At 66.4% G+C, this 113,192-nt stretch carries 98 protein-coding genes, 6 tRNA genes and 4 pseudogenes (1 of these 108 running past the window's edge); 45 read left to right on the top strand and 63 right to left on the bottom strand.

From position 1 onward, the window contains the following. From L3N39_RS19005 to L3N39_RS09925, 7 genes and pseudogenes are all read left to right on the top strand, one after another. A pseudogene (locus tag L3N39_RS19005) lies at positions 1 to 179 on the top strand (HAMP domain-containing protein); its annotated part reaches 583 nt to the left of the window's first position; the annotation flags it as partial. Beyond that, positions 159 to 1,043: a methyl-accepting chemotaxis protein gene (locus tag L3N39_RS19000; protein WP_431978022.1), complete on the top strand. Its 885-nt coding sequence runs from the start codon at positions 159 to 161 to the stop codon at positions 1,041 to 1,043. The pseudogene L3N39_RS19005 and the gene L3N39_RS19000, both read left to right, overlap by 21 nt. A 174-nt stretch (positions 1,044 to 1,217) precedes the next feature. Beyond that, positions 1,218 to 2,606 (top strand): oxygen-independent coproporphyrinogen III oxidase, encoded by a 1,389-nt coding sequence (hemN, locus tag L3N39_RS09945; RefSeq protein ID WP_237257174.1) that lies wholly within the window; start codon positions 1,218 to 1,220, stop codon positions 2,604 to 2,606. Between the two features lie 129 nt (positions 2,607 to 2,735). Next, the gene (locus tag L3N39_RS09940; RefSeq protein WP_237257173.1) at positions 2,736 to 4,367 is read left to right on the top strand and encodes a VRR-NUC domain-containing protein; all 1,632 of its coding nucleotides are present in this window, start codon (positions 2,736 to 2,738) and stop codon (positions 4,365 to 4,367) included. Next, on the top strand, positions 4,367 to 6,613 hold the full coding sequence (locus tag L3N39_RS09935) for an ATP-dependent DNA helicase (protein ID WP_237257172.1): 2,247 nt from the start codon (positions 4,367 to 4,369) through the stop codon (positions 6,611 to 6,613). The genes L3N39_RS09940 and L3N39_RS09935 overlap by 1 nt, the downstream gene beginning before the upstream one ends. 118 nt (positions 6,614 to 6,731) lie before the next feature. Then, positions 6,732 to 7,187, top strand: a complete 456-nt coding sequence (aroQ, locus tag L3N39_RS09930; RefSeq protein WP_237257171.1) for a type II 3-dehydroquinate dehydratase — start codon at positions 6,732 to 6,734, stop codon at positions 7,185 to 7,187. Beyond that, positions 7,177 to 8,031 (top strand): shikimate dehydrogenase, encoded by an 855-nt coding sequence (locus L3N39_RS09925; RefSeq protein ID WP_237257170.1) that lies wholly within the window; start codon positions 7,177 to 7,179, stop codon positions 8,029 to 8,031. The genes aroQ and L3N39_RS09925 overlap by 11 nt, the downstream gene beginning before the upstream one ends. A 36-nt stretch (positions 8,032 to 8,067) precedes the next feature. Here L3N39_RS09925 and L3N39_RS09920 read toward each other — a convergent pair whose 3' ends face one another. The 5 genes from L3N39_RS09920 to L3N39_RS09900 all read right to left on the bottom strand — a co-directional run bounded on the left by L3N39_RS09920 (position 8,068) and on the right by L3N39_RS09900 (position 13,867). Beyond that, on the bottom strand, positions 8,068 to 8,736 hold the full coding sequence (locus tag L3N39_RS09920) for a TetR/AcrR family transcriptional regulator (RefSeq protein WP_237257417.1): 669 nt from the start codon (positions 8,734 to 8,736) through the stop codon (positions 8,068 to 8,070). 76 nt (positions 8,737 to 8,812) lie between these two features. Then, positions 8,813 to 10,702 (bottom strand): 3-dehydroshikimate dehydratase QuiC, encoded by a 1,890-nt coding sequence (gene quiC, locus L3N39_RS09915; protein ID WP_237257169.1) that lies wholly within the window; start codon positions 10,700 to 10,702, stop codon positions 8,813 to 8,815. A 281-nt stretch (positions 10,703 to 10,983) separates the two neighbouring features. Further along, a complete protein-coding gene (locus tag L3N39_RS09910) occupies positions 10,984 to 11,799 on the bottom strand; it encodes a sugar phosphate isomerase/epimerase family protein (RefSeq protein WP_237257168.1) in 816 nt (271 codons plus the stop codon). A 31-nt stretch (positions 11,800 to 11,830) separates the two neighbouring features. Further along, complete coding sequence (locus L3N39_RS09905; RefSeq protein WP_237257167.1) at positions 11,831 to 12,880, bottom strand: Gfo/Idh/MocA family protein; 1,050 nt, start codon at positions 12,878 to 12,880, stop codon at positions 11,831 to 11,833. A gap of 210 nt (positions 12,881 to 13,090) precedes the next feature. After that, positions 13,091 to 13,867 (bottom strand): IclR family transcriptional regulator, encoded by a 777-nt coding sequence (locus L3N39_RS09900; RefSeq protein WP_237257166.1) that lies wholly within the window; start codon positions 13,865 to 13,867, stop codon positions 13,091 to 13,093. 514 nt (positions 13,868 to 14,381) lie between these two features. Here L3N39_RS09900 and L3N39_RS09895 point away from each other — a divergent pair. The 11 genes from L3N39_RS09895 to L3N39_RS09845 all read left to right on the top strand — a co-directional run bounded on the left by L3N39_RS09895 (position 14,382) and on the right by L3N39_RS09845 (position 25,439). Then, positions 14,382 to 14,846: a tripartite tricarboxylate transporter TctB family protein gene (locus L3N39_RS09895; RefSeq protein WP_237257165.1), complete on the top strand. Its 465-nt coding sequence runs from the start codon at positions 14,382 to 14,384 to the stop codon at positions 14,844 to 14,846. Positions 14,847 to 14,856: 10 nt separating this feature from the next. Further along, positions 14,857 to 16,362, top strand: a complete 1,506-nt coding sequence (locus L3N39_RS09890) for a tripartite tricarboxylate transporter permease (RefSeq protein WP_237257164.1) — start codon at positions 14,857 to 14,859, stop codon at positions 16,360 to 16,362. A 34-nt stretch (positions 16,363 to 16,396) separates the two neighbouring features. Continuing rightward, positions 16,397 to 17,398: a tripartite tricarboxylate transporter substrate binding protein gene (locus tag L3N39_RS09885; RefSeq protein WP_237257163.1), complete on the top strand. Its 1,002-nt coding sequence runs from the start codon at positions 16,397 to 16,399 to the stop codon at positions 17,396 to 17,398. A gap of 112 nt (positions 17,399 to 17,510) precedes the next feature. Continuing rightward, positions 17,511 to 18,752: an OprD family porin gene (locus L3N39_RS09880; protein ID WP_237257416.1), complete on the top strand. Its 1,242-nt coding sequence runs from the start codon at positions 17,511 to 17,513 to the stop codon at positions 18,750 to 18,752. 479 nt (positions 18,753 to 19,231) lie between these two features. Then, entirely contained in the window at positions 19,232 to 19,921 is a 690-nt protein-coding gene (locus L3N39_RS09875; protein WP_237257162.1) for a c-type cytochrome, read from the top strand. A 52-nt stretch (positions 19,922 to 19,973) separates the two neighbouring features. Further along, entirely contained in the window at positions 19,974 to 20,849 is an 876-nt protein-coding gene (locus tag L3N39_RS09870; protein ID WP_237257161.1) for a DUF6969 family protein, read from the top strand. Positions 20,850 to 20,899: 50 nt separating this feature from the next. After that, a complete protein-coding gene (locus L3N39_RS09865) occupies positions 20,900 to 21,430 on the top strand; it encodes a TetR/AcrR family transcriptional regulator (RefSeq protein ID WP_237257160.1) in 531 nt (176 codons plus the stop codon). Between the two features lie 48 nt (positions 21,431 to 21,478). Continuing rightward, entirely contained in the window at positions 21,479 to 22,156 is a 678-nt protein-coding gene (locus tag L3N39_RS09860; protein WP_237257159.1) for a haloacid dehalogenase type II, read from the top strand. Between the two features lie 92 nt (positions 22,157 to 22,248). Further along, positions 22,249 to 22,854, top strand: a complete 606-nt coding sequence (locus tag L3N39_RS09855; protein ID WP_237257158.1) for an RNA polymerase sigma factor — start codon at positions 22,249 to 22,251, stop codon at positions 22,852 to 22,854. Next, a complete protein-coding gene (locus tag L3N39_RS09850) occupies positions 22,848 to 23,087 on the top strand; it encodes an anti-sigma factor family protein (protein WP_237257157.1) in 240 nt (79 codons plus the stop codon). Before L3N39_RS09855 ends, L3N39_RS09850 begins: the two co-directional genes overlap by 7 nt. A 249-nt stretch (positions 23,088 to 23,336) precedes the next feature. Continuing rightward, entirely contained in the window at positions 23,337 to 25,439 is a 2,103-nt protein-coding gene (locus L3N39_RS09845; protein ID WP_237257156.1) for a TonB-dependent receptor family protein, read from the top strand. A 99-nt stretch (positions 25,440 to 25,538) separates the two neighbouring features. Here L3N39_RS09845 and L3N39_RS09840 read toward each other — a convergent pair. Beyond that, positions 25,539 to 26,239, bottom strand: a pseudogene (locus L3N39_RS09840) (potassium channel family protein). Next, positions 26,229 to 27,557, bottom strand: coding sequence for a TrkH family potassium uptake protein (locus tag L3N39_RS09835; protein ID WP_237257155.1), 1,329 nt, complete (start codon positions 27,555 to 27,557; stop codon positions 26,229 to 26,231). The pseudogene L3N39_RS09840 and the gene L3N39_RS09835 overlap by 11 nt, the downstream one beginning before the upstream one ends. A gap of 288 nt (positions 27,558 to 27,845) precedes the next feature. Here L3N39_RS09835 and L3N39_RS09830 point away from each other — a divergent pair, with 288 nt between their 5' ends. Then, positions 27,846 to 28,448 (top strand): nucleotidyltransferase family protein, encoded by a 603-nt coding sequence (locus L3N39_RS09830; protein ID WP_237257153.1) that lies wholly within the window; start codon positions 27,846 to 27,848, stop codon positions 28,446 to 28,448. 40 nt (positions 28,449 to 28,488) lie between these two features. Here the strand turns inward: L3N39_RS09830 and L3N39_RS09825 are convergent, their stop codons facing one another. The 3 genes from L3N39_RS09825 to wrbA all read right to left on the bottom strand — a co-directional run bounded on the left by L3N39_RS09825 (position 28,489) and on the right by wrbA (position 31,598). Next, the gene (locus L3N39_RS09825) at positions 28,489 to 29,469 is read right to left on the bottom strand and encodes an XdhC family protein (RefSeq protein ID WP_237257152.1); all 981 of its coding nucleotides are present in this window, start codon (positions 29,467 to 29,469) and stop codon (positions 28,489 to 28,491) included. A gap of 312 nt (positions 29,470 to 29,781) precedes the next feature. Then, complete coding sequence (locus L3N39_RS09820) at positions 29,782 to 30,978, bottom strand: MFS transporter (protein WP_237257151.1); 1,197 nt, start codon at positions 30,976 to 30,978, stop codon at positions 29,782 to 29,784. Next, a complete protein-coding gene (wrbA, locus tag L3N39_RS09815; RefSeq protein WP_237257150.1) occupies positions 30,975 to 31,598 on the bottom strand; it encodes an NAD(P)H:quinone oxidoreductase in 624 nt (207 codons plus the stop codon). The genes L3N39_RS09820 and wrbA overlap by 4 nt, the downstream gene beginning before the upstream one ends. Positions 31,599 to 31,698: 100 nt before the next feature. Here wrbA and L3N39_RS09810 point away from each other — a divergent pair, with 100 nt between their 5' ends. Beyond that, positions 31,699 to 32,628 (top strand): LysR family transcriptional regulator, encoded by a 930-nt coding sequence (locus L3N39_RS09810; RefSeq protein ID WP_237257149.1) that lies wholly within the window; start codon positions 31,699 to 31,701, stop codon positions 32,626 to 32,628. A 90-nt stretch (positions 32,629 to 32,718) separates the two neighbouring features. Here L3N39_RS09810 and L3N39_RS09805 read toward each other — a convergent pair whose 3' ends face one another. Continuing rightward, on the bottom strand, positions 32,719 to 33,066 hold the full coding sequence (locus L3N39_RS09805; RefSeq protein WP_237257148.1) for an antibiotic biosynthesis monooxygenase family protein: 348 nt from the start codon (positions 33,064 to 33,066) through the stop codon (positions 32,719 to 32,721). 189 nt (positions 33,067 to 33,255) lie between these two features. Between L3N39_RS09805 and L3N39_RS09800 the strand changes: the two genes are divergently transcribed. Next, entirely contained in the window at positions 33,256 to 34,296 is a 1,041-nt protein-coding gene (locus L3N39_RS09800) for an NADP(H)-dependent aldo-keto reductase (protein WP_237257147.1), read from the top strand. Between the two features lie 53 nt (positions 34,297 to 34,349). Here L3N39_RS09800 and L3N39_RS09795 read toward each other — a convergent pair whose 3' ends face one another. From L3N39_RS09795 to L3N39_RS09740, 12 genes are all read right to left on the bottom strand, one after another. Beyond that, positions 34,350 to 35,648: an OprD family porin gene (locus tag L3N39_RS09795; RefSeq protein WP_237257146.1), complete on the bottom strand. Its 1,299-nt coding sequence runs from the start codon at positions 35,646 to 35,648 to the stop codon at positions 34,350 to 34,352. Between the two features lie 145 nt (positions 35,649 to 35,793). Next, positions 35,794 to 37,275, bottom strand: a complete 1,482-nt coding sequence (locus L3N39_RS09790; protein ID WP_237257145.1) for a BCCT family transporter — start codon at positions 37,273 to 37,275, stop codon at positions 35,794 to 35,796. 274 nt (positions 37,276 to 37,549) lie between these two features. After that, the gene (locus L3N39_RS09785; RefSeq protein WP_237257144.1) at positions 37,550 to 38,857 is read right to left on the bottom strand and encodes an MFS transporter; all 1,308 of its coding nucleotides are present in this window, start codon (positions 38,855 to 38,857) and stop codon (positions 37,550 to 37,552) included. A 42-nt stretch (positions 38,858 to 38,899) separates the two neighbouring features. Then, the gene (locus L3N39_RS09780) at positions 38,900 to 39,271 is read right to left on the bottom strand and encodes an ethanolamine utilization protein EutQ (RefSeq protein WP_237257143.1); all 372 of its coding nucleotides are present in this window, start codon (positions 39,269 to 39,271) and stop codon (positions 38,900 to 38,902) included. Next, positions 39,268 to 40,596: an NAD(P)/FAD-dependent oxidoreductase gene (locus L3N39_RS09775; RefSeq protein WP_237257142.1), complete on the bottom strand. Its 1,329-nt coding sequence runs from the start codon at positions 40,594 to 40,596 to the stop codon at positions 39,268 to 39,270. Before L3N39_RS09775 ends, L3N39_RS09780 begins: the two co-directional genes overlap by 4 nt. A 10-nt stretch (positions 40,597 to 40,606) precedes the next feature. Next, on the bottom strand, positions 40,607 to 42,013 hold the full coding sequence (locus L3N39_RS09770) for an FAD-dependent oxidoreductase (protein ID WP_237257141.1): 1,407 nt from the start codon (positions 42,011 to 42,013) through the stop codon (positions 40,607 to 40,609). A gap of 620 nt (positions 42,014 to 42,633) precedes the next feature. Next, the gene (locus tag L3N39_RS09765; RefSeq protein ID WP_237257140.1) at positions 42,634 to 43,764 is read right to left on the bottom strand and encodes an alcohol dehydrogenase family protein; all 1,131 of its coding nucleotides are present in this window, start codon (positions 43,762 to 43,764) and stop codon (positions 42,634 to 42,636) included. Between the two features lie 68 nt (positions 43,765 to 43,832). Further along, entirely contained in the window at positions 43,833 to 45,080 is a 1,248-nt protein-coding gene (locus L3N39_RS09760) for a M24 family metallopeptidase (RefSeq protein WP_237257139.1), read from the bottom strand. Between the two features lie 118 nt (positions 45,081 to 45,198). After that, positions 45,199 to 46,644, bottom strand: coding sequence for an aldehyde dehydrogenase family protein (locus L3N39_RS09755; RefSeq protein WP_237257415.1), 1,446 nt, complete (start codon positions 46,642 to 46,644; stop codon positions 45,199 to 45,201). Between the two features lie 10 nt (positions 46,645 to 46,654). Further along, positions 46,655 to 47,839, bottom strand: coding sequence for an aromatic ring-hydroxylating oxygenase subunit alpha (locus L3N39_RS09750; protein WP_237257138.1), 1,185 nt, complete (start codon positions 47,837 to 47,839; stop codon positions 46,655 to 46,657). 246 nt (positions 47,840 to 48,085) lie between these two features. Further along, positions 48,086 to 49,012, bottom strand: coding sequence for a LysR substrate-binding domain-containing protein (locus tag L3N39_RS09745; RefSeq protein WP_237257137.1), 927 nt, complete (start codon positions 49,010 to 49,012; stop codon positions 48,086 to 48,088). A gap of 249 nt (positions 49,013 to 49,261) precedes the next feature. Further along, a tRNA-Leu gene (locus L3N39_RS09740) sits at positions 49,262 to 49,348 on the bottom strand. Positions 49,349 to 49,528: 180 nt separating this feature from the next. Here L3N39_RS09740 and L3N39_RS09735 point away from each other — a divergent pair. Both L3N39_RS09735 and L3N39_RS09730 read left to right on the top strand, forming a co-directional pair. Next, complete coding sequence (locus tag L3N39_RS09735) at positions 49,529 to 49,933, top strand: antitoxin Xre-like helix-turn-helix domain-containing protein (protein ID WP_237257136.1); 405 nt, start codon at positions 49,529 to 49,531, stop codon at positions 49,931 to 49,933. Beyond that, positions 49,927 to 50,619: an RES family NAD+ phosphorylase gene (locus tag L3N39_RS09730; RefSeq protein ID WP_237257135.1), complete on the top strand. Its 693-nt coding sequence runs from the start codon at positions 49,927 to 49,929 to the stop codon at positions 50,617 to 50,619. Before L3N39_RS09735 ends, L3N39_RS09730 begins: the two co-directional genes overlap by 7 nt. On the opposite strand, the gene L3N39_RS09725 is transcribed toward L3N39_RS09730, so the two are convergent. From L3N39_RS09725 to L3N39_RS09715, 3 genes are all read right to left on the bottom strand, one after another. Further along, positions 50,606 to 50,806 (bottom strand): hypothetical protein, encoded by a 201-nt coding sequence (locus tag L3N39_RS09725; protein ID WP_237257134.1) that lies wholly within the window; start codon positions 50,804 to 50,806, stop codon positions 50,606 to 50,608. The genes L3N39_RS09730 and L3N39_RS09725 overlap by 14 nt on opposite strands. An 86-nt stretch (positions 50,807 to 50,892) precedes the next feature. Then, positions 50,893 to 52,083 carry an MFS transporter gene (locus tag L3N39_RS09720; RefSeq protein WP_237257133.1) on the bottom strand — a complete coding sequence of 397 codons (1,191 nt, stop codon included), beginning with the start codon at positions 52,081 to 52,083 and terminating at the stop codon, positions 50,893 to 50,895. A gap of 157 nt (positions 52,084 to 52,240) precedes the next feature. Then, the gene (locus tag L3N39_RS09715; protein WP_237257132.1) at positions 52,241 to 52,447 is read right to left on the bottom strand and encodes a hypothetical protein; all 207 of its coding nucleotides are present in this window, start codon (positions 52,445 to 52,447) and stop codon (positions 52,241 to 52,243) included. Positions 52,448 to 52,680: 233 nt separating this feature from the next. Here L3N39_RS09715 and L3N39_RS09710 point away from each other — a divergent pair, with 233 nt between their 5' ends. After that, positions 52,681 to 53,658, top strand: a complete 978-nt coding sequence (locus L3N39_RS09710; RefSeq protein ID WP_237257131.1) for a lipid A deacylase LpxR family protein — start codon at positions 52,681 to 52,683, stop codon at positions 53,656 to 53,658. Between the two features lie 207 nt (positions 53,659 to 53,865). On the opposite strand, the gene L3N39_RS09705 is transcribed toward L3N39_RS09710, so the two are convergent. The 8 genes from L3N39_RS09705 to L3N39_RS09670 all read right to left on the bottom strand — a co-directional run bounded on the left by L3N39_RS09705 (position 53,866) and on the right by L3N39_RS09670 (position 59,618). After that, positions 53,866 to 53,939: transfer RNA gene (locus L3N39_RS09705), tRNA-Cys, on the bottom strand. A gap of 43 nt (positions 53,940 to 53,982) precedes the next feature. Beyond that, positions 53,983 to 54,058, bottom strand: a tRNA-Gly gene (locus tag L3N39_RS09700). Positions 54,059 to 54,126: 68 nt separating this feature from the next. Further along, positions 54,127 to 54,684 carry a CDP-diacylglycerol--glycerol-3-phosphate 3-phosphatidyltransferase gene (gene pgsA / locus L3N39_RS09695; RefSeq protein ID WP_237257130.1) on the bottom strand — a complete coding sequence of 186 codons (558 nt, stop codon included), beginning with the start codon at positions 54,682 to 54,684 and terminating at the stop codon, positions 54,127 to 54,129. 33 nt (positions 54,685 to 54,717) lie between these two features. Further along, the gene (gene uvrC / locus L3N39_RS09690; protein ID WP_237257129.1) at positions 54,718 to 56,541 is read right to left on the bottom strand and encodes an excinuclease ABC subunit UvrC; all 1,824 of its coding nucleotides are present in this window, start codon (positions 56,539 to 56,541) and stop codon (positions 54,718 to 54,720) included. After that, positions 56,541 to 57,185 (bottom strand): response regulator transcription factor GacA, encoded by a 645-nt coding sequence (gacA, locus tag L3N39_RS09685; protein ID WP_237257128.1) that lies wholly within the window; start codon positions 57,183 to 57,185, stop codon positions 56,541 to 56,543. Before gacA ends, uvrC begins: the two co-directional genes overlap by 1 nt. A gap of 420 nt (positions 57,186 to 57,605) precedes the next feature. Continuing rightward, the gene (gene dnaQ, locus L3N39_RS09680) at positions 57,606 to 58,352 is read right to left on the bottom strand and encodes a DNA polymerase III subunit epsilon (RefSeq protein WP_237257127.1); all 747 of its coding nucleotides are present in this window, start codon (positions 58,350 to 58,352) and stop codon (positions 57,606 to 57,608) included. Positions 58,353 to 58,364: 12 nt separating this feature from the next. Next, a complete protein-coding gene (rnhA, locus tag L3N39_RS09675; RefSeq protein ID WP_237257126.1) occupies positions 58,365 to 58,820 on the bottom strand; it encodes a ribonuclease HI in 456 nt (151 codons plus the stop codon). A gap of 42 nt (positions 58,821 to 58,862) precedes the next feature. Further along, a complete protein-coding gene (locus tag L3N39_RS09670; RefSeq protein ID WP_237257125.1) occupies positions 58,863 to 59,618 on the bottom strand; it encodes a class I SAM-dependent methyltransferase in 756 nt (251 codons plus the stop codon). 98 nt (positions 59,619 to 59,716) lie between these two features. Between L3N39_RS09670 and gloB the strand changes: the two genes are divergently transcribed. Together gloB and L3N39_RS09660 are read left to right on the top strand one after the other, a co-directional pair. Next, entirely contained in the window at positions 59,717 to 60,496 is a 780-nt protein-coding gene (gene gloB, locus L3N39_RS09665) for a hydroxyacylglutathione hydrolase (protein WP_237257124.1), read from the top strand. Between the two features lie 99 nt (positions 60,497 to 60,595). Beyond that, positions 60,596 to 62,137, top strand: a complete 1,542-nt coding sequence (locus L3N39_RS09660; protein WP_237257123.1) for a LysM peptidoglycan-binding domain-containing protein — start codon at positions 60,596 to 60,598, stop codon at positions 62,135 to 62,137. Between the two features lie 49 nt (positions 62,138 to 62,186). Here the strand turns inward: L3N39_RS09660 and L3N39_RS09655 are convergent, their stop codons facing one another. Beyond that, positions 62,187 to 63,632: an HDOD domain-containing protein gene (locus L3N39_RS09655; RefSeq protein ID WP_237257122.1), complete on the bottom strand. Its 1,446-nt coding sequence runs from the start codon at positions 63,630 to 63,632 to the stop codon at positions 62,187 to 62,189. A 140-nt stretch (positions 63,633 to 63,772) separates the two neighbouring features. Here L3N39_RS09655 and L3N39_RS09650 point away from each other — a divergent pair, with 140 nt between their 5' ends. From L3N39_RS09650 to fabI, 6 genes are read left to right on the top strand one after another with little or no spacing between them, the layout of a single operon-like run. After that, on the top strand, positions 63,773 to 65,599 hold the full coding sequence (locus L3N39_RS09650) for an extracellular solute-binding protein (protein ID WP_237257121.1): 1,827 nt from the start codon (positions 63,773 to 63,775) through the stop codon (positions 65,597 to 65,599). Then, on the top strand, positions 65,596 to 67,440 hold the full coding sequence (locus tag L3N39_RS09645) for an extracellular solute-binding protein (RefSeq protein WP_237257120.1): 1,845 nt from the start codon (positions 65,596 to 65,598) through the stop codon (positions 67,438 to 67,440). The genes L3N39_RS09650 and L3N39_RS09645 overlap by 4 nt, the downstream gene beginning before the upstream one ends. 1 nt (position 67,441) lies before the next feature. Further along, positions 67,442 to 68,515: a microcin C ABC transporter permease YejB gene (locus L3N39_RS09640; protein ID WP_237257119.1), complete on the top strand. Its 1,074-nt coding sequence runs from the start codon at positions 67,442 to 67,444 to the stop codon at positions 68,513 to 68,515. Between the two features lies 1 nt (position 68,516). Beyond that, positions 68,517 to 69,536, top strand: coding sequence for an ABC transporter permease (locus L3N39_RS09635; protein WP_237257118.1), 1,020 nt, complete (start codon positions 68,517 to 68,519; stop codon positions 69,534 to 69,536). A gap of 1 nt (position 69,537) precedes the next feature. Then, on the top strand, positions 69,538 to 71,184 hold the full coding sequence (locus L3N39_RS09630; protein WP_237257117.1) for an ABC transporter ATP-binding protein: 1,647 nt from the start codon (positions 69,538 to 69,540) through the stop codon (positions 71,182 to 71,184). After that, entirely contained in the window at positions 71,165 to 71,959 is a 795-nt protein-coding gene (gene fabI / locus L3N39_RS09625; RefSeq protein ID WP_237257116.1) for an enoyl-ACP reductase FabI, read from the top strand. Before L3N39_RS09630 ends, fabI begins: the two co-directional genes overlap by 20 nt. 175 nt (positions 71,960 to 72,134) lie before the next feature. On the opposite strand, the gene L3N39_RS09620 is transcribed toward fabI, so the two are convergent. From L3N39_RS09620 to L3N39_RS18895, 5 genes are read right to left on the bottom strand one after another with little or no spacing between them, the layout of a single operon-like run. Then, positions 72,135 to 74,150, bottom strand: coding sequence for a nitric oxide reductase activation protein NorD (locus tag L3N39_RS09620; RefSeq protein WP_237257115.1), 2,016 nt, complete (start codon positions 74,148 to 74,150; stop codon positions 72,135 to 72,137). Between the two features lie 2 nt (positions 74,151 to 74,152). Further along, on the bottom strand, positions 74,153 to 74,965 hold the full coding sequence (locus L3N39_RS09615) for a CbbQ/NirQ/NorQ/GpvN family protein (RefSeq protein ID WP_237257114.1): 813 nt from the start codon (positions 74,963 to 74,965) through the stop codon (positions 74,153 to 74,155). After that, complete coding sequence (locus L3N39_RS09610; RefSeq protein WP_237257113.1) at positions 74,962 to 76,323, bottom strand: cbb3-type cytochrome c oxidase subunit I; 1,362 nt, start codon at positions 76,321 to 76,323, stop codon at positions 74,962 to 74,964. The genes L3N39_RS09615 and L3N39_RS09610 overlap by 4 nt, the downstream gene beginning before the upstream one ends. Before the next feature lie 53 nt (positions 76,324 to 76,376). Next, the gene (locus tag L3N39_RS09605; RefSeq protein ID WP_061339614.1) at positions 76,377 to 77,225 is read right to left on the bottom strand and encodes a c-type cytochrome; all 849 of its coding nucleotides are present in this window, start codon (positions 77,223 to 77,225) and stop codon (positions 76,377 to 76,379) included. 10 nt (positions 77,226 to 77,235) lie between these two features. Continuing rightward, the gene (locus tag L3N39_RS18895; RefSeq protein ID WP_284691936.1) at positions 77,236 to 77,361 is read right to left on the bottom strand and encodes a hypothetical protein; all 126 of its coding nucleotides are present in this window, start codon (positions 77,359 to 77,361) and stop codon (positions 77,236 to 77,238) included. A 586-nt stretch (positions 77,362 to 77,947) separates the two neighbouring features. Between L3N39_RS18895 and L3N39_RS09600 the strand changes: the two genes are divergently transcribed. Beyond that, a complete protein-coding gene (locus tag L3N39_RS09600; RefSeq protein ID WP_237257112.1) occupies positions 77,948 to 78,700 on the top strand; it encodes an outer membrane beta-barrel protein in 753 nt (250 codons plus the stop codon). Positions 78,701 to 79,097: 397 nt separating this feature from the next. Here the strand turns inward: L3N39_RS09600 and L3N39_RS09595 are convergent. From L3N39_RS09595 to L3N39_RS09585, 3 genes are all read right to left on the bottom strand, one after another. Further along, a tRNA-Leu gene (locus tag L3N39_RS09595) sits at positions 79,098 to 79,182 on the bottom strand. Between the two features lie 55 nt (positions 79,183 to 79,237). Beyond that, positions 79,238 to 79,313: transfer RNA gene (locus L3N39_RS09590), tRNA-His, on the bottom strand. Positions 79,314 to 79,343: 30 nt separating this feature from the next. Beyond that, positions 79,344 to 79,420, bottom strand: a tRNA-Arg gene (locus tag L3N39_RS09585). A gap of 265 nt (positions 79,421 to 79,685) precedes the next feature. Between L3N39_RS09585 and folD the strand changes: the two genes are divergently transcribed. Further along, positions 79,686 to 80,540: a bifunctional methylenetetrahydrofolate dehydrogenase/methenyltetrahydrofolate cyclohydrolase FolD gene (gene folD, locus L3N39_RS09580; protein WP_237257111.1), complete on the top strand. Its 855-nt coding sequence runs from the start codon at positions 79,686 to 79,688 to the stop codon at positions 80,538 to 80,540. Positions 80,541 to 80,599: 59 nt separating this feature from the next. On the opposite strand, the gene cysS is transcribed toward folD, so the two are convergent. Next, positions 80,600 to 81,985, bottom strand: a complete 1,386-nt coding sequence (gene cysS / locus L3N39_RS09575; protein WP_237257110.1) for a cysteine--tRNA ligase — start codon at positions 81,983 to 81,985, stop codon at positions 80,600 to 80,602. A gap of 3 nt (positions 81,986 to 81,988) precedes the next feature. Beyond that, positions 81,989 to 83,659, bottom strand: a complete 1,671-nt coding sequence (locus tag L3N39_RS09570) for a glutamine--tRNA ligase/YqeY domain fusion protein (protein ID WP_237257109.1) — start codon at positions 83,657 to 83,659, stop codon at positions 81,989 to 81,991. 159 nt (positions 83,660 to 83,818) lie between these two features. Here L3N39_RS09570 and L3N39_RS09565 point away from each other — a divergent pair, with 159 nt between their 5' ends. Both L3N39_RS09565 and lpxH read left to right on the top strand, forming a co-directional pair. Next, positions 83,819 to 84,313 carry a peptidylprolyl isomerase gene (locus L3N39_RS09565; RefSeq protein WP_237257108.1) on the top strand — a complete coding sequence of 165 codons (495 nt, stop codon included), beginning with the start codon at positions 83,819 to 83,821 and terminating at the stop codon, positions 84,311 to 84,313. Further along, the gene (lpxH, locus tag L3N39_RS09560; protein ID WP_237257107.1) at positions 84,310 to 85,032 is read left to right on the top strand and encodes a UDP-2,3-diacylglucosamine diphosphatase; all 723 of its coding nucleotides are present in this window, start codon (positions 84,310 to 84,312) and stop codon (positions 85,030 to 85,032) included. Before L3N39_RS09565 ends, lpxH begins: the two co-directional genes overlap by 4 nt. Before the next feature lies 1 nt (position 85,033). Here lpxH and L3N39_RS09555 read toward each other — a convergent pair whose 3' ends face one another. Further along, positions 85,034 to 85,639 (bottom strand): MiaE family protein, encoded by a 606-nt coding sequence (locus L3N39_RS09555; RefSeq protein ID WP_237257106.1) that lies wholly within the window; start codon positions 85,637 to 85,639, stop codon positions 85,034 to 85,036. Between the two features lie 176 nt (positions 85,640 to 85,815). Between L3N39_RS09555 and L3N39_RS09550 the strand changes: the two genes are divergently transcribed. Then, entirely contained in the window at positions 85,816 to 86,676 is an 861-nt protein-coding gene (locus tag L3N39_RS09550) for a universal stress protein (protein ID WP_237257105.1), read from the top strand. A gap of 34 nt (positions 86,677 to 86,710) precedes the next feature. Here the strand turns inward: L3N39_RS09550 and L3N39_RS09545 are convergent, their stop codons facing one another. Further along, complete coding sequence (locus L3N39_RS09545; RefSeq protein ID WP_237257104.1) at positions 86,711 to 87,187, bottom strand: DUF1289 domain-containing protein; 477 nt, start codon at positions 87,185 to 87,187, stop codon at positions 86,711 to 86,713. 402 nt (positions 87,188 to 87,589) lie between these two features. Here L3N39_RS09545 and acnB point away from each other — a divergent pair, with 402 nt between their 5' ends. After that, positions 87,590 to 90,199, top strand: a complete 2,610-nt coding sequence (acnB, locus tag L3N39_RS09540; RefSeq protein ID WP_237257103.1) for a bifunctional aconitate hydratase 2/2-methylisocitrate dehydratase — start codon at positions 87,590 to 87,592, stop codon at positions 90,197 to 90,199. Positions 90,200 to 90,412: 213 nt separating this feature from the next. On the opposite strand, the gene L3N39_RS09535 is transcribed toward acnB, so the two are convergent. The 7 genes from L3N39_RS09535 to ppsA form a co-directional block, all read right to left on the bottom strand. After that, positions 90,413 to 91,402, bottom strand: a complete 990-nt coding sequence (locus L3N39_RS09535) for an OmpA family protein (RefSeq protein ID WP_237257102.1) — start codon at positions 91,400 to 91,402, stop codon at positions 90,413 to 90,415. A 98-nt stretch (positions 91,403 to 91,500) separates the two neighbouring features. Then, a complete protein-coding gene (gene sigX, locus L3N39_RS09530; protein ID WP_237257101.1) occupies positions 91,501 to 92,091 on the bottom strand; it encodes an RNA polymerase sigma factor SigX in 591 nt (196 codons plus the stop codon). 78 nt (positions 92,092 to 92,169) lie between these two features. Continuing rightward, a complete protein-coding gene (locus tag L3N39_RS09525; protein ID WP_237257100.1) occupies positions 92,170 to 92,994 on the bottom strand; it encodes a mechanosensitive ion channel family protein in 825 nt (274 codons plus the stop codon). Between the two features lie 2 nt (positions 92,995 to 92,996). Continuing rightward, positions 92,997 to 93,239, bottom strand: a complete 243-nt coding sequence (locus tag L3N39_RS09520) for a CrfX protein (RefSeq protein WP_237257099.1) — start codon at positions 93,237 to 93,239, stop codon at positions 92,997 to 92,999. Positions 93,240 to 93,293: 54 nt separating this feature from the next. After that, positions 93,294 to 94,280: a zinc transporter ZntB gene (locus L3N39_RS09515; protein ID WP_237257098.1), complete on the bottom strand. Its 987-nt coding sequence runs from the start codon at positions 94,278 to 94,280 to the stop codon at positions 93,294 to 93,296. A gap of 70 nt (positions 94,281 to 94,350) precedes the next feature. Then, positions 94,351 to 94,839, bottom strand: a complete 489-nt coding sequence (gene rraA / locus L3N39_RS09510) for a ribonuclease E activity regulator RraA (protein WP_237257097.1) — start codon at positions 94,837 to 94,839, stop codon at positions 94,351 to 94,353. 131 nt (positions 94,840 to 94,970) lie between these two features. Further along, positions 94,971 to 97,340 carry a phosphoenolpyruvate synthase gene (ppsA, locus tag L3N39_RS09505; protein ID WP_237257096.1) on the bottom strand — a complete coding sequence of 790 codons (2,370 nt, stop codon included), beginning with the start codon at positions 97,338 to 97,340 and terminating at the stop codon, positions 94,971 to 94,973. A 156-nt stretch (positions 97,341 to 97,496) separates the two neighbouring features. Here ppsA and ppsR point away from each other — a divergent pair, with 156 nt between their 5' ends. Further along, positions 97,497 to 98,315, top strand: coding sequence for a posphoenolpyruvate synthetase regulatory kinase/phosphorylase PpsR (ppsR, locus tag L3N39_RS09500; protein WP_237257095.1), 819 nt, complete (start codon positions 97,497 to 97,499; stop codon positions 98,313 to 98,315). 70 nt (positions 98,316 to 98,385) lie between these two features. On the opposite strand, the gene prpF is transcribed toward ppsR, so the two are convergent. From prpF to L3N39_RS09475, 5 genes are all read right to left on the bottom strand, one after another. Further along, complete coding sequence (gene prpF / locus L3N39_RS09495; protein WP_237257094.1) at positions 98,386 to 99,573, bottom strand: 2-methylaconitate cis-trans isomerase PrpF; 1,188 nt, start codon at positions 99,571 to 99,573, stop codon at positions 98,386 to 98,388. Between the two features lie 106 nt (positions 99,574 to 99,679). After that, positions 99,680 to 102,283: a Fe/S-dependent 2-methylisocitrate dehydratase AcnD gene (acnD, locus tag L3N39_RS09490; RefSeq protein WP_237257093.1), complete on the bottom strand. Its 2,604-nt coding sequence runs from the start codon at positions 102,281 to 102,283 to the stop codon at positions 99,680 to 99,682. Between the two features lie 77 nt (positions 102,284 to 102,360). After that, complete coding sequence (gene prpC / locus L3N39_RS09485) at positions 102,361 to 103,488, bottom strand: bifunctional 2-methylcitrate synthase/citrate synthase (RefSeq protein ID WP_237257092.1); 1,128 nt, start codon at positions 103,486 to 103,488, stop codon at positions 102,361 to 102,363. 63 nt (positions 103,489 to 103,551) lie between these two features. Beyond that, positions 103,552 to 104,439 carry a methylisocitrate lyase gene (prpB, locus tag L3N39_RS09480; RefSeq protein ID WP_213150665.1) on the bottom strand — a complete coding sequence of 296 codons (888 nt, stop codon included), beginning with the start codon at positions 104,437 to 104,439 and terminating at the stop codon, positions 103,552 to 103,554. After that, positions 104,436 to 105,161, bottom strand: a complete 726-nt coding sequence (locus L3N39_RS09475) for a GntR family transcriptional regulator (RefSeq protein WP_237257414.1) — start codon at positions 105,159 to 105,161, stop codon at positions 104,436 to 104,438. Before L3N39_RS09475 ends, prpB begins: the two co-directional genes overlap by 4 nt. Before the next feature lie 254 nt (positions 105,162 to 105,415). On the opposite strand from L3N39_RS09475, the gene L3N39_RS09470 reads away from it, so the two are divergent. The 4 genes from L3N39_RS09470 to pabB are packed head-to-tail and all read left to right on the top strand — an operon-like array spanning position 105,416 to position 109,857. Next, complete coding sequence (locus tag L3N39_RS09470) at positions 105,416 to 105,952, top strand: retropepsin-like aspartic peptidase RloA (protein ID WP_237257091.1); 537 nt, start codon at positions 105,416 to 105,418, stop codon at positions 105,950 to 105,952. A 5-nt stretch (positions 105,953 to 105,957) separates the two neighbouring features. Then, positions 105,958 to 107,481, top strand: coding sequence for an osmotic stress tolerance membrane protein RloB (locus L3N39_RS09465; protein ID WP_237257090.1), 1,524 nt, complete (start codon positions 105,958 to 105,960; stop codon positions 107,479 to 107,481). Positions 107,482 to 107,485: 4 nt separating this feature from the next. After that, positions 107,486 to 108,469, top strand: coding sequence for an alpha-L-glutamate ligase-like protein (locus L3N39_RS09460; RefSeq protein WP_237257089.1), 984 nt, complete (start codon positions 107,486 to 107,488; stop codon positions 108,467 to 108,469). 38 nt (positions 108,470 to 108,507) lie between these two features. Beyond that, positions 108,508 to 109,857: an aminodeoxychorismate synthase component I gene (pabB, locus tag L3N39_RS09455; RefSeq protein WP_237257088.1), complete on the top strand. Its 1,350-nt coding sequence runs from the start codon at positions 108,508 to 108,510 to the stop codon at positions 109,855 to 109,857. Positions 109,858 to 109,910: 53 nt separating this feature from the next. Here pabB and thrH read toward each other — a convergent pair whose 3' ends face one another. Continuing rightward, positions 109,911 to 110,528: a bifunctional phosphoserine phosphatase/homoserine phosphotransferase ThrH gene (gene thrH, locus L3N39_RS09450; protein ID WP_237257087.1), complete on the bottom strand. Its 618-nt coding sequence runs from the start codon at positions 110,526 to 110,528 to the stop codon at positions 109,911 to 109,913. A 188-nt stretch (positions 110,529 to 110,716) separates the two neighbouring features. On the opposite strand from thrH, the gene L3N39_RS09445 reads away from it, so the two are divergent. After that, positions 110,717 to 111,454 (top strand): phosphoadenylyl-sulfate reductase, encoded by a 738-nt coding sequence (locus L3N39_RS09445; protein WP_237257086.1) that lies wholly within the window; start codon positions 110,717 to 110,719, stop codon positions 111,452 to 111,454. A gap of 16 nt (positions 111,455 to 111,470) precedes the next feature. On the opposite strand, the gene cysB is transcribed toward L3N39_RS09445, so the two are convergent. Both cysB and L3N39_RS09435 read right to left on the bottom strand, forming a co-directional pair. After that, positions 111,471 to 112,445, bottom strand: coding sequence for an HTH-type transcriptional regulator CysB (cysB, locus tag L3N39_RS09440; protein WP_237257085.1), 975 nt, complete (start codon positions 112,443 to 112,445; stop codon positions 111,471 to 111,473). Between the two features lie 109 nt (positions 112,446 to 112,554). Continuing rightward, positions 112,555 to 112,698 (bottom strand): hypothetical protein, encoded by a 144-nt coding sequence (locus L3N39_RS09435; protein WP_237257084.1) that lies wholly within the window; start codon positions 112,696 to 112,698, stop codon positions 112,555 to 112,557. A gap of 58 nt (positions 112,699 to 112,756) precedes the next feature. On the opposite strand from L3N39_RS09435, the pseudogene L3N39_RS18995 reads away from it, so the two are divergent. After that, a pseudogene (locus tag L3N39_RS18995) lies at positions 112,757 to 112,955 on the top strand (hypothetical protein); the annotation flags it as partial. A 133-nt stretch (positions 112,956 to 113,088) separates the two neighbouring features. Here L3N39_RS18995 and L3N39_RS09425 read toward each other — a convergent pair. Then, positions 113,089 to 113,192: pseudogene (locus L3N39_RS09425) on the bottom strand (nitrous oxide reductase accessory protein NosL); the annotation flags it as partial.

The raw sequence follows: 113,192 nt of genomic DNA, 5'->3' as shown, positions 1-113,192 counted from the left end.
TGGTGCTGCTGCTGGCCGGCGTGGCGGTGATGATCTACACCGTGCGCCGGGTGATCATCAGCCGCATCAACGCCATGCGCCACACCATGGAAGCCATGACCCGCGACGAGGACCTCAGCCGCAGCGTGGCGGTCGGTGCCCACGACGAGATCGGCGCCATGGGCCAGGCCTTCAACCGCATGATCGGCAAGTTCCGCGGCAGCCTCGAGGCGGTAGCCACCGTCACCCACCAGCTGACCGACGTCTCCGACCGCGTCTCGCATGTAGCCGAGAAAACCCTCGGCGCGGTCATCGAGCAACGCAGCGAGACCGACATGGTGGCCTCGGCGATGAACGAGATGAGCGCGACCGTGCAGGAAGTGGCGCGCAATGCCAACCAGACCGCCACCGCCTCCAACGGCGCCGACCACGAGTCGCGCGCGGGCGTACGGGTCGCCGGCGAGGCGCTGGACGGCATCGACACGCTGATCAAGGACATCGAGAAGGCCGCCGAGGTGGTGCGCCAGCTGGAGTCCGACAGCGCCAGCATCGACAACGTGGTGGGCGTGATCAAGGGCATCGCCGAGCAGACCAACCTGCTGGCGCTGAACGCGGCCATCGAGGCGGCACGCGCCGGCGAACAGGGCCGCGGCTTCGCCGTGGTCGCCGACGAGGTCCGCACCCTCGCCTCGCGGACGCAGAAGTCCACCGAGGAAATCCAGCACATGATCGAGCAGCTGCAGCAGGGCGTCGGCAACGCGGTGCAGGCGATGGTCGCGGCGCAGGCGCGCGCGCGCTCGGGTTCCGAGTGCGTGGCCCGCGCCGCCCAGAGCCTGGGCGCCATCGCCGGCGAGGTGGGCACCATCAACGAGATGAACACCCAGATCGCCACCGCCGCCGAGCAGCAGAGTGCGGTGGCCGAGGAGATCAACCGCAACATCACCACCATCAGCCGGATCGCCGACACTACCTCGGCCGACGCCACCCAGACTTCGCAGATCAGCGAGGAGCTGGTGCAACTGGCCGCCGAGCTCAACCGCCTGGTCGGGCAGTTCCGCCTCTGAGCCGCAGGCCACGCGACCGCCTGCCGTGCAGGCGGTCGCCAACACCGGTCTTCTTGATCTGAAACAGTCGGTCGGCGCCGCCGGATCGGTGATAATCGGCGCCTACAGACGATCGGCCGGCCTTACGTGCACCGCGCCGCCTTTAAGAAAAGCATTCGAAGGTGAACCGCTCCCATGGACCAGACACCCACATTCAACCGCGCGCTGGTTGAAAAGTACGACCGCCCCGGCCCGCGCTACACCTCCTACCCCACCGCGCCGCAGTTCCACCAGGCCTTCGCCGCCGACGACTACCGCAACGCCGCGCGCGCCAGCAACGAGGCCGCGCAGCCCAAGCCGCTATCGGTGTACATCCACATCCCGTTCTGCAAGAGCCTGTGCTACTACTGCGCCTGCAACAAGATCATCACCCACAAGACCGAACGCGCGGCCGAGTACCTCGACTACCTCAAGCGCGAGATCGCCATGCAGGCGGCGCTGTTCGATCGCTCGCGCAAGCTGACCCAGCTGCACCTGGGCGGCGGCACGCCCACCTACCTGAGCAGCGAGCAACTGGCCGACCTGATGGCCACGCTGCACCAGGCGTTCAACATGGACGACAGCGATGACCACGAGTTTTCCCTCGAGGTCGACCCGCGCACCATCAGCGCCACCCAGATCCACGAGCTGCGCCAGCTGGGCTTCAACCGCCTGAGCTTCGGCGTGCAGGACTTCGATGCGCGGGTCCAGGCCGCGGTCAACCGCATCCAGAGCGAGGAACAGACCCGCGAGCTGGTCGAAGCCGCGCGCGCGGCGAAGTTCAAGTCGGTCAGCGTCGACCTGATCTACGGCCTGCCGCTGCAGACGGTGGAGAGCTTCGACACCACGCTGAGCAAGATCATCGCGCTGCGCCCCGACCGCATCGCCGCCTACAGCTACGCGCACCTGCCCGACCTGGTGCGTGCGCAGAAGCTGATCCGTCCCGAGGACATGCCACCGCCCGAGCGCAAGCTGGAGCTGCTGGAGCTGACCATCCAGCGCCTGACCGCCGCTGGCTACGTCTACATCGGCATGGACCACTTCTCCCTGCCGGACGACGAGCTGGCGCTGGCGCGCGCCAACGGCACGCTGCAGCGCAACTTCCAGGGCTATTCGACCCACGCCGACTGCGACCTGATCGGCCTCGGCATCTCCTCCATCGGCAAGGTCGGCGATAGCTACAGCCAGAACGTCAAGGAGCTCTCGCAGTACTACGCACGCCTGAACGAAGGCCTGCTGCCGGTGCACCGCGGCTACCAGCTGAGCGAGGACGACCGCATCCGCCGCGACGTGATCGTCGCCCTGATGTGCCACGGGCGGATCGACTTCGCCGCCATCGAGGCCCGCCACGGCATCCGCTTCACCGAGTACTTCGCCGATTCGCTGGCCAAGCTCGACGAGCACGTCGCCGACGGCCTGGTGCGCATCACCGACCAGGCCCTGGAACTGCTGCCCCAGGGCCAGCTGATGATGCGCAACGTCGCCATGGCCTTCGACGCCTACCTGGGCGGCGAGCAGCGCGGGCGCTTCTCGCGCACCGTCTGAGCCCGAAGCATCCCGGTGCACCGCGCCGGGATGCCGCTCCGCTGATCGTTCCGGCATTGCCAAAGCGCCTGCGACCTGTATAAATAGCCAGCCCATTCAGCCGTCCAGGCGCACGCCGCCGCTGGCCTCATGCGTGACCCGCTGCCCAATCCCTTCTACTACCTCGACAACTTCCAGCAGGTGCTCGACTGGGTGTCCCGGCGCCACGGCGACCTGCTGGATGCGACCGAACGCACCTTCATCGAAACCTTCGGCAGCCTGCCGCAGGCCTCGCGCGCGCTGCTGGTGCGCATGGTCATGCGCAAGGGCGAACTGTTTCGCGCGAGCAAGCTCACCTACCAGGAGATCGGCTGCCCGCATGCCGCGGCCGAGCCACTGGCGGCCCTGGGCTGGATCGAGACCGCGCCGCTGCTGAGCGGCACCCAGCTGTTCGCCCTGCTGAACAAGGCGGAACTGCTCGGCGCGTTCGCCCCGAGCGGCCTGAGCGGGCTGCGCAAGGCCGAGCTGTTCGAGCGCCTGGCGGACCGATTGACCGGCGAGCGCCCGCTGGCCGACTGGTGCCCGGCGCTGGCCGAGCGGGTCTTCGGGCTGCGCATCGGTGACTGCTGCGAGCGCCTGCGCCTGATGTTCTTCGGCAACCTGCGCCAGGACTGGTCGGAATTCGTGCTCGCCGACCTCGGCATCCATCGCTACGAGCAGGTGGAGTTTTCCGCGGCCTCGCGGGCCTTCGCCTGTCGTGCGGACATCGACGCCTACCTGCAGCTGCAACGCTGCCGCGACGCCTTCGACGGCGGTGCGGCAGCCGCCGAGGTGCTGGCCTGCATCCCGCGCGAGGCGTTCGCCAACCCCTGGCTGGAGAGCCGGCGCGGCAAGCTGCTGCTGCGCCTCGGCCTGCAGTTCGAACGCGACGGCGAACTGGGCGAGGCCCTGCGTGTGCATGCCGGCAACCGCTACGCCGGCGCCCGCGAACGCGCCATTCGCGTGCTCGAGCGCTGCGGCCAGCTGCAGGCGGCGCTCGAGCTGGCCGACCAGGCGGCCGCCGCGCCGGAAAGCGAACACGAGGCCCAGCAGTTGCAGCGCATCGTCCCGCGCCTGCGCCGCGGGCTGAGCGGCATACCGCAACCGCGCCCACGCGACGGCGCGGTCGAGCGGCTCGACCTCGAGTTGCCGTACTGTGGCCTGCGCGTCGAGCAGGCGGTGTGCGAGCACCTGGGCCTGGCCGACGCCCCGGTGCACTACGTGGAGAATGCCCTGCTCGGCTCGCTGTTCGGCCTGCTCTGCTGGGACGCCCTGTTCGCGCCGCTGCCCGGGGCGTTCTTCCACCCCTTCCACTGGGCGCCGGCCGACCTCGACCGCCCGGACTTCCAGCAGCGCCGCGCCGGGCTGTTCCAGCAGTGCCTGGCCCGCCTGGACAGCGACGACTACCGCGAGTGGATCCGCCGGACCTACCGCGCCAAGGCCGGCATCCACTGCGCCTTCGTCGCCTGGGGCCTGCTCGCCGAGGAGCTGCTGGAACAGGCGCTGGCCTGCATCCCGGCGCGCGACCTCAAGCTGATCTTCCAGCGCATCCTCGGCGACGTGCGGACCAACCGCTCCGGGTTGCCCGACCTGGTGCAGTTCTGGCCCGCCGAGCGGCGCTACCGGATGATCGAGGTCAAGGGCCCCGGCGACCGCCTGCAGGACAACCAGAAACGCTGGATCGAGTACGCCGGGCAACACGGGCTGCCGATCAGCGTCTGCCATGTGCGCTGGGCCGGGTGATGGAGTACCGCGTCGCGGTCCGCGCGCTGTGCGAGTTCAGCGCCAAGCAGGGCGATCTCGACCTGCGCTTCACACCCTCGCCCACCGCCCAGGAAGGCATCGCCGGACACCAGCGGGTCGCCGCGCGCCGCGCTGCCGAGTACCAGCGCGAGGTGCCGCTGCAGGGCCGCTACCGCAGCCTCGAGGTGCGCGGCCGCGCCGATGGTTACGACCCGGCGCGCAACCGCCTGGAGGAGATCAAGACCTACCGCGGCGACCTGGCACGGCAGCCGGCCAACCACCGCCAGCTGCACTGGGCCCAGGCGCGGGTCTATGGCTGGCTGCTGTGCCAGGCGCGCGGGCTGGCGGGCCTGGAGGTAGCACTGGTCTACTTCGACATCGTCTCGCAGAAGGAAACGCTGCTTGGCGAATACCAGAGCGCCGAACAACTGCGGCTGTTCTTCGAGGCCCAGTGCGAGTGCTTCCTCGCCTGGGCCGAAGGCGAACTGGCCCATCGGCAGGCGCGCGACCGGCAGCTGCTCGCCCTGCGCTTTCCCTTCGCCGCGTTCCGCCAGGGCCAGCGCCCGCTCGCCGAGGCGGTGTACAAGTCCGCCTGCACCGGTACGCTGTTGCTGGCCCAGGCGCCGACCGGCATCGGCAAGACCCTCGGCACGCTGTTCCCGACGCTCAAGGCCATGCCCGGCCAGGCGCTGGACAAGCTGTTCTTCCTCGCCGCCAAGACCTCCGGTCGCGGCCTGGCGCTGGACGCCCTCGAGCGGCTGCGCGACCAGGCACCGGGGCTGCGCGTGCTCGAGCTGGTCGCCCGGGACAAGAGCTGCGAGCACCCGGACAGGGCCTGCCACGGCGAATCCTGCCCGCTGGCGCGCGGCTTCTACGATCGCCTGCCCGCCGCCCGCGCCGCGGCTGCCGCGCACGGCACGCTACGCCAGGCCGAGCTGCGCGCCATCGCCCTCGAGCACGCCATCTGCCCCTACTACCTGGGCCAGGAAATGGCGCGCTGGGCCGACGTCATCGTCGGCGACTACAACTACTACTTCGATCTCGGCGCCCTGCTGCACGGGCTGACGCAGGCCAACGACTGGCGTGTCTGCGTGCTGGTGGACGAGGCGCACAACCTGCTCGAGCGCGCCCGCGGCATGTACAGCGCCGAGCTGGACCAGCGCCGCTTCAGCGGGCTGGCCAAGGCCGCGCCGGCCGCCCTGGCCAGGGTGCTGCGCAAGCTGAACCGCGCCTGGAGCGAGCTGCATCGCGAGCAGCGGCAGGCCTACGCGGTACTGCCGCAGCTGCCGCTCAAGCTGATCGGCCTGCTGCAGCAACTGGTCGGCGAGGTCACCGACCTGCTCGCCGAAACGTCCGAGGGGCTTTCGCCGGAGCTGCGCGACGCCTACTTCGCCGCCATGCAGTTCTGCCGCTTGGCCGAGCTGTTCGACGATCACTCGCTGCTCGACTGCAGCCTGCTCGACAGCGGCAGGCGCCGGCTGTCACGCCTGTGCCTGCGCAACCTGATTCCGGCGCCGTTCCTCGCACCGCGCTTTGCCCAGGCGCGCAACAGCGTGCTGTTCTCCGCCACGCTCAACCCGCGGCATTTCTACCGCGACACCCTCGGTCTGCCCGAAGCCCACGCCTGGCTCGACGTCGAGCCGCCGTTTCGCAGCGAGCAGCTACAGGTACGCCTGGCGCGGGACGTCTCGACCCGCTTCGCCGACCGCCAGGCCTCGCTCGCACCGATCGTCGAACGCCTGGCGCGGCAGTACCTCGAGCGCCCCGGCAACTACCTGGCCTTCTTCAGCAGCTTCGACTACCTGCAACAGGTGGCCGAGCTGTTCCAGCGCGAGCACCCGGGCATCACCTGCTGGCAGCAGACCCGGCAGATGGACGAGGCGGCGCGCGAGGCCTTTCTCGCCCGCTTCAGCGAGGATGGCCAGGGCATCGCCTTTGCCGTGCTCGGCGGCGCCTTCGCCGAGGGCATCGACCTGCCCGGCACGCGGCTGATCGGCGCCTTCATCGCCACCCTCGGCCTGCCTCAGGTCAACCCGGTCAACGAGGAGTTGCGCGCACGCATGCAGGCGCGCTTCGGCGCCGGCTACGACTACGCCTACTTCTATCCCGGCCTGCAGAAGGTGGTGCAGGCCGCGGGACGGGTGATCCGCACCCCCGAGGACGAAGGCGTGATCCACCTGATCGATGATCGCTTCGCCCAGCCGCGCACCCGGCGCCTGCTGCCGGGCTGGTGGCGGGTGGACTGACCTGCTGCACTTCGTTCGGTAATCGCCCACTTCCTGGCGCCCGGCGGCTCCCGCCACTGTTTCGTCGACGCGGCTTTGTTACTGTATTAACCAGTTAGTTACTTACAGGACAATACGCGTGCACCCTCTGATCCTCGTGCTCAACGGCCCCAACCTGAACCTGCTCGGCACCCGCGAGCCGGCCACCTATGGTCACGAGACGCTGGCCGACATCGCCGAGCTGTGCCGGCGCACCGGCGAGCGGCACGGCCTGGCGGTGGAGTTCTTCCAGACCAACCACGAGGGCGAGCTGATCGAGCGCATCCACGCGGCCCGCGGCCGCTGCGCCGGCATCCTGATCAACCCGGCGGCCTGGACGCACACCTCGGTGGCGATCCGCGATGCGCTCGCCGCGGTGGAGCTGCCGGTGATCGAGGTGCACCTGTCCAACGTGCACAAGCGCGAGGCCTTCCGTCACCACTCCTTCGTTTCACCGATCGCCCTCGGGGTGATCGCCGGCCTGGGCAGCAACGGCTATCGCCTGGGCCTCGAGCATTTCGCTCAGTTGCTCAAAGGAATCCACCATGACCAATAACAAGACCGCCTCCGTGCTGGCCGGGCTGATCGGCGCCGGTATCCAGCTTTCGCGCACGCCGGCGCTGCACGAGCGCGAGGGCGATGCCCAGGGCATCCGCTACCTGTACCGGTTGATCGACCTGGACCAGCTCAAGCTGGACACTGGCGCCCTGCCCGAGCTGCTGACCGCCGCCGAACACATGGGCTTCACCGGACTCAACATCACCTTCCCGGCCAAGCAGGCGATCATCCCGCTGCTCGACGAGCTGTCGGACGAGGCGCGCGGCATCGGTGCGGTGAATACCGTGGTGCTCAAGGATGGCAAGCGCGTCGGCCACAACACCGACGCGCTGGGCTTCGCCGAAGGCCTGCGTCGCGGCCTGCCGGGTGTCGCGCGGCGCCGCGTGGTGCAGATGGGCGCCGGCGGCGCCGGTGCCGCGGTGGCCCATGCGCTGCTCGCCGAGGGCGTCGGGCAACTGAGCATCTTCGAGGTCGAGCCCGCGCGTGCCCAGGGCCTGGTGGACAACCTCAACGCCAGCTTCGGCGCCGGCCGCGCGGTAGTCGGCCGCGACCTGCCGGCGGCGATGGCCGAGACCGACGGCCTGGTCAACACCACCCCGGTGGGCATGGACAAGCTGCCCGGCACGCCGCTGCCGCTGACGCTGCTGCGCCCGGCGCTGTGGGTGGCCGAGATCATCTACTTCCCGCTGGAAACCGAGCTGCTCAGGCATGCCCGCGCGCTCGGCTGCAAGACCCTCGACGGCGGCACCATGGCGGTATTCCAGGCAGTCAAGGCCTTCGAGCTGTTCACCGGCGTCGAAGCCGACGCCGCCCGCATGCAGGCCCATTTCCTCGACATGTGATCACATGCGGCCCCAAAGGCGGGGGCCGTCGTGCGCTCAGGCCTGCAGGTAGCGCAGAATCGAGTCGCAGATCATCGCCTTGTGGCGCGCCTTGACCGCTTCATCGTGCAGGTCGATCTGGAAGATCTCGCCAAAGGTGTGGCGGTTGGAGTTGCGGTAGAAGCAGAACGAGCTGATCAGCAGGTGCACGTCCAGCGCCAGCAGGCCCGGGCGGAACACACCCTCGGCCTCGCCGCGGCGGAGGATCTCGTCGAGCAGGCGCAGCACGTTGTTGCTCATCGAGCGGATGGCCTGGGATTGCTTGACGTATTCGCCGTTGTGGATGTTCTCGACGCTGACGATACGGATGAAGCCGGGGTTGCGATCGTGGTGATCGAAGGTGAACTCCACCAGCCGGCGAATCGCCTCGCGCGGTTCCAGCTCGGCCAGGTGCAGCGCGCTCTCGGTGTTGCGGATCTCGCCGTAGAGCGTCTCCAGCACCTTGAGGTAGAGCTGCTCCTTGTTGCCGAAGTAGTAGTAGATCATCCGCTTCGAGGTGCGGGTGCGCTCGGCGATGCTGTCGACCCGCGCGCCATACAGCCCCTGCTCGACAAACTCGGCGACCGCCGCCTGGAGGATGTCGGCGCGGGTCTTCTCCGGATTGTTCTTGCGCGTCTTGCGGCCCGCGGGCGGTGTCGCGGCGCTGGGATCGACTGCCTGGTTCATGGTCTCGGGAGTATCGCTCATCAAGGAGGCGTGCATTATGACCACCCCGCCTGCAGGCGCCTAGCCGGCCGGGCGTTCATGCCCGGCCGCCCCGTGCCTTGGCCAGTGCCGCCAGGCGCACCGCGACGTTCGCCGCGCCGTAGCCCGTGTAGCCGTTCTTGCGCTGCAGCAGCTCGAAGAAGAAGCGATCCTCGAACGGCTCGGTATAGACGTGGAACAGCTCGCCGCCCTGCGCGTCGCGGTCGTAGAGCACGTTGTAGTAGGCCAGCTCGCTGAGGAACTCGTGGTCGAAGTCGAAGCGCGCGGCCAGGTCGTCGTAGTAGTTCAGCGGGATCTCCAGCAGCGGCACGCCGGCATCCTTGGCGCGGGCGATCTCGGCGAACAGGTCGTCGCAGGCAAAGGCGATGTGGTGCACGCCCGAGCCACGGTAGCTGGACAGCGCATGGGAGATCGCCGTGTTGCGGTTCTCCGAGACGTTCAGCGGCAGGCGAATGCTGCCGCAGCGGCTGCGGATGGCGCGGCTCTTGACCAGCCCGTAGGGGTCGGGCAGCACCACCTCGTCGTCGGCGCGGAAGTCGAACAGCGCCTTGTAGAACAGCACCCAGCTGTCCAGGCTGTCGGCCGGCAGGGCCATGGCCATGTGGTCGATGTGCTTGAGGTTGCCGGTTGGCTCGGCGGCCGGGGCGAGGTTGAAGTCGGTCTGGTAGATCGGCTCCCCGCCCTCCTGCACCAGGTAGATCAGGCTGCCGTCCGGCGCGCGCACCGCGGGGATCTCGCGCTCGTTGGGGCCGACCAGGCCGCGGTACGGCTGGCCCCTGAACGCCCGGGCGCGCTCCAGCGCATTTGCACCGTCGCGCACCCGCAACGCGGTGGCGCACAGCGAGGGGCCGTGGGCCTCGAAGAAGTTGTGGGCGAAGGAATACGGTTCGGCGTTGAGCACAATGTTGATCTCGCCCTGGCGCAGCAGGCTGACATTCTTCGAGCGGTGCTCGCCGGCGCGGGCGAAGCCAAGGCGCTCCAGCCAGGTGCGCAGCTTGGCGGCGCAGGGCTCGTCCACGGCGAACTCGAGGAACTCCACGCCGTCGTAGCGGCTGGCCGGCGGTGGCGCGAACAGCTGCTCGAGGTTGGTCGGCGGCTGCGGGTCGGCCTCCAGCAGCTTGCGGGTCTTTTCCTCGAGGTAGAGTAGCGAGCGCAGCCCGTCGGCGGCATTCGCCCGCGGCGGTGCGGCGCGGAAGCCGTCATTGAAGATTTCCAGCGACAGCGGGCCGCTGTAGCCGCTGCGGATGATCGGCGCGAGGAAATTCGGCAGGTCGAACTCGCCCTGGCCGGGGAAGCAGCGGAAGTGCCGGCTCCACTCCAGCACGTCCATGGCCAGCAGCGGTGCATCGGCCATCTGCACGAAGAAGATCTTGTCGCCGGGCACCTCGGCGATCGCCGCCGGATCGCCCTTGAGCGAGAGGGTATGGAAGCTGTCGAGGATCATCCCCAGCGCCGGGTGGTCGACCTGCCGGACCAACCGCCAGACCTGCTGCCAGGTGTTGACATGGCGGCCCCAGGCCAGGGCCTCGTAGCCTATCCGCAGGCCGCGCTTGCCGGCACGCTCGGCCAGCAGGCCGAGGTCGTCGGCGAGGATTTCCTCGTCGCCCAGGCTGTCGGCGGCGACATTGCTGCACACCAGCACCAGGTCGGTGCCCAGTTCCTGCATCAGGTCGAACTTGCGCTCGGCGCGGTCGAGGTTGCGCTGCAGACGCTCACGCACGCAGCCCTCGAAATCGCGGAACGGCTGGAACAGGGTGATGGCGATGCCCAGGTCCGCGCACATCCTGCGGATGTCGGCCGGGCTGCCGGAGTAGTACAGCAGGTCGTTCTCGAAGATCTCGACACCGTCGAAACCCGCGGCGGCCACCGCCTCGAGCTTTTCCGGAAGGGTTCCGCTGAGCGAAACGGTTGCGATCGAGCGATGCATACGGGCTCCTTGAAGCGGGGCGAACGACCGACCCGGACGGGTCGCGGGACGCGATATGACGGCAGCCGGCTCCCGTCAATCTCAACTGGATTATTTAGGGCGGTTATCGAATAGGCAAAGCAAAATGTACTAACCGGTGCGTTTAGTGTTCGATTACCGAACTATCGAGTTGACCGACCCAGGCGCCGCTGAACACCACTATCACCTGATCCCACAATCTACTTGTCACCCTGGCCTGGCTGTACGGCATGACGCCAAGGCTGAGCGCTGGTACCGGCAACTCACAGCCGGGCCAGCAGCGCGCGCGTCTTGTCCAGCGCCAGGCGCGCACGCGCCAGCGCGCCGACGCCCTGCTCCAGCAGCTGGCGCGTGGGAATCTCCAGGCTCAGGGCGATGCCGGCGGGCATCGCCCTGAGCAGGCCGGGCAGGTCGCAGTCGCCATCGCCGGGAAAGCGCCGCTCGTTGCGCGCCTGGCGCAGGATCTCGTCCATGTCCTGCGGTACCGGGCCGGCCACGTCGCACAGTTGCATGTAGCGCAGCCGGGCCGGATCGACACCGGCCAGGTCCGCCAGCCGCGAGCGCGAGCGGTTGAAGTGGAAGGCATCGACCAGCACGCCGCCGTTGGGCTGGCCGGCCGCCTCGACGATGCGCAGCGCCTGGCTCAGGTCGCGGGCGTCGGTCCAGGGCATGAATTCCAGGTGCGGGTGCAGGCCGTAAGGCGCCGCGAGCTCGCAGAGCGCGGCGAAGTTGTCGGTCTGGCGGGCTTCGTCGGGATCGTTGCCCGCCACCAGCAGCTCGCTGGCACCCAGCTCGGCACCGACCGTCAGGATGGCCTCGAACCCGGCCACCCGGGTCTCGGGCTTCAGCCGCAGGATTTCCACATCCAGCACACCGATGCCGCTGTCGCGCAGCCGGGCCTGGGTGGCGCGGCGCAGCCCGGCATCGGCCACCAGCGGGAAGTGCTGCTCCTCGGGGGTCGCCGGGACCAGGCGCAGGCCGACGTGGCTGTAGCCGGCACGCGCCGCGACCTCGACCATTTCCGGCGGAGACAGCTCGAGGACCGTCAGGGCGGCCAGGGAGAGGACAGGTTCGTTCATGGATTCACTCGACGATCGGTTGGACATGGGTTCAGAGCGGCCGGGGCGCGACCGCGCGGCCGCTGTCGACGGCCTGCCGGATCGCCTCGACCAGCGCCAGGGTGCACCCGGCATCGGCGGCGCTCACCAGCGGCGGGGCCTCGCCACGCGCTACCTGGACGAAATGTTCGAGCTGCAGGCGCAGTGCCTCGCCGGCCGGCAGCGGCTCGCTCGAGCGCAGCAGCGGTTGGTGCCAGCCGGCGCCCGCCTGGGCGTAGCGCCAGTGCTGCAACTGCGGCAGGCTCAGCGCGCCCTCGGTGCCGGCGAGCAGGTAGCACGGCTGGTCGAACTGGCGCGGGTAGACCGGGTTCTCGCCTGAGCCCAGTTCCCAGCTCCAGGGCGCCGCCACCGCGTCGGAAGCGGTCAGGCTGCCCAAGGCGCCGTTCTCGAACTGCAGCAGCACCGCCACGCTGTCCTCGTTGGCGAAGCCGCGCACGCCGTTGTCGCTGAACGCCTGCACCTGGCGCACCTCGCCGCACAGGTGACGCAGCAGGTCGAGGTCGTGGATCAGGTTGGTCAGCAGCATCCCGGCACCCGGCTCGCGGCGCCAGGCCACATCGAAGTAGCTGGCTGGCTTCTGCAGCTGCCAGAGCGCGGTCACGGTGGTCAGCCGCCCCAGCGCACCCCCGGCGATCAGCGCACGGGCACGGGCGATCAGCGGGTTGTGCCGCCGGTGATGGCCGACCAGCACCGGCACGCCGAGCCGCTCGCTCGCCTCGACCAGCCTGCGGACCTCGTCCAGCCCGATGCCGGCCGGCTTCTCCAGCAACACCGGCACGCCCTGCTCGAGGCAGGCCAGCGCCGTGCTCACGTGCAGCGCGTTGGGGTTGGCGACGATGGCCGCCTGCGGGCGCGCCTCGGCGAGCAGCGTGCGGTGATCGGCAAACAGCGGCACGCCGAGCCCGGCCGCGTAGGCCGCCGCCTGCGGGCCGGGATCGGCGATGGCGCAGATCTCGGCCGCGGCCAGCTGCGCCAGATGCTGCTGGTGCTGGCGGCCCATGACACCGGCACCGATCAGGGCAATGCGAAGGGGTTGCTGCATCGGGAATGCCTCATGCTGATGCTGGAACGTGATTCCAGTTTCAGTCGACTATCCCGCTTTTCCAGGCCAGGCGCCAGCCGCGCTCGGGACTGGCCCGAGCGTTCGAATCAAAATGGGTGCGATTAACGAACAAGGAGCGTCCGCCGGAACGAGCGCTTTCATCCATAGCATGGCCGCGCGCCCCGGCCGGCTCGCCCTGCGGATGCCAGCTCAGGCGAACAGTTCCGAAGCCTGGCTGGCGTCGGACAGCTCCTCGCTGGCGGCCAGCAGACAGGGCGCCAGCTCGTGCATGCGCGCCTCGGAGAGTCGCGCCGTGGGCCCGGCGACACTGAGCACGCCGATCGGGCGCCCGTCCAGCGGATGCCGCACCACCGCCGCCATCGCCGACATGCCCATCGCCGAGCTTTCCACCACCCAGGCATAGCCGCGCTCGCGGGCCAGCCGCAGGCGCTCGAGCAGCGCCTGTTCGTCGCGCGGGGCATTCGGGCCGAGCATGTCGGCCGGTACCGGCCCCTGCCGCGCCACCCGCTGCAGCGCCTCGGCATCGGCCATGCTGGCCAGCCAGGCGTGGCCGCTGGCGGTGGGAAACAGCGGCGCCTCGCGGCCCATGTCCGGGTCGTAGCGCAGGCCGCTGCGCGCGCCCTGGGACTTGGCGATCCAGGTCAGGCGGTCGTCATCGATCACGCCCAGGCGCACCAGTTCGCCGGTCTGCTCGGCCAGGCGATCGAGGATCGGCTGGACGATGTCCACCCCGCTGTTGCCCAGGTAGCGAAAGCCCATCGCCACCAGCCGGCTGGTCAGCAGGTAGTGGCCGCTGCGCGCGTCCTGGCGGACGTAGCCCAGCCGTGCCAGCTCGGCGAGCATCCGGTGGGTGGCGCTGCGCGGAATCCGCAACTGGTCGGCCAGCGCATGCAGGGCCATTCCGCCCGGCTGGCTGGCCAGGCACTCGAGCACTCCGATGGCTCGCTCGATCTGACTTCCCGCCATGTCTGTCTCCTCTGTGTGGGCCGCGCGATTCTAGGGCCTGGCAGCCACCTTGCGCGAGCCGCGCGATGCCACCTCGTGCCTGCGCACCCGGTGGCACAGGCCGCAGCGAATAGCGACGTTCGCTACCGCCTGCCGGGCCTTTGGTGGTGCCGACAGGGCGGCGTGAAAATATTGTTCGAACTGGTTAGTTTCTGGGCGATAATCGGCCAACTCGATTTGCGCGCCCGCTTCGGCAGGCACACTATTGAGCCCAAGCCGAGGTGGAACCCCCTACGGTGCGAACAACTACAAGATTCACGAACAACAGGTTCCTTGCATGTACGAGCTCTCCTCCCCGCACCGGGGTGCCGGTCGCTTCCGGTCCCCGTCCACATCGCATGCGAGCCGGGCCTCCAGCCCCGGGATCTCCAGCGATCCGACCTCAACGGTGGCCGCCATGCATAGCGCCCCCACCACCAGCCCTGATTTCGCCCGCTCATCCCGAACCGAGCCCCAGGCCACGGAGCGTGCCGCCATGCCCAAGCAGAGACGACTGGTCGGCGAACTGGCCTTCGCCGTGCTGATGCTCGCCCTGAGCCTCGTCATCGGTTACCTGGCCTACCAGATTTCCGGCTTCTCCTCGATCAACTCCGCCGGCGCCTTTCCGCTGGGCGTGAGCCTGATCATGCTGCTCTCGGCGCTGTGGTTCGTGATCGAGGCGATCGCCCGCCAACCGGCCGAGGCCACCGGCCTGGCGGCGCTCAGGCAGTTCTGCCGCGAGCACTTCCCGCCGCAGGTGCTGGGCTTTCTCGGCCTCGCCGTGGCCTACCTGGTGGGCATGAACTGGCTGAGCTTCTACCCCAGCACGGCGTTGTTCCTGATCGCCAGCATGGTCTACCTGCGCAAGGGCGGCGTGCTGATCGCCGCGGCCGTGACCGTGCTGACCATCCTGCTGGTGTACCTGCTGTTCACCCTGGTGTTCAGCGTCTACCTGCCCTGAGGCCACCGACATGAGCGAAGCCCTTTCCTACTTCACCATGGCCTGGTTCGACCTGGGCCTGCTCGGCCTGACCGCGCTGGGCACCTTCGCCGGCATCTACATCGGCGCGATCCCCGGCCTGTCGGTGACCATGGCGGTGTCGATCCTGGTCTCCTTCACCTTTGGCTGGGAGGTCAACCAGGCCCTGGCGCTGATCGTCGGCATCTACATCGGCGGCGTCTACGGCGGCTCGCGCAGCGCCATCCTGCTGAACATCCCCGGCGCGCCCTCCTCGGTGGCCACCGCCTTCGACGGCTACCCGCTGGCCAAGCGCGGCGAGGCCGGGCGCGCCATCGGCCTGTCCACCGTGATGTCGGTGATCGGCGGCCTGATCGGCGTGCTGGTGCTGGCCAGCGCGGCGCCGATCATCGGCAACCTGGCGCTGAAGTTCGCCCCGCGCGACTACTTCCTGATCGCCGGCATCGGCCTGCTGCTGGTCGGCAGCCTGGCCCAGGGCTCGCTGGCCAAGGGCATCTTCGCCGCCGCGCTGGGCGCGATCATCGGCATGGTCGGCATGGACCCGGTGACCGCCGAGGGTCGCTTCACCCTGGGCAACATCAACCTGATGGGCGGCATCCACTACGTGGTGGTGATGATCGGCCTGTTCGGTGTCGCCGAGGCGCTCGGCATGCTGCACAACATGGGCGTCGCGCCGGTGAAGCAGAAGGTCGACAAGATCATCCCGTCGTTCGCCATGGTCATGAAGTTCCTGCCGCTGTCGATCCGCACCTCGCTGATGGGCACCATCATCGGCGTGCTGCCGGGCGTCGGCGGCGACATCGCCGCGCTGATGGCCTACGACCATGCCAAGCGCTCGGTGAAGAAGCCAACCCGGCCGTTCGGCGAAGGCGCCTACGAAGGCCTGGTGGCCCCGGAGACCGCCAACAGCTCGGCGGTCGGCGGCGCCTACGTGCCGATGCTGACCCTGGGCATGCCCGGCGACGCGGTGACCGCGGTGATCATCGGCGCGCTGGTGATCCACGGCCTCAACCCCGGGCCGATGCTGATGGTCGAGAACCCGCACATCTTCTGGTTCACCGTCGGCAACCTGGCGCTGGCCAACATCTTCCTGCTGGTGTTCGGGCTGATGGGCATCAAGCTGTTCGCCAAGCTGGTGGAAATCCCCAAGGCCATGCTGATCCCGCTGATCCTGGTGCTCTGCACCGTGGGTACCTACTCGATCAACAGCAGCATGATGGAGGTGTTCTGGATGCTCGGCTTCGGCATCGCCGGCTACTTCCTCAAGACCTTCGGCTTCCAGATGGGCCCGATCATCCTCGGCGTCATCCTCGGCCCGCTGATGGATACCTCCTACCGCCAGGCCATGTCCTCGGTGGGCGACGATCCGCTGGCCTTCCTTGCCTCGCTGTTCACCAACCCGCTGTCGTTGATCCTGACGACCGGCCTGGTGCTGATTCTGCTGAGCAATACCCCCTTGATGGGGCTGATCAAGAAGCGCCGGGCCGCGGTGGCCTGACCGCCTCACTTACAACAACAAAACGGAGAAACCGATGATCAAGAAAATCCTTGCTGGCATCACCCTGGGCGCGGCGGCTGCCGGCCTGGTCCTCCCGGCCCATGCCGAATACCCGCAGCGCAATATCCAAGCCGTGGTGCCCTGGGGCGCGGGCGGCGCGACCGACATCGTCATGCGCAGCCTGATCCCCCACGTGGAGAAGGAACTGGGTGGCAAGTTCATCATCAACAACCGCACCGGCGGCACCGGCGTGATCGGCAGCAACTACGTGCTGACCCAGCGCCCGGACGGCCACACCGTGCTGCTCGCCGCGGAGAACGCCCAGCTCTATCCCCTGCTCGGCCTGGCCGAGTTCGACTACGGCGACTTCCACACCATCAACATCATCGGCCAGAACGCCGCGGTGATCGCCGCCCCGGCCGACAGCCCGTACAACTCGATGGCCGAGCTGCTCGCCGCCGCCAAGGACAAGCCCAGCACCCTGCGCATGGGCGTGACCGGTGCCGGCGGCCTGCCGGGCTCGGTCCACGCGATGATCGAGGCGGTCGATGACCTCAAGGTGCGCGAAGTCACCTTCGCCGGCGACGGCCCGGGCATCACCGCGATGCTCGGCGGCCACCTGGACTTCATGCCGCTCAGCCTGATCGCCGCCAAGGAGATGATCACCAGCGGCAAGCTCAAGGGCCTGGCCGTGGTATCGGCCGAGGAAAACCCCGCCCTGCCGGGCGTCGCGCCGATCACCGATGCGCTGCCGGAGATGAAGAAGTTCCTGCCGTGGGGCCCTTTCTGGGGCGTCTGGGTTCGCCAGGACACCCCCGACGAGGCCAAGCAGAAGCTGAGCGAGGCATTCGCCAAGGCCGTGGCCAAGGATGAGTTCCAGTCCTTCCTGACCAAGATGGGCGCCCTGCCGCTGAACCTCTCCGGCGACGAGGCCAAGCAGTACCTGGATCGCTGGCAGTCGGTGACCACCTGGTCGCTGTACGAGGCCGGTGCCACCCAGACCTCCCCGGAAGGCCTGGGCATTCCCAAGCCCTGACCGATCCCGGCCCGGCACTGCGCCGCCGGGCCATTCCCCCTCTTCGCATCCATGCATTGGAGGGGGCCGTGCAACCTGCGTTTCGCAAAGCCATACAAGGAAAACAACAATGATGCGACTCACCGCACGCCAACCGCACGCCCTGCTGGCCCTGGCCGTCAGCCTCGCCGCCGTCAGCACCGGCAGCCAGGCCGCCGGCTTCGTGGAAGACAGCAAGGCCTCGCTGAACCTGCGCAACTTCTATATCGGCCGCGAGTTCCGCGACGACTCGGTCGACCGCACCAAGGCCGAGGAATGGACCCAGAGCTTCATCCTCAACCTGCAGTCCGGCTACACCCCGGGCCCGGTCGGCTTCGGCGTCGATGCCCTGGGCATGCTCGCGGTCAAGCTCGACGGCGGTCGCGGCACCTACGGCACCGCCCTGCTGCCGACCCATGACGACAACCGCCCCGCCGACGACTTCGGCCGCCTGGCTCTCGCCGCCAAGCTGAAGGTCTCGGCCACCGAACTGAAGGTCGGCGAGATGATGCCGGTGCTGCCGATCCTGCGCTCGGACGATGGCCGCTCCCTGCCGCAGACCTTCCGGGGCGGCATGCTCACCTCCAAGGAGATCGACAAGCTCACCCTGCTCGCCGGCCAGTTCCGCCAGAACAGCACGCGCGACGACGCCAGCATGGAGGACATGTTCTACGGCGGCGCCGGCTCCGACCGCTTCAACTTCGTCGGCGGCGAATACGCCCTGAGCCCCAGGACCACCCTCGGCCTCTGGCACGCCGAGCTCAAGGACGTCTACCAGCAGCAGTACGCCCAGTTGCTGCACGTCCAGCCGCTCGGCGAGCGCCTCACCCTGAGCGCCAACCTCGGCTACTTCCACGGCGGCGAGGACGGCGCCGAACGCGCCGGCAAGCTGGACAACGACACCTACTCGGGCCTGTTCGGCCTGAAATTCGGCGGCAACACCTTCTATGTGGGCCTGCAGAAGGTCGACGGCGACACCTGGATGCGCGTCAACGGCACCAGCGGCGGCACCCTGGCCAACGACAGCTTCAACAACAGCTACGACTACGCCGGCGAGCGCTCCTGGCAGCTGCGCCACGACTTCGACTTCGCCAGCGTCGGCATCCCCGGCCTGACCCTGATGAACCGCTACATCAGCGGCGACAACATCCAGGTCGGCGGCATCGAGGACGGCGAGGAATGGGGCCGCGAGTCGGAGCTGGCCTACACCGTGCAAAGCGGCCCGCTGAAGAGCCTCAACATCAAGTGGCGCAACTCCAGCCTGCGCCAGGACTGGGCCACCCGCGACCTCGACGAGAACCGCATCATCCTCAACTACCCGCTCAACATCCTCTGACACCCGCGCGACTACCCGTCGCCCACCCCGCTCCTCGTTGCTTCGGCCGACTGCCTGCGCAGTCGGCCTTTTTCTGGCGACCGCCGCTGCCGCGTGGACAAGGCTGCGCCGTTGTCCACCCTACGAACCTGCCGCTCAACATCCTCTGGCCCCCGGGCGACGCCCGTCGCCCACTCCGCTCCTCGTTGCTTCGGCCGACTGCTGCACAGTCGGCCTTTTGTGCCGCAACCACACGAACCTCACCGTAGGGTGGAAAACGACCGCCAGGTCTTTTCCACCACCGGTCCCGCAAACAACGGGCAGCGTGCACGTGATTCCCGGACGGGCTGTAACAAGCGGCAGCCTGCTGCATCCATGGGATGACGGTCGCGGCGACCGGGCACAGCCTGGGTCGCGGCCGCGAACGGCAGCCTTGCGACGGCGCCAGCCATGCTGGCCCGGCAACGCGGCCTCGACCGCCCCTTGAAGAGGATCCTCCCATGCGCCCGTTCCCACTCCAGCAACCACGACAGGGCGACCATCGCGCCCTCGCGGTCCGTGTCTCGGCCAGCGTCCTGGCAATGGCCCTGGCAGGCTCCGCGCTGGCGGCTGCCTGCGCGCCCCGCGCAGCCAGTTGCGCACCGGCGAGCCAATCACCCTGCACCGGCCGCAATCCCTGTGCCAGCCGTAATCCGTGCAGCGCCAAGGGCGGCTGCAGCGCCACCCCGGCGAAGAACCCCTGTGCCGCGAAAAACCCGTGCGCGGCGAAGAACCCCTGCGCGGGCAAAAATCCCTGCACGCCCAAACCCGGCGCGGCAGCGCCCAACCCCTGCGCGGCGAAGCGCGTCACGCGGCCGGCCAACTACCGGCCATACCAGGGCTCGCCGGCCGAGTTGCAGGGCTACGGCAAGCAGCTCTATGGCGATGCCCAGCTGAGCAGCAATGGCCTGTCCTGCGAGAGTTGCCACCAGGACGGCGCGCTGTTCCAGGCGGGCTTCACCCAGCCCTACCCTCACGAAGTCGCCATGGCCCGGGAGCGCTTCGGCCTGAGCCAGGTGTTTCTCGACGAGATGGTGCAGATCTGCATGGTCGCACCGATGGCGAGCCAGCCACTGGACTGGCGATCGAAGGAGCTGGCCGCCCTGACCGCCTATGTGACGAGCCTGCAGCAGGGCTTCGGCGCCCAATAACCAATGCCCGGCCGGGGATGACCCCACCCCGGCCTGCCTGCGAGGAACCGTGATGAACGACCACACCCACCCCGGCTTCGCCAGTGCCCTGGCCGACTGCCCGCTACGGCTGCCCTCGGCCGCCAGCCTGCCGGCCGCACGGCGTGCACGACTGCTCGACGCCGCAGCCGAACTCGAGCGCTGCCAGCGCGCCCTGGCCAAGGCCGGGCTGAACACGGTCGGCGAGCTGCTCAAGGGGCACGACGGCTTCTACGAGATGAATCACTACCCGGACGGCGACGTCCACGACCACGACAGCCACGCGCAGTACTACTACCACGCCCATCGTGAAGGCGCGGGCGAGCATGGCCACTTCCACACGTTCCTGCGCGGCCCGGCGATTGCCTCGTCGCGGCAGCCACCGGCCAAAGGCGAATGGCCGCCGGGCGAGGCGGCCATCGTTCACCTGGTCGGCGTATCGATGGACGCCTGGGGTGCGCCGATCGGCCTGTTCGCCTGCAACCGCTGGGTCACCGACGAAACCTGGTACCCGTCGCCCATGCTGAAGACGCTGCTACCCCTGTTCCGCGTCGATCACGCCTACCCTTGCTGGGCGACCAATCTCTGGCTGACGGCGCTGCTGCAACTGTTCGGCCCGCATATCGAGGCGCTGCTCGAGCACCGCGACCAGGTCATCGCCCGCTGGAGCGAGCGCCATCCGGGCGAGGATGCCCTCGAAGACCGTCGGCTGGAGATCACCGGCCAGCTTCGCATCGACGTGGACGACTGGCGCGCGTCGCTGGTGGCTGCCAGCGACTCGCACTTGGGTTTCGGACCTTTCGGTACTGAAATCAGCCTGCCGCCGCGAACAGATTCCCCTCATATCTATGAAACGCCACATGCCATCGGATTGAATTTCGAACCATATGGTCCACACTCAACCTCATGAACCCCGGACGCCCACGTACCTTCGACACCGAGCCCGTGCTGGAAAAGGCCATGCAGCTTTTCTGGAGCCAGGGCTATGAAGCCACCAGCCTGCAGGACCTGCTGACGGCCACTGGCCTGGCCCGCAGCAGCCTGTACGAAAGCTTCGGCAGCAAGCAACGGCTGTTCGAGGCGGCCTTCGAGCGTTATTCCCACCAACGCGCCGCCGACATGCAGCGGCGGCTCGAGCAAGCTGCCGTACCGCTGGACTTCATCCACGAATGCCTGCTGTCGGTACTCGACGATGTCGGCGGCGAGCCGCCGCGCGGCTGCATGCTGGTCAACGTGACCAATGAATTCTCCACGCGAGACCCCATTGTCGGTGCGCTGATCGAACAGGCCGGCCGGCTGTTCCGCCAGGTATTCGCCGATGCCTTCGCGCGTGCCCAGGCTGCCGGGCAGATGCCTGCCGAGCGTTCGCCGGCCACGCTCGCGCTGTACATGCACTGCACCATGAGCGGGCTGCGCACCCAGGCCAAGTCCGGCCTGACGCGCCGCGAGCTGCTCGGCGTGATCGACCTCTTCATGGCCGGGCTGCGCTGAGCGCGGCCCGACGAAGCAACGAATCGAACCAACCCAGGAGCACACCGCATGATCGACGTCGTCGCCTTCGACATCTATGGCACCCTTATCGACACCCAGGCGATACAGGGCAAACTCGCCACCCTGGTGGGCGAGCAGGCACCGGCCGTGACACGGCTCTGGCGCCAGAAGCAGCTGGAATACAGCTTCCGCCGCGGGCTGATGCGCGACTACCGCGACTTCTCGGTGTGTACGCGGGATGCGCTGGTCTATGCCTGCCGCGAGTTCGGCGTGACGCCCGACGAGCCGGCGATCGAGCGGATGATGGCGGCCTATGCCGAACTCGACGCCTTCGCCGAGGTGGCCGACAGCCTGCAACGGCTGGCAGCCGGCGGCCGACGCCTGGTGGCCTTTTCCAACGGCAGCCGGGCGGCGGTCGAGCGGCTGCTGGAGCACGCCGGCATCCGCGAGGTCTTCGCGGCGGTCGTCAGTGTCGAGGCGGTCGGCACCTTCAAGCCGGCGCCGGAGGTCTACGCGCACCTGTGCCAGGTCTGCGAAAGCGCCGCGCGGGATGTCTGCCTGGTCTCGGGCAACCCGTTCGACATCCTCGGTGCGGCCCACGCGGGCCTGCGCAGCGCCTGGCTGCAGCGCGACCCCGCCACGCAGTTCGACCCTTGGGGCGTGGAACCGGACATCCGCCTGGCCAGCCTCGATGAGCTGCAGGCCCGGCTGGATGCACTGCAGTAGCTGCGCGGGACCGACTGAGCCTGGGGCTTTCGCCACGACGAAGGCCGGATGCCGGTCGACAACCGCGAACGACCACGCCCAGGGAGGGCGGAATGGACAACGAGTTCGAGCTGGTCAGGCAAATCCGCCGGGGCGATGCCGCGGCCTGTACGGCGCTGATCCAGGCCCACCACCGCTTCCTGGTCGCCATGGCGACGCCGCTGGTCGGCCCGGCGCTGGCAGACGATGTCGCCCAGGAAACCTGGCTGAAGGCGTTTGCTGCGATCGGCGAGTTCCAGGGGCGCTCGCGGCTGCGCACCTGGCTGGCGCGTATCGCCCTGAACGAGGCGCGTGCGCTGCTACGCAGGAGCCGGCGGGAAGTATCGCTGGACTGCGACCAGCCTGACGGCATGCCGCCCCTGGCAGGACGCTTTACCGCCGAGGGCGCCTGGGCCCGCCCGCCGATGGACTGGCATCACGACACGCCCGAGGCGCTGCTGACCGAGGCCGAGTTGCTCGAGTGCATCCGCAAGCACCTGTTCCGGCTGCCCGATGCGCAGCGCGCGGTGGTGCTGATGCGCGAGCTGGGTGGGCTGGAATTCGCCGAAATGGCAGCGGCGACCGGCCTCAGCGAAGGCAATGTCCGTGTACTCCTGCATCGCGCGCGGCAGCGCATGCACGCCATGCTGGAGCACTTCGAGGAGCAAGGCACATGCTGAGTTGCAAGCAAGTCACCGGGCTTGGCTCGGACCTGATCGACCGCCAGCTGACCCTGCGCGCACATATGGCACTGCTTGCGCACCTCGGCCTCTGCTCGCGCTGCCGCCGCTATGTCAGGCAGCTGCGGCTCACCTCGCGAACGCTGCAAGCCCTGGCGATGGAAGACGAGCCGGCCAGCGCCGAAATCCTTGCCCGGGTGCGCAAACGCCAGCCAGACCCGCGCCCGCGCTGACCCCCACCTGATCGCCCCTGTGCGTCTCGCTCCAGCCGCACCGCGCCCGCCTGTGCGACACAGAACTTTACACACCGCTTACATAACGATAATAATTCTCAGCCGGTAAAGCGTAGCATTACCAGACGGCATTGAGTTTCATAATGCAAAAATCCTCTGCCCACAATCCAGCCGAAGGCGACGGGCAGCGCTCCGTCGCTGCTGCTCTGTAATGCCCGAGGCCCTCAACAATCAGGAGCTTCCCCCCGCATGATCAGGACGACCCGCCGTATCGGCGTCACCGCCAGCCTGCTGGCCATTGCCATTGCCCAGGCCGCACAGGCCAACGAGACCACCGACAGCCGCCAGGACAAGCAGGACGGCCCGGTATCCCTTGCCCCGCTCGTCATTCAAGGCGATGTGCTGGGGACGGCCAGCGAAGAAGAAGTACGCACCTATGCCGGCAGCCGCAGCGTGGTCGAGGCCCAGGAGCTGGAGAAGGCCAGCGTGCGCGGCCTGGATGACGCCCTGGCGCGGGTTCCGGGGGTGAAGATTCTCGACGAAACCGGTACCGGCGTGCTGCCGCAACTGTCCGTGCGCGGGCTTTCGGAAAGCCGCAGCGGTCGCGTACAGGCGCTTGCCGACGGCATCCCGCTGGCCCTGGCGCCCTATGGCCAGACCAGCCTGTCGCTGTTCCCGCAGACCCTGGCGACGGTCGATCGCATCGACATCGTGCGTGGCGGTGCGTCCGTGCAGTACGGCCCGAACAACGTCGGCGGCGTGATCAACTTCATCAGCCGGCCGATCCCGGAAAAGTGGGAAACCACCCTGCAGGAGCGCGTTACCTTCGCCGCCGGCGGGCGCCAGCTGTACGACAGCTACCTGGGCACCGGTGGGCGCCTGACCGACAACTTCGGCCTGCAGCTGGACGTCAATACCATCAGCGGCGAATACGGCCGCGAGCATTCCGATACCGATGTGCAGAACTACCGCCTGCGCGGCCAGTGGGACATCGACGACAGCCGCAGCCTGAGCTTCGGCGTGCAGCGCTACATCGCCGACATGGACCTGGCCGGTGCGCTCAGCGTGGCCGACTACAAGGACGATCCGCGCCAGTCGACCCGCGACCTCGATCGCTTCGAGGGCGACAGCGACCGCGTCTGGGGTACCTATACCCAGTACCTCGGCGCCATGGGCCCGTTCGACGACGTGGAGTTCAGCTGGACCAACTTCGCCCAGAACAGCTATCGCAACTTTATTGTCGGTCTGCCCTTCGCGCCGGATGCCACGCCGGCCACCCTGCAGGATGCGCCCCGCGACTTCCGGGTCTGGGGTAGCGAGCCGCGCCTGAGCCTCGGCATCGACGGTGATGGCGTCAGCCAGACCTGGCTGCTCGGCGCCCGCCTGGTCAAGGAAAACGTCGATTTCGACGTCGACCGTCTGAACCTGAATACCGGTACCACCAGCGTGGTACGCGACTGGGTATTCGATACCAAGGGCCAAGCCGCCTATGTGAGCAACGAAATCAAGCTGCTCGATGACCGCCTGACTATCACCCCCGGCATGCGTTATGAGCACGCCAAGATGGAGTACGCCGACGGCGTCAGCGGCGTCGAGCGCAAGACCGTCGCCGAAGAGTGGCTGCCCGGTCTGAGCATCGGCTACCAGGCCAGCGACGACTGGTTCGTCTACGCCAACGCGCAGCGCTCGCTGCGGGTGCCTCAGGTGTTCCAGATCGTCAGGGATGGCGTGGTCCAGGCGGAAATCTCACGCAACTACGAGACCGGCGTGCGCTTCACCCCGCAGGAAAACCTGCGCATCGACTTCGGCCTGTACCGCATCGACTTCGACGACCAGATCGTGTTCGCCAACAGCCGCTTCCAGAATCTCGGCAGCACCCGCCACCAGGGTATCGAGACCGAGGTGTTCTGGACCCCGGCCGCGCTGCCAACCCTCGACCTGCACGCCGGCTACGCCTACCTTGATGCCGAACTGCGCACCGGCGACTTCAAGGGCAACGAGGTGCCGTACAGCTCCAAGCACCAGTTCACCGTCGATGGTCGTTACCGCTTCGCCGAGTTCTGGACCTACAGCCTGGATGGCCTCTACGTCAGCAGCGCCTATACCGACGACGCCAACAGCGCCGAGGAGAACGCCAGCGCCTCAGTTGGCGAGCTGCCTGCCTACTGGATCTGGAACACCGCCATCGAGCGCGAGTTCAAGCTGCAGGACCAGAGCGTGCTGACCGCCTCGGCCGGCATCAGCAACCTGTTCGACCGCCAGTACTACTTCCGCGGCATCGACACCAGCCCCAATGGCCGCCAGCCGGCGCCGGGCCGGACCCTGACGCTGGGGGTGAATTACCGCTTCTGATGAGTCGAGCCAACCGGCATCGGGCACCGCCATGGCGGAAACTGATGCCGGCCTGCTCCAGCGGACCGAGCGCCCGGCACATTGTGCCGGGCGTTTTCGTCAGGGCTTCTTGCCCTGGCCGGCGAAGCACTGGATCTTCCCGGTCGGCCCGGAGACGATCAGCAGCTCGCCGGGTATCACCAGTGTCTCCGCGGTGGCGTGCTGGAAGTCCTGGTTGGCGCGCTTGAGGCCGACCACGGTGACGCCGTAGCGCGAGCGGATCGCCGACTGCTCCAGCTTGCGGTTGTGCGCGACCGTGGGGCGTGGATCTTGGCCAGGGCAAAACCGTCGTCGAACTCGATGAAGTCGATCAGCCGGCCGGTAATCAGGTTGGCCACCCGCTCGCCCATGTCCGCCTCCGGATAGACCACGTGATGCGCACCGACGCGCTGGGCGATCTTGCCGTGCTCGAGGGTCAGCGCCTTGACCCAGATGTCCTTGATGCCGAGCTCGGTCAGCGCCATCAGCGTCATCAGGCTGGCCGCGAGGTCGGTGCCGATGCCGACGATGGCATGGGCGAAATCCGCCACGCCGAGCTGGCGCAGCACCATCGCGTTGGTGGCATCGGCCTGCACCGCATGGGTCAGCAGGTCGGCCCAGGCATGCACCGGCTCGGGGTCGCGGTCGATACCCATCACGTCGTGCCCCAGGTGCATCAGCGACTGGGCCACCGCCCCGCCGAAACGCCCCAGGCCAATGACCACGACACTGTCGCCCTTCGAGAAGGCGTGTTGCTCGGTGAACAGCAATTTAGCCAACAATTGGATGCTCCTCAGGATATCGGTAGGGCATCAGGTGCTCGCCCAGGGCCAGTGAAACCGCAAGGGTGATGGTGCCCACCCGCCCGGTGTACATCAGCAGCGTCAGCATCAGCTGGCTGGATTCGGGCAGGTCGGCGGTGATGCCGGTCGACAGGCCGACCGTGCCGAACGCCGAGATGACCTCGAAGATGACCTGGTCGGTAGGGAAATCGGTCTCGCGCAGGATCACCAGCGTGCCCAGCACCACCATCGCGCTGCCCAGCACCAGCACGGTGATGGCCTGGCGCTGGGCGGAATGGCTGACCCGGCGGCCGAAGGCCTCGCTGTCGGCCCGCCCGCGCACCTCGGCGATCACCAGCAGGACGAGGATGACCGCCGTGCCGACCTTCACCCCGCCGGCGGTACCGGCGCTGCCACCGCCGATGAACATCAGCAGGTAGTGCAAGGCCCAGCTCTCGTGGGTCAGCGCGCCGATATCGATGGAATTGAAGCCGGCGGTGCGCGCCGAAACCGAGGCGAACAGCGCCGAAAGCAGCTTGTCGGCCACCGACATCGGGCCCAGCGTGCCGGGGTTGTCCCACTCGAACCAGAGCACGAAGACGAAGCCCACCCACAGCAGGACTGCCGTGCCGCCGAGGGTCAGCTTGGTATGCAGCGACCAGTGGCGCGGGTCGGAGAAGCGGTTGCGCAGGTCATGCAGCACCGGGAAGCCGATGCCGCCGATGACGATGGCCGCCATCACCGGGAACAGCATCGCGCCGTCGCCGGCGTAGCCCATCAGGCTGTCGCCATGGATCGAGAAGCCCGCGTTATTGAACGCCGAAACCGCGTGGAACAGGCCGCTCCAGCCGGCGGCCGGCCACTCCAGCCCGTAGCCGAAGTGCAGTCGCAGCGCCAGCAACCCGGCCACCACCGCCTCCATCCCCAGGGTGACGACAAACACCAGCCGCGCCACGCTGGCGACATCGCCGACGCCCAGCGAGCGCGTCTCGGCCTGGGCGATCAGCCGGGTGCGCAGGCGCAGCGACCGGTTGACCAGCAGGCCCAGCAGCGTGGCGGCCGTCATCATGCCGAAGCCGCCCAGTTGGAACAGCACCAGGATCACCACCTGGCCGAACCCCGACCAGTAGGTGCCGGTGTCGACCACCACCAGCCCCGTCACGCAGACCGCCGACACGGCGGTGAAGAACGCCGTGACCCAGTGCGCCCCGCTGCCGGCGGCGCTGGCCACGGGCAGCATCAGCAGCAGCGTCCCGATAGCGATGACGCTGAAGAACGCGAGTGCCACCACCCTGGCCGGGTGCAGCAGAGATTTCATCCGCTCGTTCCCAATGATCCGATTGAAGAGGCAGGCCGCACGCCCGCCACGGAGTATGGCAAGTGAAGCCGAGCAGGCGCACGGGCTGGCGGCCGGATTCGGCAGAGGCGGGATTCTAGCCGCCTCAGCCCGTCGCGACCACCGGCAAGGCCATTGGCCAGCAGGCGGCCCCGGCATCGCGGCTCTTGACCGGCCAGCGGAATCTTGGCTCAGTGCCCTGGGCTTCGCGGCCGGCATGTCTTTGGCCGCGCCAGCGCAGCGCTGGCTGACGCGATGCAGGAGAACAGCATGTCCGACAAGATCCCGATGGTCGCCGCGCTGGTCCTGGCAGCGGGCGCCGCGAGTCGCTTCGGTAGCGACAAGCGCCGCGCCCGGCTGGCCGATGGCCGGACCCTGCTGGGCAGCAGCCTGGATGCGCCCATGGCGCTGCTGGCCGAAGCCTGGCTGGTGCTGCGCCCGGAGGACGACCGCCAGGCGCTCGGCGTGCCAGCCGAAACCCGCGTGGTACGCAGCGAAACCGCCCGCGCAGGGATGGGCCACAGCCTGGCGAGCGGCATCGATGAACTGCTGCGCGCCTCGTCGGCTACCAGCGCGGCGATCTTCCTCGGCGACATGCCCTGGCTGCGTCGCGACACCCTCGTCGCCCTGGCCGCCCATGCTGCGGCGCACCGGATCGTCGTGCCGAGCTGGCATGGCCGGCGCGGTCACCCGGTAATCTTCGGCCGCCAGTTCTGGCCTGAACTCAGCCGCCTGGACGGCGACACCGGCGCCCGCGCGCTGCTGCAGGCGCATGCCGCCGCCGTCCAGGTGGTCGAGGTGGACGATCTGGGCGTGGTGCTGGATGTCGACACGCCGGAAAGCCTGGCGCAGCAAGCAGCGCGCCAGTCTTAGCTGCGTCAACCCAGGCCGGCGGCCCGAGCGTCACTTCCCTTCAGAGCGCGTCGCGCGGCCGGCCGCGGTAGACCCTGAGCACATCGGCCATCACCGCAAGGGCTATTTCCGCCGGCGTCTTGCTGCCCAGCGCCAGGCCGATGGGCATGTGCAGCCGCGCGATCTGCGCCTCGCCCAGGCCGCCGGAGCGACGCAGGCGTTCGGCGCGCGCCTGCGAGGTACGCTGCGAGCCCATCACGCCGATGTAGAACGCCGGAGTGCGTACGGCCTCGATCATCGCCAGGTCGTCGATGCGCGGGTCGTGGGTCAGCGCCACCACCGCGGTGGCGGCGTGGCAGCCGTCCGCGGCGATGAACTGCGAGGGCAGCTCCGGGCGCAGCTCGACGCCAGGCACGCGAAAGCCGGCGTGGGCCTCCTCGCGCGGGTCGCAGACGATCACTTCGAAGCCCAGCGCCTGGGCGAACTGGGCGCAGGCGACCGACACCGGCGAGATGCCGGCGATCACCAGCCGCGCAACGGGGCCGATCCGCACCTCCAGCCGCTGCCCATCGGCGGCGCGCGCCACCCGCGGGCCCGGGCCATCGTCGTCGCGCAGTTGCCACTGGCCGTCGCGCAGGTCGACGCAGCGCAGCAGATGCTCCCCGCCGCGCAGCGCCTCGCCAAGGCGCGCCAGGTGTTGCTGCGTCGCCGCGCTGGCCGGCAGGCGCTCGACCAGCACCTCGAGAATGCCGCCGCATGGCAACGCCACGCGCGATCCCAGGGGCTCGTCCGGATCGCCATAGCGCAGCGTGCCGACGGCACGCTCGAACGCGCCCTCCTGCAGCCGCCGGAGGAAATCCTCCTCGACACAACCGCCGGAGAGCGAACCGACATGCGCGCCATCGCGGCGCGCCGCCAGCAGCGACCCCGGCTCGCGCGGCGAGGAGCCGAAGGTGGCCAGCACCGTGCACAGCCAGACCTCATGCCCCTCCTGCGACCACGCCAGCGCCTGCTCGATGACCTGGGCATCCAGATTCTGCATACGAAACGACCCGACCTTGCCCCTGGGGGCACCGATTGATGGGAAGAAGCTGCCGTGCAAGCCCGTGCCCATCCCGGGCCGGCAGCGGCAGAAGCCGGCCGTCGACCACGATGGGACCGGACACTAGCTCCCGCAGGCGCCAGGCCCGGCGCACTGTCGCCCTGATGCATCGGACCGTGCCTGGCGGCCGCGGTTGCGCTGCGCTGTGGGACCAAGCCGTGATTGGTAGTCGCTGGCGCGCATGGCCTCGGTAGCTGCGTCATCCCGCCAGCCGGTTGTTCGGTATCTCCTGCGCAGCCACTCCGCCGGGGCCTATGCGCATTGGGCGCTATCGCGCAGCGCTGGACGCAGTAGAAAAGCCACGGCCCCGGTCGCCACCGTCGCCATCGCCACCACTGCGCTAGCCATCCCCCAGCCAAAGGCTGCCGTTACGCTGCCCACTGCAACCGAACCGAGCATCTGTCCAAGGTTGCTTCCTTGCATCATCAGGCCGACGGCAATCGGTACCAGTGTGGCCTGGCGCGCGACTAACGGTGCGGAAGCGAGCAAGGTAGCCGGGACCAGCCCCCCGATCGCCGAAAAAAACAGGCACAGCAGGAAGGTCGCGAAAGCGGGCAGGCCGCCCAGGAAGATGCCCATTCCAGCGAACCCCATGGCGGCGCTTGCGATGACAACCAGCCTGACGCGGCCAACGCCACGCGCGATCAGGCAGCCCGCTGCGAGATTGCCACTGGCGTTGATGGCACTTGCCAGTGCGCTTAGCACGCCAGCGCTGCGGTACGAGACGTCCATCCGCTCCATCAGCAGAACCGGCAGAAAGCTGAACAAGGCAAAGAACACCAGGCTGTACAGGGCAAACCCCAGGGCCAGCAACATCGCGCCTCTCGAACAGAGCAGCTGTCGAATACCAACCTGCATCGTTTTCCAGGTAGAGGTCTTGGGCGTGGTGCCTGGCGGGACGCGGCAGGCCACGGCGCCAATCGAAGCCAGGGCCAGCGCCGAGCTTGCCCACCAGAACGATTGCCACGTCTGGAACAGCGGCCCGACCAGCATCGCCAGCGCCATCCCGCACGGCATGAAACAGCTCCAGCGCGCAAAAGCCACATCCCGCTCAGCGCCGGTCGTGACGCGCTCCAATAGCGCCGGACCCGCGACGATTACCAGCATGAAGCCGAGGCCCTCCAGGAAGCGGGAGACCAGCAGGCCCGGATATGAAGGCATGATGGCCCCGCCTGCTCCAGCAAGCGCCATTACCCCGAGCCCCAGCAACAGCGTGTTTCTGCCGCCAAAAGCCGCCGCGACGGCGCCTGCCGGCGCGCCACACAGGAGCCCTAGCCCCGCAAACAGACCGGTAAGCCAGCCGGCTTCATCCAGGCTCAGGTGCAAGTCTGCCCTTAGCATGGGTGTGGCGATTGCCGCCTTGCCCAGATGCAGCGCCGCCACGACCCCGCAAGCCAGGACGAGCCACACGACGAGCCGGGTACGCCCGCCGGTGTTCGCCGCGTTCATCGTTGCGCCCCGATGCCTGCGGCTGCGATGGCCGCGGCCACTTGCGCCACGTGCCGCCCCTGGAAGCGTGCGCCCTCGAGTTCATTGTCGCTTGGCTGGCGATCGTTCCCGTTGTCCTCCGCCAGTGTCGAGGCGCCATAGGGCGTGCCCCCGGTAATGGCATCCATCCGCAACTGGCCCTTGAAGCTGTACGGTAGCCCGACCACGACCATGCCCAGGTGCAGCAGCACGGTGTGGGTCGCAAGAAGGGTGCTTTCCTGGCCACCATGCTGGCTTCCGGTAGAGGTGAATACGCTGCCCACCTTCCCGACCAGCCTGTCCTCGAACCACAGCCCGCCGCACTGGTCGAGGAAATTTTTCATTTGCGATGCCATGTTGCCGAAGCGCGTCGGCGTGCCTATCACGATCGCATCGTAGTTCGGCAGCTCGGAGACCTGTGCCACGGGGGCGGACTGGTTCAGCCTGTATCCGGCCTTGCGAGCGACATCTTCAGGCACCAGCTCCGGCACCCGCCTGATGTCGACCGAGGCGCCAGCCTGGCGAGCGCCCTCGGCAACCGCAGATGCAAGGGTCTCGATATGGCCATAGGAGGAGTAATAGAGCACCAGTACTTTCGTCATGATCCTGTCCTCGAACGACGTTGACGAAAGCAAGCCTAACTATTCCGAACGCGCTACAAGAGTGATAAAAAAATCACCAACTCGATCGACGGAAAAGATCATGTTGGATGGACTGACGCTCGACCAGATCCGCACCTTTGTCACCATTGCAGACACCGGCAGCTTCCGTGCAAGCGCCGCACGCCTGCTGCGCGTGCAGTCGGCGGTCAGCCACTCGATCGCAAACCTGGAATCCCAACTGGGCCTCCAGTTGTTTGACCGCTCCGGTTATCGCCCGGTCCTGACGCCAGCGGGAGAAGCCTTGCTGGCCAATGCGCGCGACATTCTGCTCAGAGCCGATGCCATGCGCGCACGCGCCAGGGCCCTGGGCGAAGGTGTTGAACTGGAGCTTTCATTGGTGGCGGACACGCTGTTTCCGATCACCGTGGTGGCGCAGGCGATCACCGCGACCTCCATGCAATATCCTTCGACGACCTTTCGCCTTGAATCACTGCCTTTGGGAGGGCCTCTCGAGGCGCTGGACAACAAGCGCTGCACGCTCGCGATCCTGGTGGGCGAGGATTTCAGAAACCCCAGGGTGGCGCTCGAAGCCATCGGCTCGATTCGGCAGATCGCCGTTGTGCAGGCCGAACACCCGCTCGCCAAACGGGGCAAGCACACGTCGCTCGGTTTGCCCGACCTCGCCTGCCATCAGCAGATCGTGCTGATCGATCCGACCCCGCTGTCCGAAGGCCGCTCATTCGGCGTCCTGTCGCCCTATACCTGCCGGGTCAACACCCAAGACGCGAAGCTGGCCCTCATCCGGGCCGGCCTAGGCTGGGGCCGCCTGCCGGCATGGCAGGTACAGGAGGACCTGGATCAGGGGCGACTCGTGCGCCTCGGCATTCCGGATCTCGGGCGAAACAGCGAGGTGGCGTCCGAGGTTTACCTGGCGCACCGTTTGGATGAGCCGCTTGGGCCGGTGGCGCATGCGTTCCATCGAGCGCTGATCGACAGCTGGCGGCCTTCTCCCGCTTCAGGACGGGACTAGGCGAGCAGATTCCATCTGACCGGGCCTTCCAGTTCAGGCCGGGGCCGCGCCTGTTCACGCTCAGTGGCGACCTGGCCCGGCATGCCCATTTCACGCCTGGTGGGCCTGGCGTGAATCCCCTGGTGCCTGTTCGCGTTCATGCATCCCGTAGTCCCTGATCACCGAGGCGACCCGCAGCCGGTAGTCGGCGAAGATCGACTGCCGCCCCGCCTGCTGGGTCGCCCGGTGCAGTTCGAAGTTGCGCCATTGCCTGACCGCCTCCTCGTCGCGCCAGAACGACAGCGAGAGGATCTTGCCCGGGCTGCTCAGGCTTTCGAAGCGCTCGATCGAGAGGAAACCGTCGACCCCGTCCAGGTGGGGACGCAGCGCGGCGGCCGCGTCCAGGTAGGCCTGCCTGCGTTCGGCATGCGGCAGCACCTCGAAAATCACTGCAATCATCCAGCACCTCCAGCGGCGGCCATGCACCGCGTCGTCGATCCCAAAATACCCGCCGCGCATGCAGGGCTCGCGCGCCGATCCGTTGCGTGGCGCCTGACAGCGAGCAGACCTGCGCTTAGAGTGTCTGACTCTCAGGCTGCCGGTCAGCGTAGCGCAGGCCGGCCCTCCGACAACCACCAAGGAACGCCCATGATCTATCGTCCACTCGGCCGCACCGGCATCCAGGTCAGTGCCCTGGCACTCGGCGGCATGACCTGGGGGGAGCAGAACAGCGAGGCCGAAGGCTTCGAACAAATCCAGCGCGCCAAGGCCGCCGGCATCAACTTTATCGATACCGCCGAGATGTATCCGGTGCCGCCGAAGGCCGAGACCGCCGGCGCCACCGAAACCATCATCGGCAACTACTTTCGCCGCCATGGCGGGCGTGGCGACTGGATTCTCGCGAGCAAGGCCGCCGCGCCCGGCAACGGCATCCAGCACATCCGCGGCGGACGCAACCATTTCGACCGCGCCAACCTGACCGCCGCCGTCGAGGCCAGCCTGCGCCGCCTGCAGACCGACTACATCGACCTCTACCAGCTGCACTGGCCCGACAGGCAGACCAACTTCTTCGGCCAGCTGGGCTACCGGCACGACCCGGACGCCCACCTCACCCCCATCGAAGAGACGCTGGAGGCGCTCGACGAACTGGTCCGAAGCGGCAAGATCCGCCACATCGGCCTGTCCAACGAAACGCCCTGGGGCGTGCACCGCTTCCTGCAACTGGCGCAGACGCGCGGCTGGCCGCGGGTGGTGTCGATCCAGAACCCCTACAACCTGCTCAACCGCAGTTTCGAGGTGGGCCTGGCGGAGATGGCGATCCGCGAGGAAGTCGGCCTGCTGGCCTATTCGCCGCTGGCCTTCGGCCTGCTCTCGGGCAAGTACGAGAACGGTGCCCGGCCGGCCAAGGCCCGCCTGACCCTGTTCGAGCGCTTCCAGCGCTACAACAACCCGCAGGCCCGCCGCGCCGCCAGCGCCTATGTCGCCCTGGCGCGCGAGCACGGCGTCGACCCGGCGCAGCTGGCGCTGGCCTATGTCACCAGCCGTCCCTTCGTGACCAGCAACATCATCGGCGCGACCACGCTGGAGCAGCTCGACAGCAACCTGGCCTCGCTCGAGCTGACGCTGAGCGAAGCCTTGCTCGAAGGCATCGAGCGGATCCACGTCGAGCAGCCCAACCCCGCCCCCTGAGCGACAGGACCGGGCGTTCGGCATGCCCCGGCGTGGGCATGCCTGCCGGCCGGTCAGAACAGCTGGAGCGGCAGCTCACTGATCAGCCGCAACTCGTCGATGTCACCACCGGCCCCGCGATGGGTGGCGTAGCGCAGACGCAGGGCGAGGTTCTTCGCCGGCCCTGCCTGCACCACGTAGCGGGCCTCGAGGTCACGCTCCCACTCCTTGCCAGGCGCCGCGGCATAGGCATAGGGGCCATCGCTGCCCAAGTAGCCGGAACCGTCGATGTCACCCTTGATGTAGCGCGCCATCAGCACCAGGCCGGGGACGCCGTAGGCGGCCATGTCGAGGTCATAGCGTGCCTGCACGGAGGCTTCGTTTGGGCTGTTGAAGTCCGAGTACTGCGCGGAGTTGGCCAGGTAGATCGAGTCACCCGCATTGATGCCGTCCATGAGGATGTAGTCGAACGGAGTGTCGCCATTGACCTGCTGGTGCGCGAGGGTGAAGGTGTGCGCACCGATGCTGTAGGCCCCCGACAGCGACCAGGCCAGGTTGTTGATCTCGCCGGCCAGTTGCTTGCCTTCACTGCGGCTGTCGTAGGCATTGAAGTTGAACGTCAGCGCGCGCTGGCCGGACAGCGGCAGTGCATACAGCAGGTTGGCGTAGTACTGGTGCCAGACGTCCTCCAGCGTTGCGCCGTAGAGCGACACGCTGAGCCGCTCGGACAGCGGGTAGCTGCCGCCCAGGTAACGGGCGCTGGGCGCGTCGACGGCACCGGCGTAGGTCAGGTCGATCGAGCCGTCGCGGTTGGTCGAGCCGCTGCCGTCGCGAATGGCGGTGAAATAGCCGGCATCCAGGCTGAGGTCCGCGAGATCCCCGCTCAGCACCTGCACGCCCCGCGCGGTGCTGGTGAACAGCCGGGTGGTCGTGCTGGCGAACACCGGAGCCGTCGGGATGAGATCGCCGATCTTCAGCTCGGTCTCGGAAATCCGCGCCTTCAACGCGCCGCCTGCGTAGCCGAACGCATCGGCTGCCCGCCCCTCGCTGTCCACCGGCAGCAGGCCGGTGCCGTAGCGGCCCCTGCCACCGTCCAGCTTGATGCCCAGAGCGGCATGCGCATCGAGACCGAAGCCGATCCGGCCCTGGCTGTAGCCGGACTCGAAGCGGGCCAGGATGCCGTGCGCCCACTCCTCCCGGTAGCTCTGCGCGGCATTGGCATGGCGAAAGTCACGATTGAAATAGACGTTGCGGTTGGTCAGCGACAGGCTGCTGCCTTCGAGAAAGCCCTCGGCCCCGGTCTGTTCCTGGGCCTGGAGACAGGGCGATAGTGTCGCTGCGAGAACAAGCGCGACATAGCTGAACGAATTCATGGTTGGGTCCTTTTATTTATTGTTCTGGTTGCGCCGGGCCGACCCGGCGCTTCATCCGGCCGCTTGCAGCGAGTCGATTCGAGGCAAGCCGCTCCCGCTGGCAGCGCTGGCGCGGCCACTTTTCACCAAGCGGGGAGTTGGGAAGTTACTTGCAGCAGTGCTCTTCGAGCAGGCCCTTGACCAGCCCGATCATCAGCACCAGCAGCAGCGCCATGAACGGCAGGCCCATGGCGACGGCGCCGGCCTGGATACCCTTGAGCGCCGTATCGCCACCGACGACGAACAGCATGATGGTCACCACCGCGATCATCACCAGCCAGAGCACGCGCTGCGCGGGCACCGTGTCGGGATCGCCGCCGGCGGACAGGTTGTCCACCACCAGGGCGCCCGAGTCGGCCGAAGTCACCATGAACACCACCAGCAGCAGCACCACCAGCAGCGAGGCGAGATCGCCCAGGGGCAGCTGCTCGAGGAACTGGAAGATCGCCATGTTGACGTCGGTCAGACCGGCAGCCAGGCCACCCGTCCCGTCGATGACCTGGCCGATGGCACCGCCGCCGAAGGCCGCGAACCAGCAGATGGTCACCACCGTTGGCACCAGCATCACCATGCCGACCATCTGCCGCAGCGTGCGGCCCTTCGAGACCCGGGCGATGAACACGCCCACCAGTGGCCCCCAGGTGCACCACCAGGCCCAGTAGAAGACCGTCCAGCCCTGGAACCACTCCTGGTCGGCCCGATCCACCCAGTTGCTCAGCGGCAGGAAGAACCTGGCGTAGTTGGTGGCCGCTTCCGCCGCACCGGAAACGAATGCGAGTGCACCGACGCCGAGCGCGACCAGCACAAGCAGGCAGAACGCCAGCACGATATTGATGTTGCTGAGCAGCTTCACCCCGGCATCCAGCCCGCGCCACAGCGAGAATGCCGCCACGCCGGTCACTACGACGATGAACAGCAGCTGGAAGAAGAAGTTGTTGGGAATGCCGAGCACGTGGGAAATCCCGGCGGTGGCCTGCATCGCGCCCAGGCCGAGGGAGGTAGCCAGGCCGAACACCGTGAGCACCACGGTGAACACATCCACCAGCTGCCCCGGCAGGCCCTTGTAGCGCTCACCGATCAGCGGCTTCAGCGCGGAGCTGAGCGACAACGGCAGGCCCTTGTTGTAGCAGAAGAAGCCCACCACCATCGCCGTCACCAGGTAGAACGCCCACGGATGCAAGCCCCAGTGATAGAGCGTGGCACCCATGGCGGCATCGGCGGCCTGGGGCGTGTTCGCCGCGACGCCGAGCGGTGTCTTCCACCAGGCGGTGTACTGCGCGACCGGCTCGGCGACGCCCCAGTACAGCAGCCCCACCCCCATGCCGGCGGCGAACATCATGGCGAACCACGACGGGTTGCTGAACTCCGGCCGAGCATCGCGGCCGCCCAGGCGGATCCTGCCGAGCGGCGAGAGCGACAGGACGATGCAGAACAGCACCACCAGATTGCCCATGATGATCATGAACCAGTCGAAGTTCTGCAGGATCCAGCTTTTCGCGCCCTCCAGCGCCTGGCCAAAGGCGGGTGGATCGTAGAGCGCGGTCGCCACCATGCTCAGGATGAGAAACAGCGAAACAGGGAATATCACGCGGTGAAACTTCAATCCGAACAGATGCAGATTGAACTCTCGACGGATAACGCCTTGAGCAGCGATATCTTTCATGCACGCACCTCGCATTATTTTTTTTGTAGTCATCCATCGGTCTTCTCGAGCGGGATTCGAACGCTCCGCCGGTGCCAATGGTGCGTCGATGGTCAGACAGGGTCTGGCGAGTGACAAACCATTAAAACTGCTCGATTACTGAGAAATCCTCATGCATGCAGGCGCAATGAAGGGACGCAGGAATGCGTCCCGAAGCGCGTCAGTCGGCCAGGCCAGGGTACCCCGGTGCGGGTTCGCCGGGAGGTTTTCGGCCGCCCGCTTCAGCCTGTTCCGAAGGCGGTAGATGTGCCTCGACGACTGCCGCCAGGGTCGCGCAGGCGATGCCATTGGGTGTCGCCTGGTGCTGCAGCGGTGCATCCTCTTGCAGATGCGTGCCGTGTACCCGCCGCTGGCTGACGGCGAGCGCCAGCAGCGCCGCGCAGGCGCTGGAGAAGTAGTACAGACTGGGCGTGCCGAAGCGCTCCATCAAGAACCCGGCGACCAGCGGCCCGATGCAGGCGCCGATGCCGAAAGTGGCCAGCAGCAGACCCGCCAGCGAAACCCGCAGGTTCGCTTCGACGTTGTCGTTGGCCAGCGCCACCCCGAGCGGATACAGGCAGAACTGCAGGAAGCCGCCCCCCGCGCCGAACAGCAGCAAGGTGACGAAGGGCAGGCCCTGGTACAACGCCAGCGGCAGGCTGGCCAGCGCCAGCAGCACGGCGATCGCGCGGATCAGGGCGGCGCGCGGCAAACGGTCCGACAGCCAGCCTAGCGGCAGCTGCGCCAGCAGCCCCGCGCCGATGACCAGCGCCATGAACTGGCCGACCTCGCTGGGGCTCAGCCCCTGCCGGCTGGCATAGATCGCCGCCAGGCCGAAAAAGCCGCCGTTGAGCATGCCGGCACTCAGCACCGTGACCAGCGACTGCGGGATCCGCCGCAGGAAGATGCGCAGATCGACCGCCTCCGACTGCAGGGGCGCCGGGTGCACGCTGCGGGTCAGCGCCACCGGCACCTGGCTCAGGGCGAAGGCGATCACCACGCTGAGCAATACCTGGATGCCGAGGCCGGGGTGAAATCCCAGGGCCAGCTGGCCGAGGATCATCCCCACGTAGACCGACACCATGTACAGCCCCAGCGCCTTGCCGCGCTGCTCGCTGCCGGCGCACTCGTTGAGCCAGCTTTCCAGCACGATCAGCTGGCACATCATCGCCATCCCCACCAGCGCACGCAGCAGCAGCCAGAGCCCCAGTGACTCGCCGTAGCCATGCAGCAGCACACCGACGCAGACGAGCCCGGCGCTGGCGCCGTAGGTGCGGATATGCCCTACCCGCTGGATCATCCACTGGCCGACCCTGCCGCCGAGCACCATGCCCAGCGCGTTGGCCGCCATCAGCGCACCGCCCCAGAAGGCTGCCGCGCCGTCGGCGGTCAGCCGCAGCGCCAGGTAGGTCATCAACAAGGTGGAGCCAGCCTGCAGCAGCAGGCTGGCCAGGTAGAGCGCCCCGAAGGCCTGAGTCAGTCCGAACAACCGTCACCTTCCTCTGCCGCAGTACGAGTGCGGGTAGTTGCCTCATTCCAGGCCATGTCGCGCCTTCCAATCGCCCGGGTGCACCACGTAGGCGAACAGCGCGTGGCCGCCGTAGACCAGCTCGGTGCCCTCGGGGATCCACAGCAGCTGCCCCGGGCGCACCCGGTGGAGCTCGCCGTTGGCGCGCAGTTCGAAGCAGCCCTCGATGACGAAGATCACCTCGTCGTAGAGCAGCGTCCAGGCCACCTCGGCACCCTCCCAGCGGGCGAAGCCGACGCCGATGTGGGGCGACACCTCGTTGCCGAGCGCCCGCGCCACGAAGGCGGCGCCGGGCGGGCCGCCGCGCGGCACGAAGTCGAGGTCGCGGTGATCGACCAGGCGCACCGGGCCCTTACCGGAAATCCGCGCGCTCATAGTTCGCTCCGGCTGTTCCACGCCGCCAAGCGGATGCGCGAACGCACACCCAGGCCGAGGAAGGGCTCCGGCGGGTTGAGCGACGGCATCCCCGTCACCGCCTGGATGTCGCGCAGTTGCGGCGAGTCGGCGCCGACCGCCAGCTCGGCCAGCAGCGTGCCGGAGATGGTGCCCCAGGCTGCGCCCACGCCGTTGTCACAGGCCGAGGCGAACACCCCCGGCTCCAGTTCGCCGAAGAAGTTGGTGAAGTTGCGCGAGATCGCATAGACGCCGCCCCAGGTGTGGCTGAACGACACGTTCGCCAACTGCGGGAAGCGCGCCAGGAAGGCCTTGCGGTGGTCCTCGCGCACCTTCGCCCGCATGGCGTCGCTGGTGCTGCGGCCATACTTGGGCACGTGCTTGTAGGTGTTGCGGATGATCAGCCGGCGATCCTGGGTCATGCGCACCGTGGTGCCGGCGTGGTCGGCGGGGGTCAGGCCCCAGTCCAGCTGGCCACCGTAGAGCGACAGTTCCGCATCGGTCAGCGGGCGGGTCCAGCTGGCGAAGGTCATCACCGGCAGCAGGCGGTTGCGCAGGTAGCCGAATTCCTGGGTGAAGATGCTCGTGCCCAGCAGCAGCTTGCCGCTGCGGATGCGGCCGCCCGAGGCGTGCAGCAACCACCCACCCTGCCCGTCGCGCTCCAGGCGCAGGATCGGCGATTCCTCCAGCAGCTCGACGTTCGCCGGCAGCGAACGGGCCAGCCCGGTGACCAGCGCGGCCGGCTGCATCAGGTAGCAGCCGGGCGTGAAGATCGCGCGGCTGTAGTGCTCGCTGCCCACCACCCGGGCCAGCTCGTGCTGCTCGACCCAGCGATAGGGTTCGCCCAGGTCGGCCAGCAGGCGTTCGAAGTGCTCGAGATAGGCCAGCCCGCGTGGGCCGACCGCGCCCTGGTACTTGCCGGCATGCGACCACTGGCAGTCGATGCCGTGGCGCGCTGTCAGGCCCTGCAGCTGGGCGATGGCGGCGCGGTTGAGACCCAGCAGGCGCTGCTTGTGCGTCGGGTCGGGATGTTCCAGGGCGAACTTGTGCGGCAGGTCGATGACGAACCCGGAGTTGCGCCCCGAGGCCCCCTGGCCGACCCGCTGCGCATCGACCAGCAGGATGCGCGCCTCGGGCAGCAGCTCGCCGAGGCGCCGCGCGGCAGCCAGCCCGGCGAAGCCGGCGCCGACCACGGTGTAATCGGCGGACAGCTCGCCAGCCAGGCGCGTGCAGGCAGGCTGTTCCGGCAAGGCGGCATACCAGCCACAGGTGGTGTCGTCGAAAGGCAGGTTGACGGACTTGTTCATGTTCTACCCCTCAGGCGACTGCCCGTTGCGTGGTCTGGCAGGCTTGCAGCCAGCTATTGCGTTGCAGTTGCGCCTGGCGGCCGAGCAGTACGAAGCCACACAGCTGGCCGTGGCGATCGTGACAGCCGGCCGTCAGGCCATCGTCCGTCGCCGTGTGCCGCCACTCCCCTTCGCTACCGGCCGGCGGCGGCAACAGGCAGAGCGGCGCGGCCGGCGTCTTCACAGTCACCGGCATCAGCGGATAGCGGACCGCGGTGGGCCGTCCCAGCAGGGTCTGGCTCAGCGCCTCGATACCCTGGTTGATCGGCGCCAGGTACGGCAGCACCTCACCGTCGATCTCGATGCAGTCGCCGAGCGCATAGATGCCGGGCGCGGAGGTCTGCAGGCAGTCGTCGACGCGAATGCCGCGGCCGACCGCCAGGCCCGCACACTCGGCCAGCGCCAGGTTCGGCCGCAGGCCGACCGCCGAGAGCACCAGGTCGGCCTCCAACTGCTGACCGTCGGCAAGGACCAGCCGCTGCCCCGCGGTCGTGCGCTCGATGCGCTGCACGGTGTTGTCCAAGAACCAGCCGACGCCCTGCGCTGCCAGCGCCACCTGCAGGTGCCGGCCGGCCTGGGCGGGCAGCAGGCGCTCCATCGGCCACTGGCCCAGGCCGATCACGGTGACCTCGAAGCCGCTGGCGGCCAGGTCGTTGGCGAACTCGCAACCGATCAGACCGGCGCCGAGGATCGCCACCCGGCGGACGCCGGCCAGGCGCTCGCGGAAGGCCCGGTAGTCCTCCAGGTTGTTGACGCTGACGACACCCGAGGTGTCGCCGTCGATGGCCACGCGGATCGGCGAGGCGCCGCAGGCCAGCACCAGCTGGCCGTACTCCATCTCGCCGGAGCTGGTATGCAGGCGACGCGCCGCCGGGTCGATCCGCTGCACCTCGCAGTGCGGGTAGATGCGCAGCCCAAGGCGCTGTTCCAGCGCCAGCGGTGCCTCGCCGGCCAGCGCTTCGGCGCTGCGCCCCTGCGCGAGGCCAATGGACAGCGCCGGCTTGGAATAGAGGTGGCCGGATTCGAGGGTCAGCACGCGGATTTCCACCTGCGCGTCGGCCTTGCGCAGGGCCTGGGCCAGGCCGTAGCCTGCATGGCCGCTGCCGATGATGACGATCGGCCCGCGGGCGGCAGCCGCCGGTTGCGGCTCGAGCGTCGGCTGCGTCGGCAACGGCAGCGAGAGGTTTTCGGCCACCGCGGCGACCTCTTCGGTCACGTCGAGCATCTCGAAGTCGGCCTTGCCGACGCCGCATTCGGGGCACTTCCAGTCCTCGGGCACGTCTTCCCAGCGGGTGCCGGCGACGATGCCGTCCTGCGGCCAGCCCAGCGCCTCGTTATAGATCCAGCCGCAGACCACACAAAGCCAAGTCTTGAACATCTCGCTCACTCCTTCTTTTTAGCGATCGTCACGCGCTGCGCGCAGGCAGCGCCTGCTGCCCATGCCCCGATCGGGGGCCGGGATGGCGACAAGATGAGTAGACGAGCCAGGTAAACGGGGCCGGGCACTGTCGCCCGTTGCCGGACGCGGGAGTTCTGGGAGTGAAGTTCATTGTTGTTATTTCCTGCACGCATGTGGCTGTCATGGCGAGGCGCGAGGCCTCGCTGGGTACAGGGCCAGTGTCGAAAACGGGCCAGGGCCCGACAAACGATTTTTCCAGGGCGATTGATGACAAAAAATCATTCATGCGAGCGCGCGAAAACACGTCATCAGGGAGGGGTGAGCGGCGCGCACCGAGCGCCAGGCGTCGCTCACCAGCCCAGCGCCTGCAACGCCCACAACGCGTCCATGCCAGCGGCGATGCCGAGCACGGTATTACGGCTGCTCCAGGCCACGCCTCGCCACCAGCGCGGCAAACCGCGGAAGCCTCCTTCCCGCTCCGGTATTGCAAGACTTGGTCGCATCAACGGGCCCGATGCCAGGCACGGGCGGGCGCGTCGCGATTGTTGGGAGAGGCAGAAGCAAGCGAAGCGTGCCGGCGCGCCTGCCCGTTGGCTATTTCATCCAGCGGTCTCTGGAACGATAAGGACCAGCTTGCCGACGAATCCCTTGTTCAGAAACTCCTCTTGCGCCTGCCGGATGTCCTTCAGGGCGAAGGTCTTGGCCACGACCGGACGGATCTCCCCGGCCTCGATGTAGGCGATCAGATTGGAGAAGACTTCATCGTCCTGGAAGGTGCAGCCCATCAGCGTCAGGTCCTTGAGATAGAGCGTGCGCAGATCGAGTTCAGCCAACGGACCGGCAATCGCTCCGGCCGTCGCGTAGCGCCCGCCACGGCGCAGGACGCGCAGGAAATCGGGCCACTGTTCGCCCCCGACGACATCGAGCACGACGTCGATGGAATTCTCGCCAAGGACCGAGAACAGATCGGCACGGCGATCGATGACCTGGTCCGCCCCCAGGGCCCGGACCTCATCGGCCTTGCTGGCCGAACAGAGCGCGATCACCGTCGCGCCGCGCCGCTTGGCCAGTTGCACGGCGGCCGAGCCGACGCCTCCCGAAGCACCGGCGACCAACACGCGCTCGGCGCCGAGATGCACGCGATGCAGCATGTTCTCGGCGGTCGAATAGGAGCACGGAACGGAGGCAAGCTCGGCGTCCGACCAGTCGCAGACCACCTTGTGGGTCTCGCCTGCCGGCGCTACCGCAAACTGGGCGAACGCGCCGTCGCACTCGCTGCCGAAGGTCCAGCACTCGAAGGGCCGGAAGCCGACATGGCTACGCAGCATATTGCGCACCAGAACACGTTCACCGATCCGCGACGAGGGAACATCGCACCCCACGGCGACGATGTATCCGCAACAGTCGGCCCCCTGGATGCGCGGAAATTCCAGCCCCTTGCCCGACCACGAGGCGTCCGTCGCGTCGACACGTTCGAAGCCGCGCGCCCCGCCGCTGGCGGTGGCCTGGCCCACGGATTTCGAGTACCAGCCGATCCGCGTGTTGATGTCGGTGTTGTTGACGCCGGCAGCCCGTACCTGAATCAGCACCTCGCCCGGCCCCGGCTGGGGAACGGCGACATCGGTCCGGTATTCAAGGCGATCCAGGCCGCCTAGGCCGTTGAGCAGTACCGCATGCATCGTGCGCGGCAGGGCGGAAAGTCCCGCCGACGCTGAATTGGTTGTCGTCATCGGTTTCTCGCCTCATAAAGGTTTCTACGCATCGACCTGCGTGGGCAGGCCCTTGACGAACGAGGTGGTCAGAGCCAGTCCGCCTGCCACGGGTAGCGGGACAGGGCCTCGCAGCCATCGCGGGTGATCAGTACCTGCTGTTCCAGCTTGATGCCTTCCCTGCCGCCCTGTTCGCCGATGTAGCTTTCCACGCAGAGCACCATGTTCTCCTCGAACACCCCGTCGTAGCCGCTGCCGGTCCAGTCGGCGCCCTTGTGCGCCAGGGCCGGGTATTCGTCGACCAGGCCGACGCCATGCACCGTGCAGCAATAACGGTTGTGCCAGTAGGCCGGCGGAATGTCCCAGGAGCGCTCGGTGAACTCGCGATGACTCAGGCCCGGACGCAACAGGGCCATGTTGTGCTGCACCTGTTCGTGGGCCAGCCGATATAGCTTGCGCTGCTCGGCAGTCGGGGCAACGTGACCGACCGTCCAGGCGCGGGAGATGTCGGCGCAGTAGCCGTAGGGGCCGATCAGGTCGGTGTCGAAGCAGAGAATCTCGCCTTCGTGCATCACCCGCTCGCTGGCCTCCTGCATCCAGGGGTTGGTGCGCGGCCCGGACGCCAGCAGGCGGGTCTCGATCCATTCGCCGCCGTGGCGCACGTTCTCGTAGTGCAGCCAGGCCCACAGCTGGTTCTCGGTCATCCCCGGGCGCAGCTCGTCGTGCATGCGCTGGATGCCGCGCTCGCACACGGCGATGGTCCAGCGCATCAGCTCCAGCTCCTCGGCGGATTTGATCCGACGCGCCTGCTCCATCAGGCTGTGCCCCTCGACCAGGGTCAGCCCGCCTTCGCGCAGCAGGTCAAGGCCTTCCAGGTTGGCCCTGTCCACCGCCAGGCGCGCCTTGGCGCCGGCGTGCCGGCGTAGCACTGCGCGCAGGTCGTCGGCCCAGGCCACGGCCTTCTCGCCGCTGCGCGAGCCGGCGCCGAAATAGCTCCAGTTGATCGCCGGACGGATCTCGTCGAGCAGCTCGTTGCCCTCGTGCAGGTGCTCGCAGTTGTGGAATTCGAACAGCACCACCGGCCCTTCGGCGAAAACCAGGGCATAGCGGGCTTCGTTGTGCAGGGTCCATACCTGCATGTTGGAAGTATCGGTGGCGTAGCGGATGTTCACCGGATCGTACAGCAGGATGGCCGCGCAATCGGCGGCCTTGAGCTGCTGGCGCACCCGCTGCAGGCGGTAGCCGCGCGCGGCCCGATGGGTCTCGACGCCGACCGGGTTGCGCAGCGGTTGCGCGGCCGCCTCGGCGGCCGGATACCTATTCTTGTTATCGAACATTGCTTGGCTTCCACGACAGGGAATCAGGTGCAAGGCAGGCGCCACCGACGAGCAAAGCCCCGCCAGCGACGCCGCGCCAGGGTCCCAGGCGCAGACAACCGCGCCTGGAACAGGTCGCTCACTCTCCGGCTACGCGGATCGCCACGTTCTTGGTGCGCACGTAGCTGTACAGCGCTTCCTGGCCCTTCTCGCGACCGAAGCCGGAGAGCCCGACGCCGCCGAACGGGGTTTCGATTCCACCGGCGTACCACTCGTTGACGAACACCTGGCCGGCCCGCAGGCGCCGCGTGCAGCGCATGGCGCGGTTGATGTCCTGGGTGAACACGCCGGCGACCAAGCCGAACAGGGTGCCGTTGGCGATGGCGATGGCCTGCTCTTCGGTATCGAAGGGAATCACCGCCAGTACCGGGCCGAACACCTCGTCCTGGGCGATGCTCATCTCGGGGCTGACGTCGCGGAACACCGTCGGGCGCATGAAGTGGCCGACGCGGTCGCTGAACGCCTCGCCGCCAGTGGCCGCCACGGCGCCCTCCTCGATGGCGCGGCGACAGATCGCCTCGATGCCGCCGAGCTGGCCGGCGCTGATCACCGGGGTCAGTTCCGGATTGTCCTGGCCCAGGCCGACGCTCAGCCCCTCGGCCAGGCGCACCATCGCCTCGACGGTCTGCGCGTAGATCTCGCGCTGCACCAGCAGCCGGGACATGGCCGAGCAGACCTGCCCGGCGTTGAAGAAGATGCCGGACTTGACGCTGGCCAGCAGCTGCTCGAGGTCCGCATCGGCGAAGGCGATGGCCGCCGACTTGCCGCCCAGCTCCATGACGCTGGGCGTGGCATGCTGCGCGGCATTGGCCAGGATCGCCTGGCCGGTGGGAACCGAGCCGGTGAAGACGATCTGGTCGACCTTGCTGCTGCCGGCCAGGTGCGCGCCGACCTCGCGGCCGCGGCCGCAGATCAGGTTGACCGCCCCTTTCGGCAGCCCGGCGCGCTCGATGGCGTTCACCAGCACGCACAGGCCCAGTGGCGACAGCTCCGGCGACTTGATCACCACCGCATTGCCGGCGGCCAGGGCCGGCGCCAGCGAGCGGGCGCAGATGGACACCGGGAAGTTCCACGGCACGATCTGCGCCGACACCCCCATCGGGTCGTACAGGGTGAAGTCCATGTAGCCGTTGCCCAACGGGATCGAGGTGCCCTCGATCTTGTCCGCCATGCCGGCGTAGTACTCGAAGTAGCGCGCGGCTTCGATGAATTCGTCGCGGGCATCGTTCAGCGTCTTGCCATTTTCCTGGCAGAGCACCCAGGCGCCTTCGTCGGCCACCGCGCGGATTTCCTGCGCGATGGCCAGCAGCCAGGTGACCCGCTGGGCCGGCCGTACCCGGGTCAGCTCGCCGCTGTCGGCGCAGCGGCGGGCGGCCAGCAGCGCACGCTCGGCATCCTCGACACTCGCCTGGGCGATGCTGGCGACCGGCGCACCGGTCCCCGGGTTGTTGACGATGAGGCGCTGGGCACTGTCGGCCCAAGCGCCGTCTATGTAGTTGAGCCAGTGAGAGGCGATCGGATACATGACCATGCCCTCACCCGCGCCCGTTGACGCCGAGCAGGCGACGCGCGGCCCACTGGTGGAAGAAATGCGTCGGCACGTCCATTTCCGGGGAGAACGCACCGCCCGCGAAGCCAGGCGAGCTGCGGCCCTTCTGCATGCCCTCGACGGAGGCGACGTCCTCGGCGAACACCACCTTCCACGACTCGAGAATGGCGTTGCGGCAGGCGGCGTACTCGTCGCCCAATGCCTCGTCGCCGACGTAGAACAGGCGCAGGTTCTCGATGGTCTTGCTCGGCGAGACCGGGTCCAGCTGCATGGCGAAGGCATGGTCGGCCTGGATGCCCAGCAGCACGTTGGGGAAGAACGCCACGTATTCGGCGTTGCGCAGGCGATCCTGCGGCCACGACGGGAACTTCGGCAGGTGGGTGCCGGCCACGTCGGAGAGGTTGTAGGCGTAGCTGCCCTGGCCCGAGAAATGCTCGCCGAACTGGATGTTGTAGTGGTCTTCCAGGCGCGAGTAGCTGTTCAGGCTCGGATGCACCCAAGGCAGGTGGTACGCCTCGCAGTAGTTTTCCACCGCCAGCTTCCAGTTGCAGTTCACCTCGATGCTGGTCATGTCGTGCTGCGCACGGCGGCGCAGCAGGCTCATGCCGTCCTCGCCGAGAAACTGCGTCCAGCGATCGGTCAGCGGCGCGAGCATTTCCTCCAGCGGCTGGGCATCGCCGGACAGGTTGACGAACACCATGTCCATCCAGATCGCGCTGCGCAGCGGCTTCAGGCCATGCTTCTCGCAGGCGAAGCGCTCGTCCTTGTGCTGGTTGATGCCGCCGATGTGCGGGGTGCCCTTCAGGCCGCCGTTCAGGTCGTAGGTCCAGGAGTGATAGGGGCAGCGGATCACGCCCTGCACCTCGCCCGCCTCTTCCACCAGCTTCATGCCGCGGTGGCTGCAGACGTTGTGGAAGACCTGCACCAGGCCCTCGCGGTTGCGCATCAGCAACAGCGGCAGGCCCATGAAGTCGACCGGCTTGACCGAGCCGTTCTTGGTGAGATCACTGGCAAAACCCACGCAGGCCCAGGTCTTGCCCATGACCTGGTCACGGTCGGCTTCGAAATGGCTCTGCTGGGTGTAGAACTCGTTGGACAGACCGGTGGCCTGGTGGATGGGGCCGAGCACGGTTTCCAGTTGCTGGACGCGGATGTTCTGAGAAGTGGTCATTGTTGTTATTCCCTGCACGCTTGTGGCTGTTCCGCGAGGCGCCGGGCCTCGCTGGGTACAGGGTCAGTTTCGAAAACGGGCTGTCACGCGACAAACGATTTTTCCAAGCAGATTGATGACAAAAACTCATTCACCGACCGCAGCCAAGGCGTGCCCTAGAGGCCCCGACCATGGCTTGGGCCTGGCCGATCTGTGCCAGCGATTCATGCAAAAACGCCAGAAGCCTCGCGCAAGGGATGGGATGGCTCAGCTGGCGCGCAGCACGGCCCCGGGCGGCACCACTTGGCCCATCAGCCAGTTGCGAAAGCGACTGACGCTCTGCCGGTTGCTGCTGCGCCCTGTCGGCTCAAGCAGGCAAAACTGCGCCTCGGTGTGCAGGCAGTCGTCGATCGGCCGCACCAGCGCACCGGTCTGCAGGTGGTTGTCCACCAGGTTGGACCAGGCCAGCGCCACGCCCTGGCCGATCAGGGCGGACTGGATGAGCATCGAATAGCTGTTGATGTTGATGCGGTGTCGCGGCTCCAGCGGCTTATGGCCAAGACGCTGGAACCATTCCGGCCAGCCGATCCAGTCGCTTTGCGGATCTTCCAGCCACAGCCAGGTGCTCTGCGCCAGGTCGCGCAGCCCGTGCAGCTCCGGGTGCTTGGCCAGGTAGGCCGGACTGCACACCGGGAAGACTTCCTCGGTGAACAGCGGGGTCGCCCGCATGTCCTTGGGCGGCGTGCGGCAGTAGTACAGGGCCAGGTCGCAATCGAGTCGGGAGAAATCGCGGACGTGGTCGTAGGCGATGATGCGCAGGTCGATCTCTTCGTTCTCGCGCTGGAACTCGGCCACCCGCGGCAACAGCCAGAGCGAGGCCATCGCCGTGCTGGTCACCACCGTCACCTGCTGGGCACCGTGCCAGTGACGGATCTCGCCGGTGGCCTGGGCCAGTTGCAGCAACGAATCCTTGACCGTCGCGTAGTACTGGTTGCCTGTCGCCGTGAGATGGATTTCCCGGGTGGTACGCTCGAACAGGCTCTTGCCTAGGTAATCCTCCAGCAATCGGATCTGCCGGCTGACGGCACCCTGGGTGACGTTAAGTTCCTTGGCAGCGAGGGTGAAACTGAGATTTCGCGCGGCAGCCTCGAACGCGACAAGACTGTTCAGCGGCGGCAGGGGTTGGATTTTCATACGCAAGGCCAGGCTCTGGTTATTTTTTTCGCCAGTGTATAACCCAGCCCCCTCGCCGCGTACAGGCCGACTCCCGGCGCGCCGACTGGAGGCCGATGGGACAATACGGAAATAACGAATAGGCCATGCGCAGGCAAGACCGCCTGATTGGCGCGGGCCCGCAGGGCCTGGGCAGATCGCATCGGAAAGGGGCCAGAGGTGGCCGTTCGAACCTGGGGGCTAACTGAAGCCCAGCAGTCGCTTAGCGATTGGTGCCCGGAGCGGGGGTCGAACCCGCATATCCTTTCGGATGAGGGATTTTAAGTCCCTTGCGTATACCAGTTTCGCCATCCGGGCAGGGGGGATGCTTGGTGGGCGCAGGACTATAACCAGCCGCCCCACCTGGCGCAACCGCAGGAGCCGGGCATCACGGGGTTTGTGCCACCGGGGCCTTGCCAAGCGGTTACACAATAGCCACTTTGCCCATAGATACAATAAATGCTATTTTTAGTCTGAAGACACAAAGAGTCATTGCTTATGTCAGCCGTGATCCAGGCACCCGCCTTTTCCAAGGACCAGTGCGCGGCCGGCTTGCGCGCCGCGTTGAACATCCTCGACAAGTGGCGGGCCACCACCGAGCAGGCCTGCAACATCCTGCGGATCTCGCGCAGCACCCATGCCCGGGCCCGCGCTGAGAACCGTGCCTGGTCGGTCAGCCTCGATTCCGACCAGTTGCAGCGCATCAGCCTGATCCTCAATATCCACGCGGCCTTGCGGTTGCTCTTCGACAACCCGGACAACGTCTACGGATTCGCCGCGATGCCCAATCACCATGAGTTCTTCAACGGCCGCTCGCCGCTGGAGGTCATGGCCCAGGGCGACATGATCGCGCTGTACGAATCGTTCCGTCGCATCGACAGCCTCCGAGGCGCGCAGTGGTAACGCCGGAGCAGTTGCCGCAACGTGCCGCCGCCGAGGTGCAGGCGTACCGGCTGGTCAACTCGAAGTTCCCGCCCATCACGCTGTTCGACGACGTCGCCGACGCCGACGAATTCGAGACGCTCTACCAGTTGCAGGCCCTGAGCAATCCGCGCCTGCGCAACGAGCTCGGTCAGCTGGAGCTGATCGCGCGCCACGAGATTCCCTTCGGCATTCCAGGCTGTGCCTACGCGACGGCCCCCTTCACCCACGTGAACCCGGCCGGCTCGCGGTTCAGCGACGGCAGCTATGGCGTGCTTTACCTGGCCGAGACGCTGGAAACCGCGCTGGCCGAGGTGCGCCATCATCAGGATCGCTACTGGTCGAGGATCGACGGCCTGAACTACGAGCGCTTCGTCTTCCGCGGCCTGGCGTGCCAGTTCGACGAGGCCGGCATGCTGGATGCGACGATCCTGCCGGCAAGCGACCCCATCCACGATCCAGACGACTACGCTGCCGCCCGACGGCTCGGAAGGCTCGCCCGCCAGGCCGGACACCCGGGCCTGCGCTACCGCTCGGTGCGCGACCCGGGGCAGGACTGCTGGGCCCTGATGACGCCGCGCCCTGTCCGCTCCATCATCCAGACGGTGCATTTCGAGATGATCTGGAACGGCCGTATCTCCAGCGTCAGCGCCATCAGCGCGGTGTGAGCCGCAGTGGAGCATTCAGGCCGCTGGGGATCTCCGGATCATCCTCAAACAGGTCGATGTCCTCGTCGGTGAGCTCCTGCTCGCCGTCGGGCTCGGCCTCGGGGGTCTCGGTCTGTCGCTCATCGGTATCGCCGGGCAAGGCGCATACAGCACCACCGGCATGCTGCCAAGGGATTTCCTGGTTCATGGTTCGCTCCCGCGGGGCCGCCAGTGGCCCGTCGTCTCCGTTAGAAGCTGGCGGGGCGCGATGGTGCGCGACCGTCGATCCGGGGGCTAGCTTTCACGCATGCGCGGGTGGCGGAAGAACGCCACCGCGGCCGGGGATGCGAGGGCGACGACGCCGAGGCCCAGCGCGGTAATGGCCGTCTGCAGGCCGTAGTGATCGGCCAGCCAGCCGGCGCCCAGCAGCGGTGCGATGCTGCCGACATAACCGCTGACCAGGTAGGTGGAGATCAGCCCCGAGCGCTCGGCCGGCCTGGCGATGCGGTTGACCATGCTGATACCGGCCAGCAGGCACATGCCGTGGCCGACGGCCGCGGCGACCACGCCGGCGGCGAACATCGCCACCGAGCCGGCCTGGAAGTTGGCCACCAGCAAGGCATTGCTCAGCACCACCGCCAGCAGTCCCAGCGCCCCGCACCAGCGCAGCCCCAGCCGGGCGCTGAGCAACTGCGTGCCCGCCGAGGCCAGCAGGATGATGCCGATCGAGAAGCCGCTGACCACCGGACCGTGCCAGGGCAGCATCTTGCCGATGAACAGCGGCGACATGGAGGCGTACAGACCGAAGACGCCAAAGGCAAAGAACGGACAGCAGCAGGTCAGGATGAAGGCCCAGCAATCGCTGCGCGCAGTCCAGGTCAGGCGCGGCAGAAAGGCGCGCCAGGCCAGCTTCTGCGCCTGTGATGGGGGTGTGAGCGCGATCTGCCGCATCGCGTGAATGGCCAGCAGGCCGAGCAGCAACGTCGGCACATAGGTCGTCACCAGCGGACGCGGCAGCCACTGGGCAATGATCCCGCCGGTGATCGGCCCGAGGCCGAAGCCGAAGGCCAGCAGGAAACTGGTCAGGGTGGAGACACGCTGCGAGGAGCCGTCACGGGCGATCTGCATCAGCCCGACGGAAGCGCTGGTCACGATCAGGCTCGACGAAAGACCGACGGCAAAGCGGCCGAGGTTCAGGCTGGCGAGGTCCCAGGCGATCATCGACAGCAGCGTGCCGCCCCAGCCCACCAGCAACCCGGCGAGCATCACCGGGCGGAAGCCCTGGGTGTCCGACAGGCGACCCATGAACAGCAGCCCCGCCAACGCACCGAGCATGTAGACGACGTAGATCAGCGAGATCTCGCTGGTGCGCAGCCCCCAGGCGGCCTGGTAGAGCGGGTACAGCGGGGAGATCAGTGCCGTGCCCATCACCCCCACGCACATGGCGAAGCACACCCAGGGAAACGTCGACCACTTTGCTTGCATCGCTACGCCTGCACACCAGTAATCCGGCGAGCGGCGCATCGGCACTCGACTGCGCAGCATTCTGACCGGATGGACGAGAAGCCACGCAGCTTAGCGCTTCCCGGGTAGCCCGGCCACCGGTGCGTTGACGAGCCTGGCGCGGGCGCAACGCCCTGGCTCAGGCCTCGCAGGAGAGGCGCTCGTCCTCGGGAATGTCCTCGGTAACGAACACCAGCCAGTGCCCCGGGCCGTCTGCCTGCATGCGCAGGCCGAAGTACTGCTCCTCGTGCTCATCCCAGAAATGCTCGACTTCGTCCCGCGTGGCCTGGGCGAGCAGCGTCTCGTCGCGCGCCTCGAGAATGATGGAATAACGCTCTTCGGTCATGGCCCTGTCGTCCTGTGCGATGGTCTCGCGGAAGGCTGGCATTATGCCAGCAAACCCCACCGCCTAGCGCCCCGCTCATCGGCCGCAAGGAGCTTCCCGATGAACGTAGCGAAGCAGACGCGAGAACCCGCAACGGCCGCTACAGTCTCAAGTACATCGCCCGGTTGCAGCGCACCGGGCGACCTGCGCGCCAGAACATACAAAAACGAATGTAAAAGCCTGGAGCACCGCCCATGAGACACCTGCCCCGCCTGCTGCTCATCACCGGCTTCGCCGCCCTGCCCGCCCTGGCCACGGCCGACACCCTGTCGATCAAGCTGGAGAACGACATCCTCTCCTCCGGCGATGACGGGCACTACACCAACGGGCTCGAAGTGATCCGCACCGCCGAGCCCGACGCCGACCACTGGAGCCGCCGCCTGGCGGGCCTGATGCCGGGCTGGGATCAGCACAGCCTGGACAGCGTCGCCCTGCGCTTCGGCCACCAGATCTACACGCCGGAACAGCTCGAGACGGCACAACTGATCGAAGACGACCGCCCCTACGCCGGCCTGATGTATGCCGGCCTCTCGCTATTCGCCGACACCCAGCACGAGGGCTGGCGAGGCACGCAAAGCCTGCACCTGGACCTGGGCATCGTCGGCCCGGCGGCCGGTGGCAAGCGCATCCAGCGGGCGATTCACCATGTCACCGACAGCGACGAGCCGAAAGGCTGGGATCACCAGCTGGAGAACGAGCCCTTCGTCAATCTGGGCTACCAGCATCGCTGGTGGCTGCAGCGCAGCCTCGGCGGCCTGGAGCTGGAATACGGCCCGGGCACGGGGTTTGCGCTGGGCAACCTCTACAGCTATGCCTCGGCCAGTGGCGGGCTGCGCCTGGGGCGGAACCTCGAGCGCAGCTTCAGCATTCCGTCGGTGGCTCCGGCGCAAGGTGGCAGCCAGCTGTTCCGGCCGGGCGGTGAGTTCGGCTGGTACCTGTTCGCCGACCTCGAGGGACGCTACATGGCGCACAACATGCTGCTCGACGGCAACACGTTCGAGGACAGCCACTCGGTGGACCGGCGGCCCTGGGTGGGCGATGCGAAGCTCGGCCTGGCACTGATCTGGAATCGCTGGCAGCTGGCCTTCGCCAACATCTGGCGCAGTCGCGAATTCGAAGGCCAGCGCGAGCACGACCAGTTCGGGTCATTGACGCTGTCGCGGGCATTCTGAGAGCGGCAACTGCACTGTACGAAGACGTGCGTTGTCAGAAGGCGATCACCATGCAGGCGATCGTCTCGACCTGCCGGCCCGCATCAGCCTGGCAACCGGTCGCCGGCCTGCCCTGCTACCGGCCCGCAGCGCATCCGCCGCTGTTCCGACCCGTTTCGCAGGCAAAGAAAAAGCCCCGCAGATTCAGCATCTGCGGGGCTTTCTGTATGGAGGCCGATGTCGGAATCGAACCGGCGTACACGGATTTGCAATCCGCTGCATAACCACTCTGCCAACCGGCCTCAAAACGAACACGCCGCATTGTAGCTGCGGCGCGCTTTAAACTGGAGCGGGAAACGAGACTCGAACTCGCGACCCCGACCTTGGCAAGGTCGTGCTCTACCAACTGAGCTATTCCCGCGTTGTCGTGTTGACGGCGCCATTTTAGCGATTCGAAACGCCGCGTCAAGCCTTTGATTAAAAAAGTTTTTATTTATTTTCCGACGGGCTGAGATGCGGCCAGGCAGCCATCAGGTAATTGGTCATCGACCACAGCGTCAGCGCTGCCGCGACCAGCAGCAGCGCATAGCCCAGCCCGACCCAGACAGTCAGCGCCGGCGGGTTGGCCAGCAGGATGACCAGCGCGACCATCTGCGCCGCCGTCTTCCATTTGCCGAGATTGGAGACCGCCACCTGTGCCCGCGCGCCGAGTTCGGCCATCCACTCGCGCAGGGCCGACACCACGATCTCGCGCCCGATGATGATCGCCGCCGGCAGGGTCAGCCAGAGGTTGGCGTGCTCGCCCACCAGCAGGACCAGCGCCACCGCCACCATGAGCTTGTCGGCCACCGGATCGAGGAAGGCACCGAACGGCGTGCTCTGCTGCAGGCGCCGGGCCAGGTAGCCGTCGAGCCAGTCGGTGATGGCCGCAACGGTGAACACCGCGCTGGCGGCCAGGTAGCTCCAGTGGAACGGCAGGTAGAACAGCAGGATGAAGAACGGAATCAGCAGCACGCGTAGCACGGTGAGCAGGTTTGGAATATTCATCGGTACCACTGATCTGCAGAGAAGACGGTGATTCTACTCACTGTGCAGGGCAGCATAAATCGACTCGGCGAGCTTTTTGCTGATGCTCGGCGCCTTGGATATCTCGTCGACACTGGCCCTGCTCAACTCCTGCAGACCGCCGAAATGCTTGAGCAGTTCGCGCCTGCGCTTGGGGCCGATGCCGGGAACGTCCTCCAGGCTCGAGGTGCGTCGGGCCTTGCCGCGGCGCGCGCGATGTCCGGTGATGGCGAAGCGGTGCGCTTCGTCGCGGATCTGCTGGATCAGATGCAGCGCAGGCGAGTCGCCCGGCAAGGTGAACTCGTGCTCGGCATCGTTCAGGTAGAGCGTCTCGAAACCGGGCTTGCGGGTGACGCCCTTGGCCACGCCGAGCAGGATCAGGTCGGGCACCGGCAACTCGGCCAGCACCTCGCGGGCCATGTTCAACTGCCCCTTGCCGCCGTCGACCAGGAGGATATCGGGGCGTTTGCCCTCCCCTTCGACCAGCTTGCGGAAACGGCGCGACAGCGCCTGGTGCATCGCCGCGTAGTCGTCCCCCGCGGTGACGCCCTCGATGTTGAAACGGCGGTAATCGGCCTTGATCGGCCCCTCGGGACCGAACACCACGCAGGAGGCGACGGTCGCCTCGCCACTGGAATGGCTGATGTCGAAGCACTCCAGGCGCTGTGGCGGTTCGTCCAGCTCCAGCGCCTCGGCCAGCGCCTCGAAGCGTGCCGAAAGATGCTGGCGGTTGGCCAGGCGTGCCGCCAGGGCCTGTTCGGCATTGGTCAGCGCCATCTGCTGCCAGCGCGCGCGCGTGCCGCGTACGCGCTGCACGATGCCCAGTTCGACGCCACGCAGCTCGGCCACCGCCGCGATCAGCGTGGGGAAATCCTCGTGCGCGGCATTGACGATGAGCTCACCCGGCAGATCGCGCTCGGCCGAGCCCAGGTAGTACTGCTCGAGGAAGGCCAGCAGCACGTCGCTGACGCTCTCCTCGATCGCCACCTGTGGAAAGAAGTTCTTGCTGCCGAGCACCCGGCCGCCGCGCACGCTGATCAGGTGCACGCAGGCACCACCGGGGCTGACCGTGGCGGCGACGATGTCCACGTTTCCCGAGCCACCCTCGATGTGCTGCTGGTCCTGCACCCGACGCAGGATGCCGATCTGGTCGCGAATCTGCGCGGCGCGCTCGAAGTCCAGCGTGGCGGCAGCCGTCTCCATGTTGCGCGACAGCTCCTCGGCCAGCGCGTTGCTGCGCCCCTCGAGGAACATCACCGAATGGCGGATATCCTCGGCGTATTCATCGGGATCGACCAGATTGACGCACGGCGCCTTGCAACGCTTGATCTGGTATTGCAGGCAGGGCCGGGTGCGGTTGCGGAAGTAGCTGTCCTCGCATTGGCGCACCAGGAAGGCCTTCTGCAGCAGGCCGAGGCTTTCGCGGATCGCCCCTGCGCTGGGATAGGGCCCGAAATAGCGCCCCGGCTCCCTCTTCGCCCCGCGGTGAATGCTCAGCCGCGGGAAGCGCCCGCTCGAGAGGAACACGTAGGGGTAGGATTTGTCGTCACGCAACAGGATGTTGTAGGGCGGCCGCCACTGCTTGATCAGCGTCTGCTCCAGCAGCAGCGCCTCGGTCTCGTTGCCGGTGATGGTGGTCTCGACCTGGGCGATCCTGGCGACCAGCGCGGCCGTCTTCGGCGCCTGGCCGGTCTTGCGGAAGTAGCTGGCCAGACGCTTCTTGAGGTTCTTCGCCTTGCCGACGTAGAGCAGCTTGCCCTCGGCGTCGAGCATGCGATACACGCCTGGCCGCCCGCTGCAGGCGGCCAGGAACGCAGAGGAATCGAAGGCCCGGGCCATCAGTTGACGGTGTCGACCATACCGTGGCGGACGGCAAGCAGCGCCAGCTCGACGTCGCTGGTGATCGAGAGCTTCTCGAAGATGCGGTAGCGATAGGTGTTGACGGTTTTCGGCGAAAGGCAGAGCTTGTCGGAAATCGCCTGCACCTTCTGGCAGTTGGCGATCATCAGGGCGATCTGGATTTCCCGCTCCGAGAGCAGGTCGAAGGGCGAGGCACTGACCTGCGGCTGGAACGACTTGAGCGCCAGTTGCTGGGCGATCTGCGGGCTGATGTAACGCTGCCCGGCGAAGACCATGCGGATGGCACGGATCATTTCATCCAGCGCGGCGCCCTTGGTCAGGTAGCCGGCGGCGCCGGCCTGCAGCAGGCGCGTCGGGAAGGGATCCTCCTCGCAGATGGTCACCGCGATGACCTTCAGGTCGGGATTGCTGCGCAGCAGCTTGCGGGTCGCCTCCAGGCCGCCGATGCCAGGCATCTTGAGGTCCATCAGGACCACGTCCGGCTTGAGTTCGCGCGCCCTGCGAATGGCTTCCTCGCCGGAGTCGGCCTGCCCGACCACGTAGAGGCCGTCGATGTCCGACAGCATACGCGTGATGCCAGTACGCACCAGATCGTGGTCATCGACCACCAGCACTCTAATCAAGCAGAACACCTCTTCAATCAGAACCAAAGCTGGCTGGCTACTGGCTTGTTCGTAGGTCGCGAACTTTAGCAAAAAACAACGCTTGCCAGCTGCGCCCAGGCGACACAAGCACACACCATCCGTCCGGGATTTGGCCAGCCTTACGCGCCAAAAACCTACAGCGCCAAGGCTGTAGGAAATTGTCCACCCCCACACCGCTTGCAACGCAGCACAACCCGTCCGGGCGCGCCTGGCGGAGCCAGGGTGCGCAAGGATAGCGAAGATAGCACATAGCCATAGCGCGGACGGTCAAGCTTTTGGGGATGTGGCGGCATCGAACCGGCTGCGCCAGGTAGGGGAAAGCAGCCCTGGATGGCGTTCCGCAGCGGACCCGAGGTCAGTGCAGGTAGGCTGGCGTCGCGGGCCGGCCGGACTGCCCTCTCAGGACGGCTGCGGCGTTGCGGCAAGGGCCAGTTGCTGCCAGAGCGCGGGGCCGCCGGAGGCCTTCTCGATGGCGGCGAGCCGAGCGGCATGTGCGGCCAGCTCGGCGTCGCTGGCGGCCAGCACCGGTGTGCGCGGACGGTCGGCCGGCAGGCGACGAATCGGGCTCGGCTGCGGGCGGCCGCCTGCATTGTCGGCGCCATCGCCGGCCAGCGAGAGGTTGGTCTGGCCGCCGGTCATCGTCAGCCAGACATCGGCGAGGATCTCGGCGTCCAGCAGGGCGCCGTGCAGGTCGCGGCCGGAATTGTCGACACCGTAGCGCTTGCACAGCGCATCCAGGCTGTTGCGCTGGCCTGGGTGCCGCTCGCGGGCCATCAGCAGGGTATCGAGCACCGTGCAGTGGTCGGTGATCTCGGCCCGCTCGCGCTGGCCTAGCAGGGCGAATTCGTTGTTGATGAAGCCGATATCGAACGCCGCGTTGTGGATGACCAGCTGCGCATCGCGGATGAACTCGAAGAACTCGTCGGCCACATCGCGAAAGCGCGGCTTGTCGACAAGGAACTCGTTGGTGATGCCATGCACCGCCACTGCGCCTTCGTCCACCTCCCGATCGGGCTGCAGGTAGACATGGAAGTGCCGCCCGGTCAGCCGCCGGCCGATCACTTCGACACAGCCGATCTCGATGATGCGGTGGCCATCGGTGACCGGCATGCCGGTCGTTTCGGTATCCAGAACAATGCTGCGCATCGGTATCGCTCGTTAAACCATCGGTTGTCGTTTGGCCTGCACCACGCCGCGGTTGGCCAGCAGATCGGCCTGCTCGTTGCCCGGATGGCCGGCATGGCCGCGCACCCAGTTCCAGCTCACCTCGTGGCGGGCGGCCTGCTCGTCCAGCTGTTGCCAGAGGTCGGCGTTCTTCACCGGCTGCTTGCTGGCGGTCTTCCAGCCCCGCTTCTTCCAGTTCGGCAGCCAGTCGGTGATGCCTTGCATCACGTACTGCGAGTCGGTGAACAGGCGGACCTTGCAGGGTCGCTTGAGCTCGGCCAGCGCGCGGATCGCGGCCATCAGCTCCATGCGGTTGTTGGTGGTCTGCGCCTCGCCCCCCCAAAGCTCGCGCTTGGCGCCCTTGTAGATCAGCAGGGCGCCCCAGCCGCCCGGGCCGGGATTGCCCTTGCAGGCACCGTCGGTATAGATCTCGACCGAATCGTCGCTCATGTAGCTTTCAGGGTCCGTCAGTTCGAGGCTGTCGCTCGCAGGTTATTCGGCGTTGCGACGACTGACCTTCGCGACCGGCATCGGCAGCAGCTTGCCCATGCGCTCGCGCCGTTCCTTGCGCAACGGCCGCAGGCCGATCATCAGCTTGCGCGCCATCAGGAGATAGAAACCGCCGGTCGGTGCCTGCAAGCGATGACCGATGTCATCCAGACGCGCCAGCCGCGCCTGCCAGTCACTCGAGGAAAGCGGCGGACAATAGCACCCGAAGCGGCGATTCTCCAGCGCGAAGCCCAGCAGGTTGAGCCAGTCGCCGACGCGCGAGGCACGAATGCAGCGCGCCTGGCGAAAGCCGTCGCAGGCAGTCAGGTGGCGTGCGCCCCAGAGGCTCCACGGATTGACGCCGACCACCAGCAGGTGCCCGCCCGGCCGCACGCTGCGAGCCGCCTCGCGCAGCAGCCCGTGAGGCGATGCACAGAAATCCAGGGCGTGCTGCAGCACCACGACATCCGCGGCATGCTCGCCGATCGGCCAGGCCTGCTCATCGCACTGGATCTCGACGCCGGGCATCGGCGCGCCAAGGCGCACGCTGCGCTTGATCTTCTGCGATACCAGCGGCTCGCCGGCGAACGGGCCGCAGTGCACCAGGTAGCTGCCGAAGCAGCGCTCGAGCGCCTCGCCGAGCACGCGCTGCTCCTGGCGCAGCAACTGCTGGCCCATGGGCGTATCGAACCAGGCGCGGGCCGCCTCGGCGACGGCCGGCGCCTGCCCGGACGCTTTCGCACAAGGATGTTCAGTCATGGCAAGGCTCCGTCATTCGCTCACAGGAAGATGGCTTCAACTTTCGCCCCGGACTGCTAGCATGCCCCCTTTGTCCCCTTCTTGGCGAGTTCCCCAGGATGCCGATCATCGAAGCCCTTCCCGCCTTCTCCGACAACTATATCTGGCTGCTGCAGGATGCCAGGACGCGCCGCTGTGCCGTGGTCGACCCCGGCGATGCCGCACCGGTTCTGGGCTGGCTCGACCGTCATCCGGGCTGGCAGCTCAGCGACATCCTGGTGACACATCATCACCACGACCACGTCGGCGGCGTCCTGCAGCTCAAGGAGCGGACCGGCGCGCGCGTCTACGGCCCGGCCCACGAGCAGATCCCCGGTCGCGATGTCGCACTGGAGGACGCCGCCCGGATCGACGTCATCGGCCAGGCCCTGCAGGTGATCGCCGTGCCGGGCCACACCCTCGGCCATATCGCCTACTTTCACGGCGATGCCGAGCAGCCCTGGCTGCTCAGCGGCGACACGCTGTTCGCCGCCGGCTGCGGCCGGTTGTTCGAGGGCACGGCGCAGGACATGTTCCGCTCGCTCGGCCGGCTTGCCGCCCTGCCGCCGCAGACGCTTATCTACTGCACCCACGAGTACACGCTTGGCAACCTGCGCTTCGCCCGCGCCGTCGAGCCGGAAAATCCCGACATCGAAAAGCGGTTTCTGGATGTTTCACGCCTGCGCGAGAACCAGCAGATCAGCCTGCCGTCGAACCTGGCCCTGGAACTGCGCACCAATCCGTTCCTGCGCAGCTCGATCGGCGCCGTAGCTACCGCGGCAAGCGCCCAGGCCGGCCAGGAGCTGAGCGACGAGGTCGCGGTTTTCGCGGCGCTGAGGGCCTGGAAGGATCGCTTCTGATCGATCTCGACAGCGTCCCGAAATCGGCCGGGCAAACTTGACCCCCAGGGTGGGCGTTTCTAGAATCGCCCGAATTTTGTGCCCCGGAAGGCCACGCCCATGCCGCCACAATCCAGGAAACGCTGCGAACCAGACGCCTTGGTAACCCCCGGCAAGGCCCTTGCGCTCGCCCTGTGCATTGCTCTCGCCGGCTGCCAGAGCAACGGCTCCAGAGACGCCTCCGACGAGATGAGCCTGGGCCGCCAGGTCACCCAGCCCAACGAACCGGTCTGGCTGCATGAAACACCCCAGCCGATCGTCCACGAGGATATCTGGGAGCGTATTCGCGACGGCTACCAGCTGCAGGACTACATCGGCAGCAACCCGCGCATCGAACAGCAGCGCCTGCTATTCGCCAGCCGACCGAAGAACATCGAAGTGGCGAGCGAGCGCGGCAGTCCCTTCATTCATTACATCGTCGAGCGCCTCGAAGAGCAGAACATGCCGCTGGAGCTGGCGCTGCTGCCGATCATCGAAAGCTCCTACGACCCCTTCGCCTACTCGCCCGCCCATGCGGTGGGCCTCTGGCAGTTCATCCCGTCCACCGGCCGCCATTTCAACCTGCGCCAGACCAACTGGTACGACGGCCGCCGCGACATCACTGCCTCGACCAATGCCGCGCTGCGCTACCTCGACTACCTGCACGGGCTGTTCAACGGCGACTGGCTGCTTGCCCTGGCCGCCTACAACGCCGGCGAAGGCACCGTCAGCCGGGCGATCGAGCGCAACCAGAAGCTGGGCCTGCCCACCGACTACTGGAACCTGCCGCTGCCCAGCGAGACGCGCGACTACGTGCCCAAGCTGCTGGCACTGTCGCAACTGGTCAAGACGCCGGAAGCCTACGGCATCAGCCTCAACCCGATCGCCAACGAGCCCTACTTCGAGGTCGTGCCGCTCAAGCAGCGCATGGACCTGTCGCGCGTGGCCAAGCTGGCCGGCATCGACGAGGACGAGCTGATCCAGCTCAACCCGGCCTTCACCCGGCGCATCACGCTCGACGGGCCGCAGCAGCTGCTGGTGCCGCTGAGCAAGGCCGAAAGCCTGACCAGCAGCCTGGCGCAGATCAAGCCGCAGGAACTGGTCGACTGGCAGCAATATCAGGTCCGCCCCGGCGACACGCTGAGCGCCGTCGCCAGTCGCCACCAGGTCAGCGTACGCACCCTGCGCGAGATCAACCGCCTGCGTAGCAATACCCTGCGCATCGGCCAGACCCTGACCATTCCTTCATCCGGTACCGCCGCGCCGCGCCTGCTCGAGGCCGTCGCCTCCCGTGCCGGCACCAGTGCGCCGCGCAGCTACCGGGTCAGGTCCGGTGACAACCTGTGGAGCATCGCCAAGGCCAAGGGTGTTTCGGTCCGCGACCTGCAGCGCTGGAACGGCCTTGCCGGCAGCCAGCTCAAGGTCGGCCAGGCGTTGTTCCTCGACAAGCCGGCAGCCGGCCGGGCGAAGTCCAAGCCCACCTACTACAAGGTGCGCCAGGGCGATTCGCTCTACCACATCGCCAAGCGCTTCAATGTGCAGATCACGGCGCTGAAGGACTGGAACCCGAAGGGCACGAGCATCCTGCGCCCGGGGCAGATGCTGACGTTGTACCTGCCGTAACCGGGGCGCCGCCGCGCCTTGCCTGGCGCGCTGACGGTTCGATCGAGCTTCAGCCGCGCCCGGCAAGGGCTCCCAGGCAGCGCCCGGTCAGCTGGGCGAAGCGCTGGAAGGCGACGAACTGTTCGTGCTTGAGCGCGCGCCCGGAGAGCCGGCAGTCGGCGTAGATGATGCCGATCTCCCGCGTCCCGGCCAGCAGCGGCGCAATGAAGAACATGCCATTGCCGAGCCACTGGCGCAGCGGCTGGGTCACCAGCTCGGCCAGGTTGTAGCTGGCCGGCACGCCCATCCACAGCGGCTGGCGCTGGCGTAGCGCGTAGCTGAAGATGTGCGGCTGCTCGACCTGCTCGGCCGGCAGCGAGAACCCGTCGAGCCAGGCCTCGCTGCCCTCGCCGACCGCGCAGCGCACGCGAAAGCGCGTCTGCCGGTCGGCCAGCACCGCCACCATGACCCGCTCCAGCCCCGCGCCCTGATGCAGGCCGCGCAACAGGGTATCGAGGATCAGGCCGACGTCGCTGCCGGCGCTGGCCAGCAGCCCGAGGTCCTGCATCGCCTGCTGCATGACCAGCAGGTCCGGCTGCAGCAGGGTTGCGCGCCGCTGGGCCTGCTGTAGCCGGATCTGCTCCGGATCGGTATTGGGGATCAGTCGGCACAGGCGGCTCGCACCGAAGGTCGAGGCCACCTGGACCGCCTCGTCGGCGCTGGCGAGGATCTGCTGCAGCGCGTCCGCCTCGCTGATGCCGGCGAACTTCGCGTACTCGCCGACCAGCACCGTCATCCGCGGGCTATCCCAACCCTCCAGTGCCGCCTCGCTGATCCGCACGCCCAGCGCGACCGAACGCACGCCCAGATCCAGCCCGGCCGCCGCGCCCTGGGCCAGCGCCGTCAGCTCGCCGAGGTTCCAGCTCTTGACCAGGCCCAGGGTCAGCTGGCGAAAGCTGGTGCCGAGCAGGCGCTGCACCGTTTCGTCGTGGCGGGCGCCGGGTTGCGCCAGGGCCTCGGCCAGCTCATCGGCCTGCTCGCCGCCACACCCCCAAAAGGCCAGCTCGCCGACGTGGAACAGCAGCGCCGCGATGAACACTTCCTCCTCGCTGCGCGACATGACATAGCCGGACAGGTTGCGCGCCTGGACCGCGGCATGGAACGAGCGCGCCAGCAGCTCGAGCAACTGATGGTGCGGCGCCCGGTCGAGCAACCCGTCGACCAGGCTGACCGACAGGCTGATCAGCCGCACATTGTCGAAGCCGATCAGCACGATTGCGCGCGAGATGGTCCGGATGACTTCCTGCGACGGGTTGTAGTAGCTGCTGTTGGCGACCCGCAGAACCTTGGACGTCAGCGCTGCGTCACGCAGCAGCACGTCGGCCAGTTGCTGGACCGAGGCATGCTCGGCCTGGGTCAGGCGCTGCAGATCGGTGACCACCGCCGCCAGGGCCGGCAGTTCGGACTGGTTCAGGCGGTCGATCCACGGCTGCAATCCCTGGGTTCGGACAGACAATACAGGCACCCTGCCGCGATGGCGGCGTTACGAAATCACTGCAGTTTGCCCGAGGAGCGTGCGCTTTTTCCAGCGCAGACAAGCTGTTACTGTACCGACCCGAAAAGCCTGAAAGCACCATGGATCGGGTTCCCCATCTGATGCGACTAGTCCTAGCCATTCTCAGCTGCCTGATGGTCAGCCCCGCCGCCTGGGCAACCATCCGCGAGAGCCATGGCTATGCGCAGTTCGGCACGCTGAAATACCCCCAGGGCTTCACGCACTTCGACTGGGTCAACCCCAAGGCGCCCAAGGGCGGGCGTCTGCGCCTGATGGCCTCGGGGACCTTCGACACGCTCAACCCCTATACCTTCAAGGGCACCAGCCCGAGCGCCACGGCCAGTTTCTTCAACTATGGCGTCAGCGAGCTGAACGAACCGCTGATGGTCGGCAGCGGGCTCTACGATCCGTCCGGCGACGAGCCGGCGTCCAGCTACGGGCTGATCGCCGAGTCGGTGGAGTACAGCGACAATTTCAGCTGGGTGGTCTTCAACCTGCGCAAGGCCGCACGCTTCCACGATGGCCAGGCGATCACCGCCTACGACGTGGCGTTCTCCTACCGGCTGCTGCGCAAGGAGGGGCATCCGCAGTACCGCACCAGCCTCAAGGGCGTGAAGCGCGTCGACATCCTCAACCGCCACCGCATCCGCTTCGTGTTCGATCAGCCGGACCCGCTGCTCGTCACTCGCCTCGGCGAGCTCCCGGTGCTGCCGCAACACTACTGGAAGGATCGCGACTTCAAGGCGACGACCTACGAGCCGCCGCTGGGCAGCGGCCCCTATCGCATCGCCCAAGTAATCCCGGGCCGGCGCCTGGTGTTCGAGCGCGTGAAGGACTGGTGGGGCAAGGACCTGGCGGTCAACCGTGGCAAGTACAACTTCGACCGGGTCGAAGTCGAGTTCTATCGCGACGAGACAGTCGCCTTCGAGGCATTCAAGGTCGGCGAGTTCGACTTCTACATCGAGCATCAGGCGAAGAACTGGGCGACCGCCTACAGCTTCCCGGCGGTCACCCGCGGCGACGTGATCCGCGCCGAAATTGCGCACCAGATCCCGACGCAGACCCAGGCATTGTTCATGAACGGCCGCCGGCCGATCTTCGCCGAGCGCCAGGTGCGCCAGGCGCTCGGCCTGCTGTTCGACTTCGAGTGGACCAACCGCGCGCTGTTCTACGGTGCCTACCGGCGCAGCGAAAGCTACTACCCCAACAGCGAATTCGCCGCCAGCGGTCTGCCCGAGGGTGGCGAGTGGCTCGCCCTCTCCGCCTATCGCGACAGCCTGCCGGCGGAAATCTTCAGCGAGCCGATCACCTTCCCGCGCACCGCCGGCCGTGGCATTCCCCGCAAGACGCTGCGCAAGGCGCTGGCACTGCTCGGCGAAGCCGGCTGGAAGCTGTCCGAGTCGGGCCTGCGCAACAAGCGCGGCGAAGCGCTGCAGTTCGAGATCCTGCTGGTCAACCCGCGCCTGGAGCGGATCCTGCAGCCCTACGTGCAGAACCTCGCCCGCGTGGGCATCGAGGCCCGCCTGCGCACCGTCGATGCGTCGCAGTACAAGCAGCGCCTGGACCACTACGATTACGACATGATCCTGACCACGCTGGCGCAGAGCCTGAGCCCCGGTCAGGAACAATGGCTCTATTTCCACTCCAGCCAGGTGGGTGTCGAGGGCGGCCGCAACTACGCTGGCATCGCCAACCCGGCGGTCGACGACCTGCTGTCGCGGCTCTTGCAGGCCAAGAGCCGCGACGAGCAGATCGCCGTCACCCGGGCCATCGACCGCATCCTGCTCTGGAACCACTACACCATCCCCAACTGGCACATCGGCCACCACCGCCTGGCGTACCGCAACCGTTTCGCCTACAAGACGACGCCGCCCTACACCCTGGGCTTGCGCGCCTGGTGGCTCAAGGGCCTGGAGAAGGTCGAATGAACCGTCCAAAGCTACAGATCGCCAAGCGACTCGGCCTGCTCGGCCTGCTCTGCGCCTGCGCGCTGGCCGAGGCAGCCCCCCGCCACGCACTGACCCTCTATGGCGAGGCGCCGAAGTATCCGGCCAGCTTCAGCCACTTCGAATATGCCAACCCCGACGCCCCCAAGGGTGGCGTGCTGCGCCGCGCCGGCTTCGGCAGCTTCGACTCGCTGAACCCGTTCATCAACAAGGGCGTCGCCGCCGACGACATCGGCCTGATCTACGACACCCTGACCACCAACAGCCTGGACGAGCCCTTCACCGTCTACGGCCTGCTCGCCGAGAAGATCGAGCGCGGCCCGAAGAACGCCTGGGTGCGCTTCCACCTGCGTCCCCAGGCGCGCTTCCACGACGGCGAGCCGGTCAAGGCCGAGGACGTCGCCTTCAGCTTCGAGACGCTGGTCAGCCAGGGCGCGCCGCAATACCGCGCCTACTACGCCGACGTGGACAAGGTGGTGGTCGAGGGCGTGCGCAAGGTCCGCTTCGACTTCAAGCATGCCGGCAACCGCGAGCTGCCGATGATCCTCGGCCAGCTGCCGGTGCTGCCCAAGCACTGGTGGGCCGAACGCGACTTCAGCGCCGGCAGCCTCGAGCCGCCGCTGGGCAGCGGCCCCTATCGGGTCGCGCAGGTCCAGCCGGGGCGCTCCATCAGCTACGAACGGGTCAAGGACTACTGGGGCCGTGAGCTGGCAGTCAACCGCGGTTTCTACAACTTCGACCGCCTGGTGTTCGACTACTACCGCGACAACACCGTGGCGCTGCAGGCGTTCAAGGCCGGGCAGTTCGACTACTGGCTCGAGACCAGCGCGAAGAACTGGGCCACCGCCTACGACGTACCGGCGGTGCGCGACGGCCGGCTCCTCAAGGAAGAGATCGCCAACCACAATCCGACCGGCATGCAGGGCTTCATCTTCAACATCCGCAAGCCGCTGCTGCAGGACCGCCGCATCCGTGAGGCGCTGGCCCTGCTGTTCGACTTCGAATGGACCAACCGGCAGCTGTTCAACGGCGCCTACTTCCGTACGCGCAGCTACTTCGACAATTCCGAGCTCGCCTCCTCCGGCCTGCCGGGGAAGGCCGAGCTGGCCATCCTCGAGCCGCTGCGCGGCCAGGTCCCGGACGAGGTCTTCGACAAGCCCTTCGAGCTGCCGGTGACCGATGGCAGCGGCATCATCCGCGAGCAGCAGCGCCGCGCCTACCAGCTGCTCACCGAAGCCGGCTGGCAGGTCAAGGACGACCGCATGGTCGATGCCGACGGCAAGCCGGTGAAGCTCGAGTTCCTGCTGGTGCAGGCCGAATTCGAGCGGGTGCTGCTGCCCTACAAGCGCAACCTCGCCGACCTGGGCATCGAGCTGGAGATCCGCCGGGTGGACGTCTCGCAGTACATCAACCGCCTGCGCTCACGCGACTTCGACATGATCGTCAGCGGCTTCGGCCAATCCAACTCGCCGGGCAACGAGCAGCGCGAGTACTGGCACTCGGCGAGCGCGGACAACCCCGGCAGCCGCAACTTCATCGGCCTGAAGGACCCGGCCATCGACAAGCTGGTCGACCAGCTGATCGCCGCCGATACCCGGCAGGAGCTGGTCGACCACACCCGCGCCCTCGACCGCGTGCTGCTCTGGGGCCACTACGTGGTGCCCAACTGGCACATCAAGACCTGGCGCGTCGCCTACTGGCACCACCTGGCGCACCCGCAGGTAACGCCGCGCCAGGACATCGGCCTGATGACCTGGTGGTACCGCGGCGACCAAGCGCCTGCCGCCACGGCGCCGGCGCCTGCCGACGAGGCGGAGCGCTGAAATGCTCGCCTACATCGTCAGACGCCTGTTGCTCATCGTGCCGACGCTGTTCGGCATCCTGCTGATCAACTTCATCATCATCCAGGCGGCGCCCGGCGGCCCGGTCGAGCAGGCGATCGCCAAACTCGAGGGGTTCGAGGGCGCCACCAGCCGCATCGCCGGCGGCGGCTCGGAAGTCGCCGCAGCCGGCAACAATTACCGCGGCGCCCAGGGCCTCGACCCCGAGCTGATCGCCGAGATCGAGCGCCTCTACGGCTTCGACAAGCCGCCGGCCGAACGCTTCTGGCTGATGCTCAGCAACTACGCGCAGCTGGATTTCGGCGAGAGCTTCTTCCGCGACGCCAAGGTCACCGACCTGATCATCGAGAAGATGCCGGTATCGATCTCCCTCGGGCTGTGGAGCACGCTGATCATGTATCTGGTGTCGATTCCCATGGGCATCGCCAAGGCCACGCGCCACGGCAGCACCTTCGACGTCTGGACCAGTTCGGTGATCATTGTCGGCTATGCGATCCCGGCGTTCCTCTTCGCCATCCTGCTGATCGTGCTGTTCGCCGGCGGCAGCTACTGGAACTGGTTCCCCCTGCGCGGGCTGACCTCGGCCAACTTCGACGACCTCACCCTCGGCGGCAAGATCCTCGACTACTTCTGGCACCTGGCGCTGCCGGTCACCGCACTGGTCATCGGCAACTTCGCCACCCTCACGCTGCTGACCAAGAACAGTTTCCTCGACGAGATCAACAAGCAGTACGTGATCACCGCGCGCGCCAAGGGCCTGAGCAAGCATCGCGTGCTCTACGGCCACGTGTTCCGCAACGCGATGCTGATCATCATCGCCGGCTTCCCGGCGGCCTTCATCGGCATGTTCTTCACCGGTTCGCTGCTGATCGAGGTGATCTTCTCGCTCGACGGCCTGGGCCTGCTCAGCTTCGAGGCGGCGATCAACCGCGACTACCCGGTGGTGTTCGGCACCCTGTTCCTGTTCACCCTGCTGGGCCTGGTCGTCAAGCTGATCGGCGACCTCACCTACACCCTGGTCGATCCGCGTATCGACTTCGAAAGCCGGGAGGGCTGAAATGAAGCTGTCCCCTCTCAACCAGCGTCGTTTCGCCCTGTTCAAGGCACACAAGCGCGGCTGGTGGTCGCTGTGGTTGTTCCTGGCGCTGTTCGCCCTGAGCCTCGGCGCCGAGCTGATCGCCAACGACAAGCCGATCGTCGTGCGCTACGACGGGCAATGGTATTTCCCGGTGTTCAAGCGCTACCCGGAAACCGCCTTCGGCGGCGAGTTCCCGCTGCAGGCCAACTACAAGAGTCCGTACATCCAGGAACTGATCGCCAGCAAGGACGGCTGGATGGTCTGGCCGCCGATCCCCTTCGACTACGCCAGCATCAACTACGACCTGCAGGTCCCGGCCCCGGCGCCGCCGTCCTGGGACAACTGGCTGGGCACCGACGACCAGGGCCGCGACGTGCTGGCGCGGGTCATCTACGGCTTCCGCATCTCGGTGCTCTTCGCCCTGACGCTGACCCTCGTCAGCTCGGTGATCGGCGTCACCGCCGGCGCGCTGCAGGGCTTCTATGGCGGCTGGGTCGACCTGGTCGGCCAGCGCTTGCTGGAGGTCTGGTCCGGATTGCCGGTGCTCTACCTGCTGATCATCCTCGCCAGCTTCGTCCAGCCCAACTTCTGGTGGCTGCTGGGCATCATGCTGCTGTTCTCCTGGATGAGCCTGGTCGACGTGGTGCGCGCCGAGTTCCTGCGCGGGCGCAACCTGGAGTACGTCCGCGCGGCGCGGGCGCTGGGCATGCAGAATGGCGCGATCATGTTCCGCCATATCCTGCCCAACGCCATGGTCTCGACCATGACCTTCATGCCGTTCATCCTCACCGGCGCCATCGGCACCCTGACGGCACTCGACTTCCTCGGCTTCGGCCTGCCGCCCGGCGCGCCCTCGCTGGGCGAGCTGGTGGCCCAGGGCAAGGCCAACCTGCAGGCCCCCTGGCTCGGCATCAGCGCCTTCGTCGTGCTGGCCGTGATGCTGACCCTGCTGGTGTTCATCGGCGAGGCGGCGCGCGATGCCTTCGACCCAAGGAAATGACATGGCCGAGAACCTGATCGAAATCCGCGATCTGGCCGTCGAGTTCAGCCGGGGCGACAGTCAGCAGCGGGTCGTCGAGCACGTGAGCTTCGACATCCGCAAGGGCGAGACCCTGGCCCTGGTCGGCGAAAGTGGCTCCGGCAAGTCGGTCACCGCCCACTCGATACTGCGCCTGCTGCCCTACCCGCTGGCGCGCCATCCGGCCGGGCAGATCCTGTTCCACGGCGAAGACCTGCTGCAGGCCAACGAGAAGCGCATGCGCGCCATCCGTGGCAACCGCATCGCCATGGTCTTCCAGGAGCCGATGACCTCGCTCAACCCGCTGCATACGGTGGGCAAGCAGATCAACGAAGTGCTGATGATCCACAAGGGCCTGCGCGAGCGCGCGGCCAGCGCCCGCACCCTGGAGCTGCTCGAACTGGTCGGCATCCCCGACCCGCGCGAGCGCATCCGCGCCTACCCCCACGAACTCTCCGGTGGCCAGCGCCAACGCGTAATGATCGCCATGGCCCTGGCCAACGAGCCGGAACTGCTGATCGCCGACGAGCCGACCACGGCGCTGGACGTCACGGTGCAGCTGAAGATCCTCGACCTGCTCAAGGACCTGCAGGCACGCCTGGGCATGTCGCTGCTGCTGATCAGCCACGATCTGAACCTGGTGCGCCGGGTCGCGCATCGCGCATGTGTCATGCAGCGCGGTCGCGTCGTCGAACAGGCATCGTGCGAGCAACTGTTCCGCGCGCCGCAGCATCCGTACACCCGGGAGCTGCTTGGCGCCGAACCGAGCGGCGGCCCGGTGCAGGTCGAGGAGCGGCCGCCATTGCTGGAAGTGCAAGACCTGCGCGTCTGGTTCCCGATCAAGAAAGGGATCCTGCGGCGCACGGTCGACCACATCAAGGCAGTGGACGGCGTCTCCTTCAGCCTGCCCAAGGGGCAGACGCTGGGCATCGTCGGCGAAAGCGGTTCCGGGAAATCGACGCTGGGTCTGGCGATCCTGCGCCTGATCGGCAGCCAGGGCGAGATCCGTTTCCGCGGCCATCCGCTCAGCGGCCTGTCGCAACGGGCAGTCCGCCCGCTGCGCCGGGAGATGCAGGTGGTCTTCCAGGACCCGTTCGGCAGCCTGAGCCCGCGAATGTCGGTGGGCCAGATCGTCGGCGAGGGCCTGCGCATCCACCGCATCGGCACCGCGGCGGAACAGGAACAGGCGATCATCGATGCCTTGCTGGAGGTGGGACTCGACCCCGAGACCCGCCACCGCTACCCACACGAGTTTTCCGGTGGACAGCGTCAGCGCATCGCCATTGCCCGCGCGCTGGTACTGAAACCGGCGCTGATCCTGCTGGACGAGCCCACTTCGGCGCTCGACCGGACGGTCCAGCGCCAGGTGGTCGAGCTACTGCGCTCGCTGCAGGAGAAGTACGACCTGACCTACCTGTTCATCAGCCATGACCTGGCGGTGGTCAGGGCGCTGAGCCACCAGATGATGGTGGTCAAGCAGGGCCAGGTGGTGGAACAGGGGGCGGCAGCCGAGATATTTGCCGCCCCGGAACATCCGTATACACAACAGTTGCTGGAATCGGCCTTCCTGGCCCCGGCAGCCGATGCACAACCAGAAGAGGGAAAAGCACATGGGTTTTCTAACCGGTAAGCGCGTACTGATCGTGGGCGTGGCCAGCAAACTGTCGATCGCCTCCGGCATCGCCGCCGCGATGCACCGCGAAGGCGCCGAGCTGGCCTTCACCTACCAGAACGACAAGCTCAAGGGCCGCGTCGAGGAATTCGCCGCCGGCTGGGGCTCGAGCGCCGACCTGTGCTTCCCCTGCGACGTGGCCAACGACGACGACATCGTCCGCGTGTTCGAGGAACTGGGCAAGAAGTGGGACGGCCTGGACTGCATCGTCCACTCGGTCGGCTTCGCCCCCGGCGACCAGCTCAACGGCGACTTCACCGAAGTGACCACCCGCGAGGGCTTCAAGATCGCCCACGACATCAGCGCCTACAGCTTCGTCGCCCTGGCCAAGGCCGGTCGCGAGATGATGAAGGGTCGCAACGGCAGCCTGCTGACCCTCTCCTACCTGGGCGCCGAGCGCACCATGCCGAACTACAACGTGATGGGCATGGCCAAGGCCTCGCTGGAAGCCGGCGTACGCTACCTGGCCGGCAGCCTCGGCCCGGAAGGCACCCGCGTGAACTGCATCTCCGCCGGCCCGATCCGCACCCTGGCCGCTTCCGGCATCGCCAGCTTCCGCAAGATGCTCGCGGCCAACGAGAAGCAGACCCCGCTGCGCCGCAACGTCACCATCGAGGAAGTCGGCAACGCCGGCGCCTTCCTCTGCTCGGACCTGGCCTCGGGCATCAGCGGCGAGATCCTCTACGTCGACGGCGGTTTCAACACCACCGCCATGGGCGCGCTGGACGACTGATAGCCAATCAGGCCCCCAGCCCATGAAAAACCCCGCCTCGTGCGGGGTTTTTCTTTTGCCGAGGGTGAGCGTCTCGACCTGGCGTGCTACGTCGGCCGCAACGCCAGGCGCACTTCACCTCGTCGCGCACCCCGGACGTCTGGGGCCGGTCGCCTGCGAATGTCGTGGTGCGACATCAACGCTGCAGCAGGCGGCGCATCCAGTCGAGCAGGACCGTCGGGAGCAGATCGGGCCGGGGCAGCAGCGCATAGCGGGACGCGCCAAACATTCGCGGCAGGTAGGCACCGGCCTGCCGATCGATCGTCAGGCAGAACGGCGAAATCCCCTGCAGCGTGGCCTCCAGCACGGCCTGCCGGCTGTCCTCCACGCCGTAAGGCCCCGCGTACTGATCCTCGTCACTGGGTTTGCCGTCGGAGAGCACCAGCAACAGGCGATGCGCGGCCGGCTGCGCCATGAGTGTCGTGCTGGCATGGCGGATGGCCGCGCCGCAACGGGTGTAGTGCTCCGGCTCCAGTGCCGCGATACGCAAGGCGACGCCCTGGCTGTATGCCTCGTCGAAGCCCTTGAGCTCGCGCACGCTGACCGCATCGCGGCCCTGCCCGGAAAAGGCCTGTACCGCATAGGGCGAGCCCAGCCCCTGCAGGGCGATGCAGAGCAGCAGCAGGGCTTCGCGCTCGACGTCGATGACCCGCCGCCCCTGCGAGACCCAGCTGTCGGTGGAGCCGCTGACGTCGATCAAGACGAGGATCGCCAGGTCCCGCTGCTGCGCGTGGTTGGCCTGGTAGAGCCGGTCGCTCAGCCCCTGCCCGGCCTGCATCGCCGCCGCCGCATCGACATAGGCATCGACATCCAGCTCGTCGCCCTCGACCTGTGCACGCAGCCATACCCGGCGCGCGCGCAGCAGTTCGAAGCGCCTGCGGATCCCGGCCAGCATGCCCCGGTGTGCCTCCAGCGTCTGCGCCACCCAGGCCTCGCTGCCGGCTTGCGCCACGCCGGGCCTGACCGTCGCGCAGTGCTCGGCATAACGGCCGGTTCGATGATCCCACTCGGGGTAGACGCAGCCCTGCGCACTCGCCAATCCCGGCGGCGCAGCCAGCCGCTGCCCAGGCTCCGGCGGATCGTCGCTGAGCAGCACCTCGCGCGGCTGCCCCGGTGAGCTGACCAGGCGTGCACGGGGCAACTCGCCGAGCAGCTCGCCATAGAGCTCGGCGTCGGCGCCGTCGGCCCGGTCGATGGGACGCTGCAGCCCCAGCGGGTCCTCGGCGTGCGGATGCGGCTCGTCGAGCTGGATCATCAGCGGGCCCGGCCCATCCGCCTGCCGTTCGTCCTCGCGCGGCCGGCGGACCTCAGGGCGCCGCGCCAGGCGGGCGCTGCGCGGCGGCGGGTCGCTCTGCTCGCCGCGCCGGGCTTCGGTTGCCGGACAGCGCTCGGGCGCGGTTTCGAGCAGGCAGCCGGTCCAGAAATCCGCGAACAGGGGCTCGTCACCCAAGGCATCTCCCGGCGCCAGGGCTGGCCAACTCTCCAGCGACTGCATGGCGAGCGCCATCGACTCAGCCGGCGAAGTGGCCATGGGAAAGCCAGCGGCGTGCCCGGCGAGCAGCGCCCGGACGCGGTGTTCCACCCTTCGCCGCGCCGGGCCGAAAGCAGAGAGCGGTGGCCGGCGCGCCAGGCACTCGGCGCGCAGCGCCTGCAGGTCGGCTGCGCAGCCCGGCAGTTCGCACAGCAGGTCGCTCTCGGCGGCATACGCCTCGAACAGCTGATAAAGGGCGCCGGCCAGCGGCGGCAGCGTACGCCAGGCCGCCTGCGCGCTGCCGCGGCGAATCCGCATCGCCTGATGCAATGCCATGGCCTTGTAGAGCACCGCTGCCCGCCCCTGGTCGGCTACGCCAAGCACGCGCGGCAGCCAGAGGTGGCGCCCGTCCGTGGCCGGTACCGGCTCGCGCCGGCACGGCCGGGGGCTGCGGCCGAAACAGCGCGCCAACCAGGTCGCGCGTGCCGGCGGTTGTGCCACGCGCAACGGTACGGGTCGGCCGAGCACCGCGAGCAGCAGCAGGTCGAGGCGCCCGGCGACCGCCTCGAGCGACAGCATGGGCGCCGCGGGCGGCGCAGGCCGATAGCGCTGCCACAGGCGCTGGGCGAAGACCGTCGCATGACGCGCAGCATCGGTGAGGACTTCCTCGGCTTCGGCCATGGCTAGATGAAGGTGCCGTCGACCAGATCGCGCATCGCGTCGACCAGGGTTTCGTCGTCCGACAGCGGCGAAACGATCGCCGCCAGGCAGGCCGCGCGAATCTCGATGCCCTGCGCGCAAAGCGCACCGGCAGCGACCAGCAGCCGGGTGCTCGGCACTTCGCTCAGGCCGCGGTCACGCAGCGCCCGCAGCCGCTGCGCCAGGGCGACCAGCGAACGCGCCGTGGGCGCATCGACCCCGCTTTCGCGCTGGACGATGCAGGCCTCGCGGTCGGCATCCGGAAAGCCCAGGTCCAGCGCCACGAAGCGCTGACGGGTGCTGGGCTTGAGGTCCTTGAGCATGCGCTGGTAGCCGGGGTTGTAGGACACCACGAGCTGGAACCCGGGCGGGGCCTGCAGCAGCTCGCCGGTCTTGTCGATCGGCAACAGGCGACGGTGATCGGTCAGCGCATGCAGCACCACGACAGTGTCCTGCCGCGCCTCGACGACCTCGTCCATGTAACAGATGGCGCCTTCGCGCACCGCTCGGGTCAAGGGCCCATCCTGCCAGGCGGTGCCGTCATGGCGGATCAGGAATCGGCCGATCAGGTCGCTGGCCGACAGGTCGTCATGGCAGGCGATGGTCACCAGCGGCCGGCCGAGGCGCCAGGCCATGTACTCGATGAAACGCGTCTTGCCGCAGCCGGTCGGGCCCTTGAGCATCACCGCCAGTCCACGTGCATGGCAGCGCTCGAACAGCGCCACCTCGTCGCCCACGGGCAGATAGAAAGGTTCCTCATGGGGGCGCAGCGCGGTCGGTTGCTCCGGCAGGTTCATGCCGAACGCACCGGCGCCGGCGCGGAGGCAGGCTCATCGACCACCAGGCGTGGCGCGTGGCGGAAGAAGTCATAGATGAACAGCGCCACGCCCACGGTGAACAGCGAGGCCGTGGCGATCAGCATGACGAAGTGAATCTGGATCTTGAGCTGCGCATCGAGATAGCCCATGCCCATGATCCGCTCCAGGTAGACCTGCGCGATGCCGGCGGTGGCGAACGACAGCGTCATACCGAACATGCCGCTGATCTGCAGCCAGAACGCCCAGTAGCCCAGCGTGCTGCCCTGCTCGCGGCGCCCGCCGGTCAGCGACGGCAGCGCATAGCTGATCATCGCCAGCACGATCATCGCGTAGGCGCCATAGAAGGCGGCATGCCCGTGCATGGCGGTGATCAGGGTGCCGTGGGTCCACTTGTTCACGCTCGGCCAGGTATGCGCCAGGCCCAGCAGGCCGGCGCCGAACAGCGAGAACACCGCGCTGCCGATCGTCCAGTGCAGCGCCAGCGTATTCGGGTGGGCCAGCCCCGAACGGCGGATCGCACCGTAGGCATAGGCGGCCATGCCGACCAGCGCCAGCGGCTCGAGCGCGCTGAACAGCCCGCCGATCGGCAGCCAGTAGCTGGGGACGCCGACCCAGTAATAGTGGTGCGCGGTGCCCAGGATCCCGGCGATGAACACCAGCCCGACGATCACGTACAGCCACTTCTCCATCACCTCGCGGTCGGCGCCGGACAGGCGGATCAGCAGGTAGGCCAGAAACCCGCCCATGATCATCATCCACACGCCCTCGACCCACAGGTGGATGGTCCACCAGCGGTAGAAGATCGACACGGTGTAGTTCTCGTAATGCAGCAGCGCCGGCAGGTAAAGCAGCGCCGCGCTGACGAAGCCGATCATCAGCACCGCCTCGGTGGTGGTGAAGCGCCGCGCCTTGCGGATGGTCATGCCGACGTTGTAGAGGAAGATCAACATGCAGATGACGATGACGATCTTGTGCGGCAGCGGCTGCTCGAGCAGCTTGTTGCCGGTGCCGTAGCGAAACAGGTAGCCGATGATCGCGGTGACGCCCATCAGCGTCCACAGCCCCAGCTGGATGTACGCCAGCCGCGTGCTGTGCAGTTCGGTACGCGATTCCTCGGGAATCATCCAGTAGGTCGCGCCCATGAAGCCGGTCAGCACCCAGACGATCAGCAAGTTCGTATGGATCACCTTGGTCACGTCGAACGGCAGGATGTACAGCAGTGGGTCCGGGCCGATGTACTTGGTGGCCGAGAGCAGGCCGAACACCAGCTGCAGGCCGAACAGCACCATCGCGACGGCGAAGTACCAATAGGCCACCGATTGGGACTGATAGCGCATCGTAGTCTCCCCTTGATCTGGCTGGGTCGGCCCGCGGCCGCGGCCCTTCGCGGTTACTTGAGGGTTTCGAGAAAGGCCACCAGCTGCCCGACCTGTTCGTCCGACAGGCTCTGCCCGTAGCCGGTGGGCATGAACGAAGTGCCGTCGGCCGAATACATCTCGCCGGGCACGATGTGGGCGCTGGGCGACAGGATCGATTCGCGGATGTAGCCGCCGGCGTCTTTAGCCTTGCCGTGGTAGTCCGGCGAGGCCACGGTCTGCGCCGCCCGCGTACCGATCCCGGCGAGCGAAGGCCCGGCCATGTCCGCACCCGGCACGGTGGAATGACAGGCATTGCAGGCCGGCGTCGCGGTCTTGAACAGCTGCTCGCCGAGCGCCCGTGGGTCGTCACCGGCATCCACCGGCCGCGCCCCGGTCGGCGTCTGGCCGCTGCTGCCGGCAGCCGCAAGCGTCGCGGCGCCTGGCGCGAAGCTGCCGGTGACGAGGATCGGCCGCGGTGGCCAGCCCTGGTTGTCGACCTTGCTGACCCAGTCGAGAAAGGCGATCAGGTCGCTGATCTCGTCTTCGGCCAGGTCCTGCCGCGGCATCAGCCGGCGGTGGGTCTGTTCGTTGTAGAAGCGCGAAGGGTCGCGCATGTAGGCCTTCAGATACGGCTCGCCGCGGTGCTGGGTGATTTTCGTCAGATCCGGGGCGTAATAGGCGCCTTCCCCGAACAGCGTGTGGCAGTTGATGCAGTTGTACTTGTGCCACACGTCCATGCCGTGCCGCACTTGCGGCGTGATGTCCTGGGCGTTGGTCAACTCAGGAAACTGGCGGTGGCTGTCCAGCGTAAGCCCGAGAAACAGAAGCGCGGACAGTCCCGTGGCGGCAACGGCGAATAATCTTGCCTGGCGATTGTTCATGTTCTGCCCCTCAAACGCTGATGCCGGTCCAGTGGATGAGAGTCATGGAGAACGCATAGAGCATGGCACTGGCCATCAATAGCAGCACGACAACGCTCAGTATTTTCAACGGACCGTAAAGCTTTCGAACCTGCATTGCAGTCTCCTCATGCTCATCATGGCTGCAATTACCACGGCGCTTGTGCAAGAGGTGAAGAACGGGCAATAGATGCAATGGAAAAAACCCGCAACCGCTCACTGCCGCCTGTACAGCCCAGTCTAGGCGGGTTGCCTGGCACTTCCAGCTTGCATCCGGAGGCTTTTTCGCGCGAAGCAATATCTTTGCTTGTTCGGCTCAACGTAACTGATGGAGGATTAATCCTTACCCCTGCGGGAACTTGACAAAAATCAAACTCAGCCAGCCGGCAAAGCGAGCCGGAGTTAATACCGGCCACCACCTCCGGAAATAAATATCGACTTGAAACAGACGAACGGTAACTTTCCACGCATGCCGATTTTTACTTACTGCCAATTAAATCCTCCATGGCCGCCATTTATCGGAAATAACCTGGCGATATCCAACAGACCGACCTTCTGACCGAACAGCCGCTCTTACCTGGTGGTCGGTCATATAGTGGCGCGAGGAACTCTTGCAACAGGCTGCAACAGGCGAGCCATCGATAACCGATGTTTCGGTATGCCTTCGCGCCCAGCCCCCTTGCATGTTTTGGAGCGATAAAAGAATGAACAAACTTCGGGCAGTCTCGTTTTCTGTCATCTCCACCGGCGTGTTGTGCGTGCCCCTGTCCGGCTTCGCGGCTACCAGCGATCCTCTGCTAAGGCTTGGTGTGCTTGGCGCCTACAACGAAACCCAGTTCGATTCCGATGACGTCGATACGGATGACAAGGCCTACCTGGGCCAGGGCGGCCTGTTTCTCGACTTCGGTAACAAGCTGAGCGGTACGCAAGGCCTGATCTACCAGGCCGGCATCAGCGGCAAGTACGGCGAGAAGAACGATATCGAAGTGAAGGAAGCGCAGGCCGATGTCGATGTGGGGTGGCGCTTCGCACTGGATGCCCGCAATTACATGGATGTCTTGGTAGGAGCCGGTTACAGCTGGTCGCGCTTCGAGCCCGAGGACAATGACTACGAGGCCCGCCTGACCAACAAGATGCCTTTCGCCAAGGCGGCACTGGGGTACAACCACGACTTCGGTCCCTCGCTGATCCGCTTCGAGGCCGGCGCGCGCTATTCGATGGAAGGCGAAGCGGAACTGGAGATCGATGACGTCGGCAGCGATACCGCCGACCTGAAGGACAAGGCACACCCATACGCCGAGCTCACACTGCTCATGAACCGCGAGGGCCAGCTGCCGATCACCGCAGGGGTCTACTACACCCGTACGAACTACCAGCTCGAAGGCACCGACGATCTGGCCGACAGTGCGGAACTCGAACGAGACGAATACGGGTTCAAGGTCGGCATGGCCTTCTGATCGGGCCAGCGTGGCGGGTGTCGGCTTGCCGCACTCGCCACCATCCTGGCTGCCGGGCACAGACGCGATTGCGCGGCGTTGGCCGCCCCCGTATCCCGCCCCGATCGCGCTCCGCCCGGCGCCCCAGCGAAGCCGAGTGACCGTCGGGACGACCCACCATCGACCCATGCGGCCGGTGCGGGCAGCAGCCCCGACACCACGAAGGACAGCGTCCTGGGTAGTCACACAGCGCCGCGATAAGTCGGAGGGATGGCCGGGCCAGCCAATGAGACGTGTTGCAGCGGTTCCGCGAGCAACGAGCTTGCCCTCGCCCTTGACGCCGATTCTTGCAGAAGGTGTGCGGTACGTGTGATCGGCAGAAACGAAAAGGCCCCGTCGCTACGGGGCCTTTAATACATGGTGCGGACGGAGAGACTCGAACTCTCACACCTTGCGGCGCCAGAACCTAAATCTGGTGTGTCTACCAATTTCACCACGTCCGCAAACGGGGGGGGTTGAAACGAAAACGCCAGGCTATTGCCTGGCGCTTCTGGAATATGGGGTGGACGATGGGAATCGAACCCACGACACCAGGAGCCACAATCCTGTGCTCTACCAACTGAGCTACGCCCACCATATTTCGTTGCTTGTGCCAGACACCAAATGGCGCACCCGGCAGGACTCGAACCTGCGACCATCCGCTTAGAAGGCGGATGCTCTATCCAGCTGAGCTACGGGCGCTTTTATCTGCATTCTGTTCGGAGCGCAGACTTGAAGCTCCGGCATCGGGAAGTTCCCTCAGCCATCTTACCCAGCAGCAGGCTGTGCTCGACAAGCGGGGCGCATGTTATAGAGCCTCTGCACGCCCGTCAACAGCGCCAGCGAAAAATATTCAGCAAGATAAAGGAGTTACAGGACCATCCTGCCTCGATGCCTTTGCCCGCCCGGCAAGCCGTGCGAGAATGCCGCTCCTTTTTAATCCCTTCCCGATGGTTAACCAAGCGTCATGACCGCACAACTGATCGACGGTAAAACGATCGCCGCCAACATTCGCCAGGGTATCGCCAGCCGTGTGGCCGAGCGCCGCAACCAGGGCCTGCGCGTGCCTGGCCTGGCGGTGATCCTGGTCGGCACCGACCCGGCCTCCCAGGTATATGTCGCGCACAAGCGCAAGGACTGCGAGGAAGTCGGCTTCAAGTCCATTGCCTACGATCTTCCCGCCGATACCAGCCAGGACCAGCTCCTGGCCCTGATCGATCAGCTCAACGAGGATGCGCAGATCGACGGCATCCTGGTCCAGCTACCGCTGCCGGCCCACCTGGATGCCTCGCAGCTGCTCGAGCGCATCCGCCCCGACAAGGACGTGGACGGCTTCCACCCCTACAACGTCGGCCGGCTGGCCCAGCGCATGCCGCTGCTGCGCCCGTGCACGCCCAAGGGCATCATGGCGCTGCTGGAGAGCACTGGCGTCGACCTGCACGGTCTTGATGCGGTGGTCGTCGGGGCATCGAACATCGTCGGCCGACCGATGGCGCTGGAACTGCTGCTGGCCGGTTGTACCACGACCGTGACCCATCGCTTCACGCAGAATCTGGAAAGCCATGTCCGCCGCGCCGACCTGGTGGTGGTCGCGGTCGGCAAGCCGGGGCTGGTCAAGGGTGAGTGGATCAAGCCGGGCGCCATCGTCATCGACGTCGGTATCAATCGCCTCGCCGATGGCCGCCTGGTCGGCGACGTCGATTTCGCCGTTGCGGCCGAGCGCGCCAGCTGGATCACCCCGGTCCCAGGCGGCGTCGGCCCGATGACCCGCGCCTGCCTGCTGGAAAACACGCTGCACGCCGCCGAGCAGTTGCACAGCTAAGCGACCAGGCAACAATGAAGAACGGCACCCTCGGGTGCCGTTCCTTTTTCAGCGCTTGCTCAGTCGGCCAGGCGCCAGCTGGTGCCGCCCTTGCCGTCCTCCAGCACCACGCCCATGGCGGTGAGCTGGTCGCGGATGCGGTCGGACTCGGCCCAGTTCTTCTCGGCGCGTGCGGCGAGGCGCGCGGCGATCAGCGCCTCGACCGCGGCGGCGTCGACCTTGCCCGCGGCGCCGGCCTGCAGGAAGGCGTCCGGCTCGAGCTGCAGCACGCCGAGCACGCCGGCCAGTTCCTTGAGGCGCGCGGCCAGCGCGGCGGCAGCGTTCAGGTCGCTCTCGCGCAGGCGGTTGACCTCGCGGATCATCTCGAACAGCACCGCGCAGGCTTCCGGCGAGTTGAAGTCGTCGTCCATCGCCGCGCCGAAGCGCGTGACGAACTCGTCGCCGCCGGCAGGCTGAGCGTCCGGCAGGCCCTTGAGGCCGTTGTAGAAGCGCTCCAGCGCGCCCTTGGCCTCGCGCAGGCTGTCCTCGGAGTAGTTGATCGGGCTGCGGTAGTGGCTGGACACCAAGAGGTAGCGCACCACCTCGGGGTGGTACTTCTCCAGCACCTCGCGGATGGTGAAGAAGTTGCCCAGCGATTTGGACATCTTCTCGCCGTCGACGCGCACCGCGCCGGCGTGCATCCAGGCGTTGGCGTACAGCTTGCCGGTGGCCGCCTCGCTCTGCGCGATCTCGTTCTCGTGGTGCGGGAACACCAGGTCCGGACCGCCGCCGTGGATGTCGAAGGTCTCGCCCAGGCAGCAGGTGGACATCACCGAGCACTCGATGTGCCAGCCCGGACGCCCGGCGCCCCAGGGCGACTCCCAGCTCGGCTCGCCCGGCTTGGCGCCCTTCCACAGCACGAAGTCGAGCGGATCTTCCTTGGCCTCGTCGACCTCGATGCGCGCGCCGATCTTCAGGTCCTCGATCTTGCGCCTTGAGAGCTTGCCGTAGCCCTCGAACTTGCCGACCCGGTAGTAGACGTCGCCGTTGCCCGGGGCATAGGCGAAGCCCTTGTCGATCAGGGTCTGGATCATCGCGTGCATGCCGGCGATGTGGTCGGTGGCGCGCGGCTCGAGGTCCGGGCGCAGCACGTTGAGGCGCGCCTCATCCTCGTGCATCGCTTTGATCATGCGCGCGACCAGATCCTGGAACGATTCGCCGTTCTCGTTGGCGCGCTTGATGATCTTGTCGTCGATGTCGGTGATGTTGCGCACGTAGGTCAGCTCATAGCCGCGATGGCGCAGCCAGCGGGCGACCACGTCGAACGCCACCATCACCCGCGCGTGGCCGATGTGGCAGAAGTCGTAGACGGTCATGCCGCACACGTACATGCGCACCTGGTTGTCGACCAGGGGTGTGAAGACGTCCTTGCTCTTGCTCAGGGTGTTGTAGATCGACAGCGCCATGGCTCAGGCTCCCCAGGAATCGCGCAGGGTGACGGTGCGGTTGAACACCGGGGCGCCCGGCTGCGAATCCTTCAGGTCGGCGCAGAAGTAGCCCTCGCGCTCGAACTGGAAGCGCTCTTCCGGCGCGGCATTGGCCAGCGACGGCTCGGCGCGGCAACCCTTGAGCACCACCAGCGATTCCGGGTTGATGTTGTCGAGGAAGCTGCCACCCTCCTCGTCGGTCTTCTCCGGGTTGGCGGACTTGAACAGGCGGTCGTACAGGCGCACTTCGCACTCGACGCTCTCGGCGGCCGGCACCCAGTGGATCACGCCCTTGACCTTGCGGCCTTCCGGGTTCTTGCCCAGGGTGTTCTCGTCGTAGCTGCAACGCAGTTCGACGATATTGCCCTGCTCGTCCTTCACGGCCTCGTCGGCGCGGATCACGTAGCTGCCGCGCAGGCGCACTTCGCCGCCGGGGATCAGGCGCTTGTAGCCGGCCGGCGGGACTTCCTCGAAGTCGCTGGCGTCGATGTAGATCTCGCGGGAGAACGGCAGCACGCGCACGCCCATGTCCTGCTTGGGATGGCGCGGCAGCTCGAGGTTCTCGACCTGGCCTTGCGGGTAGTTGGTGATCACCACCTTCAGCGGCTTGAGCACGCACATGGCGCGCGCGGCGTTGGCGTCCAGGTCCTCGCGGATGGCGAACTCCAGCATGCCGATGTCGACCAGGCCGCCGGCGCGGTTGACGCCGATCATGTCGCAGAAGGCGCGGATCGACGCCGGGGTGTAGCCGCGGCGACGGTATCCGGAGAGGGTCGACATACGCGGGTCGTCCCAGCCGGATACGTGCTTCTCATCGACCAGCTGCTTGAGCTTGCGCTTGCTGGTGATGGTGTAGTTCAGGTTCAGCCGCGCGAATTCGTACTGGCGCGGCTGCGTCGGCACCGGCAGGTTGGCGAGGAACCACTCGTAGAGCGGGCGATGGTCCTCGAACTCCAGGGTGCAGATCGAGTGGGTGATGCCTTCGATGGCGTCGGACTGGCCGTGGGTGAAGTCATAGCTCGGGTAGATGCACCACTTGTCGCCGGTCTGGTGGTGATGGGCATGGCGGATGCGGTAGAGAATCGGGTCGCGCAGGTTGATGTTCGGCGAGGCCATGTCGATCTTGGCGCGCAGCGAACGGGCGCCATCCGGGAACTCGCCGGCCTTCATGCGGGCGAACAGATCGAGATTCTCCTCGACGCTGCGCTCGCGGAACGGGCTGTTCTTGCCCGGCTCGGTCAGGCTGCCGCGGTAGGCGCGCATCTGCTCGGCATTGAGGTCGCAGACGAAGGCCTTGCCGGTCTTGATCAGGTGGACGGCCCATTCATGCAACTGGTCGAAATAATCGGAGGCATAGCGCTCTTCGCCAGCCCACGAGAAGCCCAGCCATTCGACGTCGGCCTTGATGGCGTCGATGTATTCCTGGTCTTCCTTGGCCGGGTTGGTGTCGTCGAAGCGCAGGTTGCACTCACCACCGAACTCCTCGGCCAGGCCGAAGTTCAGGCAGATCGACTTGGCGTGTCCGATGTGCAGGTAGCCATTGGGCTCCGGCGGGAAGCGGGTGATGATCTTGGTGTGCTTGCCGCTGTCCAGATCGGCCTGGACGATCGGGCGCAGGAAGTTGGCGGCTTTTTCGACGGTAGGCTTGCTCATGGTGTCCTTGAATGTCTGCGATGCGGCTCAGGGTAGGCCGGCCAAAACAAAGGGCTTATCATAACGGACCCGTCAACCCCCTGACAGAGCAATGCGCCGCGCCTGGCTAACGCCTCTGCCGTTCACCCGCCTTGCGACCACCGACTACGGAAACTTCCCATGATCAAACTGCAGACCAACTTCGGCGACATCATCATCAAGCTCTTCGAAGACAAGGCGCCGGAAACCACGGCCAACTTCAAGGAGTACGTCAAGAGCGGCCACTACGATGGCACCGTCTTCCACCGCGTGATCAGCAACTTCATGATCCAGGGCGGCGGCTTCGAAGCGGGCATGAAGCAGAAGGCGACCCGCAAGCCGATCAAGAACGAGGCCAACAACGGTCTTTCCAACAAGGCCGGCACCATCGCCATGGCCCGCACCATGGAGCCGCATTCGGCCTCCGCGCAGTTCTTCATCAACGTGAAGGACAACGACTTCCTCGACCACAGTGCACCGACCGTGCAGGGCTGGGGCTACGCGGTGTTCGGCGAAGTCGTCGAGGGCATGGACGTGGTGGAGAAGATCAAGAACGTCCCCACCACCATGAAGTCCGGCCACCAGGACGTACCGGTCGATGACGTGGTGATCGAGAAGGCCGAGATCATCGAGTGATCCTGTTCATCTCCGATCTGCACCTGCAAGAAGAACGCCCGGACATCAGCCGGGCGTTTCTGCGTTTCCTCGATGAGCGCGCACGGCACGCCGAGGCGCTCTACATACTCGGGGACTTCTTCGAAGTCTGGATCGGCGATGACGGCATGACGCCCTTCCAGCATTCGATCGCCACCGCCCTGGCCCGACTGGCCGAGACCGGCACGCGGGTCTACCTGATGCACGGCAACCGGGACTTCCTGCTAGGCAAGGGTTTCTGCCGCCTGGCACGCTGCGCGTTGCTGGCCGACCCCTGCCTCGTCACGCTCGCCGGCGAGCCGGTCCTGCTCAGCCATGGCGACCTGCTCTGCACCCGTGACGAAGCCTACATGCGCATGCGCCGCTGGCTGCGCAATCCAGTCAGCCTGTTCCTGCTACGCAACCTGCCGCTGGCCAGCCGCCGGAAACTGGCGCGCAAACTGCGCAGCGAAAGCCGCACGCAGACACGCTTGAAAGCCGACGACATCGTCGACGTGACGCCCGAAGAAGTCCTGCGCCTGATGCGCACGCACGGTGTCAGCACCCTGATCCATGGCCACACCCACCGCCCGGCAGTGCATGCATTGCAGATCGATGGCCGACCGGCCCGACGCATCGTCCTGGGCGACTGGGACAGTCAGGGCTGGGCGCTGGAAGCCGACGAGAACGGCCTGCGCCAGGCCCCCTTCCCGCTGCAGTAGCTCATGCCAGCTGCGGGACGCCGCTATGGAAGCGGAACTCGCCGTCGGCGCCCTCCACCAGTTCACGCTCACGCTGGCGCACCCTGGCGACCGTCGCGTCGACGTCGGCCGCATCGCCATACTGGTAGGCCAGCTTGAGGTAGTCCTGGAAATGCCTGGCTTCGGACTTGAGCAAGCCGTGATAGAACTTGCCCAGCTCCTCGTCCAGGTGCGGGACCAGCTTGGCGAAGCGCTCGCATGACCGCGCCTCGATGAAGGCGCCGATCACCAGCGTGTCGGTCAGCCGGAAGGGCTCGTGGTTGCGTACCAGCTCGCGCAGCCCCGCCGCATAGCGTGAGGAACTGACGTTGCGCAGCGCAATGTTGCGCTTGCGCAGGATCGCCAGCACCTGCTCGAAATGCCGGAGTTCCTCGCGCGCCAGGCGCGACATCTTGTTCTGCAGGTCGGGCTTGTCCACATAGCGGAACATCAGCTGGAAGGCGGTGCCAGCGGCCTTCTTCTCGCAGTTGCCATGGTCGATCAGCATGATCTCCTGATTGGCCAGCGCTACCTCGACCCAGGCGTCCGGCGTGGCGCAACCGAGGAATTCATTCAGATCAGAAAGCATGGCGAACCCGTCGTATTCATAGGCGTAATTGGCAGCCGCGGACTGTCGCGGCCGGAGCTGGTGGCGCGCATTATACGAATGCGCCACGACCGGACCAGTCGCGCTTGACCTGCATCAGCCGAACGCCCGATCGATTGACTATAGTGACCCGCACGGACAAGGAAACGGAGCCGATCATGCTAGCCATTCGCTGCATTCTCGTGGTAATCGATCCCCATCTGCCGCAATCGCTCGCATTGAAGCGTGCGCATCTGATTGCCAGCGTCAACCAGTCGCGCCTGCATCTGCTGGTCTGCGACGGCAAGCACGACCACAGCGCCCACCTCGAGTCACTGCGCGCCCAGCTCGAGGACGAGGGCCACAGCGTGACGACCCAGCAGGCCTGGCATGACTCGCTGCACCAGACCATCATCACCGTTCAACAGGCCGAAGGCTGCGGCCTGGTGATCAAGCAGCACGTCCCGGACAACCCGCTCAAGCGCGCCCTGCTGACACCGGACGACTGGAAGCTGCTGCGCTATTGCCCGTGCCCCGTGCTGATGGTGAAGACGGACACCCCCTGGCGCGGCGGGAACATCCTCGCCGCCGTGGATGTCGGCAACGCGGACGAAGAACACCGCACCCTGCACGCAACCATCGTCAACCATGGCTACGAAATCGCCGAGCTGGCCGATGGCTCGCTGCACGTGCTGAGCGCCCACCCCTCGCCAATGCTGTCGGCCGCCGACCCCGCCTTCCAGCTCAAGGAAACCATCGAGGCGCGCTACCGCGAGGCTTGCAAGCGCTTCCAGGCCGAGTTCGGCATCCCCGACGAGCGCCTGCACATCGAAGAAGGCCCGGCCGACGCGCTGATCCCCCGCGTCGGCCAGCAGCTCAAGGCCGTGGTGACCATCATCGGCACCGTCGCTCGAACGGGTTTCTCCGGCGCATTGATGGGCAATACCGCCGAAGTGGTGCTGGACGCCCTGGAAAGCGACGTGCTGGTGCTCAAGCCCGATGACATCATCGACCACTTGGAAGAACTGGTCAGGCACTGAGGCGAATGCGCCCGGCCGCGCCGGGCGCTCCCGCTCAGACGCGAATATCGGTCCCCTCGAGCAGAAAACGCGGCGCGATGTAGCGCTCGTAGTGTGCCTCGGACAGCAGGAAGAACTCCCGATCGATCGCATCGCGCAGCTGCGGCAGCGGCCAGTCGCGGAACTCCGGCAACAAGCCGATCCCATAGGCCTCGAGCTGCTGGATCAGCCGCGCACCTCGGGCAATCAACTGGTAGGCCCAGCAGTACACCGACTGCTCGGCGACGAAGCGGATCTGCCGGGCTTCGAGCTGGCTGCGCAGCAATTGTTCGTCGAACACCTCCAGCTTGGCCGCGACCACCTGGGCGAGCAGCACCTCGAGACGCAACCAGACCGCCCGCTTCTCTTCGGCCGAATAGGCGTTCCAGTTCACCACTTCGTGATGGAACCGCTTGCAGCCGCGGCAGACCAGATCGCCGTAGACGGTCGAGCAGAGGCCGACGCAAGGGGTTTTGATTCGCTGATCGGACATGGAGGCAAACAGGCGGGAAACCGGCCGCGCATCTTAGACTTTTGTCCTACCGAGGTCACCTCCCGCGGCCTGCCGCCGGTACTTGGCAATCGCCGCGACTCCGCGCCAGCAGCGGCCCGCGACCGTGCGACCGCTGCCGCGACCCGCACTGCCAGGCCTGGGGCCGCCCGGGCCTCGACTTAACTTTGCCGGCCCATTCCTTTAGAATCGCTCCGCCGTTTTAGGCGCCATAGTCCACAAGAAGCTGTTTTCAAAGCGTCACGAGCACAGTTCTTGCCTCGCTGAGCCGGATACGCAGACCCCCTCCTGCCGTCCGGCCCGGCCAAGCACGTAAAACTTTGAAAACAGCTTCCGGATGCGCGTCCCGAGACACCCAAGGGACCAATGATGAGGGTAAAAACTGTGCTTGAAGCCTATCGCAAACACGTAGAAGAGCGTGCCGCCCAGGGCGTCGTGCCCCAGCCGCTGAATGCCGAGCAGACCGCCGGCCTGGTCGAGCTGCTGAAGAACCCGCCGGCAGGCGAAGAAGAATTTCTGGTCGACCTGATCACCAACCGCGTCCCCGCGGGTGTTGACGAAGCCGCCTACGTCAAGGCCGGCTTCCTGACCGCCATCGCCAAGGGCGAAGCCACCTCTCCGCTGATCAGCAAGGCCCGCGCCGTCGAGCTGCTGGGCACCATGCAGGGCGGCTACAATATCGCCACCCTGGTCGAGCTGCTGGACAACGCCGAGCTGGCCGGCACTGCCGCCGAACAGCTCAAGCACACCCTGCTAATGTTCGACGCCTTCCATGACGTCGCCGAGCGCGCCAAGAACGGCAACGAAGCCGCCAAGGCCGTGCTGCAGTCCTGGGCCGAAGGCGAGTGGTTCCTGGCCAAGCCGGCCGTCCCGGAAAAGATCACCCTGACCGTGTTCAAGGTTCCGGGCGAAACCAACACCGACGACCTGTCCCCCGCTCCGGACGCCTGGTCGCGCCCCGACATCCCGCTGCACGCCCTGGCCATGCTGAAGATGGCCCGCGACGGCATCGAGCCGGTGCAGCCGGGCGTGGTTGGCCCGCTGCAGCAGATCGAAGCCGTCAAGGCCAAGGGCTTCCCGGTTGCCTATGTCGGCGACGTGGTCGGCACCGGTTCTTCGCGCAAGTCCGCCACCAACTCGGTGCTGTGGTTCTTCGGCGACGACATCCCCTTCGTTCCGAACAAGCGCGCCGGTGGCTTCTGCTTCGGCACCAAGATCGCCCCGATCTTCTACAACACCATGGAAGACGCCGGCGCCCTGCCGATCGAATTCGACTGCACCAACCTGGGCATGGGCGACGTCATCGACGTATACCCGACCAAGGGCGAAGTGCGCCGTCATGACAGCGACGAGCTGGTCACCACCTTCGCACTGAAGACCGACGTGCTGCTGGACGAAGTCCGCGCCGGCGGCCGCATCCCGCTGATCATCGGCCGCGGCCTGACCGAGAAGGCCCGTGCCGAACTCGGCCTGGAGCCGTCCACCCTGTTCAAGAAGCCGGTTGCTCCGGCCGACAGCGGCAAGGGCTTCTCCCTCGCCCAGAAGATGGTCGGTCGCGCCTGCGGCCTGCCGGAAGGCCAGGGCGTGCGCCCGGGCACCTACTGCGAGCCGAAGATGACCACCGTCGGCTCCCAGGACACCACCGGCCCGATGACCCGCGACGAGCTGAAGGACCTGGCCTGCCTGGGCTTCTCCGCCGACCTGGTGATGCAGTCCTTCTGCCACACCGCGGCCTATCCGAAGCCGATCGACGTCAACACCCACCACACCCTGCCGGACTTCATCATGACCCGCGGCGGTGTATCCCTGCGTCCGGGCGACGGCATCATCCACAGCTGGCTGAACCGCATGCTGCTGCCCGATACCGTCGGTACCGGTGGCGACTCGCACACCCGCTTCCCGATCGGCATCTCCTTCCCGGCCGGTTCCGGCCTGGTCGCCTTCGCCGCAGCCACCGGCGTCATGCCGCTGGACATGCCGGAGTCGGTACTGGTGCGCTTCAAGGGCGAAATGCAGCCGGGCATCACCCTGCGTGACCTGGTCCATGCCATCCCCTACTACGCCATCCAGGCTGGCCTGCTGACCGTCGAGAAGAAGGGCAAGAAGAACATCTTCTCCGGCCGCATCCTCGAGATCGAAGGCCTGAACAACCTGACCGTCGAGCAGGCGTTCGAGCTGTCCGACGCCTCGGCCGAGCGTTCGGCTGCCGGCTGCACCATCAAGCTGCCGGAAGAGTCGATCGCCGAGTACCTGAAGTCCAACATCACCCTGCTGCGCTGGATGATCAGCGAAGGCTACGGCGATGCCCGCACCCTGGAGCGTCGCGCCCAGGCGATGGAAGCCTGGCTGGCCAACCCGCAACTGCTGGAAGCCGACAAGGACGCCGAGTACGCCGCGGTCATCGAAATCGACCTGGCCGAAGTCAAGGAGCCGGTGCTCTGCGCACCGAACGATCCGGACGACGCCCGCCTGCTGTCCACCGTCGCCGGCGACAAGATCGACGAGGTGTTCATCGGTTCCTGCATGACCAACATCGGTCACTTCCGCGCCGCCGGCAAGCTGCTGGACAAGGTCAAGGGCGGCATTCCGACCCGCCTGTGGCTGGCCCCGCCGACCAAGATGGACGCCCACCAGCTGACCGAGGAGGGCTACTACGGCATCTACGGCAAGGCTGGCGCGCGCATGGAAATGCCGGGCTGCTCGCTGTGCATGGGTAACCAGGCTCGTGTACAGACCGGTTCGACCGTGGTTTCGACCTCGACCCGTAACTTCCCGAACCGCCTGGGCGACGCGACCAACGTCTACCTGGCTTCGGCCGAGCTGGCTGCCGTGGCTTCCATCCTTGGCAAGCTGCCGACCGTCGAGGAGTACATGGAGTACGCGAAGAACATCGACAGCATGGCTGCCGATATCTACCGCTACCTGTCCTTCGACCAGATCGCCGAGTTCCGCGAAGCCGCGGAGAAGGCCAAGATCGCGGTCGTAGAGGTCTGAGCCGACAGGTTCGCCCCGCTTCGGCGGGGCGATTCCTGGCTCTCTGGCGCCCCGCACAGGCAACCCTGTGCGGGGCGTTTTGTTTTCCGAGCATCGGCACCGGGCGACCCAGCTCCCGGCCGCAGAAACGAAAACGCCCGTGTCCTGGGACACGGGCGCTCTGTGCTCTCGATGACCCGGCGCAAGGCCGGGTCATCGAAACAGCGGCAGGTCTTACTGGACCTGAGCTTCTACTTCGGCTTCTACGCGACGGTTGATCTGACGACCCTGCTCGGTGGCATTGTCGGCGACCGGACGGCTCTCACCGTAGCCAACCGAGTCCACGCGATTGCCTTCGACGCCGTACTGGTTGACCAGCACTTCACGGACGGCCTGGGCGCGACGCTCGGACAGACGCTGGTTGTACTGGTCGGTACCCACCGAGTCGGTGTGACCTTCGACGGTGGTGCTGGTCTGCGGATACTGCTGCATGAAGTCAGCCAGGTTCTTGATGTCGGCGTAGCTTTCCTCGCGGACACGGGACTTGTCGAAGTCAAACTTGACGTCCAGCTCGACACGCACGACTTCCGGAGCCGGCTCCGGCTCATTGTCGACGATCGGGGCCGGGGCCGGCTCCGGGGTCGGCTCGACGGCCGCGACCTGTTGGCGGGCACCGCCACCGAAGTTGACACCGACACCTACACCGGCCATCCACTCGCTCTCGCCGGCGTCGATGTTGTGCATGCCGTCGACGCTCGCCTTGGCGAACAGGTTCTCGGTGAAGTAGTACTTCAGGCCCGCACCGATGTTGGCGAAGGTGCTGTGGTCACGACCGCTGCGCGCAGCCTGGCCGATGCTCTGGTGGGCGAGGCCGGCGGAAACGTAGGGACGCAGGCCGACGCCGGGCTGGCCGAAGTGATAGGCCGCGTCGAGGGAGGTCAGGCTGCCCTTGATGTCCTTGTGGCTGCCGTTGACCGGATCGTCCGAGGTGACGTCGTGGTATTCGCCATACGACAGGCCGAGAGAGACGTCGTCGGTCAGGAAGTAGCTGGCGCCGGCGCCGTACAGTTCGCCTTCATCTTCGAAGCCGCGCGAGCTGTCGGAGAAATAGTGCTTGCCGAAGCCTTCCAGTTCGACCGCGCCCTGCCCCTGGGCGAATGCGCCGAAGGAAGTGGCTGCGACGACGGAACCAATGACAACGCCCAAGGTGTTTTTCAGTTTCATCCGTAAATCCCCATCTGGTGGTTTGAGTCAGAACAATCAAGGAGACCGGCTGTCGTTTACCCTAGCTGTTCGCTAGTGCTTAAGACAGCAAATCACGGCTAAGTTTCGGAAGGTTCCGAAAAATTCTGCCGCAACTTATCCAATGCGCGCTTGTAGCGCATCTTCGTCGCGCTCAGACCCATGTGCATGATATCGGCAATTTCTTGGAATTCGAGTTCTGCGACAAAACGCAGCACGAGTATCTCGCGATCGATTGGATTCACATGTACCAACCATCTATCCAACCCGCCCTTCTCTTCGAGCTTCGGCGCCTTCTCCTCGGACGCCTCTTCCACGGGATCCAGGCTAAGCGCATCGAGCAAGCGCCGTTTGCGTCGCTCCTTGCGGTATTGGGTGATGCACTCGTTATAGGTAATGCTATATAGCCAAGTCTTGAACTTCGATTTTCCTTCGAAGGTCTTGAGGCCGTACAGCACTTTCAACATCACTTCCTGACATACATCATCTGCATCGCGATCATTTCCCAGATAACGGGCGCAGACATTGAACAAGGTGCGCTGGTAGCGCCGCATCAACTCTTCGTATGCGCGGGTTATATGAAACAGCTCGGCACGCGCCCGCTCGACCAGCTCTTCATCGGTGAGCTCGCGAGGGTTGTAGCGCGCGGAGGTCGAGTGGGGTTTAGTCAAGACGCTTCGAGCCGGCAGCCTGCCAGGGCCGCCAATCAGATGCTGGAAAATGGCGGCATAGTTTACCAGAGAACCAGGTCAGCGACTGCTTACCCGCTGCTCCAGCAACACCTTGTTGGCCACCGAGGCGAGCTCGCCGTCGTCGAGCAGCAGCAGCGTCTTGACCGTGCCGATCTCCTCGATTTCGCCCTCGAGATCGCCCAGGCGCACGCGCTGGCCCACCTCGTACAGCTCGCGCACGTAGATGCCCGCCAGGATCTGGCCGACCAGTTCACGACTGCCGAGACCGACCGCCAGGGCCACCGCCAGGCCGAAGGTGATCAGCACGATGGCGATGACGTAATTGAGCAGCTCGGTCTTGACTTCCAGTTGCCCGACGGCGACCGAGATACCGATGATGATCACCAGGCCTTGGGCTACACGTGCCAGGCCGTGCGCATAATCGATCCCCACGCCTTCGGCCGCACCGCGGACCAGACCGCTCACCAACTGCGCCAGGAGCATGCCGACCAGCAGGATCAGTGCGGCACCGAGCACCTTCGGCACGTACAGGGCGAGCACATCGAGGGTCGAGGAGACCCGCTCCAGGCCCAGCGATTCGGCAGCCGAAACGAGGAAGATCAGCAGGACGAACCAATAAACGATCTTGCCCACCAGCGTCGACACTGGCACGCGGATGCCGGCACGGCCGAGCAGCTTGGTCAGCCCGGTACCGGCCATCAGGCGATCCAGACCTATCTTCGCCAGCACTTTCGACAGCAGCGTATCGAGCAGCTTGGCGACCACGAAGCCCAGCAGGACCACCACCAGCGCGCCGAACAAGCGAGGGATGAAGGCCGCCACCGAGCCCCACAGCGAGCTCATGGCGGACAGCAGGCTTTGAGTCCAGGGATCGAATTCCATGATCAGTCGACCTTATCGAAAGAAGAAGTGGATGAACGACGGCGGCTGACCGGCGCGACATGCCCCGCCCCGCTGTTGAGTGCGATCAACAGCGCCTGCGCACAGCGGCCGAACAGGCCGAACAGATCCCCGGCGCCGACCTGGCGATTCGCCGTCTTGAGCACCCGCCCGAGGCTGGCGCCGTCATCGTGCGCGGAAGACTGGTTGAGCAGGTCGCGCAGGGATTCTTCGAAGGGATCGTGCATGAATACCTCACGGGATATGTCGCCTAGACGGCCTGCTTGCCAGCCTGGTCACATTTACAGCCAGCGCAGGCGGCGAAACAGCCACCATTGGAACACCGCGATCGAGGCGATCAGGCCGCAGGCGATGGCGAATCCGTAGGGATTCTCGGCGCCCGGCATGCCACCGACGTTGATGCCCAGCAGGCCCGTGAGGAAGCTCATGGGCAGGAAGAAGCCGGTGATGATACCCAGCAGGTACATGGTCCGGTTCATGCGTTCGCTGAGTCGCCGCTGCTCCGCCTCGAGCACGAGGTTGATGCGCTCGCGCACTAGGTCGAGCTCTTCCAGGTAGCGCACCAGCCGGTTGCTCAGCTCGTTCCAGTAGTCGGTATCGTCTTCGACGAACCAGCTCAGGCGATTGCGCGCCAGCTGCGCATAGATCTCGCGCTGGGGCAGCAGAAAGCGCCGCAGGCTGGCCGCGCGGCGCCGCAGCGACAGCATGTCGTCGTGCTCGGGCCGGTAGCGCTCGTCCAACTCGAGCCGCTCCTCCTCGCTATCGACATGCTCGGCGAAATCGGCGACCAGGTCGTCGACGCGGTCGGTCATCGCATCGGCGAGATAGACCAGTACTTCCGAAGCCGCTCGCGGCCCGCGGCCTTCCTCCAGCAAACGGATGACTGTCTCGGTGGAGCGCAGCGGACGCAGGCGCAGCGAGATGACCCGCTGCCGGTCGGCGAATATGCGCAGCGAGATCATGTCCTCCGGCGCCGCGTCAGGGTTGAGGTTGACCCCGCGCAGGAACAGCAGCAGTTGCTCGTCGGACAACGGCAGCAGGCGCGGCCGCGTGTTTTCCTCGAGCAGCACGTCGCAGGCGAACTCGCTCAGCCCGCTGCGCTCGCGCAACCAGCGCTGCGCACCCGGATGGCTGCGGTCCCAGTGCAGCCAGAGGCTTTCACCTTCGCCCAGGGCCAGCTCCGCCAGCTGGGCAAAGCCGATCGAACGCGCCCCGCCGCGGCCATCGAGCACGAACGCATGCACCAAGCCCTGTAGATCGTCCTGCACCACGGAATGTGTCCTCTTCAGATGCGAAAAGCCCGGCAGAGCCGGGCCGGTTCGAACAGATGTCCGCTGCTTATTCGGGCATCTTCAGCGCCTGGGGAGAAACGATGATGCCGTTGTTGTCGGCATACACATACTCGCCGGGACGGAAGGTCACGCCGCAGAAGGTCACCGCGACGTTGAGGTCGCCGATGCCGCGCTTGTCGGTCTTCATCGGATGGCTGGCGAGTGCCTGCACGCCGAGATCGGTCTGCGCCAGCACATCGACGTCACGCACGCAGCCGTAGATCACCAGGCCTTCCCAGCCGTTGCGGGCGGCCTTCTCGGCCAGCATGTCACCCAGCAGCGCGCGACGCAGCGAACCACCGCCGTCGACCACCAGCACCTTGCCGGAGCCGTCGGTGTCGACCTGCTCCTTGACCAGCGAGTTGTCCTCGAAGCACTTGATGGTGACGATCTGGCCACCGAAGGAATCCCGCCCACCGAAGTTGCTGAAGATCGGCTCGACAACCTGGACCAGCTCGGGATAGGCGTCGCACAGATCGGGGGTGACGTATTGCATGAAGAAGCTCCTTTTGCGGGTAAAGCCCTTGTCGGATCGCGCCATGCGGCATCGAGAACGCTGCGACAACCGCGATCGCCGCCGCGACGGCAGAAAAACGACAGGGCGGAAAACCGCCCTGTCGATCACGCTCAGATGTTGCCTTCTGCGAGGAAGAACCAGGTATCGAGCACCGAATCGGGATTCAGCGAAACGCTCTCGATGCCCTGCTCCATCAGCCACTTGGCCAGGTCCGGATGGTCGGACGGGCCCTGGCCGCAGATGCCGATGTACTTGCCGGCCTTGTTGCACGCCTGGATGGCGTTGGCCAGCAGCTTCTTGACCGCCGGATTACGCTCGTCGAACAGGTGCGCGATGATGCCCGAGTCACGGTCCAGGCCGAGGGTCAGCTGGGTCATGTCGTTCGAGCCGATGGAGAAGCCGTCGAAATACTCGAGGAACTCGTCGGCCAGCAGCGCATTGGACGGCAGCTCGCACATCATGATCACGCGCAGGCCGTTCTCGCCGCGCTTGAGGCCGTACTGGGCGAGCAGGTCGACCACCTGCGAGGCTTCGCCCAGGGTGCGCACGAAGGGCACCATCAGCTCGACGTTGGTCAGGCCCATCACGTCGCGAACCTTCTTCATCGCCCGGCATTCCAGCTCGAAGCAGTCGCGGAAGGAATCGCTGATGTAGCGCGACGCGCCGCGGAAGCCGAGCATCGGGTTCTCTTCCTCGGGCTCGTACAGCTTGCCGCCGATCAGGTTGGCATACTCGTTGGACTTGAAGTCCGACAGCCGCACGATGACCTTCTTCGGCCAGAACGCCGCGGCCAGGGTACTGACGCCCTCGACCAGCTTCTCGACGTAGAAGTCGACCGGATCGCCGTAGCCGGCGATGCGCTTCTCGACACTGTTCTTCACATCGGCGGGCAGACCGTCGAAGTTCAGCAGTGCCTTGGGGTGCACGCCGATCATGCGGTTGATGATGAATTCAAGGCGCGCCAGGCCGACACCCTCGTTGGGCAGGTGGGCGAAATCGAAGGCGCGGTCCGGGTTGCCGACGTTCATCATGATCTTGAACGGCAGTTCCGGCATGGCGTCGATAGAGTTCTGGCGGATGTCGAAGCCCAGCTCGCCGTCGAAGATCAGGCCGGTATCGCCCTCGGCGCAGGACACGGTCACGCGCTGGCCGTCCTTCAACAGCTCGGTGGCGTTGCCGCAGCCCACCACCGCCGGAATGCCCAGCTCACGGGCGATGATCGCCGCGTGGCAGGTGCGCCCGCCGCGGTTGGTGACGATCGCGCTGGCGCGCTTCATCACCGGCTCCCAGTCCGGGTCGGTCATGTCGGAGACCAGCACGTCGCCCGGCTGGACCTTGTCCATCTCGCTGACGTCGTGGATGACCTTGACCGGGCCGGCGCCGATGCGCTGGCCGATGGCACGGCCCTCGACCAGCACGGTGCCCTTTTCCTTCAGCAGGTAGCGCTCCATCACGTTGGCGCTGCTGCGGCTCTTCACGGTTTCCGGACGCGCCTGGACGATGTACAGCTTGCCGTCGTCACCGTCCTTGGCCCACTCGATGTCCATCGGGCGGCCGTAGTGCTTCTCGATGATCATCGCCTGCTTGGCAAGGTTGGTGACCTCCTCGTCGCTCAGGCAGAAGCGCGCGCGATCGGCGGCGTCGACTTCCACGGTCTTGACCGACTTGCCGGCCTTGGCTTCGTCGCCATAGACCATCTTGATCGCCTTGCTGCCCAGGTTGCGACGCAGGATCGCCGGGCGACCGGCCTCCAGGGTCTGCTTGTGCACGTAGAACTCGTCCGGGTTGACCGCGCCCTGCACCACGGTCTCGCCCAGGCCGTAGGCGCCGGTGACGAACACCACGTCACGGAAGCCGGACTCGGTATCGAGGGTGAACATCACGCCGGCGGTGCCGGTCTCCGAACGCACCATGCGCTGCACGCCGGCGGACAGGGCAACCAACTTGTGGTCGAAGCCCTGGTGCACGCGGTAGGCGATGGCACGGTCGTTGAACAGCGAAGCGAAGACTTCCTTGGCCGCGCGGATCACGTTGTCCACGCCACGGATGTTGAGAAAGGTCTCCTGCTGGCCGGCGAAGGAGGCGTCCGGCAGGTCTTCGGCGGTAGCCGAGGAGCGCACGGCGACGGCCATGTGGTCGTTGCCATTGGCCATCTCGGCGAAGGCCTTGCGGATGTCGGCATCGAGCTGGGCAGGGAATTCGGCGTCCATGACCCACTGGCGGATCTGTGCACCGGCCTTGGCCAGGGCGTTGACGTCATCCACGTCCAGCGAATCGAGCACTTCGTGGATACGGTCGTTCAGTCCGCTCTGCTCGAGGAAGTCACGATAGGCCTGAGCAGTGGTGGCGAAACCGCCCGGTACGCTGACCCCGGCACCGGCGAGGTTGCTGATCATCTCGCCCAGGGAGGCGTTCTTGCCCCCTACCCGCTCAACATCATGGTTGCCGAGCTTATCGAGGGAAACTACGTACTCTACCAAGGTGATCTCTCCACTTTGTGTTGAAAACCCAACCGGAACCACTCCGTGCGGCGGTGGCCTGGCCCTGCGAAATAAGTGACAATGCCCGCCATTCCAGCCCGCGAAAACGGGCCAATCATACAGCTGAGAACCGTTCCTGACTAAGGCCCTGGGTACATGAAACGAACCGCTTTCTTCATTTCCGACGGTACCGGTATCACGGCAGAAACCCTGGGCCAGAGTCTGCTGGCGCAGTTCGAGAACATCAGCTTCACCAAGCTCACGCGCCCGTACATAGATACCGCAGAAAAAGCGCGGGCAATGGTACAGCAAATCAATAATGCAGCGGAAAAGGACGGCGCCCGGCCGATCATCTTCGACACGCTGGTCAACCAGGAAATCCGGGACATTCTGGCCGAATCCAATGGCTTCATGATCGACATCTTCTCGTCGTTCCTCGCTCCGCTCGAACACGAGCTCATGTCGCGTTCGTCCTATTCCGTTGGCAAATCCCACTCCATCAGCCACAACACCAACTACATGGAGCGCATCGAGGCGGTCAACTTCGCCCTCGACAACGATGACGGCGCCCGCACCCGCTACTACGACAAGGCCGACCTGATCCTGGTCGGGGTTTCCCGCTGCGGCAAGACGCCGACCTGCCTGTACATGGCCATGCAGTATGGCATCCGCGCGGCCAATTACCCGCTGACCGAGGACGACATGGAACGCCTGCAGCTGCCGACCGCCCTCAAGGCGTACAAGGACAAGCTGTTCGGCCTGACCATCGACCCCGACCGCCTCGCCGCGATCCGCAACGAGCGCAAGCCCAACAGCCGCTACGCCAGCTTCGCCCAGTGCGAGTTCGAGGTCCGCGAGGTCGAGAACCTGTTCCGCCGGGAGAACATCGCCTACATCAATTCCACCCATTTCTCGGTGGAGGAGATTTCAGCGAAGATCCTGGTCGAGAAAGGCGTCGAGCGCCGGCTCAAATAATCGCCGCTTCGCTAGACAACAAAAAGTCCGCTTCGTGCGGACTTTTTGTTGGATTGCTGTCGCGACGCCCTCAGAAGCTGTCGCCGGGCACGCGCACCACGCCTTCCATCAGGATCCGCGCACTGCGGCTCATGATCGCCTTGGTGACCGTCCACTCGCCGTCGACCAGCTTCGCCTCGGCCCCGACCCTTAGCGTGCCGGAGGGATGGCCGAAGCGCACCGCCTCCCGCTCGCCGCCGCCGGCCGCCTGGTTGACCAGGGTGCCGGGCACGGCCGCGGCCGTACCGATGGCCACCGCGCAGGTGCCCATCATGGCGTGGTGCAGCTTGCCCATGGACAGCGCACGCACCAGCAGGTCCACCTCGCCGGCTTCGATCTGCTTGCCACTGGAGGCCTTGTAGTCCTTGGGCCTGGAGACGAAGGCGATCTTCGGCGTGTGCTGGCGAGTCGCGGCCTCCTCGGCCGTCTTGATCAGTCCCATGCGCAGCGCACCGGCGACGCGGATCTGCTCGAAACGCGCCAGTTGCGCCGGATCACCGTTGATATCCTCGCGCAGCTCGGTGCCCTGGTAACCGATGTCCTCGGCATTGACGAACACCGTGGGGATGCCGGCGCTGATCATGGTCGCCTTGAAGGTACCGACCCCAGGCACCTCGAGGTCGTCGACCAGGTTGCCGGTGGGGAACATCGAACCACCCTCCTCGCCATCGTCGGAGGGATCGAGGAATTCCAGCACGATCTCCGCGGCCGGGAAGGTCACGCCGTCCAGCTCGAAGTCGCCGGTTTCCTGCACCTGCCCGTCGCTGACCGGCACATGGGCGATGATAGTCTTGCCGATATTGGCCTGCCAGACGCGCACCACGCAGGTGCCGTTCTCGGGAATCCGCGCCGGATCGACCAGCCCGGCGTGGATGGCGAAGGCGCCGGCGGCGGTCGACAGATTGCCGCAGTTGCCGCTCCAGTCGACGAAGGGCTTGTCGATCGAGACCTGGCCGTAGAGGTAGTCGACGTCGTGGCCCGGCTGGCTGCTCTTCGACAGGATCACGCACTTTGAGGTCGACGAGGTGGCGCCACCCATTCCGTCGATATGCGCGGCGTAGGGGTCGGGGCTGCCGATGACGCGCATGAACAGCCTGTCGCGCGCCTCGCCCGGCACCTGGCAGCGCTCGGGCAGGTCCTGCAGACGGAAGAACACGCCCTTGCTGGTACCGCCACGCATGTAGGTGGCGGGAATCTTGATCTGGGGTTGCTGAGCCATGGGAGTCTCGTCCTCATGAGACCGCGCCGCCGGACGGCGACGCGGGAATGGAAATGCACGGACTGCCGGCCCGACCGGCTCGTGCGGACCGGGCCGGCAGGCTCGATCAGGCCTGGCCGAGGAAGTCCTTGGCGAAGCGCTGCAGCACGCCACCGGCCTGGTAGACGCTGACTTCGGCGGCGGTGTCGAGACGGCAGGTCACCGGCACGCGGGTCACTTCGCCGTTCTTGCGATGGATGACCAGGGTCAGGTCGCAGCGCGGCGACAGCGCGCCCTCGATGTCGTAGGTCTCGGTGCCGTCGAGGCCCAGCGTCAGGCGGGTGGTGCCCGGCTTGAACTCGACCGGCAGCACGCCCATGCCCACTAGGTTGGTGCGGTGGATGCGCTCGAAGCCTTCGGCGACGATCACTTCCACGCCGGCCAGGCGCACGCCCTTGGCCGCCCAGTCACGCGAGCTGCCCTGGCCGTAGTCGGCACCGGCGACGATGATCAGGTTCTGCTTGCGGTTCATGTAGGTTTCGATGGCTTCCCACATGCGCATGACCTGGCCTTCCGGCTCGACGCGGGCCAGCGAGCCCTTCTTCACCTTGCCGTCGACCACGGCCATTTCGTTGACCAGCTGCGGGTTGGCGAAGGTGGCGCGCTGGGCGGTCAGGTGGTCGCCGCGGTGGGTGGCGTAGGAGTTGAAGTCCTCCTCCGGCAGGCCCATCTTCGCCAGGTACTCACCAGCAGCCGAGTCCGCCAGGATGGCGTTGGACGGCGACAGGTGGTCGGTGGTGATGTTGTCCGGCAGAATCGCCAGCGGGCGCATGCCCTTGAGGGTACGCTCGCCGGCCAGCGCGCCTTCCCAGTACGGCGGGCGGCGGATGTAGGTGGACATCGGACGCCAGTCGTACAGCGGCGACTTGGCCTCTTCCACGGTGCCCAGATCGAACATCGGGATGTAGATCTGCTTGAACTGCTCGGGCTTCACCGAGGCGGCGACGATGGCGTCGATTTCCTCGTCGGACGGCCACAGGTCCTTCAGGGTGATCGGGTTGCCTTGACTGTCGGTGCCCAGCACGTCCTGCTCGATATCGAAGCGCACGGTACCGGCAATGGCGTAGGCGACCACCAGCGGAGGCGAAGCCAGGAAGGCCTGCTTGGCGTACGGGTGGATACGGCCGTCGAAGTTGCGGTTACCGCTCAATACGGCCGTGGCGTATAGGTCGCGGTCGATGATTTCCTGCTGGATCTTCGGATCCAGTGCACCGGACATGCCGTTGCAGGTGGTGCAGGCGTAGGCGACGATGCCGAAGCCCAGCTTTTCCAGCTCGGTGAGCAGGCCGGCTTCTTCCAGGTACAGCTTGGCCACTTTGGAGCCCGGGGCGAAGGAGGTCTTGACCCACGGCTTGCGCACCAGGCCCAGTACGTTGGCCTTCTTCGCCAGGAGGCCGGCAGCCACCACGTTGCGCGGGTTGGAGGTGTTGGTGCAACTGGTGATGGCGGCGATGATCACCGCGCCATCCGGCAGCAGGCCTTCGGCTTCCTCGGCACGGGCCGCGGCCAGCTTGGCCTCGTCGGCGATGCCGCGCTCGTGCAGGGCGGAAGTCGGCAGGCGCTTGTGCGGGTTGGACGGGCCGGCCATGTTGCGCACCACGCTGGACAGGTCGAACTCGAGCACGCGCTCGTATTCGGCACCTTCCAGGGCCGTCGCCCACAGGCCGGTTTCCTTGGCGTACTGCTCGACCAGCGCCACCTGCTCCGGCTCGCGGCCGGTCAGCTTGAGGTAGTCGATGGTCTGCTGGTCGATGTAGAACATCGCCGCGGTGGCGCCGTACTCCGGGCACATGTTGGAGATGGTGGCACGGTCGCCGATCGACAGGCTGTCGGCGCCCTCGCCGAAGAACTCGACGTAGGCACCCACCACGCGCTCCTTGCGCAGGAACTCGGTCAGCGCCAGCACGATGTCGGTGGCGGTGATGCCCGGCTGACGCTTGCCGGTAAGCTTGACGCCGACGATGTCGGGCAGGCGCATCATCGACGGATGGCCGAGCATCACGGTCTCGGCTTCCAGGCCGCCAACGCCGATGGCGATCACGCCGAGGGCATCGACGTGCGGGGTGTGCGAGTCGGTACCCACGCAGGTGTCCGGGAAGGCCACGCCGCCGCGGGCCTGGATCACCGGCGACATCTTCTCCAGGTTGATCTGGTGCATGATGCCGTTGCCGGCCGGGATCACGTCGACGTTCTTGAACGCGGTCTTGGTCCACTCGATGAAGTGGAAACGGTCTTCGTTGCGGCGGTCTTCGATGGCGCGGTTCTTCTCGAAGGCGTCCGGGTCGAAGCCCGGGGCCTCCACGGCCAGCGAGTGGTCGACGATCAGTTGGGTCGGCACCACCGGGTTGACCTTGGAGGGGTCGCCGCCCTGCTCGGCGATCGCATCGCGCAGTCCGGCCAGGTCGACCAGTGCGGTCTGGCCGAGGATGTCGTGGCAGACCACACGGGCCGGATACCAGGGGAAGTCCAGATCACGCTTGCGCTCGATGATCTGCTTGAGCGAGTCGGTCAGCATGGCCGGATCGCAGCGGCGCACCAGTTGCTCGGCCAGGACGCGCGAGGTGTAGGGCAAGGTGTCGTAGGCGCCAGGCTGGATGGCCTCGACCGCCGCGCGGGTGTCGAAGTAATCCAGCTGGGTGCCTGGCAGGTGTTTGCGATAGTCGGTGTTCATGCCGTAGGGACTCGATCGGTAATTTCGGGAATGACGCTAGTTAGAGGAGGGACGCCTGTCGGCGCCCCTTCCTGCTCTCAACGCTGAGCGAGCGGCACCACCTTGCGCTGCTCGACGCCGACATACTCGGCGCTCGGGCGGATGATGCGGTTGTTGGCACGCTGCTCGAACACATGGGCAGTCCAGCCCGTGACCCGCGAGCAGACGAAGATCGGGGTGAACAGCTTGGTCGGGATGCCCATGAAGTGGTAGGCCGACGCATGGTAGAAGTCGGCGTTGGGGAACAGCTTCTTCTGCTCCCACATGGTTTCGTCGACCGCCACCGAGACCGGGTAGAGCACGTTGTCGCCCACTTCCTCGGCGAGCTTCTTGGCCCACACCTTGATCACCTCGTTGCGCGGGTCGGACACCGAGTAGATCGCATGGCCGAAGCCCATGATCTTGTCCTTGCGCGCCAGCATGCCGAGGATGCCTTCGCGGGCTTCTTCCGGGCTCTTCCACTGCTCGATCATCTCCATTGCCGCTTCGTTGGCGCCGCCATGCAGCGGGCCGCGCAGCGAGCCGATGGCGCCGGTCACGCAGGAGTACAGATCCGACAGGGTCGAGGCGCAGACGCGCGCGGTAAAGGTGGAGGCGTTGAACTCGTGCTCTGCATAGAGGATCAGCGAGACGTTCATCACCCGCACGTGGGTTTCGTTGGGCTTCTTGCCGTGCAGCAGCGCCAGGAAGTGGCCGCCGATGGTTTCTTCGTCGCTGGTGCAGTTGATGCGCACGCCTTCGTGGCTGTAGCGGTACCAGTACACCATGATCGCCGGGAATGCCCCGAGCAGGCGGTCGGCCTTGTCGCGCTGCTGCTCGAAGCTCTCCTCCGGCTCGAGGTTGCCGAGCATCGAGCAGCCGGTACGCATCACGTCCATCGGGTGGGCGCTGGCCGGGATACGCTCCAGCACCTCTTTCAGCGCCTGTGGCAGGTCGCGCTGGGTCTGCAGCTTCTGCATGTAGGCCGACAGCTGCTCCTTGTTCGGCAGCTCACCGTACAGCAGCAGGTAGGCGACTTCCTCGAACAGGCAGTGTTCGGCCAGGTCGCGCACGTCATAGCCGCGGTAGGTCAGCCCGGCGCCTTCCTTGCCGACGGTGGAAAGAGAAGTCTGGCCGGCGATCTGTCCGCGCAGGCCTGCTCCGGTGAGTACTTTTGCTTCTGCCATTGCTACGTTCCTCGTCTTGGATTTCTTGTCGGAATCTGCTGGATGTTGCTCAGCGGGTTGCGATCAGCCTTTCTTCTGGGCGAACAGGGCGTCCAGATGCTGCTCGAAGGCGTGGTAGTTGATGCGATCGTAGAGCTCCATGCGGGTCTGCATGGTATCGATCACGTTCTTCTGGGTACCGTCGCGGCGCAGCGCGGTGTAGACGTTCTCGGCCGCCTTGTTCATGGCGCGGAAGGCCGACAGCGGATAGAGCACCAGGGAGACATCGACGCTGGCCAGCTCCTCGGTGGTATACAGCGGCGTCGCACCGAACTCGGTGATGTTGGCCAGGATCGGCGCCTTCACGCGATCGGCGAAGGTCTTGTACATCGCCAGCTCGGTGATCGCCTCGGGGAAGATCATGTCGGCACCGGCCTCGATGCAGGCAGCCGCGCGATCCAGCGCCGAGTTCAGGCCTTCGACGGCCAGCGCGTCGGTACGCGCCATGATCACGAAGCTGTCGTCGGTGCGGGCGTCGACGGCGGCCTTGATGCGGTCGACCATCTCCTGCTGCGAGACGATCTCCTTGTTCGGGCGGTGGCCGCAGCGCTTGGCGCCGACCTGGTCCTCGATGTGGATCGCCGCGGCGCCGAACTTGATCATCGACTTGACGGTACGCGCCACGTTGAACGCCGAGGAGCCGAAGCCGGTGTCGACATCGACCAGCAGCGGCAGGTCGCAGACATCGGTGATGCGGCGTACGTCGGTCAGCACGTCGTCCAGGCCGGTGATGCCCAGGTCCGGCAGCCCCAGCGAGCCAGCCGCCACACCACCGCCGGAGAGGTAGATGGCCTTGAAGCCGGCGCGCTTGGCCAGCAGCGCATGGTTGGCATTGATCGCGCCGACGACCTGCAGCGGATGTTCACTGGCCACGGCGTCACGGAAGCGTTGGCCGGCAGTTGGAAGAGTCATGCATTGCCCCTCTTGGATGGTGTCTTCTGTTCTTGCGCCGCCTGGTAGTGGCGCTCGATGTTGCGCTTGGAAGCCGCGATGTGCCGACGCATCAGCAGTTCGGCCAGTTCGCCGTCGCCATCGGCGATGGCGTCGAGAATGCGGTGATGCTCGGCGAAGGCCTGGTGCGGCCGGTTCGGCGTCGCCGAGAACTGGATCCGGTACATGCGCACCAGCTGATAGAGCTCGTCGCACAGCAGCTTGGCCAGGGTCCGGTTGCCGCTACCCTGGATGATCCGGTAGTGGAAGTCGAAGTCGCCTTCCTGCTGGTAGTAGCCCACGCCAGCCTGGAATGCCTCGTCGCGCTCGTGGGTGCTGAGCACGCGCCGCAGTTCGTCGATCTCCTGTGCGCTCATGCGCTCGGCGGCCAGGCGGCAGGCCATGCCCTCGAGGGATTCGCGGATCTCGTAGAGCTCGATCAGCTCGGCGTGGCTCAGCGAAACCACGCGCGCGCCCACATGCGGCACGCGCACCAGCAGCTTCTGCCCTTCAAGGCGGTGGATCGCTTCGCGCAACGGACCGCGGCTGATGCCGTAGGTCCGCGCCAGCTCGGGCTCGGAGATCTTGCTACCCGGCGCGATCTCCCCCTTGACGATGGCCGCCTGGATACGCCGGAAAACGTGCTCGGCCAGGGTTCCGCTGTCGGCATCCTGCAGGGCGGCAGTTGGTAGGGCATCCAGCATCATTGTCGACACTCGCTCTTGAAGTCAGGCAAAAATAGACCTCGCCGAACGAGCCGTCAACGCAACGCGAGACCAATTGTCGACAATATAACTAAAGTCTTAGCCCACACAGGGTTATGCCCGAGCCATGTCGCGGCCGCAAACCGCCATGCTAGAATGCCTGCCCTTCGCGGCCGCACCCGGTTTGGTGCTCGGCACAGCCTGGACGCGCCACCGACCCGTCACCAGACCTTCGCACCAGCGGATCCGGATCCATGAGAGCCCACGCCCTTCTACTATCGCTCTGCCTGTCAGTTCTGCCCCTTGCGGGCCACGCGGCGGAGCGCGCCATCTACGGCCTGAACGAGAAAGTCGCGATTCCCGAGTTCGACCTGGAGATCGCCGCCAAGCTCGACACCGGCGCGCAGACCGCCTCGCTCAGCGCGCGCGATATTCAGCGCTTCAAGAAGAACGGCGAACCCTGGGTGCGCTTCTACCTGGCGTTCGACACCGAGCATAGCCACCCCATCGAGCGCCCGCTGGTGCGGGTGAGCAAGATCAAGCGCCGCGCCGGCGACTTCGATCCGGAAGAAGAAAAGACCTACACCGCACGCCCGGTGATCGAGCTCGACCTGTGCATGGGCAAGGTCAAACGCAGCATTGAAATGAACCTCACCGACCGAAGCGCTTTCCAATACCCGATTCTGATTGGCTCCGACGCGCTCACCCGCTTCGGTGCGCTGGTCGATCCAAGCCGTACCTACATCGCCGGCAAGCCCGGCTGCACCAACGAATCCGACGCTGACGAGTAATACCCATGCGCTCACTTACCCTGCATCTGAAAGTCCTGATCTTCCTGCTCGTCGCCCTGGGTGTCTCGATCACGGCCTACCAGATCTTCGTGCTCGGCATTCCGGTCACCGAGGACGAAACCGACGACCTGTGGAACATCGACGCCAAGGTCGAATTCATCGCCAGCGCGCGCGAGCCGGTCAAGCTGCAGATGTTCGTGCCGCCGCTGAACCAGGAGTTCGTCAGCCTCAACGAGAGCTTCATCTCCAACAACTACGGTGTCAGCGTCAACCGTGTCGACGGCAACCGCCGCGTCACCTGGTCGGCGCGCCGCGCCAGTGGCAAGCAGACGCTCTACTACCGCCTGGTGCTGACCAAGCGCTACAGCGGCGAGCAGGCCAAGGCCAACGGGCCGATCTTCCGTGACAGCCTGCCGGTCGAAGGCGCCGAGAAGATCGCCGCCGAGGCACTACTGTCGCCGATCCGCCAGCACTCGGCGGACGTCGAGACCTTCATCAGCGAAGCCATCAAGCGGGTAAACAATGTCGAGGACGACAACGTCAAGCTGCTGCTCGGCGGCGACGCCAGCACGGCGAACAAGGCCGGTGTCATCGAGCTGCTGCTGTCCATCGCCCACGTGCCGATGGAGCGCGTGCACACCATCCGCCTGAGCGACGATCCGCAGAGCCCCGAGCTCTGGCTGCGCAGCTTCAACGGCGACCGCTGGCTGTACTTCAACCCGGAGACCGGCGAGCAGGGCCTGCCCAAGGACCGCCTGGTCTGGTGGACCGGCAACGACCCGCTGATGAACCTCGAGGGTGGCCGCAGCCCGCAGATCACCTTCACGCTGAACAACAGCGAGATGAATGCCATCCGCCTGGCCAAGCTGACCGACGAGAACACCGACGCCGACTTCCTCGAGTATTCGCTCTACGGCCTGCCGCTGCAGACCCAGCAGACCTACCAGATCATGATCATGATCCCGATCGGCGTGCTGGTGATCCTCATCCTGCGCAACCTTGGCGGCCTGCAGACCCTCGGCACCTTTACCCCGGTACTGATCGCCCTGGCCTTCCGCGAGACCCAGATCGGTTTCGGCATCATCCTGTTCACCCTGATCACCGCGCTGGGCCTGTCGCTGCGCTCGTACCTCGAGCATCTGAAGCTGCAGATGCTGCCGCGCCTGTCGGTGGTGTTGACCTTCGTCGTGGTGCTGATCGCGGTAATCAGCCTCCTGAGCCACAAGCTCGGCCTGGAGCGTGGACTGTCGGTCTCCCTGTTCCCGATGGTGATCCTGACCATGACCATCGAACGCCTGTCGATCACCTGGGAAGAACGTGGCGGCGGCCATGCCTTCAAGGTCGCGGTCGGCACGCTGATCGCCGCGAGCCTGGCCTTCATGCTGATGAACATCCAGGCGCTAACCTACTTCATCTTCACCTTCCCTGCGGTGCTGCTGATCATGGTGGGCTTCATGCTGGCGATGGGTCGCTATCGCGGCTATCGCCTGACCGAGCTGTTCCGTTTCAAAGCCTTCCTGAAGGATTGAGCCCATGTTCGGTCTGATCAAGACGTGGAAGGCCCTGGAAGCCAAGGGCATCATGGGCATCAACCGCCGCAACGCGGACTACGTGCTCAAGTACAACAAGCGCAGCCTGTACCCGATCGTCGACGACAAGATCATCACCAAGCAGCGCGCCATCGAGGCCGGCATCCATGTGCCGGAGATGTACGGGATCATCGAGACCGAGAAGGACATCGACAAGCTCAAGGACATCGTCAAGGACCACACCGATTTCGTCATCAAGCCGGCCCAGGGTGCCGGCGGCGACGGCATCCTGGTCATCGCCGATCGTTTCGAGGGCCGCTACAAGACGGTGTCCGGCAAGATCCTGTCCCACGAGGAGATCGAGCATCAGATCTCCAACATCCTCACCGGGCTCTACTCGCTCGGTGGGCATCGCGACCGTGCGCTGATCGAGTACCGCGTCACGCCCGACCCGATCTTCAAGAGCATCAGCTACGAAGGCGTGCCGGACATCCGCATCATCGTGCTGCTGGGCTACCCGGTGATGGCCATGCTGCGCCTGCCGACCCGGCAGTCCGGCGGCAAGGCCAACCTGCACCAGGGCGCCATCGGTGTCGGCGTCGACCTGGCCACCGGCATCACCCTGCGCGGCACCTGGCTGAACAACAAGATCACCAAGCATCCGGACACCACCAACGCGGTGGACGGCGTGCAGTTGCCCAACTGGGATGGCTTCATGAAGCTGGCCGCCGGTTGCTACGAGCTGTGCGGGCTGGGCTACATCGGCGTGGACATGGTCCTCGACGTCGACAAGGGCCCGCTGATCCTCGAGCTCAACGCCCGCCCCGGCCTGAACATTCAGATCGCCAACGACTGCGGGCTGACCCACCGGGCACAGGCCGTCGAGACGCGGGTCGCCGAGCTCAAGGCAAAAGGCATCCAGGAGACCGCCGAAGAACGCGTGCGTTTCTCGCAGGAGCTGTTCGGCCACGTCCAGCCACACGAATGAACGCAGCCGGGCCCGCGGGCCCGGGCCGCAGCCGATCCATGACCCTCTGCACACTCCATCCGCTACCCTACCAGGCCGACCCCGGCGACCGCTTCGGGCTGATCCGCAACGCGCCCGGCGCCGTGCTGCTCGACTCGGGGCGCCCCGAGGCGCAGCGTGGCCGTCATGACCTGTTCAGCGCCTGGCCGCTGCAGATCCTGCAACCGCAGACCGGCGAAGACGGATACGCCTTCTTCGCCAGGCTGCGCGCGGCGCTGGCCAGCCTTGGCCCGGCGCAGCTGCCGGCCGGGCTCGAACTGCCCTTCGCCGGCGGCCTGATCGGCCTGCTCGCCTACGATTTCGGCCGACGCCTGGAAGCCCTGCCGGAGCAGGCCGTGGACGACATCGGTGCCAGCGACTCGCGCTTCGGCCTGTACGCCTGGGCGCTGATCACCGACCACCAGGCCCGCACGTCCCAGTTGGTCTTCCACCCGACGCTGGCAGCCGCCGAGCGGGCGCGGCTGATCCGCCTGTTCGAGGGCGCCGCGGCTGCCCCGCAGCTGGGGTTCGAGCTCGGCGAGGCATTCGCCGCGGACCTGTCGGCCGCGCAATACCAGGCCGCGATCGAACGTATCCAGGCCTATATCCGCGCCGGCGACTGCTACCAGGTCAACTTTGCGCAGCGCTTCACGGCCGCCTACCGGGGCGACCCCTGGGCGGCCTATCGGGCCTTGCGCAAGGCTTGCCCCACCCCGTTCGCCGGCTTCGTCGCGCTGCCGGACGGCGCGGTCGCGAGCCTGTCACCCGAGCGTTTCCTTCACGTCTCGGCCAGGCAGGTCGAGACCCGCCCGATCAAGGGCACCCGCCGACGCATGCCGGAGCCCGCAGCCGATGCCGCTGCCGCCGCCGAACTGCTAGGCAGCGAGAAGGACCGCGCCGAGAACCTGATGATCGTCGACCTGCTGCGCAACGACTTGGGCCGCAGCTGCCGCGTCGGCAGCGTCGAAGTCCCCGAACTCTTCGCCCTGGAGAGCTACCCGAACGTCCATCACCTGGTCAGCGCCGTGCGCGGCGAGCTGGCCGAGGGCAAGGACGCGCTGGACCTGCTGGCCGGCAGCTTTCCCGGCGGCTCTATCACCGGTGCGCCGAAGATCCGCGCGATGCAAATCATCGACGAACTGGAGCCCAGCCGCCGCTCGGTCTACTGCGGCTCGCTGCTCTATCTGGATGTGCGCGGCGAGATGGACAGCTCGATCGCCATCCGCACGCTGTTGTTCAACAACGACCGCGCCTATTGCTGGGGCGGCGGCGGCATCGTCGCCGACTCCACCTGGCAGGCCGAATACCAGGAGTCGCAAGACAAGGTCGGCGTGCTCCTGCGCACGCTGGAAGCGACGTTGCGCGACTGATACGCGCAAAGAAAACGGCGCCCGAGGGCGCCGTTTTTCATGACCCGCCTGTCTCAGCGCGACAGCTTGCGGTTCGAGGCCTTGAGGAATTCGTCCTTGAGGTCTTCGTAGCTGTGCACCGCAGGGAACTGCGGGAACTCGCGGATCACGTTGTCCGGCGCATGGAACAGGATGCCGGCATGGGCCTCGGCGAGCATGGTGGTGTCGTTGTACGAATCACCGGCGGCGATCACCCGGTAGTACAGGCTCTTCAGCGCGATCACCGACTGGCGCTTGGGGTCCTTCTGGCGCAGCTGGTAATCCACCACGCGATCGGTCTCGTCGGTGATCAGGCGGTGGCAGAGCAGCGTCGGGAAGCCGAGCTGGCGCATCAGCGGCTGGGAGAATTCGTAGAAGGTGTCGGAGAGGATCACCACCTGGAAGCGCTCGCGCAGCCAGTCGACGAACTCCACCGCGCCGTCGAGCGGCTTGAGGGTGCCGATCACCTGCTGGATGTCCGACAGCTTCAGGCCGTGCTCGTCGAGGATGCGCAGGCGCTGCTTCATCAGCACGTCGTAGTCCGGGATGTCGCGCGTGGTCGCCCGGAGCGACTCGATCCCGGTGGCCTCGGCGAAGGCGATCCAGATTTCCGGAACCAGTACACCTTCCAGGTCGAGACAGGCTATTTCCACGGGACACTCCTCAAGCAGAAAAAATGGAAGGCGGCACTCTAGCGAGACCGGCGCGGCGAAGCAACGCGCCGCTTATATCCAAGATTCAGGGTACGGAGCGCCAAAGGTTATTTAGAAGCATAACCGCGCTTTGCTACCATCCCTCGCCCAGAGCGCCCGAGCGCCACCCAATCGAGGAAAGCCGCCTGATGAGTTCCAACCCCATCGACGTAGCCGCTCTGGCCGAGCGCTACGCCAGCAAGTCGCCGCAGGACGTTCTCAAGCTCGCCTTCGACCTGTTCGGCGACGATCTGTGGATCTCCTTCAGCGGCGCCGAGGATGTCGTGCTGGTCGACATGGCCTGGAAGCTGAACAAGAATGTGCGCGTCTTCAGCCTGGACACCGGCCGCCTGCACAGCGAGACCTATCGCTTCATCGAGCAGGTCCGCGAGCACTACGGCATCGCCATCGAGATCATGACGCCGGACCCTGCGCTGCTGCAGCCACTGGTCAACGAGAAGGGCCTGTTCAGCTTCTACCGCGACGGCCATGGCGAGTGTTGCGGCATCCGCAAGATCGAACCGCTGCGGCGCAAGCTCGCCGGCGTGCGCGCCTGGGCCACCGGCCAGCGCCGCGACCAGAGCCCGGGGACGCGCAGCCAAGTCGCGGTACTGGAGGTCGATGGCGCCTTCTCCACCGCCGAACGCACGCTGTACAAGTTCAACCCGCTGGCGCAGATGACCAGCGAGGAAGTCTGGGGCTACATCCGCATGCTGGAGGTGCCCTACAACCCGCTGCACGAGCGCGGTTTCATCAGTATCGGCTGCGAGCCCTGCACCCGGCCGGTACTGCCCAACCAGCACGAGCGCGAAGGTCGCTGGTGGTGGGAGGAAGCCACCCACAAGGAATGCGGCCTGCACGCCGGCAACCTGATCGCCAGGAGCTGACCGCCCGCCGCGCGGTTCAGTAGGTCGGCAGCTGGACGTGCTCGAAGAGCTCGTCCAGCTCCGCCTTGTTCCGGCACTGGATGGCCTTGTCCAGCATCTTGCGGTCCAGATGCGGCGCGAACTGCTGGATGAAATCGCACATGAAGCCACGCAGGAAGGTGCCACGCCGGAAACCTATCTTGGTGATGCTGGATTCGAACAGCTCGCTCGCATCGAGCACCACCAGGTCGGCGTCCTGCTGCGGGTCGACCGCCATCCGCGCGACGATGCCCACCCCCAGCCCGAGACGCACATAGGTCTTGATCACGTCGGCGTCGGCCGCGGTGAACACCACCTTGGGCGACAGGCCGCGATGGCCGAACGCCTCGTCCAGCTTCGAACGCCCGGTGAAACCGAACACATAGGTCACGATCGGATGCTCGACCAGCGCCTCGAGGGTCAGCTTGTCGAGCTTCGCCAGGGGGTGACCCTGCGGGACGATCACGCAACGGTTCCAGCGATAGCAAGGCATCATCACCAGGTCGCCGAACAGCTCCAGGCCCTCGGTGGCGATGGCGAAGTCCACGGTGCCGTCGGCGGCCATCTCGGCGATCTGCGTGGGCGTCCCCTGGTGCATGTGCAGGGACACGTCGGGGTACTGCTTGATGAAGGTGCTGATCACCTTGGGCAGCGCATAGCGCGCCTGGGTATGGGTGGTGGCGATGCTCAGCGTGCCCTTCTTCTCGTTGGAGAACTCCTGCGCGATCTGCTTGATGCTCTCGCACTTGCGCAGGATCTCCCCCGCCGTGGTGATGATCCGTTCGCCGGCGGGCGTCACGCGGGTGAGGTGCTTGCCACTGCGGGCGAACACTTCGACGCCCAGCTCGTCCTCCAGCAGCCGGATTTGCTTGCTGATTCCGGGCTGCGAGGTGAACAGGCTTTGTGCCGTTGCCGAGACGTTGAGGTCATGGTGCGCCACTTCCCAGATGTAGCGCAGTTGCTGAAGCTTCATAGATACCCCTCGAAGGCAAAGGCACCGCTGACTGGCGGTCGTGCTTATAACCGGAGGAATGATACAAGCGACAGCATAGACCGTGCTCTGATGTTTTTCCCGGCGCCACTCACGCCGACGCCGCATCGGGTCGGGCGCGGTTGGCCGTGTCGATGAACTTCAGCGCGCGGTCGAGCGTTTCGGTACGCGGCATGGCGAAATCCACCCCGGCCGCCAGGGCCAGCGGCGTCTCGTAGATCGCCTCGAGCTCCATGGCGTGCCGCTACTGGGACTCAGCTGGAGACGACCCGCGAGGCCCAGCCGGCGATCGGCTGCAGCTGATCCGTGGCCTGCGCGAGGCCAATGCTCGGGCCATCGAGGCGAGCCGCCTGCAAGGCCCGTTCGACGATAGCGAAGAACCCGCCCCGAAGGCTCGCCTGGCCCCCGCCGCACTCGAGAAGCTCGCCGATGCCGGCGCCTTGCGCGGCCTCGCCAGGCATCGCCACCGGGCGCTGGGCGGTCGCCGGCGTTCGTCATCGAAACGAGGCCAGACCTCGCGTCGGCGCTACCCCGCTCGCGATCTGCGCTGGGCACTGAAGATCGGCAGCCTCATCGCAACGCATCAGCGACTTGCTGGCGTCAATGCGGCGACAGATGTCCAGGATCACCCTTCGCCGTGCATGTCACCGTGCTGCATGCCCGCCGCTTCCTGCAGCAAGGCCTGGTCGATCTCCTCGAAGCGCAGCACCCGCCCACCGTGCTTGGCGG

The sequence above is a fragment of the Pseudomonas oligotrophica genome (genome assembly GCF_021726475.1).
In the GTDB taxonomy this organism is placed as follows: domain Bacteria; phylum Pseudomonadota; class Gammaproteobacteria; order Pseudomonadales; family Pseudomonadaceae; genus Stutzerimonas; species Stutzerimonas oligotrophica.
The sequence above is the reverse complement of the archived record's forward strand: the minus strand, read 5'-3'. Positions and strand labels throughout refer to the sequence as shown.

Bases quoted from the DNA above. Each gene is read 5' to 3' on its own strand.
- L3N39_RS09820 (WP_237257151.1), bottom strand. From the start codon at position 30,978: ATGAACGCGGCGAACACCGGCGGGCGTACCCGGCTCGTCGTGTGGCTC.
- quiC (WP_237257169.1), bottom strand. From the start codon at position 10,702: ATGCATCGCTCGATCGCAACCGTTTCGCTCAGCGGAACCCTTCCGGAA.
- L3N39_RS09550 (WP_237257105.1), top strand. From the start codon at position 85,816: ATGCTAGCCATTCGCTGCATTCTCGTGGTAATCGATCCCCATCTGCCG.
- L3N39_RS18895 (WP_284691936.1), bottom strand. From the start codon at position 77,361: ATGCAGGTTCGAAAGCTTTACGGTCCGTTGAAAATACTGAGCGTTGTC.
- L3N39_RS09565 (WP_237257108.1), top strand. From the start codon at position 83,819: ATGATCAAACTGCAGACCAACTTCGGCGACATCATCATCAAGCTCTTC.
- L3N39_RS09465 (WP_237257090.1), top strand. From the start codon at position 105,958: ATGCGCTCACTTACCCTGCATCTGAAAGTCCTGATCTTCCTGCTCGTC.
- L3N39_RS09750 (WP_237257138.1), bottom strand. From the start codon at position 47,839: ATGACCACTTCTCAGAACATCCGCGTCCAGCAACTGGAAACCGTGCTC.
- L3N39_RS09670 (WP_237257125.1), bottom strand. From the start codon at position 59,618: ATGACTGAACATCCTTGTGCGAAAGCGTCCGGGCAGGCGCCGGCCGTC.
- L3N39_RS09615 (WP_237257114.1), bottom strand. From the start codon at position 74,965: ATGAACCTGCCGGAGCAACCGACCGCGCTGCGCCCCCATGAGGAACCT.
- L3N39_RS09630 (WP_237257117.1), top strand. From the start codon at position 69,538: ATGGCCGAGAACCTGATCGAAATCCGCGATCTGGCCGTCGAGTTCAGC.
- prpF (WP_237257094.1), bottom strand. From the start codon at position 99,573: ATGGCTCAGCAACCCCAGATCAAGATTCCCGCCACCTACATGCGTGGC.
- gloB (WP_237257124.1), top strand. From the start codon at position 59,717: ATGCCGATCATCGAAGCCCTTCCCGCCTTCTCCGACAACTATATCTGG.
- L3N39_RS09475 (WP_237257414.1), bottom strand. From the start codon at position 105,161: ATGCTGGATGCCCTACCAACTGCCGCCCTGCAGGATGCCGACAGCGGA.
- L3N39_RS09765 (WP_237257140.1), bottom strand. From the start codon at position 43,764: ATGACGACAACCAATTCAGCGTCGGCGGGACTTTCCGCCCTGCCGCGC.
- L3N39_RS09880 (WP_237257416.1), top strand. From the start codon at position 17,511: ATGCGACTCACCGCACGCCAACCGCACGCCCTGCTGGCCCTGGCCGTC.
- L3N39_RS09635 (WP_237257118.1), top strand. From the start codon at position 68,517: ATGAAGCTGTCCCCTCTCAACCAGCGTCGTTTCGCCCTGTTCAAGGCA.
- L3N39_RS09715 (WP_237257132.1), bottom strand. From the start codon at position 52,447: ATGACCGAAGAGCGTTATTCCATCATTCTCGAGGCGCGCGACGAGACG.
- L3N39_RS09940 (WP_237257173.1), top strand. From the start codon at position 2,736: ATGCGTGACCCGCTGCCCAATCCCTTCTACTACCTCGACAACTTCCAG.
- L3N39_RS09605 (WP_061339614.1), bottom strand. From the start codon at position 77,225: ATGAACAATCGCCAGGCAAGATTATTCGCCGTTGCCGCCACGGGACTG.
- L3N39_RS09645 (WP_237257120.1), top strand. From the start codon at position 65,596: ATGAACCGTCCAAAGCTACAGATCGCCAAGCGACTCGGCCTGCTCGGC.
- L3N39_RS09445 (WP_237257086.1), top strand. From the start codon at position 110,717: ATGAGTTCCAACCCCATCGACGTAGCCGCTCTGGCCGAGCGCTACGCC.
- cysS (WP_237257110.1), bottom strand. From the start codon at position 81,985: ATGGCGCTGTCGATCTACAACACCCTGAGCAAGAGCAAGGACGTCTTC.
- L3N39_RS09660 (WP_237257123.1), top strand. From the start codon at position 60,596: ATGCCGCCACAATCCAGGAAACGCTGCGAACCAGACGCCTTGGTAACC.
- ppsR (WP_237257095.1), top strand. From the start codon at position 97,497: ATGAAACGAACCGCTTTCTTCATTTCCGACGGTACCGGTATCACGGCA.
- L3N39_RS09910 (WP_237257168.1), bottom strand. From the start codon at position 11,799: ATGAACGAACCTGTCCTCTCCCTGGCCGCCCTGACGGTCCTCGAGCTG.
- L3N39_RS09935 (WP_237257172.1), top strand. From the start codon at position 4,367: ATGGAGTACCGCGTCGCGGTCCGCGCGCTGTGCGAGTTCAGCGCCAAG.
- L3N39_RS09875 (WP_237257162.1), top strand. From the start codon at position 19,232: ATGCGCCCGTTCCCACTCCAGCAACCACGACAGGGCGACCATCGCGCC.
- cysB (WP_237257085.1), bottom strand. From the start codon at position 112,445: ATGAAGCTTCAGCAACTGCGCTACATCTGGGAAGTGGCGCACCATGAC.
- L3N39_RS19000 (WP_431978022.1), top strand. From the start codon at position 159: ATGGGCCAGGCCTTCAACCGCATGATCGGCAAGTTCCGCGGCAGCCTC.
- L3N39_RS09555 (WP_237257106.1), bottom strand. From the start codon at position 85,639: ATGCTTTCTGATCTGAATGAATTCCTCGGTTGCGCCACGCCGGACGCC.
- L3N39_RS09525 (WP_237257100.1), bottom strand. From the start codon at position 92,994: ATGGAATTCGATCCCTGGACTCAAAGCCTGCTGTCCGCCATGAGCTCG.
- L3N39_RS09805 (WP_237257148.1), bottom strand. From the start codon at position 33,066: ATGATTGCAGTGATTTTCGAGGTGCTGCCGCATGCCGAACGCAGGCAG.
- prpB (WP_213150665.1), bottom strand. From the start codon at position 104,439: ATGACTCTTCCAACTGCCGGCCAACGCTTCCGTGACGCCGTGGCCAGT.
- L3N39_RS09900 (WP_237257166.1), bottom strand. From the start codon at position 13,867: ATGGCGGGAAGTCAGATCGAGCGAGCCATCGGAGTGCTCGAGTGCCTG.
- L3N39_RS09890 (WP_237257164.1), top strand. From the start codon at position 14,857: ATGAGCGAAGCCCTTTCCTACTTCACCATGGCCTGGTTCGACCTGGGC.
- pabB (WP_237257088.1), top strand. From the start codon at position 108,508: ATGACCCTCTGCACACTCCATCCGCTACCCTACCAGGCCGACCCCGGC.
- L3N39_RS09800 (WP_237257147.1), top strand. From the start codon at position 33,256: ATGATCTATCGTCCACTCGGCCGCACCGGCATCCAGGTCAGTGCCCTG.
- wrbA (WP_237257150.1), bottom strand. From the start codon at position 31,598: ATGACGAAAGTACTGGTGCTCTATTACTCCTCCTATGGCCATATCGAG.
- L3N39_RS09775 (WP_237257142.1), bottom strand. From the start codon at position 40,596: ATGAACAAGTCCGTCAACCTGCCTTTCGACGACACCACCTGTGGCTGG.
- L3N39_RS09885 (WP_237257163.1), top strand. From the start codon at position 16,397: ATGATCAAGAAAATCCTTGCTGGCATCACCCTGGGCGCGGCGGCTGCC.
- rnhA (WP_237257126.1), bottom strand. From the start codon at position 58,820: ATGAGCGACGATTCGGTCGAGATCTATACCGACGGTGCCTGCAAGGGC.
- hemN (WP_237257174.1), top strand. From the start codon at position 1,218: ATGGACCAGACACCCACATTCAACCGCGCGCTGGTTGAAAAGTACGAC.
- L3N39_RS09570 (WP_237257109.1), bottom strand. From the start codon at position 83,659: ATGAGCAAGCCTACCGTCGAAAAAGCCGCCAACTTCCTGCGCCCGATC.
- L3N39_RS09780 (WP_237257143.1), bottom strand. From the start codon at position 39,271: ATGAGCGCGCGGATTTCCGGTAAGGGCCCGGTGCGCCTGGTCGATCAC.
- L3N39_RS09435 (WP_237257084.1), bottom strand. From the start codon at position 112,698: ATGGAGCTCGAGGCGATCTACGAGACGCCGCTGGCCCTGGCGGCCGGG.
- L3N39_RS09600 (WP_237257112.1), top strand. From the start codon at position 77,948: ATGAACAAACTTCGGGCAGTCTCGTTTTCTGTCATCTCCACCGGCGTG.
- L3N39_RS09545 (WP_237257104.1), bottom strand. From the start codon at position 87,187: ATGTCCGATCAGCGAATCAAAACCCCTTGCGTCGGCCTCTGCTCGACC.
- L3N39_RS09810 (WP_237257149.1), top strand. From the start codon at position 31,699: ATGTTGGATGGACTGACGCTCGACCAGATCCGCACCTTTGTCACCATT.
- L3N39_RS09725 (WP_237257134.1), bottom strand. From the start codon at position 50,806: ATGAACCAGGAAATCCCTTGGCAGCATGCCGGTGGTGCTGTATGCGCC.
- L3N39_RS09905 (WP_237257167.1), bottom strand. From the start codon at position 12,880: ATGCAGCAACCCCTTCGCATTGCCCTGATCGGTGCCGGTGTCATGGGC.
- L3N39_RS09520 (WP_237257099.1), bottom strand. From the start codon at position 93,239: ATGCACGATCCCTTCGAAGAATCCCTGCGCGACCTGCTCAACCAGTCT.
- L3N39_RS09870 (WP_237257161.1), top strand. From the start codon at position 19,974: ATGAACGACCACACCCACCCCGGCTTCGCCAGTGCCCTGGCCGACTGC.
- L3N39_RS09850 (WP_237257157.1), top strand. From the start codon at position 22,848: ATGCTGAGTTGCAAGCAAGTCACCGGGCTTGGCTCGGACCTGATCGAC.
- L3N39_RS09835 (WP_237257155.1), bottom strand. From the start codon at position 27,557: ATGAAATCTCTGCTGCACCCGGCCAGGGTGGTGGCACTCGCGTTCTTC.
- L3N39_RS09535 (WP_237257102.1), bottom strand. From the start codon at position 91,402: ATGAAACTGAAAAACACCTTGGGCGTTGTCATTGGTTCCGTCGTCGCA.
- L3N39_RS09620 (WP_237257115.1), bottom strand. From the start codon at position 74,150: ATGGCCGAAGCCGAGGAAGTCCTCACCGATGCTGCGCGTCATGCGACG.
- uvrC (WP_237257129.1), bottom strand. From the start codon at position 56,541: ATGGCCCGGGCCTTCGATTCCTCTGCGTTCCTGGCCGCCTGCAGCGGG.
- L3N39_RS09710 (WP_237257131.1), top strand. From the start codon at position 52,681: ATGAGACACCTGCCCCGCCTGCTGCTCATCACCGGCTTCGCCGCCCTG.
- prpC (WP_237257092.1), bottom strand. From the start codon at position 103,488: ATGGCAGAAGCAAAAGTACTCACCGGAGCAGGCCTGCGCGGACAGATC.
- L3N39_RS09760 (WP_237257139.1), bottom strand. From the start codon at position 45,080: ATGTTCGATAACAAGAATAGGTATCCGGCCGCCGAGGCGGCCGCGCAA.
- L3N39_RS09830 (WP_237257153.1), top strand. From the start codon at position 27,846: ATGTCCGACAAGATCCCGATGGTCGCCGCGCTGGTCCTGGCAGCGGGC.
- L3N39_RS09920 (WP_237257417.1), bottom strand. From the start codon at position 8,736: ATGAACCAGGCAGTCGATCCCAGCGCCGCGACACCGCCCGCGGGCCGC.
- L3N39_RS09860 (WP_237257159.1), top strand. From the start codon at position 21,479: ATGATCGACGTCGTCGCCTTCGACATCTATGGCACCCTTATCGACACC.
- L3N39_RS09640 (WP_237257119.1), top strand. From the start codon at position 67,442: ATGCTCGCCTACATCGTCAGACGCCTGTTGCTCATCGTGCCGACGCTG.
- L3N39_RS09925 (WP_237257170.1), top strand. From the start codon at position 7,177: ATGACCAATAACAAGACCGCCTCCGTGCTGGCCGGGCTGATCGGCGCC.
- L3N39_RS09845 (WP_237257156.1), top strand. From the start codon at position 23,337: ATGATCAGGACGACCCGCCGTATCGGCGTCACCGCCAGCCTGCTGGCC.
- L3N39_RS09770 (WP_237257141.1), bottom strand. From the start codon at position 42,013: ATGTTCAAGACTTGGCTTTGTGTGGTCTGCGGCTGGATCTATAACGAG.
- fabI (WP_237257116.1), top strand. From the start codon at position 71,165: ATGGGTTTTCTAACCGGTAAGCGCGTACTGATCGTGGGCGTGGCCAGC.
- L3N39_RS09755 (WP_237257415.1), bottom strand. From the start codon at position 46,644: ATGTATCCGATCGCCTCTCACTGGCTCAACTACATAGACGGCGCTTGG.
- L3N39_RS09895 (WP_237257165.1), top strand. From the start codon at position 14,382: ATGCCCAAGCAGAGACGACTGGTCGGCGAACTGGCCTTCGCCGTGCTG.
- L3N39_RS09650 (WP_237257121.1), top strand. From the start codon at position 63,773: ATGCGACTAGTCCTAGCCATTCTCAGCTGCCTGATGGTCAGCCCCGCC.
- L3N39_RS09460 (WP_237257089.1), top strand. From the start codon at position 107,486: ATGTTCGGTCTGATCAAGACGTGGAAGGCCCTGGAAGCCAAGGGCATC.
- folD (WP_237257111.1), top strand. From the start codon at position 79,686: ATGACCGCACAACTGATCGACGGTAAAACGATCGCCGCCAACATTCGC.
- L3N39_RS09735 (WP_237257136.1), top strand. From the start codon at position 49,529: ATGTCAGCCGTGATCCAGGCACCCGCCTTTTCCAAGGACCAGTGCGCG.
- L3N39_RS09610 (WP_237257113.1), bottom strand. From the start codon at position 76,323: ATGCGCTATCAGTCCCAATCGGTGGCCTATTGGTACTTCGCCGTCGCG.
- L3N39_RS09795 (WP_237257146.1), bottom strand. From the start codon at position 35,648: ATGAATTCGTTCAGCTATGTCGCGCTTGTTCTCGCAGCGACACTATCG.
- dnaQ (WP_237257127.1), bottom strand. From the start codon at position 58,352: ATGCGCAGCATTGTTCTGGATACCGAAACGACCGGCATGCCGGTCACC.
- L3N39_RS09470 (WP_237257091.1), top strand. From the start codon at position 105,416: ATGAGAGCCCACGCCCTTCTACTATCGCTCTGCCTGTCAGTTCTGCCC.
- L3N39_RS09745 (WP_237257137.1), bottom strand. From the start codon at position 49,012: ATGAAAATCCAACCCCTGCCGCCGCTGAACAGTCTTGTCGCGTTCGAG.
- L3N39_RS09865 (WP_237257160.1), top strand. From the start codon at position 20,900: ATGCAGCTTTTCTGGAGCCAGGGCTATGAAGCCACCAGCCTGCAGGAC.
- acnD (WP_237257093.1), bottom strand. From the start codon at position 102,283: ATGAACACCGACTATCGCAAACACCTGCCAGGCACCCAGCTGGATTAC.
- L3N39_RS09855 (WP_237257158.1), top strand. From the start codon at position 22,249: ATGGACAACGAGTTCGAGCTGGTCAGGCAAATCCGCCGGGGCGATGCC.
- pgsA (WP_237257130.1), bottom strand. From the start codon at position 54,684: ATGAATATTCCAAACCTGCTCACCGTGCTACGCGTGCTGCTGATTCCG.
- L3N39_RS09720 (WP_237257133.1), bottom strand. From the start codon at position 52,083: ATGCAAGCAAAGTGGTCGACGTTTCCCTGGGTGTGCTTCGCCATGTGC.
- rraA (WP_237257097.1), bottom strand. From the start codon at position 94,839: ATGCAATACGTCACCCCCGATCTGTGCGACGCCTATCCCGAGCTGGTC.
- L3N39_RS09825 (WP_237257152.1), bottom strand. From the start codon at position 29,469: ATGCAGAATCTGGATGCCCAGGTCATCGAGCAGGCGCTGGCGTGGTCG.